Below are 115,343 nucleotides of genomic sequence, written 5' to 3'. Positions count from 1 at the left end.
TATACAGTTCCTTAAAATAGCGAATGGAAAGGCTAGTTACATTTTAACAACAGCTTATTCTCAGTATGCGCTTGAAAGTTACGACCTTAATGTGTCTGACTATTTGTTAAAACCGATTGCATTTGATCGTTTTTATAAAGCTGTGGAAAAGGTGCATAATCAAATGAAGATTGCAGAGCCAGCTCCTGTACCTCAACCCTTTGTTGCGGCTGCTCCTTCACCAGTGGCGTCGAATCCAATACAGGATTTTATTTTTGTTAAAACAGAGCATAAAATCCAGAAGATTCAACTTGACGATATCCTTTATATTGAAGGTTTAAAGGATTACATATCTATTTATACAAGGGCAGAGCGTATTATTACCCTGCAGAATATGAAGAAGATGGATGAGACCTTACCAAAGGGCCAGTTCGTAAGGGTCCATAAATCTTATATCATTTCGCTCGATAAAATAGAGAGTATAGAACGAAGTCGCATTTCTATTTTCGGAAAGATTATTCCAATTGGAGATACCTATCGTGATGAGTTTTTTAAACACATAGATAACAAGAATATATAAATAGAAAGGCTGCTTATGATGCAGCTATTTGATTTAGTTTGGTTCTTATTGCATTCTCAGCTTCCAGAGTAACTACTTCAGGATTTCTTCCTTCAGGTTCTATTGGATTTAAAACTGTCCATCGTAAGCGTTCTCCGAAGCTTAAAGGAAAACTGCCGTATCGAACGAGCTTCCATGAGTTTTCTATTGCCACAGGAACTATCAATGCGTTTGGTACCACTTTTAACAGGGTTGCAATACCACCTACCTGAAAACTTTTTAGCTTACCGTCTTTTGCGCGCGTACCTTCGGGGAAGATCATAGTAGACCATGTGTTTTCCTTCATCCTTCTACCCAGTTTTATTATTTCAGAAATAGCTTGCTTACTGTCTTTGCGATCTATGTTTGCACCGCCTCCATATTTCAGATTAAAGGAAATCGAAGGAATGCCTTTTGTTAACTCAATTTTAGAAATGAATTTAACATGATACTTTCTGAGGAACCATATTAAACCTGGAATATCATACATACTTTGATGGTTGGCAACAAAGATGATAGGCCTGTTGAGCGGTAAATTCTGGTCGTTTTTAAATGTTATTGAAGCGCCTAAGAAAATGTCACAATAGGTGAGAAAGAAATTAAGTGCATCTACCGAAGTTTTATGGGCTTTATATCCAAACAAACGATAAGATACCCATTGAATAGGTTGGAATATAACCAGCGTTAAAAAGAAAAACAGATAAAAGATGGGGCTAAAAATATAGCCAAAAAACTTATTCATAGTTTATACGGTAAAGCTGAACAAAATTACTGTATTTTGGTTATAAATGACCTTCCTGTAATAGAATTTTAGTTTTCAAGATAGCAGCTACGCTCATGCTATCGGTAATTTCGCCATTTATAACCATTTGGTAGGCTTCATTAAATGGTAGCTTTTTAACTACAAGCTGCTCTGTCTCCTCAGGTGAGGAAACTCCAGGACTTAGACCTTTGGCAACATAAATAATTGCGAGCTCATCGCTTACCGAGTTTGACAAGTGCATTCGCTGAATTTCAATCCATTCTGTAGCCATCAGACCTGTTTCTTCAATAAGTTCACGTTTGGCGCCATCCAGAGGATTTGCCAAAAGGGCACCACCACCCTCAGGTATCTCCCAGCTGTAGGCTTTTATAGGGTATCTGTACTGTCCAACAAGCCATGTGTTTAAATCTTCATCAAGTGGCAAAATTCCTATGGCGATATTTTTGAAATGGACTTCGCCATAAATACCTTTGCCACCTGATGGATTGATAACCTGATGCTCTGTTAAACCGATCCAGTTATTCTCATATATTTTATTGCTCTCGAGGGTCTTCCATGGGTTTGTATTTTCCATGCCCGCAATATACAAATTAACTAAAATGATTCTTCATCAGGTCTGGAGTCCTGTTGATCTTGTTTCTTAGTTTTTTTGAATTTAAAATCGTTGTTGCCAAAGCGATAAGAGTAAGTTAAATTGGCCATGGTTCCTTGCATAAATCTCCTAAAATCGATTGTTGAGGTGACCCCATTGGTGGTCATACTCCATCTCCGTGTACTAAATACATCCCTTATATTTAAGCTTAGTGATGATTTTTTGTCTTTGAAATCATATTTAGCACCTGCATCTACACCGTACATTGCATTTCTCTTACCTTGAGCCATTACTTCAGGTGCACGGTAATCTCCCCTAATCTGAAGAGATACATTGTAAGGTAAAATGAAGTTACTGGTTAGGTTGGCGTTCCAGCTGAAACCAGAGTTTTCTACAATTCCGAAAGCAGGAACTCCATTAATTTTGCTTTGATACAAGTTTACGTTAGTTGTAAAGTTCCAGGCTTTAGCAACATCAACCCGTCCGATTAGTTCAAGTCCGCTCGATAGTTGTTTTGTTAAGTTTTGCGGAGTTACAATTGTGATTCCGTTTTCGTCAGGCTCTGTTCTTACTCTTTGTATCACATCATTGGTTTGACGTATATATGCGCTGGAAGTGAATGTTACTTTAGGCCAGAACTTACTATAGCTTAGCTCAAAAGCATGTACATCCTCTGGTTTCAGATTCGGGTTACCCTGACGATAGTTAAGTGGATCAGACACGTCTAGAAATGGGTTGGTGTCCCATCCTCTTGGCCTGTTAACTCTTCTGCTATAGCTAAGCTGCACTTGTTGTTCACCTTTAAATTTCTGAGTTAAGTATACACTCGGATATAACCTTGTATAGGCTACTTTTCCAGGAATGTATTCTAACTGATTTAATTTATACATCCCTAAACGAGTATCTAACGTTGCATCTTCTGCTCTTACACCCACCTGATACCCAAAGCTCTTAACCTGATTTTGGTAATTAAAGTAAAGGGCATGAACCTGATCCTTGCTGTTAAACTCATTGGTTAGAGCGAAATTTACTTCGTATTCTCCTGTTAGGTTGTTTAACTGATCAGAAAATGCTGTATTTTCAGCCAAACGAATTTGACTTCTGTAGCCTGTTTCAATTTTCCCTGCTTTACCTATTGGCAAGGTATAGTCAGTCTGAACATTGTAACTTCTGTTAAAACCGGTTCCATCATTTCGCTGAATGCTTGGCAGTGAGCTGGCAGCATCTCCATCAATATTATAGATGTTTGTGCTATAGATCTGATCATTATCGTTTGTGCCTTCAGAAAAACTTAGATTAAAAGTTAGTTCTTCTCTTGGTTTTTTAAATTTCTGACTAAAGTCCAAATTAAGATCATAACTGCTCCCAAAGCCTTTGTTTGTATTGTTTCTATTGCTTAATTCCAGGGGGTTTTTAACACCATCAAGCTTATCTATATTCAGGAATTCGTTTCTATCGTTATCTCTTGAATTGAAGCCTCCCGAAAAACTGATAACACTCTTGTCTGTAATACTATAGTCGATACCGGCTTTTATGTTATGGCCTTTATCCAGTGATTTTGAATCGGTGTTTTGATTGGCAAAAATTGTAGGGAAAGGACTGTCCAGATAGGTGATATTGCTATATCCACCACCAATGCGATTGCCATAGCGATAACCGTAATTTCCGTAAAGGTTTATTTTTTTGTTTTGAAAACTCAGGTTTGTGCTTGCATTATAATTATCTCGGTTACCTGCACTGAATGCTGCAGAACCATTGAACCCTAATTTCTTATTCTTCTTTAATACGATATTGATAATTCCTGATTGTCCTTCTGCGTCATATTTTGCAGATGGATTGGTAATCAACTCAACGCTTTCGATGGAGCTGGCCGGTATAGACTGCAATATTTGAGCAACGTTTCCGCCGGCTATTAGTGATGGCTTACCATCTATAAGAACCTTTACTCCGGTTGAACCCCTGAGGCTTACATTACCATCAATATCGCTTTGAACAGAGGGTACGTTTTGAAGTAAATCTGAAGCAGATCCGCCTTCACTAACCAAACTTTGATCAACCGAGAAAACTTTTTTATCTATTCCAAGTTGAATGGCACTTTTTTGAGCAGTGATAGCCACCTCATTTAGCACAGTCCCTTTGGCTGGCTTCATCTTGATTGTTCCGAGATTAATGACTTTCTGAGCATCGGAAATAGAAATTGAATCTCTAACCATTGTTTGGTAACCAACATAACTTATTTTGAATGTAAATACTCCTTTTGGTAGACCATTGATAAGTAAATTACCATTTACATCAGTTTGTGCGCCTTTAATAATTGCTTTCGTTTTTCTGTTAAGGATAGTGGCTGTGGCAAACGGCACAGTTTCATTACTTTGAGCATCTACAACTTTGGCCGTAATTTGGCCCTCTCCATTGGTTTGGGCATTAAGTTTTACAGTTGTAATACAAAAGGCAATAGCTAAAAACAGTACTTTGCACGTAGAATTCTTCATTCGGATCTTTCTTTTTTATTAGGTTTCTTTAAGGAGGGACAAAGAAACGGAGGGAAAGTTTAATAATACAGGAGTAACTATTTTATTACATCAAATATGATAAACTACGCAAATGTTTTTTCTAACGACGGGATGACCTATCTGCAGTATAGAAGTCTGATCGATGAGCTTTTATTACAACATAAAACCACAGGCCCTGATGATTCTGATGCCATGTTGCATTACACTAAAATGAATGTGCAACGAATGAGCAGGGTTGATAAAACGGTGAAATTAAATGAGGATTTCCTGAATGTGCTTAACACCGTAAAAAATAAATATCGGTTTCTGGTAATTTCCGAAGGATGGTGTGGGGATGCGGCGCAGATTGTCCCTGTTTTTGACAAAATATCAACCAGTTTTACTGATAAATTTGAGCTCAGGTTTGTTTTGCGAGATAAAAATTTGCCATTGATTGATGCACATCTAACCAAGGGCGGCAGAGCCATTCCAGTATTATTAATTCTAAATCTAAAAGGAGATGTCGTTAAGAAATGGGGCCCAAGGCCTGATGTTCTGCAGGAGTTGTTGGCTGGTTGGAAAAGAGACAGCAGTGATATGATGGAAATCGCGGAAAAACTTCACGGTTGGTATGCAAAGGATAAAACCCAAACTACACAACAAGAATTAACGGAAATATTTAAGGATTTAACCTAATCTACAGATACTGTTAACCCTTCTTGCTGAAGAATTTTACGGTAAACCTCCATTTCAGTAAAAGAACCTTCCAAAACAGCACATTTACCTTTGTTATGGACTTCCCATGCAATTTTTTCTGCCTGGGTTTCAGAATAGTCCAGATATTTCATCATGCAATGAATTACATGATCAAAAGTATTTACATCATCGTTCCATAATATTAAGCGGTGAACTGTTTTTAATGAGGTAAGGATCTCTTCTAATGTAAATGTTTCCTCTTTGGTTTCTGTTGACATATTACAAAAATAAGCTTATTTCAAAATAATGTTGCAGTTAAAGTTATTTTTGCTTAAAATTTGTACTAAACTCAAATATAATGCAGCGTTCAAAGATTGCCGGTATTGGTTATTATGTGCCCAAAAATGTTTATTCTAATGACGATTTATCTCGTTTTATGGATACAAACGATGAATGGATACAGGAGCGTACCGGAATAAAAGAACGTCGTTTTGCGGATAGGCTTGAAGAAACAACTACAACGATGGGGGTTGAGGCCGCTAAAATTGCTATCGAACGTGCTGGCATTACTGCACAAGATGTTGACTTCATCATTTTTGCGACACTTAGTCCTGATTATTATTTTCCGGGTTGCGGGGTTCTGTTGCAGCGTGAAATGAAAATGAAAGAAATAGGTGCACTTGATATCCGAAATCAATGTTCAGGATTTGTTTATGCACTCTCTGTAGCAGACCAGTTTATAAAAACAGGCATGTATAAGAACATACTTGTTGTGGGTAGCGAGAAACATTCATTTGCGATGGATTTTGAAACAAGGAGCAGAAATGTTTCTGTTATATTTGGCGACGGGGCAGGGGCAGTGGTTTTACAACCTACCCAGAAAGAGAACCAAGGTATATTAAGCACACATTTGCATAGCGATGGTGCTGATGCAGAAATTTTAGCAATGTATTATCCCGGTGCTTCGGCAAATAAATGGCTCAAAGATAAGCCCGGATATCCTGATCAGGAACTTGGGGGGTTATTTATGACCACAGAACAGTTGGAAAGCGGTGCCGCATTGCCTTATATGGATGGGCCTGCTGTATTTAAAAAAGCAGTGGTAAAATTCCCGGAAGTAATAAAAGAAGCGTTAAATGCCAACAATCTTACAGAGAAAGATATTGATATGCTGGTTCCTCATCAGGCCAACCTAAGAATAAGCCAATATGTCCAGCAATTACTGGGATTAAGTGATGACAAGGTATTTAATAATATTCAGAAATACGGAAATACTACAGCAGCCTCAGTTCCCATTGCACTTTGTGAGGCATGGGAAGAGGGTAAGATTAAAGATGGAGATCTTGTTTGTCTTGCAGCTTTTGGCTCTGGTTTTACCTGGGCAAGTGCTTTAATCAGGTGGTAAGCTTAATAAGCGCTAGCTTCCCTTTGCTGATCTTGTCATTTGCTCAAAGGCATCCCACATCTCATTCGGAATGGCTTCAAGACCATTAAACTGACCAGCCCCTTGTAACCACTCGCCGCCATCAATGGTAATTACTTCTCCGTTAATGTAACCTGCGAAGTCACTGATTAGAAATGCCGCTAAATTAGCGAGCTCCTGATGTTCACCTACGCGTTTCAAAGGAACCCTATTCTTGAAATCGAACTTCTCTGCCAGATCTCCAGGCAATAACCGTTCCCATGCACCTTTAGTAGGAAAGGGACCAGGGGCAATAGCATTTGTTCGGATACCATACTTACCCCATTCAACCGCTAAAGAGCGTGTCATGGCCAACACACCGCCTTTAGCGCATGCAGAAGGTACTACGTATGCAGAGCCTGTAAAAGCATAGGTGGTAACAATATTTAAAACACTTGCTGTTTGTTTTTCTTTTATCCAATGTTTGCCAAAAGCAAGGGTACAGTTTACAGAACCCTTTAAAACAATATCTATTATCGAAGAAAACGCATTAGCTGACAAGCGTTCAGTTGGTGAAATGAAATTACCGGCGGCGTTGTTAAGCAGTGCATCAACTTTTCCAAAGGTTTTTAATGTCTCGGCCAACACATGCTCAACCTGTTCATATTCCCTGACATCGCAAGCTAGCGCGAGGACTTTTCCGCCAGTTTCTTTCTCCATTTCTAGAGCTGTTTGCTGAAGCACATCAAGCTTACGACTTGTGATAACCAGGTTCGCACCTAATTTCAGAAAATAGGATCCCATGGCTTTCCCTAACCCGGTACCACCACCGGTAACTACAATTGTTTTTCCTTTTAAGGCATCGTCTCTTAACATTGGCTGGTTGAACATGGCTTATTTCTTTTGCAGGTTATCTATAATTGTTTTTAAAATGCTACGGGTTGCAGGGGCCCACCATTGTTTTAACATTAGTTGCAATGCTTCACTTTGATCGGCACTGGTTGCTGTAATTAAATCTTTTCTAATGTTGAGCTTACTCTGTTCCCAGGTATTACGTTCCATAGCCATGTATTTTCTGATCTTTCTCTCGGCAGCTGTGAGGATACTGGCTGGATTTACAATCTCGTCGACCAGACCAACCTGCAATGCCTCTTCAGGGGTAAATAGTTTCCCTTCTAAAAGGCTTCTGGTGGCATTAGCCTGTCCAATCCAGAATGAGTACAGCTTAAAAATGCTGTTAGGTACAATTATGCCTACCGGAACTTCATTTAATCCGATAATGTATTTGCCTTCAGCCATTATTCTATAATCGCAAGCCAGGGCTATAACGCATCCGCCGGCAGGGCTATGTCCATTTATGGCAGCGATTAATGGTTTTTTAAATGAAGTTATTGTTGCTGTAAAATTCAAAAACAGGTGCCAGAATGATTCGGCTTGTTGTTCTGAATAATTGTATAATTCTATAAGGTCTAACCCGGCAGAGAAAAAATGCTCTTTACCGGTAATAATTACCCCTGCAATATTGGGATCCCCCGCTATGTTTATAAGTATATCATTTAACTCCGTGATCATTTCGCGGTTAAGTGCGTTAGATTTACCTCTATCAAGAGTGATAATGCTTAAGTGATCTTTTATGGTGACTCTAATTGTATTCATTTATATTTATTTTACTTCATAGGTGTAAACTGTACGCGCTAAATTCCCAAGCATATCCATGCCTTCTATAACGATTCTGTAGGTTCCGGGTTCATCTGAGTTGAAAAAGTTGAATGCTGCTTTTCCACTTTCATTTGTTACAATATTAGGATTCCAGTAAATAGTAGTCCTGTAGTCGGGTCTGTTATCAGGAGCATCATATTTTGGTGAATAGAATTCTCTTGGTGTATAATATCCTTTTGGAGAGAACGGAATGATGCCTGGTGTGAATGTAGATGCGCTGGAATAGCCACCTCCACGTTTAGTGGTAATAACTAATACACCGCCACCTCCACGACTACCATAAATTGCAGTATTGCCTACTGATTTTAATACTTCAATCGWSNTCRRMAKMSMTTGGGTTWATATTATCCAGAAAATCGCCTTCCATTTGCATGCCATCCAAAACTATTGACATCGGAGTACCATTATTTCTCATTAAATATGGAGTACCATTTCTAATAATCAAGCCGGCAACACGACCCTGTAAACATTGCGACAATACTTGGCAGGTTTGAAGCTGATCAGCTGTTATAATAGCATCGGCGTTACCGGCACCGTTTAAATTTGATGAATTCTTGGCCGGATTCTTTTTCTCTACAATATTCACCTCTTTTAATAAAATTGTACGTTCCAGTATTCCGCGTTTAGTTAAGTCGTCAAAATAGTTTTCACTTTGTTTCAGATATCCTGATAAGGCCTCATTTACATTCACCTCTATGTCGCCTGTATTTTTGTTTTTAGTAACCACCTGCCCTGATACAACATCGAGGACGATATCTACACTCTTTTTGTTTTTTGAGGTTCTGGCTTGCACAATGAATTTAGTACTGTCATTAAAGATCAGGTTGTCGAAATTGAAACGTCCTTGCGCATCAGATAATGTATCAATGGCGAACAATCCTCCGGAGGAAGAGAAAAGTGATACCTTGGAGTTTGGTAAAGGTTTGCCACCATAGCTTGTAACTACTCCACTAATTTTTAATGACTTTTCTGGTTCATAACGGATATTAGGGCCTGCATTATTAATTATATTTTTCCATAATATTCTTCTCCATCCCTGGGTTATCATTAGGTTATCTAAATCCTGCTGCGTTTTTTGATCATCGTGTAAAAAGTAGTAGTTAGGTTTTTCTATGTAACCAATAAGATCTGAGGTAAGCAGCAGGGTCGTAAAAATATTGCTTTCATTTTCTTCATCAGGCATTACCGATGTAGTATTCGTTACAGCTATAGAAAAACTTGCCTGTGCAGGCTTTTCTGCAAAATCGGCCTGAAGGTTTACGTTAACTTTTTCCTTTCTTGCATAGGTCTCTTTAGCGCTGGAAACCTTTGCTGTTATCCTGTCCTTAACATTATTTACAAAAACAAGGCGCTCTGCAACAGGAGTGTTCTGAGCAGAGAACAAGGTGAGTTGAATTATGCCTGAAGGCAAATCCTTTTTAGGAATTGAGGTGGTTATAATTTGTTTTTGAGAAGCCGCTTTGGATATGAAATAAACATTTCCATTGTTTTGTGCAACCAGTTTTAGCTCACCATTTCCTATTAGGTCCGGACTCAATAAAACTTTAGCAACAACATTTTCCGTATTGCTGTTTACCGTAATGACATAACCACTTGGTAATACTCTGGGTAGATTTATAGTGCTTTCGGATCCGTCTTTATATTTTATTTTAGCAGCATAAGTTTTCCCAGGCTGTGGATTGAGTATAAAACTGCCAATTCCTAAGTGTTGTGTGCTAAATTGAGTAACTTCCTGACCATCGTTGTCTATGATTGATCCTGTTACATCTTCGCCCAATCCAGAAGCATTTACAGCTTTGATTCCAATTTTATTAGGTAGGCTTTCCACCAAGTTTCCGCTTTCCGGGAAGAACTGAACATCTATTGCATTTGATGTTGCCTTAACCGGAATTTCTTTGATTATCTTTTTCTTATCTGGAAGAGTTAACGTAGCTATAATTTTCCCGGATTTGTATAAAGAGGGTTGAGTATTTAGGAAACTGATGTTTACCTCCCCCTGGTCATTGGTTACTGCTTTTCCTTTTGCCAGCGTTCTGAAGTTTAACTGAACCTCATATGAGACATCACTTTGCGCATATGGAACGCCTTTTTTATCTGTAAACTTAATACCTGCCTCTACTTTTTCCGCAGCATTTTGCTTGCTAAAAGCATAGCTGGTATTTGTAAAAACATTATTAGCCCATGAATTGCCAATTTTTATGGTTTTATCGAAAAAGAATTCTGTTCCCGCATTTTTCATCCATTGGGTATATGCCCTTATGCGATAGTTACCCTCGGTAAATGAGTCTGGAAGTTTAAAGTCGCCCCAGGTAAATCCCGAAATTACGGGTAGCTTAATCTGCTTTTTAACTGAATCTTTTTCGCTGATCAATTCAACATATAATGCATTGCTGATTGTCGACGGTTTTCCTGTTTGAGCATTTATAACATAAGCTTTAAACCAAATGTCATCACCTATGGCATAATAAGGCTTGTCAAGATGCAGGTGCACTTTTTCCTGCGGATATTTTTCAATATATGCTTCAAGTTTCTTTATCAATGCACTAAAGGGATCATCGTCTGCTTTGTAAGCAAAAATTATAAGTATCCCAAAGCATAGTAACAAAGGCAGAATTAGCTTACGTTTCATAAATAAGAACCTTAACAAATAAAGCCTCAATATACGAAATATTAACTTTAGAACTTATTCTTCCACATCATGCTTTCGACAGGTTTTGTGGTTTTGTTGTTGTATTTAGCATTGGTTTTAGTGTTATACATCGTTTGTATATCACCTTGAACCATAAAGTAAATTAATTGACCAATTGGCATTCCGGCATATATTCTTACCGGTTGTGCACATGAAATTTCTAATGTCCATGTATTGCAAAAACCAACATCACCTTTACCCGCGGTTGCGTGTATGTCTATTCCTAATCTGCCAGTACTGGATTTTCCTTCAAGAAAAGGAATATGAGCATGGGTTTCTGTATATTCTAAAGTAACACCTAGATATAGTGTGCCTGGATGTAGCACATATCCTTCTTTTGGAATTTCGAAATGATCTATTTTATTGTGCGCTTTGGCATCAAGAACTCGGTCTTTATAAGTAGCCAGATACTTGCCCAAATGAACGTCATATGAGTTTGTGCCAAGGCATTCAGGGTTAAAAGGCTCTATTATAATGGTTCCCTTATCTATTTCTTCCAGTATTCGTTTGTCGGACAGTATCATTTTATCTAGTATTTGGACGAAATTATGATTAATTTAAGATACTTTTGCATAGTTTTTCTAAAATAGAGATGCCTGTAGTTTTTAATAAAAATATTGACGAGGACACCATACTTGCTGTATGGAAAATCGAAGAAACTGAAGAGCAGCTGCTTTCGGGCTTACAACTGAAGCAGCATGAGCTAGATGTGATTTCATCGTTAAATAATGGAAAGCGGTTGATTCACTGGTTAAGCACAAGAGTGCTATTAAGGACAATGCTTAATACTTCTGAGTATATCGACTGTCGCATGGATGAGCACGGCAAGCCATATCTTCCTAATCTTGGATACCATATTTCTTTAAGTCATTCTTACGATTATGCGTCGGTGATTGTTGGCAAGACAAACAAGGTGGGGGTTGATATTGAACTTATTAAACACAAAATAAAGAGCATAAGAAATAAGTTCCTGTCTGACTCGGAACTTGCCCAAAAACAGATTGGCGATAACACTAATGGATTATATGTGTGCTGGTGTGCAAAGGAAGCCATCTATAAATGGAATGGGAGAAAGGGGTTAGAGTTTAAACGCGACATTCATATCAAACCTTTCAAGCTTAAAGATGAAGGCAGCCTTAATGCCATTGTAGATCTCCCTGAAGGAACTTTAGAGCTTACTGTACACTACTTTAAAACTAACGATGGCTATATGTTAGGCTATGTGGTAGCTTAACTCTTCATAAAATGAATAAGAAAGTTGAATTTATAGACTGGGGTCTTGTTGATTATCAGGATGCCTGGGATAAACAGGAAGTTTTGTTCAATCAAAGCGTGGCTTTAAAAATACAAAACCGAACAAATAATACCAATTTGGAAACCCCTAATTTTCTGGTCTTTTGCGAGCATCCTCATGTATATACGTTAGGGAAAAGCGGTCATCCTGAAAACTTATTGCTTAATGAACAGGGTTTATTAGAAAAAGAGGCTACCTATTATAAAATTAATCGTGGTGGTGATATAACATACCATGGACCAGGGCAAATAGTGGGTTATCCAATTCTTGATCTGGATAATTTTTTTACCGATATCCATCTTTATTTAAGAACGCTTGAAGAAGCGGTTATTTTAACCTTGAATGATTATGGGATTATATCGGGCCGGTATCCAGGTTATACAGGCGTATGGTTGGATGCTGATAAGGAGAAAGCACGCAAAATATGTGCATTGGGTGTAAGGTGCAGCAGGTGGGTAACCATGCACGGCTTTGCGTTTAATGTAAATACGGATCTTGATTACTTTAAAAATATTGTTCCTTGTGGTATAGACGACAAGGATGTAACGTCTATACAACGTGAGTTAGGCCGTCCGGTAGATATAGAAGAGGTTAAAGGCAGGCTGAAAAATCATATCGCCAGCCTGTTTGATATGAAGCTCATCTGATTCTTTTTTAGAAAAAAAGGATTGAAATTTTGATTTTTTGACATAAAGATTATCTTTATATAAATTAAAACTCAAAACCCTATGGACTACAATTCAGAATACTCTTCAGCCGCGGCTGCCGGATTAGGCGCCGGAACGGTCTTCTTCTGTTTAATCGTGCTAGTTATTGTCTATGCAGGATTATGGAAAACATTCGTTAAAGCCGGAAAACCGGGATGGGCGGCTATAATACCAATTTACAATTTAATTGTCCTTATCGAGATTGTTGGTAAACCTACGATATGGATACTTTGGTTATTGATACCATGTGTAAACATTGTATTTAGTGTTTGGCTAATGAACCTGTTAAGTAAAAGCTTCGGAAAAACAGAAGGTTTTACAGTTGGACTTATTATTTTGCCAATTGTATTCTATCCAATATTAGGCTTTGGTGATGCTAAATATTTAGGCCCATCTGCTGCGGAAGCACAAAATGGCTTTAATAATCCTAACAATCCTTTTGGTAACAACAATCCATTCAATGATCCATTTAACAAACCTCCAACCACACCTGGAATTTAATTGTTAGTGTTTAAAATATATATCTTATCCGCCTGGTCTTCTTTTTTAGACAAGGCGGATATTTTTTTGCTCCCATGTCCATTTAAGTATCTCTTTAAAATAGACTGTCCGGGGTGTGGATTTCAGCGTTCACTAATATTTCTCCTGAAAGGGGATTGGAAAAGGAGTTTTGATATGTATCCACCAGCGATTCCTCTTCTCATTACTTTTATTGTGGGATTATCGGCTAATTACTGGTTTGGTAAAAGGAGCGATAAGTTAATAAAGACACTATATCTAATTACAGGGTCAATTGTGTTAATCAATTACGTTTATAAAATGTGGATACCTCATCCACACTGATAAAATTTCTCAAAACCGTTTCTGTTGTTATTGCGTAAATGTCGAATATGAAATATTCGATGTTAATTCTATCATTATTATTGATATTAGCCTGTAAAAAAGGAGAGGTAAAGTCAATGGATAATAATGGCATAACGGATACGCTTGTCAAGCCAGTCGACACAGTTATTAAACCTGCAGATACAATACCTGTTGATACTGTAATTGTTAAACCAACAGATCCAAATATGGGTAAACAGTTAAACTATCTTGCTCTTGGCGATTCCTATACCATAGGAGAATCGGTAGAACGGTATGAGAATTTCCCAAATCAACTGGCAAATGAACTCACAAAAAAGGGCCTTATCATAACCCCCCCGATCATAGTTGCCAGAACAGGTTGGACAACTAGTGAATTGCAGTCTGGAATTAAAGATTCTGGGGCGCCCGGGCATAAATTTGATATTGTTACTTTACTAATTGGTGTAAATAATCAATATAGAGGCGAATCAAAAGATGTTTACCGTAAGGAGTTTAAAGAGCTCCTTCAAATTGCCATAAATTTCACAAAAGACAAAAAATCGCATGTTTTTGTGGTATCAATTCCCGATTGGGGGGTTACTCCTTATGGCCTAAACAGTGGTCGCGATCCGGAAATCATCGCTAAGGAGATAGATGCCTTTAATGCCATAAACAAGGAAGAAACACTAGCTGCTGGGTTGAACTATACTGACATTACGCCGGCATCCCGATTAGCACTATCCGACAAAACATTGGTTGCTAAGGATGGTCTCCATCCTTCTGGTAAGATGTATGCCGGATGGGCAACAAGCATGGCTCCTGCAGTATGGGAGAATTTAAAATAATTATCTACTCAGCTCTGGAAGTAATATACCTGTAGTCTTTAATTACCGTTTTTAAGAATTCTAATTCGTTCATTCCTACCGGTACCTTAATGGCAAGATGCGTTGCAATTCTTTCAGACATTGTGTAAATTAAATCGGCATTATTTGTTCTGTAAAAAGTACTTATAACCTCGTGGATTAGCTCTGCATCTCTATCTGTAAGTTGATCAGCATAGGTAAAAACGGGGGTGTATTCTTCTTCTACCGGATGAAAAGCAATGTGATTAAATCCCGTACGTGCAACTGTTTTTATGAGTGTAGTGCCGGCAACTATATCACCAATTCTTTGTTTATTTTCCGTTACGGCCACACAGATTAATCCACCTACCTGAGCGGTTAAAGCGAAATCTACCAGCCTAAACAACCAGCGAATGAAATATTGGCCTAAACTTGCCTGGCCACCGTTTAGACTAATTACTTTTATCTTTAGTAACTTCTTTCCTATACTTTGCCCGTTCATAAAAATCTCAGAAATGAGGTCATAAAAAACAAAACAAGCACCATAAATTGACCATATGGAAATGATAAGGATGTTTGATTGTGTGGTTCCGGTAAGTGCAGTTAATACCATAAGCAGAATTCCTACTATTATAAAAGCTCCCAGATCAATTAATCTTGCAGCCACCCGTTCTCCTAATCCTGCGACCGGATAATCAATAGCTATATGCTGACTTGTGTTTACCTGTATTGTTTCCATATAAACTCAAACTTAGATAAAATTTAAAACAAAGAAATGTTCAGGAGAATTAAAATAATGATAATGAATTTTTCTTGTAAAAATCTTTTTTATGCTATTTTACATGAAAATTAAAGCCCTCGCAAAAACCTATGAGAGAATCATTGTTCGTTAAACAGAATTCCGGTAAATGGAAATCCTATGAGCAAATGAGTGCAGCCACGCCAGATGAGCTGGCTGATAGGTTTGTTGACATTACTAATGACCTCGCTTACGCCAAAACATTTTATCCGAAATCAAAAACAACAGAATATTTAAACGGGATTGCGGCTTTGTTGCACCAGTCTATTTATAAAAATAAAAAAGAAAATAGTAATACCTTTATTGAATTCTGGAGGTTTGAGTTGCCTGTCCTTTTTTATACTTATCGCAGGCAGTTGCTATATGCACTGATATTTTTTGTAATCTCCAGCTTAATAGGAATACTATCTGCAAAATATGATGACTCTTTCTTAAGGTTAATACTTGGTGATGGATATGTAAATATGACTAATGAGAATATTGCTAAAGGAGATCCATTCGGGGTTTATAAAAGGCAAGGTGAGTTCAGCATGTTTTTTATGATTGCTGCCAACAATATCTATGTTTCCTTATTGATGTTCGTAAGCGGAATATTCTTCTCCATTGGGCCCGTATTCTTTATTTTAAGGAATGGAATAATGCTTGGCTCATTCGAATATTATTTCTTTAGTAAAGGATTGGGAATGGAATCCATACTGGTTATATGGATTCATGGAACTTTAGAAATATCAGCGATTATAATAGCCGGTGGCGCAGGTTTGGTTTTGGGACATGGTTTATTGTTTCCTAAAACCTATACACGTCTTCAGGCATTTATAAAGAGCGCAAAAGACGGAACCAAGATAGCTTTGGGAATATTACCTATTATTGTAGTGGCTGCAATATTTGAAAGTTTTGTTACCAGGCATACCAATATGCCTGTTTGGTTAAGTGTCTTCATTCTTGGGGCATCATTTTTATTTATGGTTTGGTATGTAGTATTGTATCCTGCCCAACTTATTAAACGCACTCAAAATATAAACAATGTCTGATAAATTAGAATTTAGAAAGCTCAGAGAGTTTGGAGAGATCATTAATGATATGTTCCAGTTCATAAAACAGAACTTTAAGCCATTAATGAAAACGTATATTTATTTATGCGGGTTCTTTGTACTTGCAGGGATGTTGGCTGCAATAATGTATCAGGTTGGATTACAAAAGATCGGTTTCGGCTATGGTGGCAATCAGGCGAACGCCAACCCTTTTAACAGATTTGGCCAGCTGTTCACATTCAATTATTTCGTTGTGATTATCTTTTCTGTACTAAATTATACTGCCATAGTTGTTTCAACCTTAAGTTTTATTGCGTTGTATGTTCAAAAAGGAAACCAGGCACCATCGGTGGAAGAAGTTTGGGCATATTTCAAATATTATTTTCTTCGCGTATTTGGAAGTAGCATTGCAATAAGCATATTTCTGATTGTTTGCCTTTTGTTTTGTGGTCTGCCATTTTTCTATGTATTTCCGGCAATGTCTCTTTTCTATTCTATAATGGTGCTTGAGAACGGGAGTTTTGAATATTCATTTAGCCGATCTTTCAAGCTGTTAAAAGATCAATGGTGGGTAACTGCGGGAGTGATATTAGTAATATGGATAATTACCTATGCATGCATGTCTATGGCTTCTATGCCAGCTATAATACTTACCATGGTTTCTGCATTTACAAAAGCATCCGGTGGTATGAGCACTTTGATCATTGTTGTATCTACAGTTATTCAATATGTATGTCAGGTGTTTATGGTCTTGCCTGTTATAGGTGTTACACTTTGTTATTTTAACCTGGTAGAACGTTTGGATAATACCGGATTATTGGAAAGGATAAGTCAACTTGGAAAGTCCGAAACGGATTTGAATTCTACCCCTGAGGATTATTAGTATGCGTTTACTACTCTTCATTTTTCTTTTTTTTGGAATGCTAAAGGTTCAGGCTGATATGGGGAAGCTGGATTCTGTTGCAGGAAAGGCAGCCATTAGGTTAGATACCACTAAGGTTGATCTGCGTAAGTTCGATAAAAGTAAACTGGAAGCACATAGTAAAGGAACGGATTTTATTTATGATGACGTACCTGCGCCAAATCTTAGCTTATGGGATAGGTTTTGGCGATGGGTTTGGCACCTGATAGGCCAGGTTTTAAGCAATAAGGTGTCTGGTGGTTTAATAAAGTATTTAATAATTATTGCACTGGTTGGATTGGTGGTTTTCATTGTCCTAAAAATTATCGGAGCTGATCTTAAGATATTTTCCCGGAAGTCTCAAATAGTAGAGGTGCCTTATAATGAGTCTGATGATAACATCCATGAAATTAATTTTAGTGAGGAAATAGAAAAGGCAATAGCGAATACTAATTACAGATTAGCTGTCAGGCTTTTGTATTTGCGGACACTTAAGAAACTGAGCGATAAAAACCTGATTCATTGGCTCCCTGAAAAAACAAATCAAACGTATATCAACGAGATTAATGATTCGGATAAGAAGAAAGAATTCAGCAAGCTTACTCATCAATTTGAATATGTTTGGTACGGTGAGTTTTTTATTGACAAAGAGAATTTTAATGCCATTAAAGATACTTTTGAACGGTTTAATCTGCATAGCTCATGAAGGGATTAAGAAGATATCTTATTGTGAGTGCCGTACTGTTGGTTGGTTATCTGCTTGCCCAGTATTATAAACCCAAACCAACAAACTGGACTCCCAGCTACTTAAAAGAAGATAAGATCCCGTATGGCACGTACATTCTGTTTCACGAAATACATGATTTGTTTCCTAAAAGAGATGTACAAATAGTCAGAGACCCTATATATAATACTTTAAAGGATAAGAAGTTTAGTAATGCCAGCTATCTTTTTATTGCTCATTCGATGGAGCTTGATAAGCTGGATTTTAAAGAACTTATCAACTTTGTAAAAGACGGGAATAATGCATTTTTTGCCGCCTTTGATTTTGGTAAAACTTTAAATGATACGCTTAAGTTTGATATAGAGTCTTCGTATAACTATTCAATAGAAAAATCTACCGGAATTAATTTCACCAATCCGAAGTTAAAAACGAAATACGATTATGTGTTCGGAAAGCAAATCGCTGAACAGTATTTTACTAAAATCGATACTTCCAGGGTAACGGTATTGGGTAAAAATGCGAACGGGAAGCCAAACTTTATTAGATACAGTTTTGGTAAAGGGCATATATACATTTTACCAAACCCTCAACTATTTACCAATTACAGCTTGATAAATCCTTTAGGAGCAGATTATTCAGCAAAGGCCTTATCTTACCTTCCCAGCTCGGCAAGTTTAATATGGGATGAACACAATACCCGAGGTAACATCGATGACTCAGCCGTTTTGAGGGTAATTTTTAGGAATGAGTCACTGCGATGGGCATACTATATTGCATTGGTTGGTTTGATCATCTTTGTTTTATTTGAAATGAAGCGTAGGCAGAGAATAATTCCTATAATAGAACCCTTAAAAAACTCATCCTTAGATTTTGTTAAGGTTGTTGGAAAAGTATACTATCAGCAACGAGACAATGGAGATATCGCAAGAAAGAAGATTAGCTACTTTCTTGAGCATATTCGAAGTACCTATAACCTGAAAACAACGGCACTGGATAAAAAATTGGAAGAAGCTTTAAATATCAGATCAGGAGTGCCCGAAGAAACAATTGACCAACTGTTCAGTGTTGTAAATGTGATAAATAACAATCGGTATGTTGATGATAACTCACTGATCAACCTTAATAAACTAATTGAAAGATTTTATAAACAAGCTCAATAAACTATGGAACCGGAAATTTTTAATGAAAGAACCGACTTAACTGAACTTAATCAGGCTGTTGATCAGATAAGACAAACGCTGAGCAGTATTATCATTGGGCAGAAGGAAACAATAGATTTTCTCATTGCGGCCCTACTTGCCGATGGCCATATATTGCTCGAAGGGGTTCCTGGTGTGGCTAAAACATTAAGTGCTAAACTTGTTGCCAAAAGCATTGATGCTTCATTTTCACGAATTCAGTTCACTCCTGATTTAATGCCTTCTGATGTATTGGGAACATCTGTATTTGATCCCAGATCTTCGTCGTTTGAATATAGAAAAGGGCCGATATTTGGACATATCGTATTGGTTGATGAGATTAACCGTGCTCCCGCAAAAACTCAGTCAGCTTTGTTTGAAGTGATGGAAGAAAGACAAATAACTGTAGATGGACATAGCTATCAAATGGATGAGCCTTTTATGGTATTGGCAACTCAAAATCCAATAGAACAGGAAGGGACTTATAGATTGCCCGAAGCTCAACTAGATAGATTTTTATTTAAGATCGAGGTAAAATACCCTACTCTGGAAGAAGAAATAGTTATCCTTCAAAATCAACATCAGCAAAAGCTTGAGGTGGAAATAAATGCAGTTAAAGCGGTTCTAAGTATTGATAAGATCAAGAAATGCAGGGCAATAATTAAGGCCTTGCATGTTGAGCCTAAGCTAATAGAATATGCGGCAAGGATAACCCATGAAACAAGGAATAATAAATCACTTTACCTGGGCGCTTCACCTCGCGCATCCTTAGCAATGATCAATAGCGCTAAGGCCATTGCAGCAATGCAGGGGCGTGATTTTGTTACACCAGAGGATATCATAAAAGTGGCGGTGCCTGTTCTTGCGCACAGAATTATGCTAACACCAGATAAGGAAATGGAAGGACTTACCCCTGCAGATGTAGTTGGTCAAATTATTCAAAAATTAGAGATCCCAAGGTAACACCTAAGCTGTTGAAGAACTTTTTTAAGACATATTATAAAGACCTGTTTTTAGGTAAAAGGCTGTTTGCAGGGATCGGGCTTTGTGCTACTTTGTTCCTGCTCTCTTTCTTTTTATCGTGGCTTGGTGATATCCCATTTATTGCTTTTTGGACGCTGATCGTATTGGTTATTATAGATATGCTTATGCTTTATCGACAAGCCAGGGGATTCTTTTTAAGACGGGATCTTCCAGAAAGATTAAGTAATGGCGATGAAAATGAAATCAATATTTATATCGAGAGCTTTTATCCCTTTGCAACCAAAGTTGGTATTATTGATGAAATTCCTTTACAATTTCAAAAAAGAGACATCTGGTTTACAAGTAATTTAAAACCCCGTGAACATAAAACAATCAGTTATACTTTAAGGCCAACCAAAAGGGGTGAGTATGTATTCGGATTGATTCGTTTGTATGTTAGTTCGCCGTTAGGCTTAGTTGTAAGGAGGTTTAACTTTGGAGAAGAAACAACAGTGCCTGTTTATCCTTCCTTTCTGCAATTAAGAAGATATGAATTGATGGCCATATCAAACAGACTGAATGAAATTGGGATTAAAAAAATAAGAAGGATAGGTCATAGCCTGGAGTTTGATCAGGTAAAGAGTTATGTGCAGGGCGATGACTATAGAACTGTTAACTGGAAAGCAACAGCCCGAAAAGGAGAGTTGATGGTGAATTCCTTTACTGACGAAAAAGCCCAGCATGTTTATTGTGTAATTGACAAATCAAGGGTCATGAAAATGCCTTTTGAGGGCTTGAGCCTATTGGACTATGCCATTAATGCAAGCCTGGTTCTTTCTAATGTGGCTTTGTTAAAGGAAGATAAAGCGGGCTTAATAACAATAGCCGAAAAGACAGGAACTATCGTGCCAGCTGATAGAAAACCTGCTCAGCTTGGTAAGATTATGAGTGTTTTGTATAAAGAAAAAACAAGATATCTTGAAACCAACATGGAAGCCCTGTATACAAGCATCCGAAGTGTTTTAAAGCAGCGTAGTTTGGTAGTTTTCTTTACAAACTTTGAAAGTATGTCTGCATTAAACCGACAGCTGCCATTTTTAAAGCGTATTGCTAAATTCCATTTGCTGCTTATTGTGTTTTTTGAAAACACCGAACTGAAATCTCTTACCGAAGAGGAAGCAAAAGACGTGGAAGGGATTTACATTAAAACCATTGCCAGCAAATTTGCTTATGAGAAAAAGTTGATCGTAAAGGAGCTTGCCAAACATGGAATCTTAAGCATTCTTACCCCACCAGAGAAACTAACCATAAATGTAATCAACAGATACCTTTCAATTAAAGCACAACAGAAAATCTAATAATAGTTTAGCATTCAGGCAAACTTATTGGGATATTGGTAGCTAAACCGCCATCAGATGTTTCTTTGTATTTCGAATTCATATCTAAGGCAGTCTCCCACATCGTATTAACAACGGCGTCTAAACTTACCTTGGCTTTGTCCGGATTACTTTGCAATGCAAGCTGGCTTGCCGTAATTGCTTTAATAGCGCCCATAGTGTTCCTTTCTATACAAGGTATTTGCACTAAACCACCAATAGGGTCACAGGTAAGCCCTAAGTGATGCTCCATGGCTATTTCAGCAGCCATTAAAACCTGTCTCTGAGAGCCTCCTAAGCACTCAGTAAGCGCAGCGGCTGCCATTGCAGAAGATACTCCGATTTCAGCCTGACATCCACCCATGGCAGCAGATATAGTCGCACCCTTTTTGAAGATACTGCCTACTTCGGAAGCGCAGGCAATAAACTGTGTGATTTTTTCTTCATCAAATCCATCACAAAATGTTATAAAGTATTGTAATACGGCCGGTATAACTCCAGCAGCGCCATTGGTTGGGGCCGTTACCACCCTACCAAATGAAGCATTTTCTTCATTAACAGCCAGGGCAAAACAGCTCACCCAGTCAAGCGTGTAATTGAATCCATTTCCACCTGCTCTAATAGCCATCACCCAACTTTCATAGTTAGTGTAAACACTATTACACATCAGCTTTTTATTAAGCGCTGCGGCCCTTCTGGCTACGTTTAATCCTCCCGGTAAAAATCCAGAGGTATGAGACCCTCTGTAAATGCAATCTTTCATTACATTGAAGTGCTGCAAAATTCCTGTTCTTGTTGCAGCTTCTGTACGCCAGGCCAGTTCATTTTCCATTACTACCTCAGAAACTTTAAGTCCGGTAGTAAGGCACCAGTGTAACAGATCTCCGGCTTTTTCAATAGGGAATGGTAAATCTACCTGCTCTCTTTCTTTACCATCCTCTCCTTCCTTAACCACAAAGCCACCGCCAATAGAGTAATAGGTTTCAGATATGGCTTTGCCAGTTTTTAAAAATGCTTGAAAAGTAACTGCATTTGGATGAAAGGGTAGGCTTTCAAAAAAAAGGAATATCAGATCATCATCATAATTGAAAACAGTTGGTTTTTCTCCTGCCAGAATTAGTGACTGCTCTTTTTTGATTGATTCAATAGTACACTCAATCGAGTTTACATCAAATGTTACCGGATCTGCACCTGCCAGCCCAAGTAATATGGCAACATCAGTTCCGTGTCCTTTACCTGTTTTTGCTAAGGATCCGTAAAGCAAAATTTTTATTTGCTCAACTTCATCCAATAGATTCTGTTGTTTTAGCGAAGCGGTGAATTGCTGTGCTGCCCGCCACGGACCAAGTGTGTGTGAACTTGACGGTCCAATTCCTATCTTAAAAATATCAAATACTGAGATCTGTTCCCTTTGCATTGTGCAAAGCTAAAACTTAAAAATCAAATGCTATGATATTTCTATCCTGAAGCATACGGTCTACAAATCTTTTGTGGTTTTTAGGGCTCCCTACAGCTACCCATGTTCCGCTAATGATACCATTTGCAAGTTCTTGCTTGCCTCGGGTAAGCTTTAATTTAGAGGTCTTGATGTCTTCTTCATATTTCTCCAGACTTTCATTTTCAAATCTTTTTACGATTCTGTAGACCCTTTTGGTAAAGCGGCGTTCTACCATATCTTCCAAAAAGGGAAACGTAAATAAGGCAAGTAGAACAACCAATGTTACACCAATTGCCTGTTCATAGTATCCAGAGCCAATGGCCATTCCAATTGCGGCTACAATCCATATTACACAGGCTGTAGTTAAGCCTTTAACCTGATTGTCTTCTTTGAAAATTACACCCGCTCCCAGGAAGCCTATTCCGGTAACAATATTGGAGGCAATACGATCATGACTACTTAAACCAATTTTTATAGATAGAATCGTAAATAGAGTAGAACCAAGACCAATCATGATCATTGTTTTTAACCCAGCCTGTTTGCTTCTGAACTCTCGCTCTGCACCAATTAAACCACATAGTAGTGTTGCCAGTAAAAATTTGTTCACTTCACTGAGTGTAAGGAAATGACCGTTCTCTAAAAAATTCTCCATCATGTTTTAACTACCTAAATATAATAAAGATTTAAAACAAAAAGACCCGCTGTTATCAGCGGGTCTTTTTTATATGTGTAAGGAAAATGATTATTACATCATTCCACCCATACCACCACCACCCATAGGAGGCATAGCACCACCTGCAGGAGCTTCTTCCGGATCATCAGCTAAAACAACCTCAGTTGTTAATAACATAGCCGCAATAGAAGCTGCATTCTCTAATGCTACACGACCAACTTTAGTCGGATCGATTACACCAGCTGCAATTAGGTTCTCATATACATCAGTACGGGCATTGTAACCGAAGTCAGCTTTACCTTCTTTAACTTTTTGTACAACGATAGAACCTTCGATACCTGCATTCTGGCAAATCTGGCGTAAAGGCTCTTCAATAGCACGACGAATGATCTGGATACCAGTAGTTTCGTCATCATTTGAACCTTTCATGCCTTCTAATGCCTCGATAGCACGGATGAAAGCAACACCACCACCAGCTACGATACCTTCTTCAACCGCTGCGCGGGTTGCATGTAAAGCATCATCAACACGGTCTTTTTTCTCTTTCATTTCAACTTCAGAAGCTGCACCTACATAAAGAACTGCAACACCGCCAGCTAATTTAGCCAAACGCTCTTGTAATTTCTCTTTGTCATAATCAGATGTAGTCGTCTCAATTTGAGCTTTGATCTGGTTAACACGAGCTTTGATGTCTTCAGACTGACCAGCACCATTGATGATTGTAGTATTGTCTTTGTCAACAACAACTTTCTCAGCAGTACCTAAATAAGTAAGGTCAGCATTCTCTAATTTATAACCTCTTTCTTCAGAGATAACAGTACCGCCAGTTAAAATAGCGATGTCTTCTAACATTGCTTTTCTTCTGTCGCCAAAACCTGGAGCTTTAACGGCAACAACTTTCAGAGATCCACGGATTTTGTTAACTACTAAAGTAGCTAATGCTTCACCGTCTAAATCTTCAGCGATGATCAATAGCGGTTTACCAGTTTGAACTTGTTTTTCTAATACAGGCAACAATTCTTTCATGTTGCTGATTTTTTTGTCGTAGATCAAAATGTAAGGGTTTTCTAATTCCGCTTCCATTTTGTCAGCATTAGTTACAAAATATGGAGATAAGTAACCACGGTCAAATTGCATACCTTCAACTGTTTTTACTTCAGTTTCAGTACCTTTTGCTTCTTCAACAGTAATAACGCCATCTTTACCAACTTTGCCCATAGCCTCAGCGATCAATGCACCAATTACTTCGTCATTGTTGGCAGAGATAGACGCAACTTGTTTGATTTTGTTGTTGTCTTCACCTACCGTTTGCGATTGAGCTTTTAAGTTCTCAACAATTGCAGTAACTGCTTTATCGATACCACGTTTTAAGTCCATTGGATTTGCACCAGCAGCTACGTTTTTAATACCTGCAGTTACAATTGCCTGAGCTAATACAGTTGCGGTTGTAGTTCCGTCACCTGCAATATCAGCAGTTTTAGAAGCTACTTCTTTAACCATTTGAGCACCCATATTTTCAATTGGGTCCTTCAATTCAATTTCTTTAGCTACTGTAACACCATCCTTAGTGATAGCAGGTGAGCCAAATTTTTTGTCGATGATTACATTACGGCCTTTTGGACCTAAAGTTACTTTTACAGCATTAGCCAAAATGTCAACACCTCTTTTCAGCGAGTCACGGGCTTCTACGTTATATTTTACTTGTTTTGCCATTTTATTTTTTTTGATTCTTGTTTAAGCTGAAATGAATTAAGCATTAACCAATTTCATTTCAATAATTATACTTGGATTAAAGAGTTCCTAAGATATCAGAATCTCTCATAATTAAATACTCAGTACCTTCAATAGTAACTTCAGTGCCACCATATTTACTGTATAAAACCTGATCACCAACCTTAACACTTAATGGGATTAGATTTCCAGTTTGATCAGCATATTTACCAGGTCCTACAGCTACTACTATTCCTTGTTGAGGTTTTTCTTTAGCGGTATCAGGGATATAAATACCAGAAGCTGTTTTTTCTTCTGCAGCAGCAGCTTCAACAACTACTCTATCTGCATTAGGTTTAAAGTTTAAAGCCATAACTTATTATTGTTTTGTTTTTAGATTTATAAATGTAAAAGTAATTTAATTACGCAGGAAAGAACATATCAGTTTTTGTGCCAAGGGGGCTAAGCTTGACAAATTTACACAGCCTTGTCAGCTAATGGATTAAGGCAAACTATTTTTGTGTCAGAGTGGCAGGGGTAAAAAAAAGCCCGGAGGTATTAACCTTCCGGGCTTTTGCATTCTTATTGAATATAAGAACTTATTTTTTTGTAGTGTCAGTTGCTGCTGGTGGCGTATTTGCCGGTGCAGGAGCAGTATTACCGCCGCCAATTGGAGATGGAGTAGGAGTTTTGTCAAGTTGCTCCTGAATTTTAGAACCAGCTCCAGTTGCTGATGAGCCACCTGATTTACCAATAGTTGTAATTGATAAAGTAAGCACTACCACAAGCGCTAATAAAACCCAGGTTCCTTTTTCTAAAACATCACCTGTACGTTGAACGCCAAACATATTACTGCCAGATCCGCCTGTTGCCAGACCACCACCTTTAGGATTTTGTATCAAAACAAATAGCGCTAAGGCAATACAAACGATGATTAATAAAATAATTAAGAAAAGCATATTATGTTAGGTTGTTAAATTTTTTTTTCTATCGATTGAATAAGGTCGGCAAAGTAACGGCTTTTTTCTGGAAACATCAAACTTAATTTTTCATAAGTCTCTATGGCCTTGTCRYWAWKYRTYNTGWTMMATATAGATGTTTGCCAGCGTTTCAGATACCAGGTCATTATGGTCCTCCGCACTTTTTTTGGCTTTATTCTCGTTATTTATTTGCTCCGGCTTAGGTGGACTTATCTGAGGCTCATTCTTGATAAAGCTTTCAATAATTTCAGCTCCCTTTGAGCGCTGTTTAAATTCATTTGGCGAATATTCACTTTCTTCTTCATCAAATGGGCTCTGCATGTGAAATATATTCTCTACATATTGCTGCTGAAGCTCATTTGCCTTTTTGCTTCTATCCGGTTTTTGCTCCTGATCGTGCTTAACATGCTTGGGCGAAGCGTAAGGTTGAAATATTTGCTGATGCTCTTTTCTTGTTTTGGCAAGCCACCATAAAAATGTGTAGGGAAGCTGATCATCATCGTATTTACTGAKWRCWAYCGNATNATCTTCTTCAACAGGCTCATCTTCTTTATATTCCTCAATTTGATTCTCAGTAACTTCCGAAGTTTCTGTTACTGGTTCAACTTTAAAGTTTTCCTGAAAGGCGAAGAAATCGGTAGCTACAATGTTTTCTAAAACAAGATCATCCTCTGGATTCTCTCTGTTGTCTTCAAGCGTAATCGGAGGTGTATCAGCGTAATGATAATCATGTATGTTTACTTCGCCAATTTCATCAAATATTTCCTGATCATCGCTTACCTTTTGTTCTTCCATTTCAGAAGGAACTTCATCAATTACAAATTCGTCTAAGGTTTCAGGATTATTGCTGAAAGTATCCGAGGGCGAATAACTAATGATGTTGAAGTCAATAGGTTCTGCACGTTCTGTTTCATGAATAAAATTATGGAGTAACTGCCCATTCGTGTACAGAGCCGCGGTAGCAAGATTGGTGTTGCCCTCATCTGTATTCAAAGTGGCTTTTGCCAGCAGCAGATGGACGGGCTGAAAATAAGGATACTGCTTAACGAGATCTTGAAGCATAACTGTGTCATCCTGAGATGTTTTCTCAGGCACAGCAATTAATCTTGTTAGCTGTTCTTTAATATTCATATCCTGCTCCACGATGCTAAGTTAATAATTGATCTCTATTTTAACCTACCATTGTGCAAAAGCCCTGTTAAAAATATCTTCAAGAAGCTGAGCAGTAACGTCTTTAATTAACGCAGGTTCTTGTGCTTGCAGGTTTCCGGCCAGTTTAAAATCTTTATAACGCTCAAATGATTGCTCAAAGCTTTGTTTGGGATCAAGATTGTTTACGTATTTTACATTGACCGTTATCGATAACCTGTTTGCACCTGCCGTAGGTTGCTTGTTGTCTGTTATGGCTACGGGGGTGATGCTATATCCGGTAATATTTCCAGAAAAAACGGCATGGGCATCATTCTGTGTAATGCTTAAACTGGTCTGATTTCTGATACGAGTTTTCAATTCTTCTGTAAACTGCGAGCTTAAAGATGCAACCACTAAAGGCGCATTGTTCTCAAAAACCTTAACGCTAATTGTTTTCATCCCGTCAGGAATAGAAATTCCTTTTAGCCCTACTGTACAGCTACTAAAAAAGAATAGTAATATGATTATAGATAAATTTTTCATCCTTAGTTTAAATTCAATTCTTTAATTTTTCTATATAATGTACGTTCAGAGATGCCTAATTCCTGAGCAGCAAATTTGCGCTTTCCTTTGTGTTTTTTCAATGCTTTTTTGATCAGATCAGACTCCTTGTCTATTAAAGATAAAGATTCCTCAACTTCTTCTGCTTCATGGGTATAGTTGTAATCTACAGGAGCATTTTGAACAGGCTTTTTAATGGTAAGGGTGGGTTGCTCATTGCCATAAGTCTGATCCACCTCCTGATAAAGCTGATTGATATAATGAGGGTTGTCTGCCATGATGTGCGAAGTATTTCCTCCACTCTGAATGATTTCGGCTACCAGCTTTTTCAATTCCATCATATCTTTTTTCATATCAAAAAGAACCTTATAAAGGATATCTCTTTCTGTATAATCTTCTTTCGTATTCCCGTTAATTGCTACAGGTAAATTTGTTGCGCTTTCATTAGGTATGTAGTTCAGCAAAGCTGCAGCTGTTACATTTCGGTCTTTCTCCAGAACACAGATCTGTTCAGCAATGTTTTTTAACTGGCGTACATTTCCCGGCCAGCTGTAATTGCTCAAAATCTGTATTGCTTCAGGCTCCAGCTGTATACCTGGACTGCGGTATTTATCACTAAAGTCAGCAGAGAATTTTCTGAATAATAAATAAATGTCTTCTTTACGTTCGTGCAAGGCAGGAATGCGCAACGGAACAGTATTTAATCTATAATATAAATCTTCACGGAATTTACCAGATTTTACACGGTTATAAACATCAACATTGGTTGCTGCAATAATTCGTACATCTGTTTTTTGCACTTTGGATGAGCCGACTCTAAGGTACTCACCGCTTTCAAGGATACGTAACAAACGCGCCTGAGTACCTAATGGCAATTCTGCAACCTCATCAAGAAAAATCGTGCCTCCGTTTGCGACCTCAAAATAACCTTTACGGGCTTCATGGGCCCCGGTAAAAGATCCTTTTTCGTGGCCAAATAATTCAGAGTCAATAGTGCCTTCCGGAATGGCGCCGCAGTTTACCGCAATAAAAGCTCCGTGTTTGCGGGTGCTCATCTGGTGGATGATATGAGAGAAAACCTCTTTACCACTACCACTTTCGCCCGTAATTAAAACAGACATGTCGGTTGGTGCAACCTGCCTGGCAATATCTATAGCCCGGTTTAATAGTGGAGAACCACCAATTATCCCAAAACGATTTTTTATGTCTTGTACGTCCAATGTAATCTGTGTTTAATTAAACAATTTCAGGTTCTTCAACTACAACAGTTCCTAATAAGGTTGCCGAGGTACAACGGTCTATATGCACATATACATATTGCCCTGCGGTAACACCTTCTGTTGCCGGGAAAACCACCATTGCATTCTGATCATTTCTGCCACAGAAATCTTTATCTGATTTTTTTGAAGTCCCCTCCACTAAAATCCTAACAGTTTTTCCAACAAATTGTTGTAAACGATATAAAGAAGTTTCCTGTTGTTTAATCAGGATTTCACTTAGCCTGCGTTTCTTAATATCTTCTGGAATATCATCTTCAAACTTACGTGCAGCAAGGGTTCCTGGTCGCTCAGAATAACTAAATGTAAATGCGAAATCATATTTCACATAGTCCATAATGCTAAGCGTTTCCTGATGTTCTTCTTCCGTTTCTGTACAAAAACCGGCAATAATATCAGATGAAATTGCGCAGTCAGGAATGATATTCCTAATCGCATCAATTCTGTTAATGTACCATTCTCTGGTGTAAGTACGGTTCATTAATTCTAATACCCTGCTACTTCCTGATTGAACAGGTAAGTGTATGTAGTTGCAGATATTATCGTATTTAGCGATGGTGTATAAAACTTCGTCGGTAATGTCTTTAGGGTGAGAAGTAGAGAAACGAATTCTTAATTCAGGACTAATCAAAGCTACTTTTTCAAGCAATTGAGCAAAGTTAACCTCAATTTCAGTACTGTCATCGGCATCGTTACCCTTCCACTTGTATGAATCTACATTCTGACCAAGTAAAGTAACTTCTTTATAGCCCCGGTCAAATAAGTCCTGAGCTTCCGCCATAATCGAATGCGGGTCTCTGCTGCGCTCGCGACCTCTTGTAAAAGGAACTACGCAAAAAGAACACATGTTATCACAACCGCGCATAATAGAGATAAATGCGGTAATGCCATTTCCGTTTAACCTAACAGGACTAATGTCTGCATAAGTTTCCTCACGCGATAAGAGAACATTTATAGCTTTATGGCCACTTTCTACTTCACTTAACAACTGGGGTAATTCACGGTATGCATCCGGTCCAACAACTACATCAACCAATTTCTCTTCTTCCAGAAATTTTGATTTCAAACGTTCAGCCATACAGCCCAGAACACCTACAATAAGTTTAGGGTTTCTGCGCTTTTCGGCACCAAATTGCGATAGGCGGTTACGTACTCTTTGTTCTGCGTTTTCACGGATAGAGCAAGTATTTATAAATACTACATCAGCCTCCTTGTAATCACCAGTAGTTTCAAATCCCTGATCTAATAATATAGATGCAACAATTTCGCTATCCGCAAAATTCATCTGGCAACCATAACTCTCGATATACAGTTTGCGGCCATTGCGCACCAAAGGTGCATCAACAATTAAAGCCTCGCCCTGGCGCTCTTCATCATGTGTCTTATCTGTAAGCTGTAAATCAATCATAAATGGTCAATTGTTTTATGGGCTTCAAAAATACGTAATTTAATTTACAAATGACAAATTGGCAGAATGCTAAATGAATATTTTGTGACAATAGCCAGCCTTATTTCTTATTATGGCCTTGATATTGCATGCTATTCAAATATGACGTCAAATAAACCAGGAAAATACAAAGTAATCAAGTGGCTTGCGGGTATTCTTACAGCCTTGATCCTCTTAGTAGGGGGTGCTGCTCTATATTTTAGTGCAAAATGGAAACCACTACTTACCGAAAAAATAAAAGATGGGGTTTACAACGGTTCTCAGAAACTTTATAGGATTAATTTTAAAGACATTCGCCTTAATCTGATCACTGGAAGTGCGGTACTCGATAGCGTTACTTTAACGCCTGATACTACAGTTTTTAATCAGCTAAAAGAACTTCAGCTTGCCCCTGCTAACTTGTTCCAAGTAAAACTGGCGCGTCTACAGTTAAGCAGAATTGGTATACTTACTGCCTACTTTAAGAAACGGATAAGCTTGAATTCCATCATCATGGATCAACCCTCCATTAATATGATTCATTATAAAGTTGTCAAAAAAACAGATACCGCTGCAGATAAGCGCAGTTTGTATGATCAGATATCTAAAACACTAAAATCCATCCATGTAAAGGCCATTAAAATAATAGATGCCGACTTTGATTATATTAACGGGGCTACTTCTAAACCCTTAAATTCAATAAAACATCTAAATATCACTCTTAAAGATCTACTTATCGACTCTCTTTCTAAGTCTGATACCACACGGTTTTATTATACAAAAGACATCAACTTTGAATTAACAGGATATAGAGCTACAGGTAAAGATGGGATGTATACTACAAAGATAGATACAGTTGCTGGTTCGGTTAGTGATAAAAATATTCGCATAAAAGGTCTGCAAATGATTCCACTTCATCCAGACTTAGCATTTACCAGAAAATATAAATATGGTAAAGATCGGTACGATTTAAAATTTAATGAAATAACCTTTACAGGAGTGGATTTTAATAAACTAAGTGCTGAAGGCAGTTTATATGCAAGAGCCCTAAAGGTAGGGCCTGCATACGCGGGCATTTTTGTGAATAGGGAATTGCCTCCCCCCCCTAATTTTGATAAGGCTCATAACTTCCCTCATATTGCACTTAAAAGATTACCTATTGAAACAATTATCGATACCGTTAAGCTATCCAATATCGATGTTGCCTATACAGAGTACAATCCGATCACTCAAAAAAGAGGAACGGTGTATTTCCAGAACCTGACGGGGAATATTCTCAATTTAACTAATGACTCAGTTAGACTTGCAAAGAATCACCATGCTATTGCAAATTTAACAGCACTGGTAATGAAAACCAGCCGGATTAAGGTTACTATAAACTTTAACTTAACAGATAGAAATGCTTCTTTTACGTATAAAGGGAATGTAGGGGCAATGAACATGCTTGTTTTAAATCCAATGGCAAAGAACATGGGCTTAGTTGAAATAGAAAGCGGACAGATGCAGGGAACTGATTTCGATATTCAAGCCAATGTGAAAGGTGCTTCGGGCATTGTTCATTTTTATTATAAAGACCTTAAAATAAAATTGCTTAAAGAAGGTGAAAATGGGGGAATAGGTAAGAAGAAAGGATTTTTATCTTTTCTTGCAAATAGTCTTTTAATTGAAGATGCAAATCCGGGCAAAGGAGCGGAACCAAGAACAGCCAGGGTTACTTTTGAAAGAACACCTGCTGCCTCGTTTTTTAATTTGCTTTGGAAAGGTGTTTTTATAGGTATGAGGGAGACCGTTGGATTAGGCATTGTTCCCGTGAAAACACCCGAACAGGCAATGGAAAAAGTAAAGGATAAAAAGCAGGAACGGCGCGAAAAAAGAGAAGAAAGAAAGAACAAACGCGCCGAAAGAAAGGCCGAGAAAAAAAAGACTGATACCTAACGCCTGATGAATAAATTCGTATATTAGGTTAAACCACTAAGGCCTATGATCAAAAAAGACCGAAAGAGTTATAGTACGCTTAAATGGGTTTCCGGGATCATGCTTTTCTTTATTTTACTGTTGGTTGCGGCATCCAGACACCTAAGCGTCAGGTTTCAACCAATAATTAAGGCACAAGTCAGAGACCTCGTTTTAAATGCCACGGACAGCTTGTATAGCATCGAATTTTCTGACGTCGGTACAAATTTTATTACGGGGAGAGCATCATTGTCAGACGTTAAAATTACCCCAGATACTAACATTCTGAAAAAGATGGTTCGTCTAAAACACGCACCAAATAACATCTATTACATACAGCTAAAAGAGCTGGTTATAAAAAACTTTCATCCTATTGATCTGCTGCGAGATAAAAAGGTAAAAATTGACCTTCTATTGTTTGATAATCCGGAAATTATAATGGTAAATAAGCAGTTGGAGTTTAATGAACTCAAAAAGCCATTTCCTGATAAATCACCCTACGACTACATTTCCAAATTTGTAAAGGAGCTTAAAGTAAAAACCATCGATCTTAAAAACATTAGCTTTAAATACGTTAATAAAAACGTTGCCAAACCAGAGGTTGATTCCATTAAGAATCTAAATGTCACGCTAAAAAACTGGTTGATCGATAAAAACTCAGTAAGGGATACGAGCAGGTTTTATTTGCTTAAAGACGTGGTTATAAATTTAAATAATTACACCTTCGCCACGCCGGATAGCTTGTATCATATCAATCTTAACCAGTTAGATTTTAGGGCATCATCAGGTAAACTCAATATAAAGAGTTTTAGTGTTGTTCCTCGGTACGATGAAATGAAGTTTGGAAAGACTGTAGGCTTTTCAAAAGACAGGTTTGATATTCAGATGAGTGATATTAGTTTAGAAGGCATTAACCTGCCTTTGTATGTTCGTAAACAGGAGCTTTATGCTACCGAGATGAATGTAAACAACGGCTCTGTATCCGTTTTTAATAATAATGAACTACCTAAAAGAACCGAGATTAAAATAGGAAAATACCCTCATCAACTATTGCAAAAGGTTAAGGGATTGCTCACGGTTAAACAGCTTAATTTGAGTAATATAGATCTGACCTATGCGGAGTTCGACAAAGATAGTAAGCAAAAGGGGAGAATCACCTTTGAAAAAACCTCAGGAAGTATAACGAACATAACCAACTCCGAAAAAATTAAAAATAAAAACCCCTTTATGTTTGCTAAATTAACGAGCTACATGATGGGGCATGGCAAATTGGACGTGAATTTTAAATTTAATCTTGCCGCAAATGATGGCGCTTTTTCTTACTCAGGAACCTTAGGCCCGATGGATGGGCGAGTACTTAACAGAATTACAAAGCCTCTAGGAATGGTTGAAGTGAAAAGCGGGCACGTTAAAAAACTTGAGTTTAATATCGATGCAAATGAAACCCTTGCAACAGGTAAAGTCAAATTTGCTTTTAATGACCTTTCTGTAGCACTGCTTAAAAAAGAAGAAGGGCGTGATCATTTGGTTAAACAGGGATTAATGTCATTTTTGGCAAATGCAATGATCATTAATTCGGATAACCCTAAAACAGACGGTGTACTTATAGCGGCATCAATAAAATTTGAACGGGAAAAAACAGCGTCCTTTTTTAGTTTTATCTGGAAAACACTTTTTCAGGGGATAAAGTATAGTGTTGGTGTAACTCCTCAAAAGGAAAAAAAGATAAAGGAACAAATAGCAAAATTCGAAAAAATAAAAGCCGACAGAGAAAAACGCAGGCTTATCAGACTAAAAAGAAAAGCTACTCGAGAAAAGAGTAGCTTTTAATCGGTCAGTTTTAGTTTACTTTTAATAATTTACCTGCCAGGTCTTCCCATCTGTAATATTGAAATGTTTTGTTATCGCTCATCGCAACAAAAATTCCGTGCTTAAAATCGCCATTAAGCGGTTTCGAGTAAATGTCTGAGCCATCACTCTGGTTGGTTGAAACCTTAATGCTTGTAATAAGTTGGTGGTCGTTCTTATTTTTAACGCCTTCCCTGCTATAGACTTTAAACTGGTTGGCACTTTGATCTGATACCAGGATGTAACCTGTTGTGTCCGTAGTTTTATAGATACTAATGCCCTCATTATCCTCCGTAAAACCCTCTTTGGCAAATAAGGCCAGCTCTTTATTGCCTTTAGCCGGATCAGCATAATATTTGCGTACGCCAAACTGCTCATCTGAATAATAGATGTATCCCATCTCATTGTCTACTGCAATAGACTCTATTTCTTTTTTACCGCTGTAGTTTCCAAATTTGCGCTTCAAGGTTGCCCTGATGTGTCCTGTACCATCGTCTTCAAGCAGATATTGCCATAAATAAGAACCGTCTTTAGGTCCTGTTTTTCTACCTGCAATGGCATAGATTTCACCCTTGGGACTGGTGTACATTGCAATTCCCATCAGGTCTCTATACATTTCACCTTTCTCACCTTCATAAACGGGAACACCACCATTATCGAGGGGCTTCATATCAGGTAGAGAGTAGATACGGAGTTTGTGTGTCATTCTCTCGGTTGTAACTGCGATATCTGTCTTTTTACTGGCAAGTACCAGGCCGTAGGCGATATCGACGTTATTGGGCCGTTTTAATCCTTTTATAGTTTTGTTCTTGATGATCTTTCCTTTCAAGTCAAAAACATATAACCCGCCATTTTCATCCTTGTCAGTTCCAATAATCAATGATTTTGAAGAATCTATCGGATTAATCCATATTGCCGGATCATCAGAGTCAAATTGCACTGGTTCTGTAGTGTATAAAGGCTTTACCGCGTCAGTGGTATCTGCTTTTTGTGGAGTGCAGGCCATGTTCATCGATATAAGCATCGCCGAGAATATAATTATCTGGGTGTATTTATTCATTAGGTATTAATTTAATATTTCTTATTCTTTAAAGCGGTACCTTCTTAATTAAACTAGTTTGTGCCATATGCACCAATGTAGCCAGATGGGTCTGGTGATTTATAGGTCACCCCATTCAAAACCAGTCCCGAAGCATAATGTCTGGTAAAGTTTGTTGTACCTTTTCCAAGCGCCGGAGAGCCTGGTTTTAAATGGAAATCCCATGTGTTATTAAAAGCTGCATTATCAACCGGAGTGTTCAATGGGTAATTTAGGAACATAGGATCATTATCACCGGCTGTTTTGCCGATGATGTCATTTGTCCCTGCAATGATCTCTTTTGTTGGTTGGAACTGATCTACAGTAACCTGGTTAAATCCATAATAGTAATTATTCCCGAATACAGACCTATCGTCCTCTGGCTTTTTGGTATCTCTTTTAATTCCAAAACGAGTATTTGCAAACATATTGTTATAGACACTTACGCGTACCGTTGCCTCTACCCAGATAGATCCTCCCTTTGCTGTAGGACGTCGCCATCCTGTGTTTACCATCGTATTGTTATAAACAACAATGTAAGCCTGCGGTGTGCGGTCGCCACTGTTTGATAACTTTAACGCATTGGTGTTTGTACTGTAAACTAAATTGTAAGCAACATCAGCCAGACAGCCAGATTTCAAATTGATGGCCTCACCACCAGTAACTCCAGTAGTGTAAAAGGAATTCTTTGCAAAAATGACTTTACCACCATCTATATAAGTACAGTCTTCCTGCAGGTTCCTAAAAATACTGTTGGTTACTACCAGTTTGCCATTTACATTCGAAAACCAAAGTGCCGGCAAGTTTTCACCTGCTACTGCCTTGTACAAATGTTGTTTCACAGAAGTTGAGGCATCAGAAGTTGTTGCACCCGCATATTCTATTATCGTATGATCAAGCAATAACTCTTCGCAGCTTGGTGCAGCAAGAATTCCTCCCCAAAGTCTGCCAAATTTTTTTGCTTCAGTTCTAAATTCCTCTGCAACTGTAAATTTTATTGGGAAATCTGCAGTGCCCTGCGCATATAAATTTCCTTTTACAATAATCTCCGGCTTTGCAACAGTATCCATTACAATTGTAACACCCTCTTCAATGGTTAAGGATTTGCCCTCTGGAATAATAATGTCGCCTTTAATGAATTGTGTACTTCCTTTTAGCCAGATTCCCGAAACCTCACCGGTAACAGTGCCATTTCCCGTATCAGGATCCACATCAATATTGGCCTTCTTGCATCCTGCAATACCTGATGTTATAATGACCAGATAGATAAACAAATGTTTTGCTTTCATTTTTTCTCTTTTATAATAAATAAGATTGATTTATAATTTATAGCGCAAGCCTAACAAATATGTTTGCTCGTAATAATCGTTTCGGATCAATGTTTTACCATCAAACTGATTCCCTGTATCTGCATTTTCCGGATTAATACCTTTAATAAATAGCTTCGAAGGTGTGTTTAACAGGTTTCCTGCTTTTATAAATATGCTCAGGTTTTTCTTGAATTTTTTCTCAGCCGATACATCCATCTGGATAAAGCCCTTTTGCCAAAGGTCATTATCAAGGAACTGTGATACGGTATTAATGCGCGGACCTGTATATGAGCCGGCAACCTGGGCATCCCATCCACTTTTGGTGTTTTTATAGATAAGGGATAGGTTGGCGATATGTTCCGACTGTCCGTAAAGTGGACGCGATTGCAGCACAGTGATTTTTTTGGAATCATTGGTTTCAGGGTCTATGGTTAACAAATCCTTTGGCGTTGTAATTCTGGAATGGGTATAGGTATAGTTCGCCTTTATACCAAACTGATTAATAAATTTGATGTAGTCAATTTCCAAACCATAGTTCCTTGCAGTTCCGAAATTACCCGGTAGGTAATAGGTATCTTGAGGGCGGATAGGGTCTGCCTGAAAGCTATATTCAATCGGGTTTTTAATGGCTTTATAAAATGTTCCAACCAATAGTTGATCATTACTATTTGGAAATAGTTCGTAGCGCAAATCAAAGTTATCAGCAATAGCGCGCTTAAGATCTGGATCTCCTTTTTCCTTGTAGTCATCCTGAACCACACCTCCCGGAATAAGTTCATAAAACCCGGGACGGTTTAAAGAGCGGAAGTAGGATGCCCTTAACTGTTGCTTTCCACTCAGTTTATACTTCACATTTACAGATGGAAGAAAGTCAGTATAAACCTGATTCCCCTTCGGGCGAAGTTCTCCGGCAGGGAACAGCATTGTGTAACCCTGATTTGTATGTTCAACGCGTAAACCTCCAATTACCTCAACTGCATCTTTACTGATGTTAAACATCCCATAACCAGCAGCAAGTTTTTCCGAGGCATCATAAGTAAGGGGATTGTTTACCGCTCCACCAGGTGTTTGAACTGTCCAGTCTATCTCAGTATAATTATTAAAATCAACCCCATATTTAGCTCCGGTATTTACCGGAGTTAAAGTGTAGTTATTAAAAAAACTGCTGCGCTGCTTGTCGCGGTATAATCCTCCTGCAGAAAATTCTACTTTCAGTTCACCAACAGGAACTTTATAGCTAATATCTAGATATCCAGCTTTGTCTTCATCTGTGTTGCGCTCCCAGCGATGCGTTGTGCCGTTTGTTTTTGCAACAGTGCGAATGTCAGTAAAGTTTTCGCGTTTTCCACTTAAGGTAATGGTGGTGTTATCTGGCACTTCATTTTTGGCAGACGAATAGACGGCCGACCAGGAGATCTTTAATTTATCTGGAATGATCTGGTGATCTCCATGAAGTGTACTGTTGTAGATCTGTTGCTCTGTTACTCTCGATCGTGTAGCATATTCCAGCTGTGCTTTTCCAGTTGCGGGTTCATATCCAGTAGAGAAATCTGTAGATTTTTCATCTCTAACCTGGATGTTATTCAGATCCACATAGGCATTATAAAGGCTTAGCTTATTGTTTCCGTTGAACGCGTAATCCAGTTTGCCATGAAAACCATAGCGTTTCTGTTGTTCCGAATACTGGCGCTCATTCATGCTTGTGATTGTTGCAAACTTATTTGATGCATTGGCTGCCGACGAGCGATAAAAAGTGCCGTTGCTACCACGATAGGTGTTCTGATAGCTTCCTGCAATAATTAACCCAAGCTTGTTGTCAAGAAAACGTTGCCCTATAGATAAACCACCTATTAGGTTAGGAGTTGGGTGGCTCGATTTGTAATCTGCAGTAGCTCTTGGGAAGTCTGCCTGTGTAGCTTTGTAATCCTTCCCGTTAAGCTCATATGGTGATTTACTATGAACTGATGAGGCATCAAATGAGCTAAAGCCCCGATCTATAAATAGCTGACTATAACCGCCTGCAAGGTTTGCATTGATCTGTAGCTTTTGCGGCGCATCTTTCATTACCATATTTACCACTCCACCTATGGCGTCGCTTTCAAGGTTTGGAGTCAAAGTTTTATATACTTCAAGCCTGTCCAAAAGTTCTGAAGGGAAAATGTCCAAAGGCACGTAACGGTATTTATTATCCGGACTCGGTATTTTGATTCCATTAACCAGCGTGTAGTTGTATCTTTTGTCCATTCCCCTAAGAATAGCATACTGCCCGTCGCCACTGTTGCTCCTTTCTACTGATACCCCTGATACACGTTGAATAACATTTGCGACAGTCAAGTCCGGAGAAATCTCCATCGCCTTGCCCGATACGACATTAATTAACTGCGCAGACTTTTGCTCGATGCGTCTTGCAGTTTTTTCTGCCGAGCCATCATTTTTTGCCGAAATAACTACCTCACTTAGTTCTTTCTCTTTCGTTTCAGACAGATAAATCCTGATGGTTGGATTATCCTCTTTAAGTATTGTAATCTGTTTAGATAAAACCTTATACATCACATAAGATACCTTTAATGTGAAGTTTCCTGCTGGTGGATGTTTGATCTCAAACGAGCCATCTAATCCCGTTAATACAGCCTTGTCAGTATTTTCCAGATATACTGATGCGCCTACTAAAGCTTCACCTGTTTTCTGATCAAAAACGTAACCTTTTAAACTGGTTGCACTGGCCGTGGCAACACCAATTAATAAGCAAAAAAGAACTTGTAAAATTGACTTCATTTTCCTGAAAATTTGTTTGTGGTGGTTGTGTTTTTTAAACCGTGAGACAAATGTGCAAACCAGGTAATGGAGTTTAATGATTGAGGCGTGTACAAAATGTATACAGCGTTACAAATGATGTATACAGAACGGATACAGCGTGAACAGTATTTAGTTAAATTACTGATTGTCAACTTTTTGCTTGTAACCGAAATCGCCATTATCATTTAGTTAGCGTTATGTTAACAGTTTGTTAAGTCTTCGGAAAGCATGGTTTTTGTTATAGTGTCTGTATAAAAGAACTCAGGTTTTCTCCTTGTGGAATATTCAGTTTTTTACGTAAACGGTAACGTGCAACACGCAAACTATCCTGGGAAATACCAAAAATAACAGCCATATCTTTTGAGCTTAAATTCATCTTTATAAGGGCTACTAAACGGATGTCATTTGCTGTTAAATCATCGCTATGTTTTTTCAGATTGTCAAAAAAGGCCTGGTGAATTTGTTCAAATAAAGTAGAGAATTCTTTCCAATGCCTGTCATGATTAATGTTTTGATTTATCTTCTGCATCACTTGCTGTAATTGTCTCTTCTGATCTCTTTTTTCATCCTTTATCATATCAGAGATTTCTTCCTTTAGTTCTTCCAGAAACTGATTGCTTTGAATTACATGGAGCGTATTGCTGGTCAGTTCCTTGCTTTTAAGTTCCAGCTCGGCTTTAATGGCATTCTTCTGGATTTCATAAAGCATATTGTTCTGCTCGTTAAGCTTCTGTTCGTTTCGAAGTTTCAGACGTTGGCGGCTAATAGTACTTATACCCAGTAAAATCAGTAAGAGGATGATCAGGATCACTGCAGCAATGATATATTGATTTGCCTTCCTCTCAGTTTCAAACCTTACAATTGCATCATCCTTTTGTTGTATTTCAAATAAGGTTTGTAATAAGGCCAGCTGTTTGGTATTATCAGCCGTATAGATCTTCAGGAAGATATTGCGGCTTAGTTCACTGTAGTGATAGGCGCTATCGTACTTTTTAATAAGATCAAATGTTTTCGATAGGTCCCTGTAGGCACTGCTAAGCTGATATTGATCATTCATGGTTAAGGCCATACGTTCCGCTTTGCGCGTATAACCCATTGCTTCAGGGTACCTGCCTGTTTTCCTGTAAACGTCACCGATGTTGTTTACAATTTCTATCTTGGCAAGATCATTTGCCGCTGCTTCGTTTAGTTTTAGAGACAATGAATAGTACTTGAGGGCAGAATCAAGATGTAGTTTGTCTTCATAAATACTACCAAGGTTTTCATAGATCTTTGCAATGCCGGTTTGATTCTTTTCCTTTTTATAGGCAGTAAGTGCCAGCTGCTGATATTTCATTGCACTTTCGTACTTACTGCTTTTCTCATAGGTCTGACCAATAAGTCCATAACATTCTGCCATACCTGCCCGGTTGCCTATCTTTATATAGATATTTAAAGCCTCCTGAAATTTAGTCAGCGCTGTTCTATATTGCCTGCTGTAGTAATAAGCATCCCCTATTTTATTCAGGTTTTCGGCCAGATTAGCCTGATCATTATGGTTTCTGAATATGCGGTCTGCCTTGTAAAAATAATTTACTGCCTGCGAATAGGCTGCCTGATGATAAAAGATCTCTCCAAAATATTGATAATATTTTGCAGCAGAGATCAGGTCATTCTGTTTTAATACTGTATTTAATAACCCCTTTATTTTTATAAACGCAGAGTTGGGGTCCTTCTTAATCAGTGTGTCTATATCATTTTTTCCCTGATTATAAACCGCAAAAGCAGGTATTGAAAAACAAAACAGAATTAAACCTATTGTTATACTATTTAAGGTAAGTTTCTTCACCCTTTAAAAGTAAAACATACAGTATTAAGCTAATGTTAAATTAAAGAGGCGCCATCTTAAGGCATAATCTTAATCTAATTTGTAAACGCGCACATAATCCACATAGAACTTTTGAGCGAATATAGAATCATCAATATCTCCGCCCCATTCGCCACCAATGGCGGTGTTCATCAAAAGATATAGTGGAGAGGTAAACGAATCTTTGTACGCTGTTACCGGGGCCGACATACTAAAATAATAGTTGTCGTCTATAAAAACCTTTACACTATCACCCTTGCGCTCCAAACCATAAACATGGTATTTTTTATGAACATCATCCATCTTTACATTGGCGCCGCCGCTTTTATGGCCATTAAGATCTTTCAATCCGCTGTCTGCCCAATGGAGGGTTCCGTGAATAGTTGAAGGCGTATGACCTACAAACTCCATAATATCAAACTCTACACATTTAGGCCAGCCCACCTGCTTTATATTTGATCCCATCATCCAAAGGGCAGGCCATATGCCCTTTCCTGATGGGATCTTTGCCCTTATTTCAACACGAATGTTTCCATCGAAATGCTGTTTTCCAAGTGTGTTAATACTCGCCGAAGTATAATCGGCATCCTTATATTTTTCCTTTAATGATTTAATCACAAGCTTGCCACGTTTAACATAGCAATTTTTTAATCTGGCACGTGTATAGAACTGTTTCTCCCGGTTTCTTACAAAGCCTTCCTCATAGTCCCATTTTGTAGAATCGGGCAGACCTTTATAGTTGAATTCATCACTCCATATTAAGGTCCTGCCTTTTTCCATAGGCATAGATTTAGTTTGAGCCATACCAGAAAAGGCAGACATTAGCAATGCTCCAATTAAACAGTTAAACGTTTTCATAACTAAAGGTGATAAATATTTAGCGCTATTTAAGTAACTCTTCTGGTACAGGCTTGTTCAATAGGTTTTGATAGTAAAAGCGGAAACGCTCAGCTTTATCATGAGCAGATTTTACACCTCCCCATCCATGTCTTCCACCCGGATAGATCATCAACTCAAAATGTTTATTCGCATTTTGAAGCTTATCTATAAGTTGTATCGTATTCTGCATGTGAACATTGTCATCCATATCGCCATGCATAATCCTCAATAATCCTTTATAGTTGTTTACATAGGTTAAAACAGAACCATTTTTGTAACCCTCAGGGTTTTCTTTAGGCGTATCCATAAAACGCTCCGTATAATGAGAATCGTAAAGCTCCCAGCTGGTAACGGGCGCTCCCGCGTATCCGAAATCAAAATCGTCAGCTCCCTTAGTCAGGGCAAGGCAAGTCATGTAACCACCATAGCTATGACCTGTAATCAGTAGTTTCTTATTATCAACCCAAGATTTGGCTTTTAACCATCTTGCAGCAGTTGTATAATCCTGCATTTCCCATTTACCCAGGTTGCGGTGCATTAGGGCAACACCCTCTTTACCAAATTGTCCTGATGCGCGGTGATCTACAGAAATCTGTATAATCCCTTCATTTGCCCACCATTGTCCGCCAATTCCTTTCCAGGTATTGGTTACATTACCTGCATTTGGCCCGCCATATATACTCATCACTACCGGATACTTTTTATTCTGATCAAAATCAGTAGGGTAGGTTATTACAGCTGGTAAATTATAGCCATCGTCAGTAGGGATGGTAATCATCTCTGTTTTACCATAGTTGAACTGGGCAAAATCATCAGATTTAGTATCGCCAAGTTCTTTAATGATCTTCCCTTTATTGTTTAATAATGTTCTTTTAGTAGGGGTAGAAACATTGGAATAAGAGGTAATGAAATAAGAACCATTGGGCGACATCATTACCTGATGAGAATAATCCCCAAATGACAATCGTTTTAAGTTCTTGCCATTATAGCTTACACTATAAAAATCTGTTCTTGTAGACGCTTCTTTACGAGCCATAAAGTAAACAACCTTATTTTTCTCATCCACATGAACAAGATTAGTAACCTGCCATTTGCCGCTGGTTAGTGGATTTACCAGTTTGCCATCTAACGTGTACAAATAAAAATGTGCCCATCCTGTTTTATCACTTTTAAGGATATAGTGTTTTTTATCTTCAAGATATTCTATACGCCCATCGTAATCTAAATCTACCCAAGAAGACTGTTTCTCGTCGTAGATTTCTTTTTTAGAACCATTGGTAGGGTTTACTGAATAAAATTTTAAGTTATCCTGTCCACGGTTCATCCATTGTACCATTAAATTCCTGCCATCAAAACTCCAGTAAGGCGTGCCAAAGTACTGATCATCTTTTTCGTTAAAGTCGGCCCATACAATAGAACCTCCGATTACTGGGACAAATCCTACTTTTACTTCCGGATTAGGGTCACCAGCCTTTGGATAACGTGTTTTTTCGGTATATCCATGTTGACCGGTTGATCCATTAATTGGAAACATAGGGACCTTAGTATCGTCAAAACGCATAAATGCAATATTCTTACTATCAGGCGACCACCAGAAAGCTTTGTAGTTGGTAAATCTGCCAAGAATTTCCTCGTAATACACCCATGACGACCAACCATTATAAATTACGTCAGTTCCGTCATTTGTATATCTGATCTCTTTCCCTGTTTCAACATCAACTGAATACAGATCATTATTTCGGGTAAATGCTACATGCTTCCCATCAGGTGATAGTGTAGGATTCTTCTCCTCGTCTTTATCATTGGTTAAGCGTTTTGCTTCATCCTGACCGTATTGTATGTAAACATCATTGTTTTTAACAGATAGATTTACGTTACTTTTTGGCGGTGGAGTATAGGGCGTTCTTTGGCCCGATTTAACATCTACTGCATATAAGTTATGATCCTTGGTGTCCATCTCAATGTAATGGTTATCATCACTCCATCCGTTTACTATGTTAATAGATTTAGTAAGCGAGGGCTGGCCACCAAAGATTTGCTGTTGTGAAAGTTTTTTGAGCTGAGCCTCTGATTTGATAATAAATAATGACATCGCTAAACAAGTAAGTAGTATTTTTTTCATGCTGGAGATACTGTGATTTCTATAACGCGCCTTAGCGCCGCGGAAATTACTAAAGTATAAGTACTTTACGAAAAATCTTCTATTTAAAGTTGTATCCTATCCCAATTTGGAATGTTCTAAACTCTTTTTTGTAAGAACCTAAATCACTACTCACTTTATAAGGCTTTAGGTTTTGTCTATAGCCCGCTTCAATGTTGAATTGTTTCAAACGAATGTTTAATCCACCCGAGAAACCGATGTTAAGCTTGTTTATAGTAGAACGGCTAAGTGCATCGTTAATTTTTTTGCTGTTGAAAATTGTATCCAATGGATTTTTAACCGTACTTAATTTGCTGCCTTCTATTCCCTTACTTAATAGTAAGCTAATAACAGGACCAGCCTTTATGCTAATTCTATTTGATATTTTATATTCTAATCCCAAAGGGATGTCTGCCGTTGTTAATTTCCTTTGGTCTAGTATTATTAAATTCTCTTTTGAAGCCGAGTCCTTTAGATTGTAATTTGGGTGTGTATAGCTCCCCTCCAATGCATTAGCGAAACTGAGTCTAAGCCCTGTATTGAGTAATAAGCGTTTATTTATTGCATAAGTAGCATTTGCACCAAGGAAAATATTCTGGTTCGACTTATAAACGTTAAGTCCCGCTTCAACGCTATAATTGTATTTAGGGGTATAAATTTCCCGTCGCTGTTTAATCTTTACGCTTTTCCTGCTGCCGGTCTTTTTATATGGGGTCTCTTCTTTTTCATTCCATTTTTTGTAAGCGCTCAAACTGGCCATCCGAGTATTCAGAGTAAAAAATCCTGTATTTTGAATAGTAGATCCTGGAGCATTGGAATAAATTTCTCCACGATCAGTTGAGCGGGAAAGTTGCTGATTTGAAAGATCAGGTAATGTTTTGATAATTTCAGTGTTATCGGGGTTGTTGGAACTGATCTGGGATGATATCGGATCTTCATCAGTATCTATTCCATTGGAAGTAGTATATGCAATGGCTTGATTAGTGTTGGCACTATTCGTCACATTAGACGATAGAATATCTTTTACACTGTCAGAATCCATTAATGTATCTGGCACTTTTAATAATGAATTCTTATTAATGTGCTTTGTAATTGATGGTTTCTCCTTTTTCGAAGACTTTATTGTAAAATAAGTTATTCCAACGATCATCGCAGCCACAGGTAGTATATAGCCCAACATAGAAACTATTTTACCGGTAAATGTTTTTACCGGAGTCCTGCCTTTAGGAAAGTCAGCCAGAGGCAGGTCTTTATCTAATATAGATTGCATTTCAGACCATGCCGTGTTCAGATCTACATCTACAGGAAGCTCATTGAGCTTTTTCTTCCAAAATTTATAGTGCCATACTGAATTTTTCATCTTATTCCGTTATTAGATTCAGTTGGATAGTCATTACCTGTTCCCTTGGGCGCAAGTAAACCTCTTAATTGTTTTTTTCCTTCAGATAAATGCCACCTGGAGGTGCTTTCTGAAATATTTAATTGTTCGCTAATCTCTTTGTGGGTATAGCCGTCTATTACTGATAAATTGAAAACCAACTGAGTAGCATCGGGAAGTAGCCTAATCATAGAAATTAAGTCTTCTGCATATAATTTATCTAATACTGCAGGTGAAACAAATATATTTTCAGCAATCGCAGCTTCATCTATGTCTGTTATAAACTTGAGTTCCTTTCTACTTAGGTCTATACATGTTCTGATCATGATTGTCCCTATCCATGCACCTAATTCTCCTTTCTCATCACTAAATGAGTTAATGTTCTGAAATACTTTTAAGAATCCCTGGTTTAGTGCCTCTTTTGCAAGATCATTTGTTTTTAGATACCTGATGCACAGCCGCAACATATCCGCATAAAATTGCTTATACAAGCCTTCCTGCGCTGAGCGTTCATTGGCCACACAACCTTTTACGAGCTTTATGGTTTTTTTAGCGGAAGAGCTCATTTAAATGGTTAAGAGGTCGAATATACATAAGTTTCTTATAGGTATAACGTGTCTCAAGAGCCAAACGTTGGGTAAATAATAAATAAATTTTTCTCCCAGCGTTTTATCTTCTAAAGGCGTAATCTTTCTATGGAGGTACAGCAAATGTTTAATAAAGAAAGTTACGAAAGACACCAGGGATGGTATAATCTGCAATTCCCCACAGAACAATCCAAACTTGATTATCTAAAAAAGAATACTGATGCGCTGCAGAAAAATAATCTAAGTCTATGGCTCCAGAATATATTTTTTATATGCTTAAATCCATTGCTGAAAAATATAGATCAAACATGGCTTACCATAGGAGATGCATACGGCTTTGATGCGCAATATATACTTGAAAAAAATAACCATGCCACCGCCTCTGATCTGAATACCGATTTTCTGAAGATCGCTCAAAAGGAAGGTGTAATTGATAGCTTCAGTTCGCAAAATGCAGAGCAATTGTCTTATGATGATGATCAGTTTGATTACTTACTTTGTAAAGAAGCATATCACCATTTCCCACGACCATATGCGGCCGTATATGAAATGATCAGGGTCGCAAAAAAGGGCATTGTAGTGATGGAGCCACAAGATCCTGTTTCTAAAATGGCAGGACTGCTTTTCTTTTTGAATATATTATCTGCGGTTAAAAATAATTTTACAAATCTCCTTTGGAAAAATAGATTTTCTTACGAACCCGTAGGGAATTTTGTATATAAAATATCAGAACGTGAAATTGAGAAATTTGCCGCGGGACTTAACTTGCCACTGGTAGCGTTTAAGAAGATCAATCCCAATTTTTACTTTAAGGGTGCAGATGAGGTAGAATGTACGTTACGTAACCCTAAGTTCCTGAAGGTGTATTTAAAGAAGAAGCTGCTCGATGTACTTGTTAAAGTTAGGCTTATTCCAAGCCAGGTCTTATCTGCTATTGTTTTTAAAGAAACTCCTGATGAAATGCTTTTGGTGGAGCTAGAGAATAGTGACTATCAATTGGTTTATATTCCAAAAAACCCATACTTGACCTGACAGATTGTATAAAAGACCATTGCAAAAAAAGCGCCCTTAAAAAGGGCGCTATATAATTTTAAAAAAGTAATAACCTTCAATTACACAATCCAGTTCCAACCGAATTCATCAGGAGCTAATCCGTAACGGATATCATTCAATGTTTTAGCAATGCCTGCAGAAACTGTACGTGTTGAAGGATCGGTTAACTTATAAACCTGGCCTTGGTATCCGATTTCTCCAATTGGAGTTACCGTTGCTGCAGTTCCTGCTGCAAAAGCATCAGTTAATCTGCCGTTTTCAATTCCTTCTATTACTTCTTTTACACTAACGCGTCTTTCTTCAACTTCAATGCCTGCTTTTTTTGCAAGTTTGATAATTGTATCACGAGTCACACCATCTAAAACAKTGMWTSWTANCMGNNAMGGMNTTASCWMYNTGNNATYAATTACGAAGATCAAATTAGCTGTCCCTGCTTCTTCAATAAACTCATGAGAAACAGCATCTGTCCAGATTAACTGATCAAAGCCTTCTTTTTGAGCTTCTGCAAATGGATATAAAGAACGAGCATAATTGCCAGCGGTTTTGGCATAACCAACACCACCTTCATCTGCACGCGTATATTCAGTTTCAATTTTAACTTTTAAAGCTTTGCTGTAATACGGACCTGTTGGTGTAGTTAATAAAGCAAAAGTATACTTGTCAGATGCTTTAACACCTAAATAAGGATCTGTAGCAAACATCACCGGACGAATGTATAAAGAATAACCATCCTGATTAGGGACCCATTTGTTATCAATCTCAATCAGCGCTGCAATTCCCTGCATAAAGATATCCTCAGGAATGCTTGGCATAGCCATACGTGTTGCTGATTTGTTGAAACGCTCAAAGTTTTTTTCTGCTCTGAAAACACTGACTTTCCCATCAGCTAAACGATAAGCTTTCATACCTTCAAAAATTGCCTGTCCGTAGTGAAGGGCAGAAATTGCAGGGCTCATAAGAATCGGACCGTAAGGTAATWYCWSYAKKTTCGTNNAYTCWSCAWTWWMSNATTSTNCAANAAWCNANWRTRATMRNGAAWANAMCWWKSCKWWWKNTWATTRARWWWNNARTMWKWWAMTRYWARTCWRRWNTGMWCNAGNTCTTGGTTACTGTTATATCCAATGTCTCGTTCATTTTGACTTGTATTTTATTACTGCAAATTTAATAAAAAAAGCCTTGTTTATTCTTTATTATTTTGGATTTTGACAATGTTTATGCCTCATTTCTAAGTGTTTTCAGTACACTAAGCACCCAGCCCTTGCCCCATTCCTCCATTTGCTCTTCTGTCCAAAGGAAAGGATAGAAAATTCTTTTCTGAAAACGCGGGGGTAAATACTTCTGCCAGTTGGTTCCGCCAGTAGCAGCAATATCTACAGGATCTCTCTCCAAATACCTGACCGCAGATTTATAATGAGACAACGGCCACTCTACATTAACATATAAATCAAGCTTTCTAAGCTCATCTGCTAAAGCAGAAACATCATGCCCTTCTTTTAACAGTTTATGGTATAAGGCCGAAAAATTAGTCTCTTTCCTGTCCTTTACCAATTGCAAGAACTGCGCAGCATACTTGTTTATAAATTGCTTTAATGTAAGGGTCTGTTTACCGCTTGAAAGTTCCGTCGCTCCAAACTTCCAGTAAATGAATTCAAATTGCTCTTCAATACTTTTATCTGCAAGCTCTTCTCTTTTGCTTTTATCAACCAGCCTGATAAAATCTGTTGCACAAATCTCTATCATTCGGTATTGACCTGATTGAAAACCACTGGCGGGTAACAGCGACATTCTGAACTTCAGGAACTGATCTTTATCCATCCCGTTCACCATCACCTCGAACGAAGTAACCAATGCATTAAAATAAGCATTAATGCGTTTTACACGATCGGTAAAAAACTGTACCATTAATTCCTGATTATCCGCTATCTGCTTACATTCATGAAGTGCAAGTTTAAAATATAACTCAGTAATCTGATGGTACATAATAAAAATCTCTTCATCCGGAAAAGACGTTTTCGGGTTTTGCAGGCTTAGTAAAGTATCCAGATGGATATAATCCCAATAAGTTAAGAAATCAGCATACAACAAGCCGTCCAAATAGGCAGACATATCCTGACCCATTGCCGCATACTTTTCCTGCAGTTTATCCAGTTTTTCCTTTATCTGAGGGGTAAGTTCCATTCTAATATAAAACTCTGAATTTTATGGTGTGCTCAATCTTTTTTAACGATTTAAACAACTGCTTGTCGTACTGTGCATTTATATCTGTAATCACGTAACCAATTTCAGGATTAGTCATCAAAAACTGACCCACAATATTGATGTCGTGCTTGGCAAAAACAGTATTTATTTTAGCCATAATACCCGGTACGTTTTTATGAATGTGTATTAACCTGTGCGATTTCTCGATTCTTGGCAATTGCAGGTTCGGGAAATTACTGCTAAGGTAGCTGGTACCAGTATTCATAAAATCAATCATCCTTTTCGGAATGAAATCGATATTACGTGGGTTGTGCTTTGGGTCTTCAAAAACGACAACACCTTGTTCAGTACAGGTAGCAATATCAATCTTGTTTTTTGTGCTGCCAAGGCAGCCAATGGTTTTAAGTTTAACTGCTCTTTTTAATTTCTCAAGCTCAATCTTTTCGCCATCTGCCAACAACATCATGTGTACATCAGCTACATATTTCTCTTCGAAAGTAGTTTTATGGCGAACAGAAAAACCATCTTTTTTCAGTAATTCGATGCTCATGGGGTCTGCATCACCAATAATCAGACACAAAATTCTGTTTTTAGGATATGATATAGCTCTTGGTAAATTGTTTACATACAAGAACTCATCAAAGCTTGGCGTAATGTGATCTGCCTTTTTAACAATGCTTTCTCTGGAAATATTCTCAGTAAAGGCATAGAATTTTTTGATCAGGCCACTTTCGCGAAGCTGAAAATCAGAATAACCATCGCCAATACCGTAAAGATCACCTTCAAGGTTTAGTTGTTGCATCAATTTAACCTTGCCACCTTCTTCGCTTAAAGGGTTAGAGTGGTCGTAATCAATTATCTTTCCATCGCCGGTAGTTACAAATGTATTGGCGTAGATGTTTTCTTTTTTAATGTGGAACTTGCTTACTACCGGAGTAATAAATTCTTTAAAACCGCCAGAAACAATCAAAACTTCATCTGCATGTTTTTTAAAGAATTCGGCATTACGCGAAAAAGAGGCAGAAACTTTTTTCTTTAAATGCGTAATCAGTTGTTTCAAATGATCTTCATTAGCCTCAAGAAGCTTTACCCTTTGAGCCAAACTTTCACCAAAGGAAAGTTTTCCTTCCATCGCAAGGTTGGTGTAATCTTCAATCTTCTGAAAGATGGCGTCTTTCTCAGGATGCTTTTTAAGAGAGATACGGGCCAGCTCATCTAAAGCCTCTACCTGAGTAAAGGTGCTGTCAAAATCAATAATGTAAATATTTTTTTGCTTCATTTTAGTTATTCTTTAACCCTTCGCAAACTTCTTCAATGCTTTGCCTAAGTGGTTTAAATTGTATTCCGATTGTATGCTTTATTTTTTCGTTACTATATAAGCTTTCATTTAAGCTGCTTCTTGCTGCGTCGCTTGTTAATGCCGCGGGTTTTCCTGTAAACAGAGATGCCAGTTTTGCTGCTCTCCATGCAACGCCCAGCATCCATGGTTTTGCTTCTTTGGCGGGTGCTTTTACTTTAAAACCCTGTGCAATTTCTCCAAAAAACTGCTGGTAATGATAGTTTTCTGAGGATATGGTGTAACGCTCGCCGCTTTCTTTGCTGTTCATTAAAGCAATCATGCTTTTTGCCACATCATAAACATCCACAATTCCTGTTGCACCTCTGGTATAATAAGAAAGGCCATCTTTTACCAGCTTAAATATTGCCCCACTACCTTCAAAACCTGCTCGGGCACCAATAATTACTGATGGATTTACAATTACCGCATCTAATCCCTCCGCTATTCCACGCCAAACTTCCATTTCACCTTCGTATTTAGAAATGGCGTATGAATGTGCTTTTGAATCATATTCCCAAAAATCTTTTTCGGTAATCAGTTCGCCTTTTTTTGCATTTCCTAAGGCGGCAACAGAACTCACATGAACTAATCTTACGCTATTTTCTGCACAAAGGTTAACAATGTTGCTGGTGCCTTCTATATTAACCCTTAGCAATTGGGCTTTATCTTTGGGATTAAAAGATACCAAAGCTGCGCAGTGGTAGACCTGATCAACACCTTCAAAGGCATCCTCAAGTGAAGAAATGTCATTTATGTCCGCGACAAACCACTCAATATCAGCGTTGTTGCTTATTGATTGGGGTATAACAGAGTGCCCGCGTTTTAATGCTTTTACCTTTACACCCGACTCAGTTAATTGATTTATTAATTCTGCTCCTAAAAATCCAGTGGCGCCGGTAACTAATATCATTTCATTTTTTTTAGGATGTTCATTAAAATATGCTCTCAAAAATAGATATTTGATGGCATACATTTATAGTACTATATGTCTTTATCCGATTTTTTTTCACCTTTAAGCCCAGACAAATTCTCACCAAAAGCGGGATTTTACACCAGCCAGCTAGGTTTGAAGGCTACTTTTTACACAGATAAATTTCCTGACCTTGAAGAAAATGAATACGATATTGCCATTTTTGGAGTACAAGATGACCGCGCTTCTGTAAATAATGAAGGCTGCGGCCTTGCTCCCGACTATTTTCGTGCCCAGTTTTACGGTCTAAATGAAGGCGCCTATACCAGTAAAATTATAGATCTGGGAAATATAAAGGCCGGCGCTTCAATTTCTGATACCTACGTAGCATTAAAAATGGTAGTGTCTGAATTGATTAAGCTAAACATTGTACCTATTATTATTGGAGGCGGGCAAGACCTTACTTATGCGCAATACCTGGCTTACGAAAGCCTGGAGCAAAAGGTAGATCTGGTGGTTGTAGATAGTAAATTTGACCTTGATGAAGAAGATCAGGAAGGACTTGCTGCCAAATCAGATACCTATTTAAATAAAATACTACTTCACCAGCCAAACTACCTTTTTAACTTTAGTAATATTGGTTATCAAACCTATTATGTGAATCAGGAAAGCTTAAAGGTAATGAGCAAGCTTTATTTTGATGTACACCGGTTAGGTGAATTTGCAGATGATATCAGTTTAACCGAACCGATTGTTCGCAACGCGAATATGCTCAGTTTCGATATTGGCGCAATTCGCTCATCTGATGCTGCGGCAAATGCAAATGCAGGGCCAAATGGCTTTTATGGCGAGCAGGCTTGCCGTATTGCCAGATACGCAGGGATGAGTGATAAGCTTACCTCTATCGGTTTCTATGAATTTAATCCTGCCTTTGATACCAACGGGCAAACAGCCATGCTGCTTGCTCAAATGGTTTGGTATTTTGTTGATGGCTATTACAATCGTAAAAAGGATTTTCCGCTTACACCAAAATCTCAATACCTGATTTACAGGGCCAGTTTAAATGATGGAACGGGAGAGATGTTGTTTGTTAAAAGTAAAAAATCAGATAGGTGGTGGATGCAGGTCCCTTATCCTACAGGAATTTCAAAAAATGAGCGATTTCACTTAGTACCATGTCGTTACGATGATTATACGACTGCTGTAAATGGCGAAATGCCTGATCTTTGGTGGCGCACATTCCAGAAACTATTATAATTTTACATTTTTTATTGCGTTATGTAGGAGCTTGAATTTATATTTGAGTGCAGGCATACTATTATATAAGAAATTGTACCAGTGCTTGTTAAAATTAAAGAACACAATATGAGGAAATTATTAATTACTGCAGTTTGTTTATTGCCTGTTGCAGCTATGGCACAAGGAAAATTCACATTGCAGGCCAAAGTTGGGAACTTAAACGCCCCGGCCAAAGCATTTTTATATTATAAAACAGGAAGTACCCAGGTTGTGGATTCAGCCGTTATTGCGGGAGGTAAGTTTTCGTTTACCGGCCCCTTAACCGGAATATCACAGGCAGCAATTAGAGTTGTTCATGATGATAAAGCTCCTGCCCCAACAGATCCGGCAGCTGTTGATTTATTTAGATTTTACCTGGAGCCAAAAACGGTTGTAGTTAATTCGGCTACCGATTCTGTTAAACATGCAATAGTAAAAGGTTCTGCCGTGAATGATGATGATRYYNNAAGWRYRWMGSYATAACAAAATCTGTTATGGATAAAAACGCTGCATTAGAAGCGGAGTATAAGCGCAAAACCGATGAAGAGCGTAAGGATGAAAACTATATAAAAACTGTCCAGGCACGTAGCGAAGCACTTCAAAAAGAGTTTATAGATATTAATAAACAGTTTTATTTAGCTAATCGTGATTCTTATGTTGCTCTGGTAGCATTTGCAGGAACAATAGGGGCCGATGCTAACCCAACCGTTGTGGAGCCTGATTTTAACAAATTCTCTGCTGAGGTTAAAGCTACTGATCTTGGTAAAAGCATAGCCGAGATGCTATTATCATTAAAGAAAAATAATGTTGGTTCGTTGGCAATGGATTTTACTCAAAATGATGTAAACGATAAGCCTGTTAAATTATCTGATTTTAAAGGGAAGTATGTGTTGCTTGATTTTTGGGCTTCATGGTGTGGACCTTGTAGGGGCGAAAATCCGAATGTAGTTAAGGCATATAATACTTATAAAGACAAAAACTTTACGGTTCTTGGTGTTTCTTTAGATAAACCTGGCCAGAAAGAAGCTTGGTTGCAAGCCATTAAAGATGATGGCTTAACATGGACTCACGTATCAGACTTGAAGTTTTGGGATAAYGCWSTTNCCRAWATGTATGGTATTCGTGGTATTCCTGCAAATTATCTGATTGACCCAACCGGAAAAATCATTGCAAAAAATGTAAGAGGAGAAGAATTACAAAGCAAACTTGCGGAAGTAATAGGCGCTCCAAAAAGTAAATAAAACCCGCTTAATTGGTTGTCAATTTCGGGGGGAATTTCCTGTGAAAATTGGGGGTTTATACAATGTTTATACAATCATAACACATTGCACAGTCAATTGTATATTGTTTAAAGAATGTGTAATGATTGATTAACGAAAGCATGTTCGTCATTACTCCCCGTCATCTCGATAGGACAAAAAATGGGTGTATCAGATTTATGATACACCCATTTTTTGTCCTGTAAAGGTAGGTTAGTGCTTGCTACACTAAGTCAAAACCAATATCTTCTCTAAAGTATTTGCCGTCAAAATAGATACGGGCAGCATCAGCTGTTGCTGATTGTAATGCATCAAACTGGCTATCTTGTAAACTGCTAACTGCAATAACACGACCACCGTTTGTTTTTACAACACCACCTTCAAGCGCTGTTCCGGCATGAAACACCAAAGATTGGCGTACATTGTCAATACCGGTAATGGCTTTGCCCTTTTCATATTCGCCAGGGTATCCTCCTGCAACAATCATTACAGTTGCGGCATTTTTAGGGCTGATATTTAATTTATATCCTTTTAATTTCTGTTTGGCCGTTGCAATGAAAAGCTCTACCAGATCATTCTCGATCCTTGGAACTACGCTTTCCGTTTCCGGATCGCCCATGCGGCAGTTGTATTCTATTACAAAAGGTTTTTCGTTTACTTTAATTAAGCCAAAAAAGATGAAGCCTGTATAATTGATTTTATCTTTCTTTAAGCCGTTAATGGTTGGAATTATAATATCACGCTCCACCTCGTCTAAAAACGCGTCGCTGGCAAAAGGAACCGGAGATACGGAACCCATACCACCAGTGTTTAGGCCCGTGTCTGCTTGTCCGATACGTTTGTAATCTTTTGCTTCAGGGAGTATCACATAGTTTTCGCCATCTGTAAGCACAAATACCGAAAGCTCGATACCACTTAAAAACTCTTCGATTACTACCGTAGTTCCGGCATCACCAAACTTACCGCTAAGCATTAGTTTTAATTCTTCCTGAGCTTCTGCAGTATTATCTATAATTAAAACACCCTTTCCGGCGGCCAATCCATCCGCTTTTAATACAACTGGAAGTGCATGAGATTGCAGGTAAGTTAAACCTTCTTCTAAAGTTTTGCTGGTAAAAGAGCGCGAGCTTGCCGTAGGAATGCCATGGCGTGCCATAAATTGTTTAGAGAAATCTTTACTGCCTTCTAAAATTGCGCCTTCTTTTTTTGGTCCGATAACCGGGATTTTCGATAAACTTTCATCCTCAGCAAAAAAATCATGAATACCATTTACAAGAGGTTCTTCGGGGCCAACTACTACAAGCTCTATGTTTTCTTTAAGAACTAATGCTTTTACGGCTTCAAAATTATTGATGTTAAGGTTTATGTTTTTTCCATAAGCTCCTGTACCACCATTACCAGGTGCAATAAATAATTGAGAGCAAAGAGGAGACTGGCTCATTTTCCAGGCAAAGGCGCTTTCTCTTCCTCCTGATCCTAATAGTAAGATATTCATCTATATATGATTTAATTGTTGGGTCTGTGTGGGCAAATATACCGCTTTAGCTAAATTATCACAGGCTAAGTTTAAATTAGGCATAAAATATGCTTAGAAAAGGTTGTTTGTCAATAGATTTCGATTTGTAAAAGATTAAAATTAGATTTGCCGCCAACATGAGACACATTGTTACTTTATCACTTGTATTTTTTAGTCTTACCCATTTGGCCAAAGCCGAGCGGGTTGAGGGGCTAAGACTTATAACCGAAAAGTACTGCAATAAGCAGCAGGTGAACACAGAACAGGCAACTGTTCGCTCAAGTCAGCCTGACGATTCGAGGTATCCTTTTTTCTTATCTTATAGTGCTTTAACTACAATTGGAGTACTTCCTGAAGCACATATCATTAAATATAGGGCTCACAATCAAAACATCTCAAACCTTACCATAAGGGAACAGCCCAAGAATAACAGTCCCTAATCTTAGCATTCATCGTCATCCTGACCTCAAAGAAGCTGCGAAGCAAATTTATTTCAGGATCTCGCACATGCCTCAATTCCTGCTAAACCGGAATTCTGAAAATAAACTTAGGATGACGTAAAGCGAAAACATTGAGCGGACCGACAACTGACATTCTGGCTTACAGCCTGGTAATGGCTTGGTTGTTGTAATTTTATCAGTTTTAATAATAGTAATAAACAAACACAAGTATACATGTTAGGATTTTTAGCCAAGGTTTTTGGAAGCAAATCAGAAAGAGATATTAAGGCATTACAGCCTATAGTAGTCAAAATAAACGAAGAGTACGCAAAATTATCTGCACTAAGCAATGATGAACTGCGTAATAAAACAGTTTATTTTAAAGATGTTATCGCTAAAGCGTTAGCAGAAATAGATGGAAAAATAAGCGGTTTAAAAACCGACGCTGAAAGCCAGGAATTGTCATTGCCTGAAAAAACAGCCATATACGATCAGATTGATGCTTTAATCAAAGATCGTGATAAGGAATTAGAAGTAGTATTGTCTGAGATTCTGCCTGCTGCATTTGCAGTAGTAAAAGAAACTTCGAGACGTTTCTCTGAAAATGAGCAACTGGAAGTTACGGCTACTCAGTTTGACCGCGACTATGCTGCCCGCAAAAAGAATGTAACCATACAAGGTGATAAAGCACTTTGGGCCAATAAATGGGATGCTGCGGGTACCGAGGTAGTTTGGAACATGGTACATTACGATGTTCAGCTGATTGGTGGTATGGTATTGCATAATGGTAAAATTGCAGAGATGGCCACTGGTGAGGGTAAAACCTTAGTAAGTACGCTGCCTGCTTACCTGAACGCACTTGCCGGACAAGGTGTACACATCGTAACGGTGAATGATTACCTTGCACGACGTGACTCGGAGTGGAATGGTCCTTTATTTGAGTTCCATGGTTTAAAGGTTGATTGTATCGATAAACATGAACCAAATTCTCAGGAACGCAGAGACGCATATCTTGCTGATATCACTTATGGTACCAACAATGAATTTGGTTTCGATTATTTGCGTGACAATATGTCGCAAACTCCTGATCAGCTGGTACAACGCAAGCTACATTTTGCAATGGTGGATGAGGTCGATTCAGTTTTAATTGATGATGCCCGTACCCCATTAATTATATCAGGACCTGTTCCTTTTGGTGATCAGCATGAATTTCATGAGTTAAAACCACGTATTGAGCGTTTGGTTACTGCTCAGAAAGAATATGTTACCAAAGCTTTAAACGAAGCAAAAAAATTAATTAATGATGGTAAAACCGGTACAGAAGAGGGCGAAGGTGGTTTAGCACTTTTACGCGCACACCGTGGTTTGCCTAAAAATAAAGCATTGATCAAGTTCTTAAGTGAGGGTAGTGTAAAACAAACCTTATTGAAAACTGAAAACCATTATATGGCAGATCAGTCTAAGAATATGCCTAAGGTAGATTCGGAATTGTTCTTCTATATTGATGAGAAAAACAATCAGGTTGAACTAACTGAGAAAGGTATTGAGTTGATCACGAAATCTGGTGAAGACCACAATTTCTTTGTGTTACCTGATGTAGGTACCGAGATTGCTGATATCGAAAAATCATCATTGACCAGTGAAGAAAAAATAGCCCAGAAAGATGCTTTAATGCGCGATTACTCTATTAAGGCTGAGCGTATCCACTCTGTAAACCAGTTGTTGAAAGCATATACTTTATTTGAGATCGATGTTGAGTACATCATTGATGAAGGTAAAATTAAAATTGTAGATGAGCAGACTGGTCGTATTATGGATGGCCGTCGTTATTCAGATGGTTTACACCAGGCAATCGAAGCAAAGGAAAATGTAAAAGTTGAAGATGCTTCGCAGACCTATGCTACCGTTACCTTGCAAAACTTTTTCCGTATGTACCACAAGCTTTGCGGTATGACAGGTACAGCTACTACAGAGGCTGGCGAGTTTTGGTCTATCTATAAACTGGATGTGGTAGAAATACCTACAAACAGAGTTATTTCAAGAAAAGATCATCAGGATTATGTTTACCGTACTGTTCGTGAAAAATATAATGCAGTAGCAGAAGAGATCGTAAAATTAACTGAAGCAGGCCGCCCGGTATTGGTAGGTACAACTTCGGTTGAGATTTCGGAATTGCTAAGCCGTATGTTGAAACTGAGAGGTATTAAACATAATGTACTGAATGCGAAGATGCACCAGCGAGAGGCTGATATTGTTGCTGAAGCAGGACAACCTGGTCAGGTGACAATAGCAACCAACATGGCTGGTCGTGGTACGGATATTAAATTAGGCCCAGGCGTTAAGGATGCTGGTGGTTTGGCAATTGTTGGTACAGAGCGTCATGAGTCTCGTCGTGTAGACAGACAGTTACGTGGTCGTGCAGGCCGTCAGGGAGATCCGGGTTCATCTCAGTTCTTCGTGTCATTAGAGGATAACTTAATGAGGTTATTTGGTTCTGAAAGAATCTCTAACATCATGGTAAGAATGGGTATTGAGGATGGTGAGGTAATTCAGCATTCAATGATCACCAAATCTATTGAGCGTGCACAGAAAAAAGTAGAAGAAAATAACTTCGGTATTCGTAAGCGTTTGCTTGAATATGATGATGTTATGAACTCTCAGCGTTCTGTTATTTATGCTAAACGTAAAAATGCTTTGTTTGGCGAGCGTTTAGATGTTGACATGAGCAATATGGTATTTGATGTTGCGGAAGATATTGTAACTGAATACAAAGAAGAAGGAAATTATGAAGGCTTTAAGCTTGAGGTAATTAAAAACTTCTCTGCAGATACAGCTATTGATGAAGCTGAGTTCAGCTCAAAAGGCGTTCATCACTTAACAGATAAATTATTTGAGGAAGTAACTACTTTCTATGCAAGAAAATCCGATGCAATTATTGCTCAGGCTATGCCGGTATTAACTCAGGTATATCAGGAGCGTGGTGAGCAGATAGAGCAAATCGTTGTTCCTTTTACTGATGGTGTACGTAGTGTACAGGTTCCTGTAGGTTTGAAAAAGGCAATTGATAATGGTGGTCGTGAAGTTACCAGATCTTTTGAGAAAACAATTGTACTTGCGCTTATTGATGAGTCATGGAAAGAGCACTTACGTGAAATGGACGAGTTAAAGCAATCTGTACAGAATGCGGTATACGAACAAAAAGATCCATTGATCATCTATAAAATGGAAGCATTTAACTTATTTAAAAACATGTTAAATGCGGTAAATAAAGAGGTGGTTAGTTTCTTGTATAAAGGTGGAATTCCGGTACAGACAGATCCTAATGATGTAAGGGAAGCGCAGGCTCCAAGACCAGCACCAAGCAGATTGAAAATGTCTAAACCTGAATTTAATCAGGCTACAAGTTCAGCTGATGTTGCTCAGATGGAGGATACACGTGAACATGTGCCTCAGCAGCCTATCCGTAAGGATACGGTAATAGGAAGAAACGAACCATGCCCTTGTGGAAGTGGTAAGAAATACAAAAACTGTCACGGTGCAGGATTGTAATTTGTAATAAAGATAAAGAATGCCGATTTTTGTAAAAAAATCGGCATTCTTTTTTTAAAGCCTTGTTCATGAAACTACTATTTGCTGCGTTATTCTGTTGTTCCTCTTTTGGTCTGTTTGCTCAAACCAGGGGTCAGGTAACTATAATTAAGGACCCAATGATAGATAGCTTAATAGCAAAACGCATTGCGTTAAATACAAAGCAGCAGGGCACGGGGACTATACCCTATAAGCCTGGGCCAGTGGTGTCTCAGATGGGATATAGGGTTCAGGCATTTTATGGATCAGACAGAAGACAGGTTTTTAATGAGCAATCAAGGTTTAATTCACTTTATCCAGCAGTCAATACTTATATCACTTATAAAGAGCCTAACTACTATTTAAGGGTAGGAGATTTCCGGACACGCCTGGAAGCTCAGCGATTTATGAACGAACTAAGAAGTAATTTTCCTACGCTATTTATATTCAGGGAAAAGATTAATGCACCTAATTTAGAATACAACGATGATCCAGAAAGATAAAATACAGGCACTTTCAAATGATATTTTTGAACAGGTTGTTGGCTACCGTCAGCACCTTCATTCCAACCCAGAGCTTTCCTTTAAGGAATTTGAAACTTCAGCATATATTAAAAAGCATTTAACAGATTGGGGTATTCCTTTTTCTGATATGGCCAATACAGGAGTTGTAGGAATTATTAAGGGAGATCTTCCATCTGATAACATCATTGCATTGCGTGCAGATATGGACGCTTTGCCTATATTGGAAGCTAATGAGAAACCTTATGCTTCTAAAAATCCCGGGGTAATGCATGCCTGCGGACACGATGTGCATAGTTCTTCTTTATTAGGCAGTGCTTATATTCTGAATAGCTTAAAGGCTGAATTTGGAGGTACTATTAAGTTGATATTTCAACCTGCCGAGGAGGTTTTGCCTGGTGGTGCAAGTATTATGATTAAGGAGGGTGTGCTTGAAAACCCTAAGCCGCAATCAATAGTTGGGCAGCATGTAATGCCTCTAATTGATACCGGTAAAGTAGGCTTCCGTTCAGGTATTTATATGGCATCTACCGATGAATTGTATGTAACGGTTCATGGAAAGGGCGGGCATGGTGCACAACCACATCAAAATATAGATCCAGTATTGATCACTTCTCATATTATTATTGCATTGCAGCAGATTGTGAGCAGAAATGCGGATCCGAGATTACCTTCTGTACTTTCTTTTGGAAAAGTACAAGCTAATGGGGCAACGAATATTATCCCTAATGAGGTGAAAATTGAAGGTACCTTTAGAACATTAAACGAAGAATGGCGCAAAGAAGCAAAACGCTTAATGAAAAAAATGGCTGAAGGAATGGCGGAAAGTATGGGTGGAAGCTGTGATTTTAGAATTATGGACGGCTATCCCTATTTGATAAATGAAGAGAAGTTAACCGCTAATGCGCGTGCTTTTGCTGAAGATTATTTAGGTAAAGAGAATGTGGTTGATCTGGATATATGGATGGCTGCAGAGGATTTTGCGTATTACTCGCAAGTTACAGACGCTTGCTTCTATAGATTAGGAACAGGAAATAAAGAAAAAGGAACCACCTATTCTGTTCATACGCCTAACTTTGATATTGATGAAGATGCTCTAAAGACATCTACAGGATTAATGGCTTATGTTGCGCTTAAGCAGCTGGGTAATTAATAGGATCATGTTATATGCGTTATCCTAGTACATTCGTTATCCTGAATTTATTTCAGGATAACGAACATACTACTCAAAACCTGCTCAAACGGGATTCTGAAATAAATTCAGGATGACGAGTGCTTACCAAACCAGGATTACGAACGCTTGACGACCGACTACATAATTAGAATAGATGAAGAAAATACTTTTGTTAGCTGTACTAGTTGGAATTACTTTGAAAGGATCTGCTCAGGGAATTGATCGTTTTAATCCAGATACTATTAAAACAATACAGCTTGATTCGGCCGTAAATATCTCTGCTCAAAAATTTGGTGTAGAGACTTTTATCAACGCCATTATTACCGATGAAAGCTTTTATAAGGCTTTCAGAAATATGAAGAAGTATAATTTCATTGCAGAGAACAACATCTATACTTATAATAAGAAAAATAAGGTAGACGGGCGGATCTATCGCAAGATCAAACATACTAATGAAGGTCCCGAAAAGATGGTATACCTTGCAAAACAGGATACCGGAAAGGTATACAGAAAGAATGGCAAATACCAATTGTATACGATTGAAATGTTTGACTATATCTTTATGAATGCTTACAAAACTGAATTTTCGGAAGAAGATTCAAAGGGAGGTAAGGCGGATGGTGCAAATGCGGGGTATAAGGATAAATTAAAGACATTGATATTTGCTCCGGGAAAACCAATTAAAGGGTTACCTTTTATTGGCAGTAAAACAGAAATTTTTACTGCTAATATGCGGCAATATTACGATTATAGCTATTATAGCGGAACATATCTGGATTCAATACCGGTATATCGTTTTAAGGTTACAGTGAAGAAGGATTTGAGTAATGGAACCAAAGAAGGATTGATGATAAAGGAGCTTACTACCATATTTGACAAGCGTACTTTTGAAATTCTGGGCCGTTATGTAGATATGAAATACAGTAATATGCTGTTTGATTTTAATGTTCAGATGAATATTGAAACCAGTTATTTCGGCGACGAAAAACTGCCCACCAAAATCTCTTATCAGGGGAATTGGGACTATCCTTTAAAAAAAGAAGAACGTGCCAGCTTTTTAATTGTACATAAGGATTATCACCTTGGAAAAGGAAAGTAATTTTTTAACTTCGTAATAACCTCTTTAAGCTTTTATTTTTAAAAGATTATAACAATGAAAACTCACTTCAAATCACTGCCGTTACTGTCTGCATTTCTTATGGTATTACTTTTCTCTGCTATGAATAATAAACCCAAAAAGATCATCTTCTTTGGAGATTCTATTACTCAGGCCGGCGTTGAGCCGGGTGGGTACGTTGACCTGATAAAAAAGGCGCTTGACCCCACAAAATATGAGGTTATAGGTGCAGGTATTGGTGGTAATAAGGTATATGACCTTTATCTTCGAATGGAAGAAGACGTACTGAACAAAAAACCAAATCTGGTAGTAATTTACATAGGGGTTAATGATGTATGGCACAAGCAGTCGAGCAGAACAGGAACAGATTACGATAAGTTCATTAAGTTCTATCAGGCATTGATAAATAAGATTCAGGCAAATGGCGCCAAGGTTGTTCTTTGTACTCCAGCAGTAATTGGTGAGAAAAAGAATGGCATAAATGAGATGGATGGGGATTTGGATAAGTATTCTGGTGCTATAAGAGAACTGGCTGTTAAGAATAACCTTCCCCTTTGTGATTTGAGGGCAATATTTAAGACTTATAACGCTGACCATAATACCGAAGATAAAGACAAAGGAATTTTAACTTCTGATGGTGTGCACTTGAATGAAAAGGGCAATCAGACTTTAGCAGAAAAGTTATTGCCATTGGTAAAATAGATTTCAGCATTTTGCTGCATTTGGAAGAGAGGATAAATAATAGGGAATGATTGATCAGGATACCATAAACAAAATCACGGAAACCGCTCGTATTGAGGAGGTGGTTGGTGATTTTGTAACTCTAAAAAAGCGTGGCTCAAGTTTAATTGGAAATTGTCCATTTCATAATGAGAAAACCCCTTCGTTTCACGTATCGGTGGCCAAGGGGATTTATAAGTGTTTTGGGTGTGGTAAAGGGGGCGATTCTGTTCACTTTATTATGGACCATGAAAAGTACTCCTACCCGGAGGCACTTAAATTTCTGGCCAATAAATATAATATAGAAGTAGAGGAGACTGTTCAGTCGCCTCAAAATATAGAAGCACAGAATGCCCGCGAGAGCCTGTACATCGTTTCTGAGTACGCTGCAAATTACTTTGCCAATGAGCTGTGGACAGGTGAGGATGGCCGAGCAATTGGCTTAAGTTATTTTAAGGAGCGTGGTTTTAGAGAGGATATTTTAAAGAAATTCCAATTGGGTTATTCGCCCGATACTTGGGATGCTTTGATCCAGAGCGCTGTTGGAGCAGGACATAAAGAAGAATATCTCGAGAAAACTGGCCTTGCAATCAGGAATGATAAAGGCAGGCTGTATGACCGTTTCAGAGGCCGGGTGCTGTTCCCAATTCATAATTTTACCGGAAGGATAATTGGTTTTGGAGGCAGGACATTAAAAACAGATAAAAATGTTCCTAAGTATGTAAACTCACCGGAAAGCGATATTTACCATAAATCTAATGTGCTTTATGGTTTGTTCCATGCTAAGAAGGCAATTAGAGATGCAGATAACTGTTATCTGGTTGAAGGTTATGCAGATGTTTTAGCTGTTCACCAAGCTGGTATAGAAAACGTGGTGGCCTCGTCGGGAACATCATTAACTACCGAACAAATAAGGCTGATTGGTAGGTTCTCGGAAAATGTTACCATTCTTTATGATGGTGATGCTGCGGGTATTAAAGCCTCTCTGCGTGGTTTAGACATGATCCTTGAAGAAGGATTGAACGTTAAGGTTGTTCTTTTTCCGGATGGTCATGATCCTGACTCTTACATGCATCATGTTGGTTCGGGAGAGTTTAAAAAGTACATAGAAAATAACCGTAAGGATTTTATTCTATATAAAGCCAGCATCCTGTTAAAAGAGGCTGGGACTGATCCTATAAAAAGGGCAGGTATTATTAGAGATATTGTAGAAAGTATCGCTAAAATACCTGACGATATTAAAGCTTCTGTTTTTATAAGAGAATGCAGTGGTTTGTTGCAGGTTGAAGAAAGGATATTGCTTTCTGAACTGAATAAAATCAGGGCCGCCAAATTTAAAAAAACAAGTGGGGGCAACCAACCTCAGCAGTCGCAATACCAACAAAGCCCATATCAGCAAGATGGGCCACCTGATAATCTGTTTGAGAACCCGGGAGAGTCGGCCGGACCTGCAGAGCAGGTAGAAACTGCAGATACCAATCTAATTCAGGAACGCGAGATCATTCGGCTACTACTGGCATTTGGTCATGAGCTGGTTACCTGGGATAAGATAGACAATATGTATATCGGTTCTTTTATTATACAGAACTTAGCTGATGTTACCTTTGAAGATGAGATATGTAAACTCATTATTGATACGTACAGAGAAGAAATAGAAAACGGTCATTTGCCTGTTGCCAGTCAGTTTATTAAAAGTGGAGACAGGCGGATTGTTGATCTTGCTATCACGCTATCAACCTCGCCCTACTCACTAAGCGAGAATTGGGAAAACAGACATAATATTTATGTTAGAGATGAGAGCATAAACTTGAAAGCAACAGTTTTTGGTGGGCTCTATCATCTTAAAAAGAACAAAATTGGCAAGATGCTTACCGATATTACAAAAGAACTTGCAGGCGAAACCGACCCGGTAAACCAGGAGATTTTGATGCAACGCCACATGATGATAAAGGGTGTTGAGCGGGATATTTCTAAATACCTTGGAACTGTTATATTAAAGTAATGGCCAGTCACAACGATTAGGTGAACGAGGAGAAGATATGCTAAAGAGTATTTAGAAAATCTGGGTTATCGGATACTAAAAAAGGAACTGGAGGTACGGAAGAGCGGACGTTGACGTTATAGCTAATCAGGAAGAGGCAATAATTTTTGTTGAAGTAAAAACAAGAAGTTCGACAGATTATGGTAAGCCTGAAGATTTTGTAAGCATTAAGAAGAAAAGACAACTTGAGTATGCTTCATCTGCCTACATTGAAATGAATAACCACGAAGGTGAAATTCGTTTCGATATTATTGCAATTGTTTTTGAAAATAAACACCTTTATAAAATTAATCATATTGAAGATGCATTCTGGCCAAGTTAAAAATAACACCAATTTCTTTAAGGTAATACCAATCCTTTCTCTACTATTTAGCGTTTCATTTATCTTTTCTTGTAAGAATGAACCTTCTGTTTCCGTAGTTGGATTTAAAGCACCCGAACAAGGGCAAATGTTTGGTTTGGGTGATGAGGTAAAAGTGGAACTCGATGTTCCAAAAGACAACCAGATTAAATCTGTCACTTACCAGGTAGACGGTAAAACCGTTGAAACAAAGAACGGCGCAGAGGCCATAAGTATAAAAACAAAAGGACTGGCCGTAGGATATAAGATAATTACCGCAATAACTGACGACGGGAGTAAAAAAGATACTTCGACAATTAATATTGTGTTAAGATCGGGATTAAACCCTGAGCTGCTAACTTATAAAATTGTTAAAACTTATCCTCACGATACCTCATCATATACTCAGGGACTGGAATACCATAATGGAAGATTATTGGAAAGCACTGGTGAGAACGGTTTCTCGACATTAAGATGGGTAGATTTAGCAACTGGCAAGGCTTTGCAAAAGGTGGATCTTGACAAGCAATATTTTGGAGAAGGATCTACACTTGTAGACGATAAGATTGTAATGTTAACCTATAAAGCGAATTCAGGTTTTGTATATGATGCCAAAACCTTTAAACAGCTTGGAACATTTCCTTATCAAACCAGCAGAGAGGGTTGGGGCTTATGTTATGATGGTAAACAGATGATCATGTCTGACGGTACAAATCGACTTTATTTTATGAATAAGGATACCTACAAAGATGAACGTGTGATTGATGTTTATGATAACCTTGGGGCAGTTGATTCTATCAATGAGCTTGAATATATAGACGGAAAGATCTACGCAAATATTTATCAATACAATTACTTAGTGGTAATAGATCCTAATACAGGGATTGTTGAGAAGAAAATAGACTTGAGCGGATTATTGCCAAAGGGATACTTTAAAACAGAAGACAGTATCTTAAATGACGTTTTAAATGGTATAGCCTGGGATAAACAAGGTAAACGCCTGTTTGTTACCGGAAAGAAGTGGCCTAAGTTGTTTGAAATAGCGTTAGTTCCTGTAAAGAAGAACTAACGCCATTCTTTGATTATTTTGCAGGTGCATTATTAGACTTTACAACAGGCTCGCTAATGAAGCCGTTGAATGCAATGGCTTGTCTGTAGTTACTGGTTACGTTAAGCACTGCGTATCCTTTTTCTCCAACACTAAGCGTAAGTGACTGCGCGTCTTTAGTGTCTTTTGGTCTAATGGTTATTAACCAGCCACCTTTTTTCCTTTTCTCGGTTTTGTAGGTGAAATCTTTAGATTTAAATTYRNAWGNNAGMGTCRTTAGGATTTAAATTTGCACTGTATGCCCTGCCGTAGTAAGGTAGATATGCTTCGACACTATCTTTAGCTATTGTTAGCGTGTATTGGGATCCACTAAGTTGGATTGCCCCGCTTCCCTGCCCCCCAGGGAATCTCTGCAGAACTTTATTAAGGTCCATATTTGCCATTGGTAATGCTGTTGTAGCATTAAATACCATAGTCTTGGCTTCTACCAGTCTTGCGGTGGTTTCTTTATCCGTTTGGGCGGAAACCTGTATCGCGATGAACATGATAACCAACAGTAATGTGTTTTTAAGCGTTTTCATGATGATTTACTTTAAATTGTTTATATCTCAATTTACAAATAAAATAGCATTAAACCTTTTTAATCATAAAATAGGATCATGCTACTCTGTTGGGTTAGAACAAATTAACACTAAAAGGTTTAATGTGATTGTGAAAACGATCGTCATCCTGAATTTATTTCAGGGTCCCGGAAGAGAAAAATGGCTTTGCAAGTCTGGGGCCCTGAAATAAATTCAGGATGACGAGGTGGCTAGAAATGAGCCAACTAATATGCGAACTACAATATTTTGTTAACTAACTTCTCCAGACTTTGTATTGATTGATCAATCCGTTTGTAGATCCATCATGAGAAGAAACATCATTATTGTCTTGCAGTTCAGGTAAAATACTTTTTGCTAATTGTTTACCAAGTTCAACACCCCACTGATCAAAACTAAAGATGTTCCATATAATGCCTTGTACAAATATTTTATGCTCATAGATAGCTATCAGGCTTCCTAAGCTAAATGGTGTAACTTTCTTCAATAGGATAGAATTGGTTGGTCTGTTTCCTTCGAAAACCTTAAATGGAGCCAGCTTTTTAATCTCTTCGTCTGACTTACCTTCTTTTTTAAGTTCTCCAACTACCTGGTCTTTGGTTTTTCCATTCATCAGGGCTTCTGTTTGAGCAAAAAAGTTTGATAAAAGAATTGGATGATGATCGCCAATAGGATTTAAACTTTGTGCAGGGGCAATAAAATCGCAAGGGATTAAGCGCGTTCCCTGGTGAATTAATTGATAAAAGGCATGCTGACCGTTTGTGCCAGGCTCACCCCAGATGATGGGGCCGGTTTCGTAGTTTACATCGTTTCCATTACGATCTACATGTTTACCGTTGCTTTCCATATCGCCTTGTTGGAAATAAGCTGCAAAACGATGCATGTATTGATCATAAGGTAAAATAGCCTGAGTTTCGGCATCAAAGAAATTGATATACCAAACACCTATAAGGCCCAATAATACGGGGATATTGATTTCAAATTCTGCAGTTTCAAAGTGTTGATCTGCCGAATGTGCTCCTGCAAGAAGTTGTTTGAAGTTATCGAAACCTATACTCAATGAAATTGGTAGTCCGATGGCACTCCAAAGGGAATATCTTCCACCAACCCAATCCCAGAATTCGAACATGTTTTCAGTATCAATTCCAAAAGCAGAAACGTCTTTTGCGTTGGTTGATAAGGCTGCAAAATGTTTTGCAATATCATCGGCTTTTGCCCCTTTTTCCAGAAACCAGCTTCTTGCAGTATTTGCATTGGTCATGGTTTCTTGAGTAGTAAATGTTTTTGAGGCAATCAGGAACAGTGTAGTTTCCGGATCAACTTGTTTTAAGGTCTCTGCAATGTGGGTGCCATCTATATTTGATACAAAATGCATATTTAAATGATTTTTGTATGCTTTTAAAGCTTCAGTAACCATTACAGGGCCTAAATCAGAACCTCCAATACCAATGTTAACAACATCAGTTATCGCTTTGCCGGTGTAGCCTTTCCAACTTCCTGAAATGATTGCGTTACTGAATTTTTCCATTTTTGAAAGTACGTGATGGACGTCTTTAACAACGTTTTTGCCCTCTACAAAAATTTCGCCATCGGCAGGCTCGCGTAATGCAACGTGCAATACTTGTCTGCCTTCTGTCTGGTTAATTTTATCTCCACTAAACATTGCCTTTATTGCTTCATCTAATTTGCATTCTCTGGCTAATTGAATGAGTAGAGCTATAGTGGTATCGTCAATTCGGTTTTTCGAATAATCTACCAGGATATCTTCAAATATTAATGAGAATTTCTCAAAGCGGCCTTCATCTTCTGCAAATAGCTGTTTTAAGCTTTTTTCATTAATGTTGATGAAGTGATCGGCCAGGTATTTGTAAGCGGCGGTTTCTGTAAAGTTTACTGTTGGAAGCATAATAATTAGTGTTTTTGTAAATGTAGCGGTTTATTTTATTTCACAAAATTTGATTGCAGAGATTTAATATTTTAATGATAAACATAGTTTCATCAGAAGTTCATACAAGAGAATTATTTTAGCTATATTTAAATATGATAGGCAATGCATTGCCATAAAAAAACTAGCTATGATTGAGAATTTAAAACAATTGGTAACGGAAAATGTTCAGGACGCTATTGTGAATAATAGTGCAGTTCCAAATGAGCAAAATGACGCAGCTATTGAAGCTGCATCAGGTTCTATTATTGATGCGCTAAAAGAAAAGCTGTCATCAGGAGATATTGGTGGTTTAGTAGATACATTTAAAAATGGAGGTACAGGTTCAGTTGTTGMTCWKSCRTNATCCGGTTTTACCGAGAAACTGGCAGGTTTAGGTATAAATCTGGATTCTGCAAAAAGTATTGCTGCTTCTATTATTCCTACAATAATGGAAAAGTTTGTAAATAAGACTAACGATCCAAACGATAGTTCATTTAATATTAAAGACGTATTGGGTAACCTTGCAGGGCCCGATGGTAAATTTGATCTGTCGGACATTACAGGAATGTTTACAGGAAATAATGATGGTGCGCCTGGAACAGAGGGTAAAGGAGATGGAGTTATAGATAAGCTTAAGGGACTTTTTAATTAATTCTCCCAATTTCGCAAATGGCTATTTAAACATTGTTTAAGTAGCCATTTGTGTTTTATATTATATATTTGTGATTATGACTAAAGAACAAATTCAGGATTTAAGGGACAGAGTAGCGTCGCTGAGGAGGTACCTTTGACGTTGAAAACCGATTAGAAGATATCCGTATTGAGCAGGAACTTACCCTGCAACCAAATTTTTGGGACGACCCCAAGAAAGCCGAAAAACATATTGCTGAAATAAACTCTAAAAAGGTGTGGACTGATGGCTGGCAGCACGCTAACAGCCTGATGGAAGACACTCAGGTTCTTTTCGACTTCTGGCAGAGCGGAGACGCTACTGAAGCAGAAATGCAGGAACAATTTGACCTCTGCGTAAATGCCATAGAAGATCTGGAGCTGAAAAATATGCTCAAAACCAAAGAAGACCAGCTGAATGCCGTAATGCAGATCACCGCGGGTGCCGGAGGTACAGAAAGTTGCGACTGGGCTTATATGCTAATGCGTATGTACTTAATGTGGGCGGAGAAAAATGGATACAAAGTAAGCGAACAGGATTACCAGGAAGGTGAGGTTGCGGGTGTTAAAACAGTTACAATTGAAATATCAGGTGAATTCGCATACGGGTATTTAAAGGGGGAAAATGGGGTACATCGCCTTGTGAGAATCTCTCCATTTGATTCCAATGCAAGAAGACATACTTCTTTTGCGTCAGTTTATGTATATCCATTGGTGGATGACACCATAGAAATTGAAGTGAAGGATTCAGAGATAGAGTTTGAAACGTTTCGGTCGGGTGGTGCCGGTGGACAGAATGTAAACAAGGTAGAAACTGCAGTTCGTTTATATCATAAACCTTCCGGAATCATCATTAAGAATCAGGAGTCGCGTTCACAGCTTCAGAATAAAGAAAATGCTATTCGCTTATTGAAATCGCAGCTTTACGAGATCGAGATGCGCAAGCGTATGGAAGCTACAGCCTTGGTAGAAGGAAGTAAGAAAAAGATAGAGTGGGGCTCGCAGATCAGGAGCTATGTGCTGGATGACAGGAGGGTGAAGGATCATCGGACGAATTACCAAACCTCAAACCCGCAGGCCGTGCTGGATGGAGATATAAACAACTTTTTAAAAGCATACTTAATGGAATTTTAAAGATGAAATATTTTACCTCGTTATTAATGATACTGATGTGTACAGCTAATTTGAATGCTCAGGAAATAGTTAAATTATATCCCGGTGTAATACCGGGATCAAAACCAGCACCTGCAGATTTTATGGAGACCGCTCCTGTTGGAGATGACGGAATTATACGGATCAGTAAAGTATCTGAACCAACGCTTACTGTATTTTTACCTTCAAAGGAAAAGGCTACGGGAGCAGCCGTTATCATTTGCCCGGGTGGTGGTTATGGTATTTTGGCTATTAATCATGAGGGGTATAATGTTGCAAAGCGATTTAATGATATAGGTGTAGCTGCATTTGTGCTGAAGTATCGCTTACCTAATGATGCAATAATGGTTGATAAATCATTTGGTCCATTGATGGATGCAGAACAAGCTATCTATCTGGTACGGGGGCAAGCTAAGAAATGGAAAGTTGACCCGGAAAAAATTGGTGTTATGGGCTTTTCTGCAGGTGGACACCTTGCTTCGACATTAACGGTTCACTACAATGATGTGAAAATTGAGAATAAAGAGAAGCTTAGTCTGAGACCAGATTTTTCTATCTTAATTTATCCGGTTATTTCATTTATTGAATCACCACATACAGGTTCTGCAAATAATCTGGCAGGTGCCCATGCAACGCAGACACAAAAAGAATATTTTTCAAATGAGAAACATGTAACGCCACAGACACCACCAACATTTTTAGTTCACGCTAATGATGACAATGGGGTGCCGGTACAAAATAGTATTATTTTTAATCAGGCATTGGTGGCTAACAAGGTTAAGGCGGAGATGCATTTATATCAAGGCGGCGGACATGGTTTTGGTTTGAACAACAAAACCACATCAGACGACTGGTTTGAAAGGCTGACGAATTGGATGAAAAGTAATAAGTTTCTATAACTTAAAGCTCAGTATTTGCCAGGATATCCTGTAATTCCTTAAGCTCTTCAACCTTTTCTTTTGAACCCAGGTTCTCATAAGCAGATATCAGGTTGCGGATAACGCGCCTGATGATCTCTACGTTGCTGCAGGGTGCATAAAATCCTGGAAGAGGGTCGAGGTTTAGCTGGCGGAGAAACTGATCAACGTCGTGTTTACCAAATATGGCACCCTTGTTAAATGCGTTAATGTAAAAAAGAACTCCAAATTCCTGTTCTTCTCGCTTGCTCTCGTCTATATATCCTAAAATAAAATGCTGAGGCAGGTTTACACCATATACAGGGATATCCAGTTTTTGCGCAAGTGTCGAATAGATGATGGCAAGCGAGATCTGATTGCCTTTTTTACTTTCCAGTACTTGGTTTATATATGAATTCTGTGGGTCGTGATGGTTTTTTGTATTTCCACTGAAACCGTAAATGTTATAAAAGATATGGTTGATGAGTTTTATCTTTTCAATAGAACTCATTTCGTATTGCAATCCTAACCAGATTTCTCTTTTGATTTCTTCAATCTGAAGGATCACCTTATCTTCATCAAGATCAGGATATTGATAGCGGTTAATGACTAAGGCCCCTTGTAACAGATCAAATGCCCCGCTTTGATACCATAAATTAAGATCTTCCTTGACATTTGAAAACTGTATCTTATGTACAATATTTTCTATTCTTTGTTGAAGCAAAGAATCTAATGAATGTTCCCAAGCATTTTCAAGGTAGTCAATGACTTCGTTGCCATATTCAAGCAGCCGTCCCTCAACGTGTTGATAGATTTCCTGATCGGGATCATCAAGAAGTTTTACTAAAGCAGTTATTTCTTTAATGTTTTCCATTAAACATACAAATTTGAATGCCTATTTTTGCGGCTATGGTTTTTAACTTTATCAGTGATTATCTGAAGCATCGCTTTACCTCAAAAAGCAGGCATGGTACCCATTCCCCATTTGTTTATAAACTTACGGATGAGGTAATTTACGATTTTAAGTCTAAAATTGAATATAAAAGCATTGAAGCGCAGAGAAAAAAACTTTTCAATGACGATTCATTAGTAACTGTGACCGATCTGGGTGCAGGTTCTCATTTAAATAAGAACCGCACAAAGAAGGTAAGTCAGATTGCAAAGAACGCATTGAAGAATCCTGCTTTGGCTCAATTGATTTATCGTTTAGCAAAAGACAATAATCCTAAAACTATTATTGAATTAGGTACTTGTTTAGGTGTAACTACAGCTTATTTATCGAAGGCATGTCCTGAAGCAGATGTTATTACAATTGAGGGGTGTCCGGAAACTGCAAAAGTTGCGCATAATAATTTTAAAGAACTGGATCTTGAAAATGTTGAATTGCAGGTTGGAAATTTTGATGTGTTACTTCCTGACGTTATAGCTCAAGCAGAAAAGCTTGATTTTGTTTACATTGATGGTAATCATAGAAAAGAGGCTACATTAAATTATTTCAATTGGTGCTTACCTAAGATTCATGAAAACTCACTGCTCATATTTGATGATATATATTGGAGTAAGGGAATGAAAGAGGCCTGGCAAGAAATTAAGAACCATCCGGAGGTGGTTGTTACAATTGATTTGTTCTGGATAGGGTTGGTTTATTTTAGAAAAGGACAGGCTAAAGAGCATTTTAAAATAAAGTTTTAGAATGCTTCGGCCAAACTGATATAGAAACCGGTTTGACGTTTTTCATTAGCTCGTTTTTCACCAATGCCATAATCGACACGAACACTTAGTCCTTTTTCAGGGTCGAAGAAATATCGACCACCAGCGCCATAAGAAGGTTTAAAACTTTTGATTGAAAGGTCACCATTATCGAATACTTGTCCAGCACCCCCAAATACGACAGCTCCAAATCTGTTGTTGTAGCGATAGCGTAATTCTGCTTGTCCGGCAAGTAAGTTTCTTTCCCTGTATCGTCCGGTATAGTAGCCCCTCATCATTTCGTCGTTACCCATTTGCTGTAATAAGTAGAAAGGGGTGTTTTTTCCTTGAACAGAATGGAATAAACCATTTACTCCGATGACAAACTTGGGCGATAAAGACCAAAAATTGCGCACATTAGCCTTGATTAAGCTTCCTGTGAAATTCTCTCCTCCCCAGAAGTCTGGGGCATATTGATAGGTTACTTTTCCGTAAAAGCCCTTGGTGGTATAATTGTTAGAGTTTCTGGTATCATATGTTTGAGAAATTCCAGCGTAGAATACAGAACCTCCTATTTTGTGAATTAGTGTTTGGTCGGTAGTGAAAATGCCCCCCACTTCTTTATCTGTAAAATGATAATTCTCAAAACCCAGAGAAAGGCCTGTATACATATGGGGTAGGAGTAGTTTCTCGGCCTCGAGGCCAACTTTCGCATAACCTTGAATAAGTCTGTCTTCATTGGCTGCAAGTGTTTCATTACCTACACCATAAAAATTGAAGGGCATTCTTTTAAAACGCACTTCGGCAATGTAGTGGTGTGTATTTTGTTTAGTCCAAACATCTCCTTTTAGAGAGATATTATATTGACCCTTGGTAGATGCAGAAAGTACAGTTGAGAAATTTGAACTGCGATTTGTAAGGTCTTTCCTATCTAGATAAGTCGAATAGAGCGCCCCGATGCCAAATTCAAGACCTATTTCTTGTGTATATCTAAAAACTGGAACGGGCATAAAACTCGGCCTGCGTGAGGAATCTGTTTTATTAGATAGATAGCGCTCTATTAGTTTCTTTTGCGCCATTGAATTTAGGGCTATTAAAACAAATACGGTGCACAGGGAAATTCTCTTCATTGGCCTAAAATAGTAGAAAAATTTAATTATCAGTTCTGCCTAGCAACTTTAAGGCCAGTGTTTGAATTTGAAACCCAAAGTTTGGAACTTATCCTAACTAGATTTTTACAAGACGAGAAAAGGGCGTTATTTGAAGAAAAACAGTGTTGTTTGCATCGTTACGCTATAATCTTACTTTAGATAAAGCAGGTGGTTATGCCGGTTTTTAAGTAGAGGTGAAGTACAATTAGGGCATTAAGATTATTTGCCTATTTTTGCGGCAACAAAATTTAGATCAAAATGAGTACAACAAGAGGACCTATATCTCAATTCATGGAGCGTAATTATCTCCATTTTAATGCAGCCGCAATGATGGATGCTGCTAAGGGATATGAAACGCACTTAGATGAAGGTGGTAAAATGATGATCACGCTTGCTGGCGCGATGAGTACCGCTGAATTGGGAATTTCACTGGCTGAGATGATTCGTCAGGACAAAGTATCAATTATTTCATGTACAGGTGCGAATCTGGAAGAAGATATTATGAACCTTGTTGCGCACTCACATTATAAACGAGTACCTAACTACCGCGATTTAAGCCCTCAGGATGAATGGGATTTATTAGAGAACCATTATAATCGTGTTACCGACACTTGCATTCCTGAAGAAGAAGCATTTCGCAGATTGCAAAAACATATTTATAAAATCTGGAAAGATGCAGACAGTGCAGGAGAACGTTATTTTCCGCATGAGTTTATGTATAAAATGTTGTTAAGCGGAGATTTGGAACAATACTATGAAATTGATCCTAAGAATTCATGGATGCTGGCAGCGGCAGAAAAAAATTTGCCAATTGTTGTTCCGGGATGGGAAGATTCTACAATGGGTAACATCTTTGCGTCTTATGTGATGAAATCAGAAGTTAAAGCAACTACCATGAAKWSTKNGKATWGAGTACATGGGTTGGTTAGCAGATTGGTATATCAAAAACAGCGATGGCAAAGGAATTGGATTCTTTCAGATAGGTGGTGGCATAGCTGGAGATTTTCCTATATGTGTGGTCCCAATGTTGTATCAGGACATGGAAATGGAGAACATTCCATTCTGGAGCTACTTCTGTCAGATCTCTGATTCGACAACTTCATACGGCTCATATTCAGGGGCAGTTCCTAATGAAAAAATTACCTGGGGTAAGTTAGATATAAATACACCGAAATTCATTGTAGAATCTGATGCGACTATAGTGGCGCCACTGATCTTTGCATGGATATTAAAAATGTAATTTAAATTAACAAGTCCTGCTTTGAAAGTAGGACTTAAAATGGAATCAGTGATTTTTAAAAAGTTGCTGATTTTCGTCGTTTAAAGCATAAAAAACGAACTATTTAGATTGATTATAAATTGTATTTACTGTCATTTATTTGTCATTGGTAAGTTAATAAATTTTACTTTTGTGGACGTTTTGGTGAAGGACCTAAGTTTAAAAGCCAATTACGTTTATAAAGTTTTTTAAAAAATAGCATAAAATACTCATTATGAGGGATATCTCATTGATCGTTAGAAGAGTTTGGAAGTCGGCATTCATGTTTACGGCTCTATCTGTTTTAATCGTTTCTGCAACACAGGCACAAGATGTAGTAGAGGGCCGCAAACTATTTAAGGATAATTGTAATTCTTGTCACCAGTTAGATCGTAACAGTACTGGTCCGGCATTAACAGCAAAACTTAATGAGCTTGATGAAGCTTTTGCAATCAAGTGGATCAGAAACTGGAAAGCGTTAGTTGATGCAGGAGACAAACAAGCTATCGAGGCTTCTAAGTTCTCAGCTGCGGAGATGACAACATTTCCACGTTTGACTGATGATCAAATTAAAAACATTATAGCTTACGCTAAAGCAGGTGAGCCTAAGAAAGAAGGAGATAAAGCAGCAACAGAAAGTGCTTCTGAAGGTGTTTCCAGTTTTTCAATCGCAGGGGTTGCCGCAATTATCCTGATATCTATTATTGTATTGATCGTTTTAGGTCGTGCGATAAAAATGTTAGAGCGTTTGATACTTCAAAAACAAGGAGTTGTTCTTGCAGAWSMMKAYANGMSTYTCTTYMGRTNWYAGSTNGNTTAWNANATTNANYYYARGAWSAAGNAAAWTNNTMTTNKYTCTTCATCCTGGGCTTAATTATAACCTTAGGTTCATTTGGCTGGATGGGTATGTGGGATACAGGTGTTCATACTGGTTACCAACCGGTACAACCGATCAAGTTCTCGCATGAGTTGCACGCTGGTACCAATCAAATTGATTGTCAGTATTGCCATGCTGGTGCATTTAAATCGAAAAATTCAACCATTCCATCTTTGAATGTTTGTATGAACTGTCACAAATCAGTACAGGCAACAGAGAAGTATGATGGCGAGATTTCACCAGAGATTCAAAAGATCTATACTGCCCTTGGATATGATCCGGCAACGATGACTTATGATCACTCAAAAGAGAAACCAGTTGAATGGGTTCGTGTTCACAACCTTCCTGACTTCGCTTACTTTAATCACTCTCAACACGTAGTTGTAGGTGAAGAAGCTATCAGAAAAGAGAAAGGTTTGAAACCTAATGAGCCTGTTTGCTTTGCATGTCATGGTCCGGTTGATACAATGGAAGAGATATATCAATACTCTCCACTTACCATGAAATGGTGTGTTAACTGTCATAAAGACACCAAGCTTGAAGTTAAAGGAAATGCATTCTATGATAAGATCATTGAAGCGCATGAGAAAATCAAGAAAGGTGAGAAAATCACTCCAGCAGCTTTGGGTGGTTTAGAATGTGGTAAGTGCCACTATTAATTAGAGTTTAATAAAAAGAACGTTCGATAAACAGTAATATAGCTTAAATGGAAAGCAATAAAAAATACTGGAAAGGCTTAGAAGAGTATAAAAACACTCCGGATTTTGTTGAAAATAACAAAAACGAATTTGCTGAGCCACTTCCAATAGAAGATGTTTTAAATGAAGCAGGGTTAAGTACAGTAACTCCACGCCGTGACTTTTTAAAAGCTTTAGGCTTTGGGTTAGGGGCGGTAACACTGGCAGCTTGTCAAACTGCTCCTGTTCACAAATCAATTCCTTACTTGGTTAAACCTGAAGAGGTAGTTCCGGGTATACCGAACTACTATGTTTCAAGTTTTAACGGACAAAGTGTTTTAGTTAAAACAAGAGAGGGAAGACCAATTAAAATTGAACCAAATCCTAATGCAGGAACGTTTAATTGTGGTACCGATGCTCAGGCGCAGGCTTCTGTATTGGATCTTTATGATGTTTCAAAACTTAAAGCTCCTGTATTAAAAGATGCAGAGAGTAACTGGGCTGAGATTGATAAGTTTGTACAGGCAGAGTTAAATAAGGCTCAGGCTTCAGGAAAGAAAATTCGTATTGTTTCATCTTCAGTAAGCAGCCCTTCTACTAAAGCGGTTGTCGCTGATTTTACAACTGCTTATCCTACTACTAAGCATGTTCAGTATGATGCTGTTTCTTATACAGGTATTATTAAAGCAAATGAAAATAGCTTTGGTAAAGCTGTTATTCCTAAATATAACTTTGACAAGGCTGATCTGATTGTAAGTTTCGGAGCAGACTTTTTAGGTACCTGGATTAGCGGAGAAGAATTTACTTCACAGTACGTTTCGAATAGAGATCACAAATCTTTGAAAGCTGGTAAGATGTCTCGCCACTTCCAATTCGAAGCCGGAATGAGCTTAACAGGAACAAACGCAGATACCCGTGTTCCGGTTAAATTATCAGAAGAAGGACCTGCTTTAATTGCTTTATATAACGCAATTACAGGAAACGCTTTATCGGGTGCTGCTTTACCTAATAATGTTACTGCTGATAAAGCACTTAAATTAATAGCTAAAGAATTATTACAAAATAAAGGAAAGTCACTTGTAGTTTCAGGTTCGAATGATGTATCTACCCAAATATTGGTAAATGCAATTAACTCGGCAATTGGTAGCTACGGTACTACTATAGATCTTGATAACCCTTGTAAACGTTACGCTGGTAATGACGCAGAATTTGCTGAGTTTATCAACGAGATGAACAGAGGCGAGGTTGCTGCAGTATTTTTCTTAGATAGCAACCCTGCTTATGACGTTGCAAATGCTAAAGGATTTACTGATGGATTAGCTAAAGTTGGTTTAAAAGTTTCTTTCTCTGACAGAAAAGATGAGACTTCAACATTATGTAATGTAATTGCCATTAACCATAACTATTTAGAGTCGTGGGGTGATGCTAACGCATATGAAGGATATTATTCAATTGTACAGCCAACCATCAACCCTGTGTTTAACTCACGTCAGGCTGAGGAAAGTCTTTTAATCTGGTCTAACGGTCCGGTTAAAGAATATTATCAGTATGTACGTAATAACTGGGAAAAAAGTATTTTACCTGCTTTAGGTAAAACATGGCAAGATGTATTGCAAACAGGTGTTTTTGCTTCGGCATTAAAACCTGCCGGCACATATACATTTAGCTTATCGCTTGCAGCTGTAATACCTTCGATTGTAAATAACAGCAAGGCTTTGGCGAAAGATATCGAATTACAGGTTTACGAAAGTATTCCGATGAGAGACGGTAAACATGCAAACAATGCATTCTTACAAGAACTACCTGATCCTGTTTCTAAAGTAACCTGGGATAATTACATTGCCTTAGCACCTAAATTTGCTAAAGAATTAGGCTTTAAAGAGTTTGATATTGTTTCGATAAAAGACGATAAAGGTTATGAAATTGAGTTACCTGTGCTTATTCAGCCAGGACAAGCTCAGGGAACAGCTTCTGTTGCTTTAGGTTACGGACGTACAAAGGTTGGTAAAGCTGGAGATAACGTTGGTAAAAATGCTTATCCATTTGTCAGCTTTACTAATGGTACTTCTAAGTATGCAACTACCGTTAAGCTTTCTGGAACAGGAAAAACTGAAGAGCTGGCTCAAACGCAAACTCACCACTCTTTTGAGGGTAGAAATATTATTCGCGAAGCTACTTTTACAGAATACAAAAAGAATCCGGCTGCTGGTTCAGGTAATGACCACGCAAAACATAAAACTTACGATCTGTGGGATAAATATGAGAAGCCAGGTAACAACTGGGTTATGGCAATCGATTTGAATGCTTGTACTGGTTGTGGTTCTTGTATTGTTGCTTGTAACGTGGAAAATAACATTCCGGTTGTAGGTAAAACAGAAGTGCGCAGACGTAGAGAGATGCACTGGATTCGTATTGACCGTTATTACAGCTTCAATGTTGAAGGTGAAGGTCATGCAGAAGAGGCACATGCTCATGGCGAACATGGAAATGGTATCAATTCAGTAACTAAAGAGAAAGAAATTGCTCATTTAGATAACCTTGATAACGTTTCTGTAGTACATCAGCCAATGCTTTGTCAGCATTGTGATCATGCTCCTTGTGAGACTGTTTGTCCGGTATTGGCAACAGTACACTCATCAGATGGCTTGAACCACATGGCTTATAACCGTTGTGTAGGTACACGTTACTGTGCAAACAACTGTCCATATAAAGTACGTCGTTTCAACTGGTTTAACTACTGGAATGATTCACGCTTCGATAACTACTTGAATAATGAATTTACTCAGTTGGTTCTTAACCCTGATGTAACTACACGTTCAAGAGGTGTTATGGAGAAATGCTCTATGTGTATTCAGCGTATTCAAGCAGGTAAATTACAAGCTAAAATTGAAAAACGCCCGTTGAAAGATGGGGATATCAAAATGGCTTGTCAGCAAGCTTGTTCTGCCAATGCAATCATCTTTGGAGATGGCAACGATCCTAACTCGGAAGTATCTAAAGCATTACGTAGTGAACGTATTTACTATGTTTTAGAAGAGATAAACGTACAACCGGGTATAGGTTATATGACAAAAATTAGAAATACAGATACAACAGTACAAGCGTAAGCTGATATTAAAGAAAATAAATTATGTCAGGACATAACGAATCAATATTAAGAGAACCATTAATCACCGGCAAGAATATCACGTATGCAAAAATTACGGACGATATTTTAATGCCAGTTGAGAATAAGCCTAACAGGGCATGGTGGATTGGATTTATAATTGCACTTTGCGGTGCTACCCTTTGGGTAGTAGCTGTGGGGTATACCTTTTGGTTCGGTATCGGAGCATGGGGTTTAAATAAAACAGTAGGATGGGCTTGGGATATCACCGGTTTCGTATGGTGGGTAGGTATTGGTCACGCAGGAACGTTGATTTCGGCGGTATTATTACTCTTCCGTCAGAACTGGCGCAACTCTATTAACCGCTCTGCTGAGGCGATGACTATATTTGCCGTTATTTGCGCGGCTACATATGTTGTATCTCACATGGGTAGACCATGGTTAGCATATTGGGTACTTCCTTTACCAAATCAGTTCGGATCACTTTGGGTTAACTTTAACTCTCCGCTAGTTTGGGATATGTTTGCGATCTCTACTTATTTCTCGGTATCACTTTTATTCTGGTATACAGGTCTTTTACCTGATATCGCGACTATTCGTGACCGTGCAACCGGATTAAGACGTAAAGTTTATTCAATCATGTCATTCGGATGGGCTGGAAATGTTAAGACATGGCAACGATTTGAGGCTGTATCTATCATCTTAGCAGGTATTTCTACACCTCTGGTACTTTCTGTACACACGATTGTATCTATGGACTTTGCAACTTCAGTAATTCCAGGATGGCACACTACAATCTTCCCTCCTTATTTCGTGGCAGGGGCGATCTTCTCAGGATTTGCGATGGTGTTAACCTTATTATTGGTTGCACGTAAAGTATTAGGCCTTGAGAACTATATCACCATGTTCCACATTGAGTCGATGAATAAAATCATCATCTTAACTGGATCTATCGTAGGTGTTGCTTACTTAACAGAGTTCTTCATTGCCTGGTATTCAGGTTCTGAATATGAACAATATGCTTTCATCAACCGTTCAACAGGACCTTACTGGTGGGCATACTGGATGATGATGACATGTAACGTGATTTCTCCACAGTTGTTATGGTTCAAAAAGATCCGTACCAGTATTGCAGCAACCTGGATCTTATCTATTGTAGTAAATATAGGTATGTGGTTTGAGCGTTTCGTAATCATTGTAACTTCATTACACCGTGATTACCTACCATCGAGCTGGGCTATGTTCTATCCATCTTGGGTTGACGTAAGTGTGTTCGTAGGATCAATAGGTGTGTTCTTTACGTTGTTCTTATTGTTCTTAAGAGTATTACCTTCTATTGCGATAGCAGAGGTTAAACTCTTACTTAAGAGTGCTAGTGAGCAAGCTAAACTGGAGCAGATTAAAGAAGGACATCTTGAAAAAGAACATGTAGCAGAATACATTGAGTCTTTAGAGAAATTTGATAGTGTTAAACAAGAAGATTACGCAAAAATATAACAATGAATAATATCAAATATATTTTAGGCAGTTTTGGTGATCCTGATGAAATGATGCATGGAATTCAAAAATTGCAGGATAATAACATTAAGATACATGATGTTTATACACCTATGCCAATCCACGGTATTGAGGCAAAGCTTGGTGTTAAACGCTCAAGGTTGGATATAGCAGCTTTCTTTTTTGGAATTACTGGTACAATGACCATGTTGTCATTTGTGTACTTTGCTGCAGCGTATGATTGGCCAATTAACATTGGTGGTAAACCGCATTTCGCCTTACCGGATTTTATTCCAATTACGTTTGAGCTTACCATCTTATTTTGTGCTTTTGGTTTGGTTGGTTCTTACTATGCTTCAACCCATCTGTTTCCGGGAAGAGCTCCAAGAGTAATGGATTTAAGAGCAACAAATGACAGGTTTATTATTGCTATTGATGCAAAAGAAAATGCAGAGCACAGTAAGATAGATGATTTATTAAAAGAAGCTGGTGCTTTAGAAGTAAAGTATAATGAAAGGAAGTATGTTAGCTATGAATAGGAATAAAGTAGTTTTAACCTCGTTTTGTATTCTTGCCACCGCTGTTATTTTTTCAGCATGCAGAGATAAACGTAGTACGGGTTTAGAATACGCAAGGAATATGTATGATCCGATTGCTTATAACCCGGATCAGGCAAATAAGAACTTTGCAAATGGACAAACCGCGCAAACTCCACCGAAACATACCGCTCCGGTTGGATTTGTTGAGGAAGATGTTTATCCAAATACAAAAGAAGGTTATGAAGAAGCTGGTGTTAAATTGATAAACAGTTTACCATTAACTGAACAGAATCTTTTACAAGGTCAGCATTTATTTAATGCATTTTGCTCACCTTGCCATGGTAAAGAAGGTGATGGACAAGGTCACCTTGTTAAATTGGAAAAAATTAATGGTGTTCCATCATTTCATGATCCTGAGAAAACCTCTTCAAGAGGCGGTTTAATGAAAGATCTATCCGCAGGTAAGATTTATCATACAATTAAATATGGTGTTAACATGATGGGTTCATACGCATCTCAATTATCACCTGAAGAGAGATGGAAAGTAGTACTTTATGTACAACAATTACAAAAAGCAAAATAGAAAAGAAGAAATAAATGGGAACTCATAATTATAATTTAACTGAGCAGTTTGAGTTTACAGGTAAAGCAAAAAACCTAAGCATAATCGCTATAGTAATAGGATTATTGGCTATAGGCTATGGCTTTTCAGCTGAGGCGCTTCACGAGCGTACTTTTGCTAACCTGTTATTAATGGCTTATTACTTCGCTTGTGTCTGCATGTCGGGCGCATTCTTTTTAGCTGTTCAATTTGTAGCACAAGCAGGTTGGTCTGCTTCAATACTACGTGTACCTGAGGCAATGGCTAAAGCACTACCAATTGCGGTAGTTATTTTAATTGCTGTTATGGCTGCAGGTTTATATACGCATAATTTATATCATCACTGGAACGCTCCGGGCTTAACAGATCCTAACAGCGAAAACTTTGATAAATTAATAAAAGGTAAATCAGCATTTTTAAATGTGCCTTTCTTTATGGCTCGTCAGGTAATCTTCCTGGGTGTATATAGTTTTTTTGCATTATTACTTGCCAGATTATCTAATAATGAAGATTTAGAAGGGGGCTTGAATTCTTACAGAAAGAGCTTTAAATATTCTTGTGTATTTCTTGTAATCTACGGATTTACTACTCCAATATTTGCTTTTGATACTGTAATGTCACTTGAAGCACACTGGTTCTCTACTATGTTCGGCTGGTATAACTTCGCAGCAATGTGGGTTAGCAGTTTAGCTACTATCGCTATTATCCTTATCTTGTTAAGGAAATCAGGTTATATGGCTTGGGTAAACAATAGTCACTTACACAACTTAGGTCAGTTTATCTTTGGTTTCTCTATCTTCTGGACTTATGTCTGGTTCGCTCAGTTCTTGCTTATCTACTATGCAAATATGCCTGAGGAGACTGTATATTTTTACAAAAGGTTTGATAACTATGAATTTTGGTTCTACCTGAATTTAATCTTAAACTTCCTTGCGCCATTATTGCTGTTAATGGACAGAGATAATAAAAGACAAGAAAATATTTTACTTACAGTGTCGATCATTGTATTGTGTGGTCACTGGGTTGATTATTACCAAATGATCATGCCTGGAACTGTAGAAGAGCACCATGGTTTTGGTATCATTGAAATCGGTACAGCGATAGGTTTTGTAGGTTTGTTTACCTTTACCGTTTTAAATGGGTTAAGTAAAAAGCCTTTGATCGCAAAGAACCATCCATTTTTACAAGAAAGTTTAAATCACCATTTGTAATAGGTGATCTGGATAGGATATAATAAATAATAGTATAATAGAAGTACAGTGTTACTACTTTTAAGAAAATGAGTCTAAGAAAATTAATAAGTAATAAAACAATAGCGGCACTAGCAGTGATTGTAACTGCATTTGCGAATACAAGCGCGTTTGCGCAGGCTGCCGCTGCAACAGCAGAGAAACCTGTTGATATGGGGCCGGTTTATAAAACCGCGACGTTCTATGTTCTTGCATTTTTACTGGTTTGCTTATTTGTAGCAATAGTTGGTAAGGCATTAAAGGTTTATGAATTGACCCGTGAGGCACAGGATAAACCAAAAGGAATTAACTGGGATGCAATAAACGGAGGTTTATTCGCCTTATTCCTTATTGTAGGTTTATATGGCGTGTATTGGGAATATACAGTTCATGGGAACATGATCTTACCTGAAGCTGCTTCTGAGCATGGTAAAAAGATAGATCAGATGTTTAATATTACATTGATTCTTACAACCATTGTTTTCATTGTTACACACATACTTTTATTTGCTTTTGCTTATTTCTACAAACACAGCGGAAAAAGAAAAGCTTATTACTATCCTCACAACAATACTATTGAGCGTATCTGGACAATCATTCCGGCGTTAGTTCTAACAGTTCTTGTACTTATGGGATTCCTTACGTGGAGATCTATATTCTATAAAGTTGAAGATCCTAACAACAAGCCTATCAGTATTGAGATTACTTCATCTCAGTTTGCCTGGGCGATTCGTTACGCAGGTGCTGATGGTGTGGTAGGACTTAAAAATTATAAATTAATTACTTCAGACAATGCTCTGGGTATTGATTTTAAAGATAAAAAGACATTGGATGATCAACTTGCAGAAGTAATGGTTATTCCAGTTAATAAGCCGGTTCGTTTGATTCTTACCAGTAAAGATGTGATCCACAGTTTTTATATGCCACATTTTAGAGTTCAGTTGAATACTGTGCCAGGTATGACGTCATATTTTGAATTCACTCCTACAATTACTACGGAGGAGATGAAAGCTAAAACAAATGATCCTAAGTTTAAATATTTGTTCTTATGTAATAAGATTTGTGGTGATGGTCACTACAAAATGCAAAGAGAGGTTAAAGTCGTTTCACAAGCCGAGTATGACGCATGGGTTGCTGAATTGCCAACATACCTAACTGATGATTTAAGGAAGCAATTTAATTTGCCTGTAGCTTCGGCTCCTGCAAGTGAACCAGCTGCTACAGCTCCTGCTGATACAGCTGCAAAAGATACTTCTGCAGTTAAAACGAATCAAATAGCTTTAAAAAAATAACAATACTGGAATAGCACATTATGTCAACTATATCATTACACGATACACATAACCACGATAGCCATGATGATCATGGTCATCACAAAGAGACTTTTTTAACGAAGTACGTCTTTAGTCAGGATCACAAGATGATCGCTAAGCAGTTTTTGATAACTGGTATTATCATGGCTGTTATAGCAATGGGCTTATCTATATTGTTCCGTATACAATTAGCATGGCCAGATAAAAGTTTCCCTCTTTTAGAAACATTTCTAGGTAAATGGGCTGAAGGTGGTAGGATAAAACCCGACTTTTACCTAGCATTAGTAACCATACATGGTACCATCATGGTATTCTTTGTATTAACAGCTGGTTTGAGCGGTACTTTTAGTAACTTATTGATCCCCCTACAAATTGGAGCAAGGGATATGGCGTCGCCATTCCTTAACATGCTTTCATACTGGTTCTTCTTTACTGCATGTGTGATCATGATGAGTTCATTCTTTATACAAACAGGACCGGCAAGTGCGGGATGGACGGTTTATCCGCCATTATCTGCATTGCCAACTGCCATTAGTGGTTCAGGTTTAGGTATGACCTTATGGTTAATCAGTATGGTACTTTTCGTTGCATCATCTTTAATGGGTGGTATCAACTATGTGAGTACTATCTTAAATATGCGTACTAAGGGAATGGATCTGTGGAAAATGCCACTAACAATCTGGGCATTTTTCTTAACAGCTGTTTTAGGTATCTTATCTTTCCCTGTATTAGTTGCAGGTGTTGTATTGTTAGTATTTGACCGTAGCTTTGGAACAAGTTTCTATCTTTCTGATATTGTTATGGGGACTCAGGTATTGCCAAACGAAGGTGGATCACCAATCTTATGGCAACACTTATTCTGGTTCCTGGGCCACCCTGAGGTATATATTGTAATTATGCCTGCAATGGGATTGTCTTCAGAGATTATGTCAGTGAATTCAAGAAAGCCAATCTTTGGTTACCATGCCATGATTTATTCACTAATCGGTATTACTATATTATCATTCATCGTTTGGGGTCACCACATGTTTGTAACGGGTATGAACCCATTATTAGGCGGTGTGTTTATGATCACTACTTTGATTATTGCAGTTCCTTCGGCAGTTAAAACATTCAACTGGTTAGCTACGCTATGGAGAGGTAATATCAGATTTACCCCAGCTATGTTGTTTGCTATTGGTATGGTATCATTCTTTATCTCAGGTGGTTTAACTGGTATATTCCTGGGTAACGCATCTTTAGATATTAACTTGCATGATACTTACTTCGTTATTGCTCACTTCCACCTTGTAATGGGATCTGCTGCAATATTTGGTATGCTTGCAGGCGTTTATCATTACTTCCCTAAAATGTTTGGAAGATTAATGAATAGTAAACTTGGTTATTTACACTTCTGGATCACATTTATTTGTGCTTATTTGGTGTTCTTCCCACTACACTTCTTAGGTCTTGACGGGGTTCCACGTCGTTACTATGCATTTACTGAGTTTGAGTTTATGCAGAAATGGGTTACGGTAAATATTTTAGTTACATGGTCTGCAATTATTGCTGCATTAGCTCAGGTTGCGTTCTTATTTAACTTCTTCTATTCTATTTTCAAGGGCAAAGTATCGTCTCAAAACCCTTGGGGTGCGAATACATTAGAGTGGACAACTCCTGTAGAGCGGTTACACGGTAACTGGCCAGGTGAGATTCCAACTGTTTATCGTTGGCCATATGACTATAGTAAGCCAGGGGCTGAAGAAGATTTTATTCCTCAAACTGTGCCTTTCTCTCAAACTATGAGCTCTAATATGCCACATGATTTTGAAGGAAACGCTGAAGCTGAGCGTATACAGAGAGAATGGGAAGAGAAAGAAGAAGCTGCAGGCAGAACAAAATTAGACTAGCATATAGTTTATAATATGATGGGGTATCTGCAGTAGGTAAATACTTACAACAGATACCTCATTTTTTTTAAATCTAATACACACCATGGTTCCTAAATCTGAGAAGAGATTTATCAGGCTAAACCTTATAACGATAGTTGTAACCTTATTGCTAATTTTGGCGGGGGGGATAGTACGTAGTACAGGGTCTGGTATGGGATGTCCGGATTGGCCAAAGTGCTTTGATCAATATGTACCTCCAACCTCAGCTTCACAGTTACCTGCTGATTACAAAGAAAAGTATGTAGCTGAACGTGTTGTAAAGAACGAACGTTTTGCTAAAACACTTGATAAGTTAGGTAAAGGGCACCTGGCAGATAGCATAAGACATGATGAATCTATCTTACAGCCAGAGACCTTTAATGTAGCAAAAACCTGGACCGAATATTTAAATCGTTTGATGGGTGCTGCAACCGGGTTTTTATTGGTTGGATTAGTTATCTATTCTTTTGCCTATCGTAAAACAGCTAAACGTATAGTAGTTTTAAGCTGGTTGAATCTGGTAGTGGTTGCCTTTCAGGCATGGTTAGGTTCAATAGTTGTGTCTACCAATCTGGTTCCCTGGATTGTTACGGTACATATGTTATTGGCTTTAGTAATTCTGGCCATCTTGGTTTATACTTATAATTATGCACAACAGATGCATAAGGCAGTAACCATAGTTATGGCTAAGGTTGTCTGGTTAAAGGTTTTAATCTTTTTAGCCATAGTGGTAAGTGTACTGCAAATTGTTTTAGGAACGGAAGTAAGGGAGGCTGTTGATGCAGTTTCAAAAGCTCTGATGTATAATGATCGCGAAAGCTGGTTAACCAGGGTAGGCAAGATCTTTTCTTATCATAGAGATTCGGCTATGGTTGTGCTTATATTGAACATCATTATATACAAGCTTGTTAAAGATAGATTTAATGGTAAAGCTACTGCTTTGATGGTAGCCAATTCTATAGCAGTTGTTTTGATTATTCAGATACTAACTGGATTAATATTATCGAACTTTGCATTGCCACCTTACGCTCAGGCATTACACATTTTATTTTCAACCCTACTATTTAGTCTGCAATACTATCTGTATTTGTTAGTTTACAAAACGGATACTTACAACCAAGAGCATTAATAATATATAATTTGAAACAGTTTCTAACAGATTTTTCTAAGCTCATTAAATTCAGACTCACCTTTCTGGTTGTGTTTTCTGCATCAGTTACCTTTTTAATTGGGTCGCAGGTTGAAATCGCCGGAGTTGTTCCTGGAATAGACTGGACGAAATGGCTTATTTTAATAGCTGGAGGGTTCCTGGTTACATCTGCAGCTAATTGCTTTAATGAAGTAATAGAGGTTGATCTGGATAAGTTAATGACGAGAACCAAGGATCGTCCAATGCCTGCCGGACATATGACCACAGGTCAGGGCTTGGTCTCGGGCTTGGTAATGGGAATGCTGGGAACATGGTTACTAGGTAAATTAAATATCGAAACGGGATTACTATCCGTGTTTTCAATATTTTTATATGCCTTTGCCTACACTCCTTTAAAGCGTAAATCGCCTATCGCTGTATTTGTTGGTGCCATTCCGGGAGCTTTGCCTCCACTAATTGGTTACGTGGCTGCTCATGGAAAGATTGATGAAATTGCAGTGATACTTTTCCTTGTACAGTTTGTATGGCAGTTTCCTCATTTCTGGTCTATCGCCTGGGTACTTGATGATGATTACAAAAAAGCTGGATTTAGATTGTTGCCTACTACTAAAAGAGATAAGGCAAGCGCATTTATAACATTTATCAGCACGTTAATATTAATTCCGGTTAGTTTGTTGCCAACATTCTATGGATTTGGTGGCTATTATATAGCTGGGGTATCATTAATTGCGGGATTAGTATTTGCATGGTTGGCATTTAAAATGTGGGTTAATATGGATTTGGCAAGTGCAAGGAAGGTAATGTTTTGTTCCTTCTTCTATCTTCCGTTAGTGCAGGTGATTTTATTTTTTGATTTTATAGCTAAATAATTTAAGATGGTACACACATTAAATAAAGAGGATATGAAGTCTGCAGCACCTATAGATACCAAACCTAAGAAGTTTGTGATCTGGTTGTTTGTGGTTTCCTCGACTATTATGTTTGGGGGTTGGACAAGTTATTACATTGTTTTTGCAGCCTCAAAAGGTAAAGGCCATGGTTTGGTACTGCCTGATGTTTTCATGTATAGTACAGCTGCATTAATAGGCAGCAGTATCTGTTTATTCCTGGCATCAAGAGCGCTAAGGAATGGGCAAATTCAAAAGCAAAGATTGTTCTTGTGGTGTACTATTGCCCTTGGATTAGTATTTGGTTACCTGCAGGTAGAAGCATGGTCGAGCTTATACCACAGCGGAGCAGCAATGGTAAATAATAATGCTGCTATTTCTGTTATTTATGTGGTTTCTGGTTTCCACTTACTGCACATTTTTGCAGGTTTATGTATTGTATTGAATGCCCTAATTGGGGCTTATAAAGAAATGCCGATAGAAACACGCAAGTACCGGATGGAAATTGCTTCTATATTTTGGCATTTTATAGATATATTATGGATATATCTGTATGTTTTTTTACTTTTGAACAGTTAGATTTTTTAACAAACTATTACTATTTACAAAATGAGTTCATTATCAMAATWARMNTCANNTAAWAMCYACWMNATRGAGTGGGGGCCGCTCGCCGTGGTCAGTAGAGTATGGCAAAATAATGATGTGGTTTTTTCTGGTTTCTGATGCATTCACATTTTCGTCATTATTGATCTATTATGGAGCGCAGCGCTTCAGTAAATTTACGTGGCCAGATCCGGATTTGGTTTTCCAATCTATTCCAGGCATAACCGATAGTGGTGCTCCACTTGTATTTGTGGGTATTATGACGTTTATTTTGATCATGAGCTCGGTAACTATGGTACTTGCAGTAGAGGCTGGTCACAGACGCTCTAAAAAGGAAGTAGTGTGGTGGATGATTGCTACTATTATAGGTGGTTTAATGTTCCTGGGTTGTCAGGCTGCAGAATGGACGCATTTGTTCCATGAGGGGTTTGGCTGGGGAAAGATTCCAACCATGGAAACGCTACATCATTTGTTTACCGGTGAGGTATCTACAGTATCTGCACTTCAGTTCTCAAATCTATTCTTTACAATAACAGGATTCCACGGATTCCACGTATTTAGCGGAGTGATAATTAATATCATCATCTTATGCATGACTATTAATGGCACTTTTGAAAAACGCGGACATTACTTAATGGTTGAAAAAGTTGGTTTATACTGGCACTTTGTAGACCTTGTTTGGGTATTCGTGTTTACATTCTTCTATTTAGTTTAATCTTACTCAATTAAAATATTATGTCAGAAATACATACAGATCACTCTCACGACGAGCATGCACATGGTGAGCATGCGGGGTTAGATAAAAAGAAAATTTGGCAGGTATTTGGTATCCTGCTTGCCATCACAGTAATTGAGTTTATTATTGCTTTGGTTCTTATACCAGGTGGCCATATGCCTCAGCATATAGGTAACTTTGTTTACATTGCCTTAACTTTATTAAAWGCATTTTATATCGTTGCATACTTTATGCACCTTAAATACGAGAAGGTAGGACTTCAGGTTTCTTTAACTGTCGTTTTTATTTTTATCTTTTACTTTATTGTTTTGATGTTAATTGAAGGCGGCTACTTACACCTACATATGCCTTTAGTTTAATGAAGGGTACTCCAATAAAAAAAATATTAATCCTGGTCACCATATTAGCGGTACCAGGATTTTTGTATTATTTACTCCAGGAGAAAGGGAAAAACAGATACAGACCGCTTCCTATTTTTGGACATAAAGAAGTTGCTGCTACATTTCACTCGGTTAGAGGGACGCAGATTCCCGATACGATTTACCATGTAGTAGATGATTTTAAGTTGATTAATCAGAATGGAGATTCTGTTAGTTTGAGTAAATATGGAAGCAACATTTTAATACTAAGTCTGTTTTATACCAAAGGCGATGCGAATGGTGTTGGAGCTACAACCAGGGCTATGAAAGGTTTTGATGAAACCTATCAGCATAATAAAGCAGTTAATTTTGTAGGAATCAGTATTGATCCTGAAACTGATAAACCGGATGTACTTGCAGGTTATGCGAAGACACTTTCTGCAAAGGCAGGGAAATGGGATTTACTAACGGGAGATAGCACGCAGTTATCTACATTGATAAAAAAAGGATTGTCCTTGGACGCTCACCAAGAAAAGATTGGCGCTGAGAAGAAATTTATTCATAGCAATATGCTAGTATTGCTTGATAGCCATCGTCGTATCAGAGGCTATTATGAGGCCACAAGTCAGGAGGCCTTAACAAAGCTAGATGATGAAATTAAAGTGTTGCTGGCAGAGGAGTTGAGAAACTCCAGAGACGGAAGATAAGAAGTTCTAAATAGATAGAATATGAATTTTAATGATAAGTTTTTTTTAAGATTAATATGGATTGTAACAGCGGTTGTGTTACTTGTGGTTATAGCGTTAAAATTAGTCCCACCTCCAGAGCCTACACCATCTTTCATCTATCTATTTCCACATATAATAGGAGGCATTAATGCAACTTGTGCAGTACTCCTTATTGTGTCTTTAATTTTCATAAAAAGGAAAAACATACAGGCTCATAAAGTAACGAATGTGATCACATTCATCCTTTCGGCAATCTTCCTTCTTTTTTATATCGTTTTTCACCTTTATGAAAAAGATACTAAGTATGGAGATGTTGATCATAACGGGGTATTATCGGCAATTGAATTGGCCGCAGTTGGATCAACCCGTTATATCTATTTCTTTATATTGGCTACACACATTATTCTTGCTATTGTTGTTTTACCCTTAATCCTTGTGAGCTTTTTAAGAGGGTTTAATATGCAGGTAGAGCGTCACAAAAAAATTGTTAGGTGGGCTTATCCAGTATGGTTGTATGTTGCTGTAACTGGGGTAATAGTATACCTGATGATATCACCTTATTACAATTTTTAGACTGGTTTCTGACTATTCTTAAAATGTGTTACAGTTTCTTTGCTTATATTTGCAACATGAAAAAGGTAGCGGTTATCTTCCTCTTTATGATCCTGTTGACAGTATCATCGTCAAATAATGTGAATGCACAATGTGCCATGTGTACTGTAAGTGCAGAACAAAGTGTAAAGAACGGTAATACTCAGGGAAAAGGTTTAAACTCAGGTATTTTATATCTTTTGGCTATTCCTTATCTTCTAATCTCAGGAATGGGCGTGTTGTGGTATGTAAAATATCGCAAAAGAACTGTTAGATATGCAGAAAACGTCTAAGTTATACGCACTCGTACACGGTAAATGCCCTCAATGCAGGAGGGGCGATATCTTTACGGGAAGTCTTTATGGCTTTAATGTACAACACACCAATACAATTTGTGCCCATTGCGGTCAACGTTTTGAAATTGAGCCGGGCTATTTTTACGCGGCCATGTATGTGAGCTATGCTATGAATTGTGCAGAAATGATTGCATTAGGTATAGCTACATATGTATTTTCAGGAGGTAATCTCGAGTTTGAATCTTTATGGCTTTATCTTACTGTAATCTTTACAGGTTGTTTAATTTTGGCACCGTTCAATTATCGTTATTCCCGGGTGATTTTATTACATTGGCTTTCTCCAAAAATAAAGTATAACGCCTATTACGACAAGCCATGATTAAGCCAGAAACACTCGCTTTTATTAAAGATGTAGCTCAAAACAACAACCGGGAATGGTTCGCAGAAAACAAGGGCAGATATGAAATTGCGAAAGCAGATGTATTGGCTTTTATTGATCAGCTAATACCCAAATTAGCAGCTATAGATCCTGAATTTCCAATTGATACACCAGCAAAAAAATGCCTGCTACGTATTTATAGGGATGTTCGTTTTAGTAAAAATAAAGATCCATATAAGAATAACTTTGGGATTTCTTTTAGTATAAAAGGTAGCAACATACATGGCCCTGGATATTATCTTCATATACAGCCAGGAGAATGTTTCCTTGGCGCTGGATTTTGGATGCCTGATGCTCCCGTTTTAAAAAGTATAAGAGAAGAGATAGACTACAATACCTCAGAATTTCTGAGCATAATTGATGAGGAAAGGTTTAAAAATACTTTTACGCTAAGTCAGGAAGATACGTTAAAAAATGCCCCTAAAGGCTACGATATAGATCATCCCCAAATAGAATTTCTAAAACTTAAGAGCTTTATTGCCGTGTGTCCCTTAAGGGATGATGAATTCCTAAAATCAGGAATCGTTGATAAGTTGAAAACTGCTTTTGAAAGTGTTTATCCTTTTATTCTATTTTTGAGAAACGCAGTAGCGCAATAAACTTATTGAAAAACGCGTATACGGTTAGAGCTCAATTGATGGGCTTGCGCGAACTTTCTTGATCACTAAATTAATAACACATTAATGAAAAAAATTAGCTTATTCTTATTCGTTGGGCTGCTTGCCAGTGCATTCACTTCCTGCGTAGTTCTATCTCCTAAAAAGTATAAATCATTATTAGCAACACAGGATTCATTAAAAACAGGATGGGGAGAGTCGCAATTAAAAAATGAAAATCTGGAAGGTCTGATTGCAAGGTTAAAAAAGGATACTACCGGATTAAGCAGTGCATTAAATGATCTGAAGAACAAGTATTCTGAAATGGACAGCAACTATGCTAAATTAAAGAACAAGAGTTCTACGGAAATCAGCAAGCTTTCTAATGATTTAAAAACACGCGAGCAACGGTTAAAAGAAGTGGAAGAGATATTACGTAAACGTGATGAGGCTACCAATCAATTAAAAGAAAAACTGCAACAGGCTCTTTTAGGATTTACTAAAAATGGTTTGACTGTGGAAATTAGAAACGGTAAAGTATATGTTTCTCTTACTGATAAATTGCTATTCCCTTCTGGAAGTATTATTATTGACGAGAAAGGAAAACAAGCACTAAGTCAATTGGCAGATGTATTAAAACAACAACCTGAAATTAACATCGCTGTTGAAGGCCATACAGACTCTCAAAAAATCACTAACCTCGGACAAATTAAAGACAATTGGGATTTAAGTGTTTTGCGATCAACATCGGTGGTGCGTTACCTGACAGAAGTTAGTAAGGTTGAGAGTGTGCGTATGACAGCAACTGGGAAAGGCGAATTTCAGCCGTTGGATGCCAATACAACAGCAGAGGGTAGAAGCAAGAATCGTAGAATTGAGATTGTCCTTTCGCCTAAATTGGATGAGTTGTATGATTTGATCAAACAATAATGTCAATTATTCTGAAAACGCACAGAACGTCTAGAACGCATAAAATGTATTATTGCGCATAAAACGCACAGAGCGCATATTACGAAGCACATTTTTTAACTCGGGTAATTTTAGCCACTCCTTGCACCTGGCTGTATAGCCATTTTAAGATAAGACATGGTTCAGGTTAAGTAATAACAGGCGTTACATACGGGTTACATAGCTGTATTATAGGTATACCGGAGGTCCGTGCCCTTGTGAAAGGTGTATTGTGGACCTCCGCCACCCAGATGTCAAAGAAAAGACTAAGCACGTTGAACAGAACAATTACAGGACTAGTAGTAAGTATAATCTTTAAAAAGGGCTATCAAAATCTTTAAAAGCGGGCAATACAAGGTCTTTGTCAGAGAGGATCAGATCTTCTTTTCCAATACTGCTATTCCAATCGATATTGATATCGACATCATTCCAGATCACACCAATTTCGGAGGCCTTATCATAGTAATTAGTTACTTTATAGGTGAAAATAGTATCATCTTCAAGCGTTAAAAAACCATGCAAAAATCCTGGTGGAACCCATAATTGTTTATGGTTATCACCACTAAGTTCTATGCTGAAATATTGGCCAAAAGTTTCAGATTCTTTTCTGATATCTACTGCTATATCTAAAACTTTCCCTTGTAAAACTCTTACTAACTTGCCTTGCTCAAATGGAGTTTTTTGAGCATGAAGTCCTCGTAAAGCCCCCTTCTGAGAAAAAGATTGATTGTCTTGTACAAAGGTAGCATCAATACCAGCGTCTGAAAACAACTTTGAATTGTAGCTTTCGTAAAAATATCCTCGGTTGTCTTTCCAAACCTTGGGCTCAATAACCAGAAGGTTAGCAATGGGAGTCTCTATAATATTCATAAATGGGATTAAGCGATATATTCCATCAGAGAGGTAAAGGACACCTGCTGATTTTTAAAATTTTCATTCACCTCGGCTAGTAAAGCAGGTGCAAATTTATCCTGGTAGGCTAAATAATTATCCATGTTTTCGGCTATATACTGTGCGCAGTATGTTACACCTTCATTTGGAGAGTCAACTACTTTAAGAAGCCTGTTGGATACAAATAATCCTGTTTGCATTACTTGTGGAATGTGGATCTCCTGCATCCATTGAAGCCAGCGATCTGCTGAGTTATCTTCGATAATTGTGGTTACATTGTATAATAACATGGTGCAAAGATAGAACTATGTACCAATATTATCCCCACGAAGTTTCCTAAAACGCTTACGGGCCTCTGTGGTAAACATACTACCCGGATAATCACTAATCAGTTTCTGATATAAGGCCTTAGCTTCTTCATTATTCTTCAGGTTTTTCTCATATAAGTCTGCTAATGTAAATAGCGCATCGTCGGCCCACAGACTGGTTCCTTGTTGGTCTATCAGTTCTTTAAGGACCTTTACAGCATTATTTATTTCATTTGTTTTGATATATATTCTGGATTTTGCCATTAATATATCATCAGTTAAGCTATTGTTTGGAAAGGCAATTGCAATGCTGTCCAGTTTTATCAGAGCCTTTGCCGGAAGATTTCGAAACTGAAGCATCTCCGCATCAGCATACATTTTAAGTGCATTACTGTCTACCTTAGATTGCAGATTATCTGAAATCATTAAACTCAAATTTAATGCATCATTAGCAATTAATTGGGAAGTTGATGCCTTTAAAACATCTGCCTGGGATTTTGCATAGGAGAAATTGCCTTGATAAAAGGAAAGTTTGGCCGACCGGAAATGAGCTTCGTTTCCTACAGCTTGGTTTTCAAACTGCTTAGCTACCTGTTCGTAAATTAAAAAAGCCTCCCAAGGTTGTTGTGTTAGTATATAGATATCGCCAAGATCGAGTTTCATTTGTCCTGTTTCGGCAGCAGACAGGCCCGTGATAGTTAATGCGTCTTCTAACGTTTTTTCAGCCGTGGGTAAGTCGTTAAGATAATATGCTTTTAAGTTAGCCAGTTTCTTCATCGCAAAAACCGTTTGGGCAGTTTTCCCATACTCTTCAATTATAGAAGAGTATTCGGCTACAAGATCTGTAATTGCTTTCCTATCGAACTGTCCGGTAATTACCAGCTGATATTTTGCATCTATCATTTCGACCTTTGCAGGTAAAAAATAAGGATTCTCCTTGCCCTTACTTACGATGTATTCAAACGCCTTTATAGCGGTAGTATAAGCTTGATTGGCAATAAAAGTATTGGCGGTATTGAATAATATAGCGCCATCATCCTTAACCCGCCTATCTTGCGCTATTAGCTGCCTTAATGCCATTTCATATTCTTGTTGTTGAAGGTATTGCCATATTAAAAGTTTGGTATAAATCTCTGTTTGTGGTTCCTTCTGTATTTTTTTTAACAAGGCAGCTTGTAAAATGAGGTAATCAGCGTTGTCTTCTAAAATAGAAGAAAGTACACTTTCCGCCTGGGGTAATAATTCAGGCATTTGAGCAAGCGCATTAATGTATTCTTGCACAAGCATGTTCTTATCCTTTTTAAAACGATATATACTTAAAAGTTCGTAAGTGAAAATCTTTTCATTGTTAAGGATCTTTCTTCCTTGTAAGAAGGTTGATATTGCGAGATCATATGCCTGAAAGCCATAAAATATATTAGCAACCTCTCTTATCCTAAACTCATCTGCCGGTAAATTGTTTAGCGTTTCCGAGTATGCTTTATTTGCAGCATCTATTTGTCCCTTTTCCTGGTAAACCCGGGCAAGAGCCATTGTATAATGTAAGTTTTTTGGATTTTGTTTAATAAGTTTCTTGGCAATCTTTTCGGCATCATCTAGTTTTTTGAGCTTAATAAGAGAGGTATACCAGAGGTCAAAATAAGTATCATTCTTAGTCGTGTTGAATAATTTCTCTAGTAAAACAGAGGCTTCCTGATACTGACCTTGCTGGTAATATTGAAAAGCCAATCCCTCATCTGCATTGCTTTGAGCTGCGCAAAGAAAGCTTGTATAAGAGAATAATAAGATTAAAATTAACTTTTTCATTGGGGATGGGCTATCAATAGAGTCCCTAAAATAATGATTTGAATTCTAATTTCCTTTCTATTGGTAAAAACATAAGAGCGTATTTTAAATGTTACTCAAAGAATGTTTTCTATTATTTAATATTTATTTTCTTTGGTTATGAGGCAATTATTGATTTCAAGGGTTTTAAAGATTGTTTCTAAGTAATTGATAATTCATATTAGTTAAATATTTAATTTATTTTGAGCATATTAAAATGGGGGTTTAAGGTAACAATATTGGTGTAAACTGATTTACACTGGCAGGGTTCCGTAGCTTTGTAAGCAGAAAAATGATATGGTTATATTTAAAAAGTATTTTTTTCTTTTGTTATCACTTTTTGCTTTAGCCTGCACACAAAAGGAGGGAGTAAGAATAATGCCTATCGACGATTTTTTTAAATCGCAAAACAGAATAGGGTACAGGGTTTCACCAGATGCCAGGAACTTGTCGTATCTGAAATTAGAGGGCAAGAATCAAAACTTATATGTTGAGGATATTGAGACGGGGAAAGGAAAAAAGATAACGCAATTGAAGGAAAAGAGCATTATCTTCTATTTTTGGGTAAGTAAGGATGAGCTCATTTATTATAAAGAAACGGATCCTGCACTGCGGCTCTCTGACATATTTATCATTAATAAAGATGGTAATAATGAGCGGCAGTTAACGAATAACGAAAAGAGTAGAATAAAGGTTCTTGATGATCAATTGATGGACGACAAATACCTACTGGTGTCGTCTAACAAAAGAGATTCAACGGTTTTTGATGTTTATCGTTTAAATGTCCGCAACGGGGAAATGCAAATGGCCGCAAAAAACCCAGGAAATATTACAGACTGGACAACAGATTCTGAAGGTAAACTCCGATTGGCAACAAGCAGTGATGGTGTAAATGAAACATTGTTATACAGGGAAAGTGAAAACGATGTATTTAAGCCAATAGTGACCAATAACTTTAAAAACACCTTAAGACCGATAGCTTTTGCTAAAAACAAACTAAACGTTATTTATGCTATTTCTAATGTAAATCGTGATAAGGGGGCACTTGTTGAGCTTGATTGTAAAACAGGGAAAGAGATTAAGGTTTTGTTTGGTGATGAGACGATAAATATAACTGATGCCCAATACTCGCGAAAAAAGCAGAAAATGTCTTTCGTTGTTTATGAAACCTGGAAAAAGGAGAAACATTATCTGGATGATTCTGTAAAATTAATTTATACTAACCTGGATAAATTACTCCCTAAAACAGAAACGAGGATAATAGATAGGGATAAAGCAGAGACCGTTTTTATAGTAAGAACATTTACCGATCGCAATCCGGGTTCCTACTATCTTTATTTTTCTGAAACGGGAAAAATACGAAAATTGAGCGATTTCAATTCAGCCATTAATGAAGAAGAAATGTGTGAGATGAGGCCTATCAGCTATGTATCAAGAGATGGAATGAAAATAGAGGGATATCTAACATTACCTTTAAAAGTGAAAGCTGAGAATTTGCCTGTGGTGGTACTGCCTCACGATGGGCCTGTGGCAAGAGATATATGGGGCTATAATCCAGAAGTACAGTTTCTTGCAAACAGAGGGTATGCTGTTTTTCAGGTAAATTACAGAGGGTCTACAGGTTATGGTAAAGCTTTTATGGCTGCTGGTTTTAAAGAGTGGGGATGTAAAATACAACATGATATTAATGATGGTGTTAAGTGGCTGATCAGTAAAAAAATTGCCGATCCTAAAAGGATTGGAATATATGGAACCGGGTTTGGCGGATACATTGCACTTAATGGTTTATACTCCGAGAACAAGACCTATGCATGTGGTGCTTCAAATTCTGCGGTGATTAATTTATTCACTTATTTGAAATCAATACCACCATTTTTAAAGCCAAAATTACAAATGTACTACGAGGTTATAGGAAATCCACTGACTGATGTAGATAGAATGCGCCAGTCTTCTCCCTTGTTTCAGGTAGATAGGATAGAGAAACCTTTGTTTATTGCTCAAAACACTAAGGATCCGAATATAAATGCTGGTGAAACCATACAGTTCGTTAAAAATCTCCAAAAGAGAAATATAAGCGTAACTTATTTGGAAAATGATGGTGATCCATTCTATAGTAAAAATGATGAGGGGCGACAAAAACTATATACTGCTCTTGAATCGTTTTTAGAAGTTAACCTAAAAAAGAAGTAAATTCAACCTCATGTCTTCAGAGAAGAAAAGCGGTTATCGTAAGAATTTTCCATTAATACTCACTTTCATCATTTTGATGTTGGTGCTGTTTATGTTATCTCTTTTACTAGCTTACAGGTTTAGTACAAAGTATATCGAGAACCAATTTGTTTCTGAAAAAGTAAATGTACTTGAACAAAGTATTAGGCCGTACAATGATTTCTTTCAGAAAAAGCTACCTGAGGTTTCTTATTATAATGGTTATCTGGACTCGGCCACCGCATCTAACTTTGTTGACACTGTACTGCTGGAGTACCCATTTGTATCGAAGGTAATATTTTATGATTCTGAAGTTAAAAACACCCCGGTAACGGATGGTTTAAATATCGGAAAGTTCTCTTTTGGCCCTAAAAGTATTTATCAGTTTGGAAGTTTGGTTCCAATGGATTCGGTTAAGCTTTTCTCGAGTGATAATACCCGTAATTTCATTGCAGGAGACGATTTTAATGCTTTGGCATTAAAGTTGGTCTCTTATATCGAGAGTTTGGATACAACACGTGTACCCAGCCAGGATGAGCTGTTTAGTAACTTCAGTAATGTACGGTCTAATAAGATTACCTATTTGAATATCCCAAGGATAGAGGATCTTAAAATGTACAAAACAATGATGAGAAAGTCTTTAAATCCACAGCCGATTTATCAGCAGGATATGCTTTCTTTTCAATTGGATCCATATAAAATCAAGATCATTAACTCAAGGCCTCTGTTATATCAATACATCAAAATTGAACCATTAACATATGATCCCCTTGAAACCTCTTCATTATATGTTACTACTGAGATAACCTTGCCAGGGCCATTTTCAGATTTTAAGCTTTATTTTATATCCTCTAAATCATTTATTGATAAGGAAATTCTCAGTTATTTCCTTCCCATTGCTTTGGCTGTATTGTTGTTTTATAGCATTTTGGTATTGGTGGCGTTTCTGATCTATAGAAACCTAAATATTAATCAGAAGATGTTTAAACTGCAGTACGATTTTATGAATAACCTTACCCATGAATTTAAAACTCCGGTAAGTGTAATTAAGATTGCAGGAAACAATATTAAAAGTGCTTCAAGTTTAACCGAAAGAGAATTAAAACTTTATGGAAAAATTCTTGATGAAGAGGCCGATAAGCTCAATGGTTTAATGAATAAGTTACTTGCTTTTACCCAAATTGAAAATAAGGCGATACAGCTAAACTCCGAGAAAATTAATATTAATGATTTTATTGAAAGTACTGTTGAATCACATCGACTTAAGCATCCGGATTTTGACTTTACCTTTGATATAAGCGGATTCAAAACGTTCGTTACAGATCCAGTATTACTGGGAAGCCTTTTTGATAACTTGGCAGAAAACGCTTATAAGTATTCGCCATTAGAGCGGAAACGGCTTCATATTTCTGCTAGACTTATTAAGGGAAGAGTAGTATTCCGATTTGCGGATCAGGGAATAGGAATTCCTTCATCAGAAATTAATAATATATTTAAGAAGTTTTTCCGCATACAAAACCAGTACAACCAGAACGGGAGCGTTGGTCTGGGTTTGGCTTTCTGTAAGGAACTCGTTAACTTTATGAGTGGCGAGATTACAGTAAAAAGTAAAGTTGATAAAGGAACGGAGTTTAAAATTGTATTGCCATATAATGACTAGTGTCATTATACATTTGCATTTATATTGAAATAAATAAAAAAATATGTCTAAGGGAATTAAAATACTGATAGTTGAAGATGACGAGAATTTACGCTTTCTTGTTGTACATCGTTTAAAAGCTGAAGGATATGAAGTTTTGGAGGTTGGTGATGGTTTGACTGCCGAGAAAATGATAATGGATGAGCAGCCGGATATTGTTCTTTTAGATTGGATGTTACCTGGTAAACAGGGAGCCGACGTCTGTGAAGAAGTACGAAAACAGGGATTCGAGAATTTGATCATCATGATGACGGCTAAGGCTCAGGATGTTGATAAGATAGATGCTTATAATTTTGGAGTTTCAGATTATGTAACTAAACCATTTAATATGGATGTTCTGGTTGCAATGCTAGATAGTAAGGTTAAATATCTGCTTAATAATGATCGTTCAGAGATCCATCGTTTCGGAAATATGGAACATCATCCTAATATACATACATTATTCAGAAACGGGAAAAAGATAGAACTTACAATTCTTGAAAACAGAATTTTACTTTACTTTTTAAGAAATCCGAATAAGGTAATTAACCGAGATGAGCTTATGCTAGTGGTTTGGGGATATAATTCTGATGTGAATACCAGAACGCTTGATATGCATATTGTGCGCTTACGCAAAAAAATAGAGCTTAATCCTGATAATCCGCAGTTACTTCAAACGGTAAGAGGTGTTGGGTATCGCTTTAACCCAGCCTAACTTATTTTTATAACTGTGTAAACCAAGTAACCATTAGTAATGCAAGGTATTGCAGAAGCATGGTTCCATCAAGATAGAAGAAATAGTAGTATTCATTCTTTTTGATATTGGATTTAAAGATCAGCCAACCCGTTAAGATAATTGTTAAGGTAAGGGCAAGGATGTCTCCAATTGTTGCCTGCCTGAATAGAATTAACAGCAAGACATAGAGGCTGAGTAAAAATTGGCAGAAGATATACGCTTTTTTTTCTCCAAGCATTACAGGAATTGTTTTAAGGGCATACAGTTTATCTTGAAACAAATCTCGGATGTCAAATGGAACAGTAATGGCCGCAATAAATAAGAAGCGTTTGGCTACAAGTAAAAGGGTTTCGGCCGAGGAGATATTGATCTGATAGCTGCGTTCGAGTTCAACTATTGGTAGTAATACACTGCTTATAGACCAAACAAGAGCGATCAGAAATAGCTTAATTCCGGGGATATTTCTTAAACCGATTTGCTGCTTATTTAAGGTTAGGAAAGGAACATTGTAGCCAACAGCCATTAATCCGGTGAAAACCATCAGTAGCTTGGATTCGAGGCTTAAATACCATAAGCCGAGCGGAATTAAACACAAAATACAAATCAGTGTAATTGAAATGATTAGGCGATGGTGTGAAAATATCCATCTAACTCTAATGTATGGTGAATTTCCCGGGTCTTTAGGCTTGGCTAATAGCATGCTAAAGTTGTAAAGACCTACAGTAGCAAAGAATAAGAATGCTAGTATATACTTATCTGCAGGGACATGTAAAAGGTGATAGGTTACCAAACCCTGGGCAACGGCACAAATACCTATAAACAGGTTGCTAAATAGCAGGAAATCAAGAATAGAAAGTAGTATTCTTTTAATCATTTGCAGAGAAGCAGTTTAATTTAATTAGGCCCGCTTCAATTCAAATATCGTTATTTCCGGTAAAATTCCAACCCTTCCCGGGTAACCTAGAAAACCATAACCAACATTTACATAAAGCTGTTGATTTTGTTCCTTGTAAAGACCGGCCCATTCTTTGTATATGTATTGAATAGGGCTCCATTGATAATGTTCAGTTCTTACGCCAAACTGCATGCCATGAGTATGGCCACTAAACATGGCATCTATTTGTGGATACTTTTTCAAAACCTCCTGCCTCCAATGCGATGGATCGTGGGATAGTAATAGCTTTACAGGCAGATCATCTGTGTCTTTAGTTGCCAGGTCCATCCGTCCATACTTTGGAAAACGGCCCATTCCCCAATTCTCAATCCCTAATATCCCAATCTCCTCGCCGTCTATCTTTAAGCGTCGGTGCTCATTCATCAGTAAATCCCAACCCATTACTTTATGGGTTTTAATTACGTCCTGCAGATTCCTAGCTTTAGCAGCTGATGGTGCGCCACCAAAATGATAATCGCCATAGTCATGATTTCCGAGGACGGAATACACTCCGAGAGGTGCTTTGACTTTACTGAACAGATCCTGATAGTCGCGCATCTCAGTGGCCATATCGTTAACAAGATCTCCTGTGAAAAAGATAAAGTCAGGTTTTTCTGCCAGGAGCATGTCTACACCACCCTGTACCGCCTTCTTATTATAAAAACTTCCAGAGTGGATATCCGAGATCTGACCAAATCTGATTCCTTCAAAAGCCTTTGGGAGGTTCGGGAGTACTAAAGTCCTCCTTTTTATTTTATAATCATAGGCGCCAGAAGAAATGCCCCAGGTAAGAGAAGTCAAGGGAATAGCAGCTGTGATTAACCCAGCTTTTATAATAAACGACGACCTACTTATAGGTTCTCCAACCATAGTTTGGGGCTCTCTTTCAGTTAAAACAGCTGTGCTTTTACTTTTGAAGGACCTGTTTATTTTAACAAATAATCTCCTTATGTCATCAATTAATAAAAATGGCAGCATTACTATTTTACAGACCAAGGTTAAAAAGAATGCAACAAGAATAACAGACCGCAGGCTTAAATATAAAGGTAAGTAAGAAGGGACATAAATTGCTGCAAACACACCTATTACAAGAATACCGGTGTATGTCCACCAAATTATTGAGAACAGTTTTTTTGTAGTTGGCTTCCATTTTTTAAATACGGATAGTATTGCCCGATAACAGTAGTAATCGAAAGCCAGAAGTAAAACAGATAAAATTATAAGTGCGGGTAGTCGTCCCATTTAAGTGTTTTATTAATAAAATTACCTGAAATTAATATCATCCTCGTCATCATCATCACCAAGTTCGGTGTTAAATAAGCTTTCAAACATATCTGAGAATCCGAATCCCCCTTCAAGATATTTTTTGTTTAATTGTGAATATTCCGCTAAACCATGCAGTACAAATTCCATTAGCAATAAGGTTTGGTTTTCGCTTAGTTTAGGATGAAATTTCTTAACCAGATCGTATAGACCGTTAACCTCCCTAAGCTGCTTTTCGTACTTTTCCTGTGTAAGGGAGTCGGCTATATCTAGTGTGTTTCCATCTGTGAACCATTCGGTTATGTTAGTGTATGGGTTAGCGGTTTTACTTTTTTTGGCTCTTTCCGGATCAGGAAAATAGCGAGCAAATAAACTTTTAATTGCTTTGCCGATGAGTGTATTCGCAACCTTTGCAGGTCCTTCCAACTCACCTTCGTAAACCAGTTCAATTTTTCCGGTTACTGCTGGAATAATGCCTACCAGGTCAGAAAGTCTTATGGATGTACTTTTCTCTCCATTAATCAACATTCTTCGTTCTGCCGTACTAATGAGATTCTCATAAGCGGTTATGGTTAACCTTGCTGAAACCCCTGATTTTTGATCAATAAACTCACTTTTTCTGGCCTCAAATGCAACTTGTTCTATAAGATCTTTCACCAGGCCATCTACCTCAATATTCGCTTTTTGCTCTTCTGTTATTTTTGCTTCCTGGAAGGTTATCTTTCTGGAAATGTCAATGGTTTTAGGATAGTGGGTTAGGATTTGACTTTCTATGCGGTCTTTCAGCGGCGTCACAATAGAGCCTCTATTGGTATAATCTTCCGGGTTTGCAGTAAAAACAAATTGTACATCTAGTGGCAAGCGTAACTTGAAACCTCTTATCTGAATGTCTTTTTCCTGTAGCATATTAAATAATGCCACCTGTATGCGCGCTTGCAAATCGGGCAGCTCATTAATTACAAAGATGCTTCTATGAGCTCTGGGTATTAAACCAAAATGAATTACCCGTTCGTCGTTGTACGTTAATTTTAAGGTAGCAGCTTTAATTGGATCAACATCTCCAATCAAATCGGCTACAGTTACATCGGGAGTAGCCAGTTTTTCAGTATATCTTTCGCTACGGTGTTGCCAGCTAACCGGGGTATTGTCGCCATGAATTAATATTTCATGTTTTGCGTACCATGAAATAGGATTCAATGGATCATCAAAAATTTCACTTCCGCTTACGTATGGAATATACTCGTCTAAAAGATTTACCATTAGCCTGGCGATACGTGTTTTTGCCTGACCACGTAAACCCAACAATAAAATATTGTGGCGCGACAGAATAGCCGTTTGCAATTCCGGAATCACGGTTTCATCATACCCTAAAATGCCTTCAAATCCAGCGTCCTTATTTTTAAGCTGAACGATCAGATTCTTACGAAGCTCGTCTTTTACCGATAATGATTTATAGCTTGAGGCCTTTAGTTGGCCAAGGGTTTTTATGTTGTTGTAATCCATGTCTTATCTTTTCGAATTGAGCGCTTAGAACTTATCTGACTGTTTTCCGTCTGTTCTTTATATAATCTTCAAATATGTATTCTCCAAGGCCGGTTAAGGAACTATAGAATGCCCTTCCTCCGTTGATCTGTGTAAATTCCCGTACAAATTGTTGCAGGTAAGGATCCTGGGCTATCATAAACGTAGTAATTGGGATATTGAGTCGTTTGCATTGAGCCGCCATATTTAAGGTTTTATTAACTACCTTTCTGTCAAGCCCCATACTGTTCTTATAATACCTGCCATTTTCCTTTAAACAAGTCGGTTTACCATCAGTAATCATGAAAATCTGTTTGTTATGGGTTTTACGACGACGTAGTAAATCGGCTGCCAATTCCAATCCGGCAAAAGTATTTGTATGGTAAGGACCTACTTGTAAATATGGCAAATCCTTAATTGATATAGGCCATGCATCATTGCCAAACACAACGATATCGAGGGTGTCTTTAGGGTATCTGGTTTTGATGAGCTCTGCAAGCGCCATGGCTACTTTTTTGGCAGGTGTTATCCTGTCTTCGCCATATAGAATCATAGAATGTGATATGTCTATCATCAGTACGGTCGATGTAAGGGTCTTATAGTCTTTTTCCTCTACTTCCAGATCTCGCTCTGTTAACGTAAAGTTAGCAATGCCGTGGTTTATTTGGGCATTCTGAATTGACGCAGTAATGTCTATCTGATCTAAACTGTCACCAAAAGTAAATTCTCTTCTGTCTGCATTTTTCTCTTCGCCAATGCCTGATATATTGGTGTTGTGGTTACCTTTCCCAGCTTTTTTTAGTTGGCCGAATATCTCTTCAAGGGCAGATTTACGTATGGTTTGCTCTGTTTTGGCAGTTATACTCAAGTCGCCATTTGCCGGGTTCTCTTTCAAATAACCTTTTTCCTTAAGGTCATCAATAAAATCACCCATCCCATATTCGTTATTTGTGAACTTGTATTTCTTGTCCAGCTCGTTCATCCAGGCCAATGCCTCCCCGGCATCGCCTGCAGTATAATTCAATAGCTGGGTGAAAAGCTTAAGCAATTCATCAAAGCCACCTTTCGGTAAATCATCGGGCTGGAAATTGGAAAAATGGAAACCTCTCATATATTCATTATAAACGAATTATCGAAGGTAAAAGTTTGAGGTGTTAATAATGTTATCCAGTTGTAAAAATACCTCAGGCAGAGAAGTTTCGGCAGCCTATTTAGGGCTGCCGTTTGCCAATGCTCTCTCAGCTCTTTTTATTGCCAGGCGTTCTCTCCACTTAGCGTAAGGAGCTTTAAATGCCATTTTCAAAATGCTGTCAACACCTCCTTTAATAGCAAGGTTAAATACACTCTGAGCCTTTCTTGTAATTGACGCATCCCACGCTCTTAGGCTTAACGAAAAAGAGCCGTCAAGATATTTCATCCAATGCCACATACCGGTAGGCATAAACAGGGTATCACCGTGTTCAAGAAAAACTTCATAACCTTCAACTCCCTTAAGTGCAGGGAATTTCTCAAAATCAGGGTTGGCTACGTCATAATCTTCTAATGCATAGGTTGCATTAGGGATGCAATACAAGCGCTTCTTCCATTTGTTATCAAAAAGGATAATGTGCTTTCTTCCGCCAAAGTGGGTATGGAAAAGGTGAGGCAAATCTATATCGTAATGTAAAAAGGTAACCGAGTTAGATCCTCCAAAAAACATAGCAGGCATGCTTTCAATAAAGCCTCCCATTAGATCTTTAGGAATAACAATATCATTTACCAGGTTAGGAATATGTTTAAACAGGTTAAAGAAAAAGATTCTCAGTTCTGTTGGTTTAGATTTAATAAGATCAAGATAATCCCCAAATCTCATCTCTGCTACAGATGCATTAATCGGTTTTGACGGATCAGCTTTAGAATTGTCCATCAAACTAACCTTCAGATCTCCTCCTATTTCTTTTAAATAGTCGGTTGTCCATTTTTCTCTTGCCGGCCATGTTTTAGTCAGTCCTTTAATGATCAAAGGGCGTCTGGCATCTAAATAATTTTTTTTAAAATCAGCGGGGCTGATGCTCTCAACGGTATCTACCGGCTTTAAAATAAAACTCATAAGTTTTAATGATAAGATACGTGTTAACGGCGAAATGCCTGTTTACCGACCTTATTTAGAACAAACTTAGATAAAAAAATCCTTCTCTTCATAACGTCATTCTTAATTTATTTCATAGCTGCTCTTTCAAATAAATTAAGATAAGATCATTGTTAATAGGGCAGTTGACTGGCGAGCGCTCTGTTTGCTCGTTTGATAGCCAGATTCTCTTTCCAGGTCATATACTTTTCTCTGAAATTAGCTTTCATAAAATCATCAAACTTACGCTGAAGAGTAAGATTATATAAACTTTTTACTTTTACCGCTAATGATTTGTCCCAGGCCCTTAAGCTAATAGAAAAAGACCCATCAAGATATTTCATCCAATGCCAGTAACCAGTAGGCATAAATAAAGTGTCGCCATGCTCCAGAAATGCTTCAACTCCTTTAACACCTTGCAGTGCCGGAAATTTATCGAAGTCTGGCTTTTCAACATCGTAATCCTCTAATGCATAAGTAGCATATGGAATTTGATAAAGGCGCTCTTTCCATTTGTTTTCAAAAAGGATCACATATTTGCGGCCGTTAAAATGGGTATGAAAAATATGAGCAAGATCTATATCATAGTGCAAAAAAGTAACGGAACCTTTTCCACCAAAAAACATGTTTGGATAGCTGTCCAGGAAACCGCCCATCAATTCTTTCGGTGCACGATAGTCATCCAGTAATTTAGGAGCTTGTTTAATGGGGTCAAACAAAAAAATGCGAAGGTCGGTAGGTGTGTTTCTAATTAATTCTACATAATCTGCGAACTTCATTTTAGCCGCTGAAGCATTAATCGGTTTTGAAGGATCAGCTTTAGAGCTGTCATATAAGGGAACGGTCCTATCGCCGACAACAGATTTCATGTAGTCTAAATTCCACTTATCATATGCAGGCCATGTCTTCGACATGTTTTTTATAATCAGTGGTTTGCGGGCGTTTAAGTAGTTCTTTTCGAATTCCTCTTTGGAAATATCATTAACGATATGGATTGGTGATAAGTCAAACTTCATGTTAATTCAATATTAAGACAAAGCAAAATTATTGAAAAACGATAGTGAAGGGAATTGCAGAATTCAAAAATTAAAAATCCCTGACAAAACAAAAAAGCCGATGCTTTTTAATTACACCGGCCATATTGATCACCACCCTAAAGTCTTACTCCAATGAAATTTTCAACGCTTATAAATATATATACGATCAAATTTTAATGACGGATTTCTCTATTTCATAATAAGTTATATGCTGATTAATCTTTTTGACGTTTTAATTGTCATATCAACATGATCCAACAAGACAGTTATGAAAACATCCATTAAGATCCTCTTCTCTTTTGTATTTGTTTTGTTCTTTATCACCCTATGCTCTTCTTTTCAAAAGGAACCAGGTACTGTAAAATTGAAATTCCCTTACAAGCAAGCAGGACTAAGTGAGCGACAGGCCGCGGAACACCTGTTAAGCAGATTTACTTACGGCCCTAAGGCCGGAGATGTAGATCGTGTTCTGAAAATAGGTTTAGAGAAATGGTTTATGCAGCAGCTGGAAGGCAGCTTACAAGATGAAGAGCTGGATAAAATGTTAGCCCAATTTGACGATATCAATTTAAGTAATACTGATGTAGAAAATAAATATCCCAGATCAGCAAGAGTATTGCGTATGGCCATTAAAGATGGAGCTATAGATAAAGACTCGGTAAATAAAGGAAATCAGGCGACGTATAAAAAACAGATTAAAGATTATATGGAAATGAACGGACTAAAGCCCCAACAAGAGCTATATCGTCAGTTTATTAATCAGAAAATTTTAAGAGCGGCTTATACGAATAATCAATTAAGGGAGTTACTTGCCGATTTTTGGTTCAATCACTTTAATGTTTCTTTAACGAAAAACCAATGCGCTTCATTTGTTCCTGCTTTTGAACGGGATGTGATCAGACCCAATGTAACGGGTAAGTTCAACGACTTGCTGCTGGCCACGGCTAAGTCTCCTGCAATGCTTATCTATCTGGACAATTTTAGTAGCAGCGGGCAGCCTATTACAACAAGCAGAAGGGATTCCGTTCAAATAAAAGGCGGCAATAAGATTAGGAAAGCACAGGCTAAAAAGAAACAGGGAGGCCTGAATGAAAATTATGCCCGTGAAGTAATGGAATTGCATACAATTGGAGTGGATGGTGGGTATACTCAGGCTGACGTAACGCAGGCAGCAAGGGTATTAACCGGCTGGACTATTGCTCCAATGGGTGAAGATGGATACGGTGCAGGAATGAAGAAATTGATAGATAATATAGGAGAGGCGAATCTGGAGAAACGGGGTTTTGTGCATCAGGGAGATTTTTTATTTGTGCCTACCCGACATGATAATGGAGAGAAAACAGTGCTTGGTAAGCGATTCCCGGGGAATGGTGGATATGAGGAAGGCGTAGCTTTATTAACCATGCTTGCTCATCATCCTTCTACGGCAAAGTTCATCTCAAAAAAGATTGCAACAAGATTTGTGAGTGATCAGCCATCTCCACGGCTTGTAGATAGAATGGCAAAAACATTTAGTAAAACAGACGGAGATATAAAACAGGTAATAATCACTATGGTTTCTTCTCCAGAGTTCTGGAAGGTTGATGCTTTAAGGGAAAAAACAAAGTCTCCTTTTGAACTTGCCATTAGCGCAGTACGAAGTTTGGATGCTCAAATTACACAGCCATATCAGTTGTTTAGCTGGATCAATAAAATGGGACAAAAGATGTATTATTATCAGGCGCCGACAGGATTTCCCGATAGGGGCCAATATTGGATTAACACCGGAGCATTATTAAATCGAATGAATTTTGGTTTAGCCCTTGCTTCACAGCGCATTCCAGGAATAAAGGTTGATTTGGCCGCTCTAAATAACAATCATGAACCCGAAAGTGCTGAGGCAGCTTTAGCAACATACAGCAAGATCATTATGCCCGAACGGAATCTTGATGCTACCATAAAACGATTGAAGCCCATGCTTAAGGATCCTGATCTAAATAAAAAGGTAGAAATAGCAGCTGAGAAAACCACTCCTCTAGCATCGAATGTTGACAACACTGAAGCTATGGGAGGCATTAAAAAGAGTAGAACAATTAAAAAAGAAGATATGAAGAATTCAGAATTGGCGCAGGTAGTAGGCGTAATTCTTGGCTCTCCTGAATTCCAGCGTAAATAGACTTAACATAACTATCATGACATCAAGAAGGGGATTTTTAAAAGCGGGAGGCCTTGCTTTATTTGGAATAGGGATGGGTGGAGTACCAGGTTTTCTGGCCGATGCTGTTGCTGGAATAAAGCAACCCGGCCTTTTTGAAAGAAGGAAAACACTTGTTTGCATTTTTCAGCGGGGAGCCATGGATGGGTTAATGGCAGTAACCCCTTTTACAGATGAATATTTAAAAACGGCAAGACCCTCTCTGTTTATGTCTGCTGCTAAAACTTCTGCAAATAAACCGTTAATAGATTTGGATGGCCGTTTTGGATTACACCCTTCAATGAGTGCTTTTGAACAGGTATTCAGAGAAAAAAGAATGGGAATAGTACATGGTATTGGCTCGCCAAATAATACACGGTCTCATTTCGATGCACAGGATTACATGGAATCAGGCACGCCTTTTAAAAAGAGCACAGAAAGTGGGTGGCTAAACAGAGCGGTTGGTTTGCTTGGACATGATGGAGGAACACCCCTTAGAGGAGTTAGCTTAACTTCATCCTTGCCAAGATCTTTTTATGGAGATAATCCGGCAGTAGCCATTAGCAGTCTGCGAGATTTTAACATTCAAATGAGAGGAAATGTTAACGGCGCCAACATGGCTGCAAAAAGCTTTGAAGATCTTTACGATCAAACCTCCTCTGGTCTATTAAAAGAAACAGGGAAAGAGAGCTTTGAAGCTATAAAAATGCTTCAAAAAACAGATGTAAAAAATTATAAACCTACTAACGGAGCTGAATATCCCAACTCGGCTTTAGGAAATTCTTTAAAGCAGATTGCGCAGCTAATAAAAATGAATATAGGAATGGAGGTGGCATTTGCTGAATCAGGAGGGTGGGATACTCACTTTAACCAAGGAAGAGAAACCGGAATCTTTGCAAGAAATGTAAATGACCTTAGTGAAAGTATCATGGCTTTTTGGACAGACATAGATACACTACAAGATGACGTAACGGTTATGACCATGACTGAGTTTGGCCGAACAGTAAAGCAAAACGGAACCGGAGGGACAGATCACGGTAGGGCTTCCTGCAACTTTATTCTTGGAAATGGAGTAAAAGGAGGGTTAGTACATGGTATTGTGAATCCCCTTGCAATTGAAAACCTCGAGGATGGAAGAGACCTTGCAGTTACTACAGATTTTAGGGCTGTGTTTAGCGAGGTCGCCGACAAGCATTTAAGAATTAATAATGATAAAGTGCTGTTCCCAGACTGGACTGGTTCAAAAATAGGAATGATGAGCTGATAAGGGTGTTCAAACTTACTTTAAACACCCTCAGAAATTTCTTTATGGCAGTTTTTTAAAATCAATTTCAGGATGCTCTTTTCCAGATGGTTTTCTTTGTAAAGGAGTTTTTATTGGAGTGAAATCATTAAAAAAACCACAATTCTTTAAAAAGAACGACGAACCTTCTGTTCCTCCTGCATAATCTTTCCTATAATTCTCTCTTGCTGTAGCATCAGCCGTAAACGTTGCTGAGGTAACTTCATGCCAGTTACCTTGAGCATCAATAGCCCATTGATTTTTATAATTTGCTTTGCGCGATTGATCGCCTGTTGATGGGGAGAAGTTTTCCAAGAAAGAGTGGAGCCCTTTTAAATACTCTCCAGATTTTGGACGTTCAAAGCTGGCTACAAGCTGCCAGTTTCCTTTTTCCAAATCCTTAAAATAGGCAGTATATATCGTCGTTTTTTTGTCTTTATCGGGTTGTGCCCTTATTAAAAAAGCATAATTTTTTCCGGCCTTCCATGGATAAAACATATAGCTCTGGCCACCAGAACCTTCATTGCCAAACTCACCTGTTTTTGTTGCGCTTCCTTTTTTAAGCAATACAACCTTCATGCTGTCGGGAATAGATTTAGGGTCGTCAGTAGAGAATGGGCTCCAGATAGAAAATAATACTCTGCGCTCTGTAGGTGAATTTACCTGCATCCCGAAATATCCGCCACTAAAGCCATTCGACATAAAGTATGTGCCCAATTTATCTTCACCTACCGGAACCTGAATTTCATTGTAAAACCATTCCGTATTGTTTTCTGCTTCAACAGGTATTTTGTAACCCAAATGTACAGAGGGGCCTCTGTGACCCCAGTAAAAGTAATTGCCTTCATCGTTTTTAACATAGGCTGCACCTTTTAGCAGTTCTTCGCTGCCGCTTACGATTAAATCAGATACCTCTGCAAAAAAGCTTCCTGTTTTGGAGAGCCCTTTTAGTTCTATCTTTACGTATCCAGGACGTTTAATCGTAATAGTTCCTATTTTAACAACAGCAGAGCCAAGATTACCTACTTCTTTCATAAGAGTAGTGCCCTCTGCAGTGAGACTTATTTTACTTTTCCCTTCTGGGACGCTCAATTTTAGAGAAATTTCTGCCTCTCCTGCAGATTCTGTTCTAAAGTAGACGGTAATTACATCGCTAGCAGCAGACCAATTGGTAATACCTTCCTTTTTAATACTGGCAGTTGAGTTTTCGTTTACCCAACCATTCCCGCCAAGCGGTATGGTAATGGTTTCAGGTTCTGTGCTATTCTGGGTCTTTGCCTGGCAAACCGTGCCAAGTAAAAACTGGAATGCAAGCAGAAACAGGGTGGTTCTTTTCATGTTCATTTATGTGCGGTTTGTGTTATGAATTAAATGTATGAAAACCAAAATTAAAATGTTAAACTAAATTTAAGTCAAACGTTTGCGCTAATGTTTTAGGCAAAATATAATTAGGTTCGAGGGTGGATAATACAATCTAAGAACACAAATGAGAACTTTTTTAACAACCCTATCTCTACTATTGGCTACCTCGGCCGTATTTGGGCAGCAATTGCCGTCTGAACTGCAAACCCCTGAAGTAGTTTCTGTTAATAGAATGCCAATGCGAGCATCAGCTTTTGCTTTTGAAAACAAAAGCCTGGCATCTAAAAGAGAGAAAGAAAAATCCGACTACTTTTTAACCTTAAATGGGCAGTGGAAATTTAATTGGGTACAGGATCCGCGCAAGCGTCCGAATGATTTTTTTAAAACGGATTTTGACGATAGCAAATGGGATAATTTTAAAGTACCTGCCAAKYKRNAGACCAATGGATATGGCTTGCCTATTTATGTAAACCAG

96 protein-coding genes and 6 pseudogenes (1 of these 102 running past the window's edge) are annotated in these 115,343 nt (G+C 37.9%); 58 read left to right on the top strand and 44 right to left on the bottom strand.

Annotation, left to right across the window (positions count from 1 at the left end):
- Positions 1–559: the 3' portion of a LytTR family DNA-binding domain-containing protein gene (locus tag N824_RS24860; RefSeq protein WP_048907816.1), read on the top strand. 191 nt of this gene lie to the left of the window's left edge; the window shows 559 of its 750 coding nt (coding positions 192–750); its start codon lies off the left edge, out of view; its stop codon occupies positions 557–559.
- A gap of 13 nt (positions 560–572) precedes the next feature.
- On the opposite strand, the gene N824_RS24855 is transcribed toward N824_RS24860, so the two are convergent.
- From N824_RS24855 to N824_RS24845, 3 genes are read right to left on the bottom strand one after another with little or no spacing between them, the layout of a single operon-like run.
- Positions 573–1,319 carry a 1-acyl-sn-glycerol-3-phosphate acyltransferase gene (locus tag N824_RS24855; RefSeq protein ID WP_048907815.1) on the bottom strand — a complete coding sequence of 249 codons (747 nt, stop codon included), beginning with the start codon at positions 1,317–1,319 and terminating at the stop codon, positions 573–575.
- Between the two features lie 40 nt (positions 1,320–1,359).
- Positions 1,360–1,914 carry an NUDIX hydrolase gene (locus tag N824_RS24850; RefSeq protein WP_048907814.1) on the bottom strand — a complete coding sequence of 185 codons (555 nt, stop codon included), beginning with the start codon at positions 1,912–1,914 and terminating at the stop codon, positions 1,360–1,362.
- A gap of 20 nt (positions 1,915–1,934) precedes the next feature.
- Entirely contained in the window at positions 1,935–4,424 is a 2,490-nt protein-coding gene (locus N824_RS24845) for a TonB-dependent receptor domain-containing protein (RefSeq protein ID WP_048907813.1), read from the bottom strand.
- Positions 4,425–4,520: 96 nt separating this feature from the next.
- On the opposite strand from N824_RS24845, the gene N824_RS24840 reads away from it, so the two are divergent.
- Positions 4,521–5,120 carry a thioredoxin family protein gene (locus tag N824_RS24840; protein ID WP_048907812.1) on the top strand — a complete coding sequence of 200 codons (600 nt, stop codon included), beginning with the start codon at positions 4,521–4,523 and terminating at the stop codon, positions 5,118–5,120.
- Here N824_RS24840 and N824_RS24835 read toward each other — a convergent pair.
- Positions 5,117–5,398 (bottom strand): ATP-dependent Clp protease adaptor ClpS, encoded by a 282-nt coding sequence (locus tag N824_RS24835; protein ID WP_048907811.1) that lies wholly within the window; start codon positions 5,396–5,398, stop codon positions 5,117–5,119. The two genes, N824_RS24840 and N824_RS24835, sit on opposite strands and share 4 nt — an antisense overlap.
- Before the next feature lie 80 nt (positions 5,399–5,478).
- On the opposite strand from N824_RS24835, the gene N824_RS24830 reads away from it, so the two are divergent.
- Positions 5,479–6,525 (top strand): 3-oxoacyl-ACP synthase III family protein, encoded by a 1,047-nt coding sequence (locus N824_RS24830; protein WP_048907810.1) that lies wholly within the window; start codon positions 5,479–5,481, stop codon positions 6,523–6,525.
- A 12-nt stretch (positions 6,526–6,537) separates the two neighbouring features.
- Here N824_RS24830 and N824_RS24825 read toward each other — a convergent pair whose 3' ends face one another.
- The 3 genes from N824_RS24825 to dcd form a co-directional block, all read right to left on the bottom strand.
- Positions 6,538–7,413 (bottom strand): SDR family oxidoreductase, encoded by an 876-nt coding sequence (locus tag N824_RS24825; protein WP_048907809.1) that lies wholly within the window; start codon positions 7,411–7,413, stop codon positions 6,538–6,540.
- 3 nt (positions 7,414–7,416) lie between these two features.
- Positions 7,417–8,178: an enoyl-CoA hydratase/isomerase family protein gene (locus N824_RS24820; protein WP_048907808.1), complete on the bottom strand. Its 762-nt coding sequence runs from the start codon at positions 8,176–8,178 to the stop codon at positions 7,417–7,419.
- A 2,739-nt stretch (positions 8,179–10,917) separates the two neighbouring features.
- Entirely contained in the window at positions 10,918–11,454 is a 537-nt protein-coding gene (gene dcd / locus N824_RS24810) for a dCTP deaminase (protein ID WP_048907807.1), read from the bottom strand.
- A 68-nt stretch (positions 11,455–11,522) separates the two neighbouring features.
- Here dcd and N824_RS24805 point away from each other — a divergent pair, with 68 nt between their 5' ends.
- The 5 genes from N824_RS24805 (at position 11,523) to N824_RS24785 (ending at position 14,619) form a co-directional block, all read left to right on the top strand.
- The gene (locus tag N824_RS24805) at positions 11,523–12,164 is read left to right on the top strand and encodes a 4'-phosphopantetheinyl transferase superfamily protein (protein ID WP_048907806.1); all 642 of its coding nucleotides are present in this window, start codon (positions 11,523–11,525) and stop codon (positions 12,162–12,164) included.
- A gap of 11 nt (positions 12,165–12,175) precedes the next feature.
- The gene (lipB, locus tag N824_RS24800) at positions 12,176–12,871 is read left to right on the top strand and encodes a lipoyl(octanoyl) transferase LipB (protein WP_048907805.1); all 696 of its coding nucleotides are present in this window, start codon (positions 12,176–12,178) and stop codon (positions 12,869–12,871) included.
- 81 nt (positions 12,872–12,952) lie between these two features.
- Positions 12,953–13,432 carry a DUF5684 domain-containing protein gene (locus N824_RS24795; RefSeq protein WP_048907804.1) on the top strand — a complete coding sequence of 160 codons (480 nt, stop codon included), beginning with the start codon at positions 12,953–12,955 and terminating at the stop codon, positions 13,430–13,432.
- A gap of 6 nt (positions 13,433–13,438) precedes the next feature.
- On the top strand, positions 13,439–13,774 hold the full coding sequence (locus N824_RS24790; RefSeq protein ID WP_048907919.1) for a DUF2752 domain-containing protein: 336 nt from the start codon (positions 13,439–13,441) through the stop codon (positions 13,772–13,774).
- A gap of 47 nt (positions 13,775–13,821) precedes the next feature.
- A complete protein-coding gene (locus N824_RS24785; protein WP_200869936.1) occupies positions 13,822–14,619 on the top strand; it encodes an SGNH/GDSL hydrolase family protein in 798 nt (265 codons plus the stop codon).
- 4 nt (positions 14,620–14,623) lie between these two features.
- Here N824_RS24785 and N824_RS24780 read toward each other — a convergent pair whose 3' ends face one another.
- Complete coding sequence (locus tag N824_RS24780; protein WP_048907803.1) at positions 14,624–15,355, bottom strand: RDD family protein; 732 nt, start codon at positions 15,353–15,355, stop codon at positions 14,624–14,626.
- A gap of 131 nt (positions 15,356–15,486) precedes the next feature.
- Here N824_RS24780 and N824_RS24775 point away from each other — a divergent pair, with 131 nt between their 5' ends.
- From N824_RS24775 to N824_RS24750, 6 genes are read left to right on the top strand one after another with little or no spacing between them, the layout of a single operon-like run.
- Positions 15,487–16,446, top strand: coding sequence for a stage II sporulation protein M (locus tag N824_RS24775; RefSeq protein ID WP_048907802.1), 960 nt, complete (start codon positions 15,487–15,489; stop codon positions 16,444–16,446).
- Complete coding sequence (locus N824_RS24770; protein WP_048907801.1) at positions 16,439–17,329, top strand: hypothetical protein; 891 nt, start codon at positions 16,439–16,441, stop codon at positions 17,327–17,329. Before N824_RS24775 ends, N824_RS24770 begins: the two co-directional genes overlap by 8 nt.
- A 1-nt stretch (position 17,330) precedes the next feature.
- Positions 17,331–18,053 (top strand): DUF4129 domain-containing protein, encoded by a 723-nt coding sequence (locus N824_RS24765; RefSeq protein ID WP_048907800.1) that lies wholly within the window; start codon positions 17,331–17,333, stop codon positions 18,051–18,053.
- The gene (locus tag N824_RS24760; protein WP_048907799.1) at positions 18,050–19,231 is read left to right on the top strand and encodes a DUF4350 domain-containing protein; all 1,182 of its coding nucleotides are present in this window, start codon (positions 18,050–18,052) and stop codon (positions 19,229–19,231) included. Before N824_RS24765 ends, N824_RS24760 begins: the two co-directional genes overlap by 4 nt.
- 3 nt (positions 19,232–19,234) lie before the next feature.
- Positions 19,235–20,212, top strand: a complete 978-nt coding sequence (locus tag N824_RS24755) for a MoxR family ATPase (RefSeq protein WP_048907798.1) — start codon at positions 19,235–19,237, stop codon at positions 20,210–20,212.
- A gap of 11 nt (positions 20,213–20,223) precedes the next feature.
- Complete coding sequence (locus N824_RS24750) at positions 20,224–21,570, top strand: DUF58 domain-containing protein (RefSeq protein WP_048907797.1); 1,347 nt, start codon at positions 20,224–20,226, stop codon at positions 21,568–21,570.
- Between the two features lie 7 nt (positions 21,571–21,577).
- On the opposite strand, the gene N824_RS24745 is transcribed toward N824_RS24750, so the two are convergent.
- The 8 genes from N824_RS24745 to miaB all read right to left on the bottom strand — a co-directional run bounded on the left by N824_RS24745 (position 21,578) and on the right by miaB (position 30,766).
- A complete protein-coding gene (locus N824_RS24745) occupies positions 21,578–23,005 on the bottom strand; it encodes an L-serine ammonia-lyase (protein ID WP_048907796.1) in 1,428 nt (475 codons plus the stop codon).
- Positions 23,006–23,021: 16 nt separating this feature from the next.
- Positions 23,022–23,681: an MgtC/SapB family protein gene (locus N824_RS24740; protein WP_235207287.1), complete on the bottom strand. Its 660-nt coding sequence runs from the start codon at positions 23,679–23,681 to the stop codon at positions 23,022–23,024.
- Between the two features lie 90 nt (positions 23,682–23,771).
- Complete coding sequence (groL, locus tag N824_RS24735) at positions 23,772–25,412, bottom strand: chaperonin GroEL (RefSeq protein ID WP_048907795.1); 1,641 nt, start codon at positions 25,410–25,412, stop codon at positions 23,772–23,774.
- Positions 25,413–25,488: 76 nt separating this feature from the next.
- Positions 25,489–25,782 (bottom strand): co-chaperone GroES, encoded by a 294-nt coding sequence (groES, locus tag N824_RS24730; protein ID WP_048907794.1) that lies wholly within the window; start codon positions 25,780–25,782, stop codon positions 25,489–25,491.
- A 226-nt stretch (positions 25,783–26,008) separates the two neighbouring features.
- A complete protein-coding gene (gene secG / locus N824_RS24725) occupies positions 26,009–26,368 on the bottom strand; it encodes a preprotein translocase subunit SecG (protein ID WP_048907793.1) in 360 nt (119 codons plus the stop codon).
- Between the two features lie 1,197 nt (positions 26,369–27,565).
- Entirely contained in the window at positions 27,566–28,063 is a 498-nt protein-coding gene (locus tag N824_RS24715; protein ID WP_048907792.1) for an LptE family protein, read from the bottom strand.
- 2 nt (positions 28,064–28,065) lie between these two features.
- On the bottom strand, positions 28,066–29,301 hold the full coding sequence (locus N824_RS24710; protein WP_048907791.1) for a sigma-54-dependent Fis family transcriptional regulator: 1,236 nt from the start codon (positions 29,299–29,301) through the stop codon (positions 28,066–28,068).
- 16 nt (positions 29,302–29,317) lie between these two features.
- A complete protein-coding gene (miaB, locus tag N824_RS24705; protein ID WP_048907790.1) occupies positions 29,318–30,766 on the bottom strand; it encodes a tRNA (N6-isopentenyl adenosine(37)-C2)-methylthiotransferase MiaB in 1,449 nt (482 codons plus the stop codon).
- A 141-nt stretch (positions 30,767–30,907) separates the two neighbouring features.
- Between miaB and N824_RS24700 the strand changes: the two genes are divergently transcribed.
- Positions 30,908–32,719 carry a hypothetical protein gene (locus N824_RS24700; protein WP_048907916.1) on the top strand — a complete coding sequence of 604 codons (1,812 nt, stop codon included), beginning with the start codon at positions 30,908–30,910 and terminating at the stop codon, positions 32,717–32,719.
- Positions 32,720–32,764: 45 nt separating this feature from the next.
- Positions 32,765–34,567: a hypothetical protein gene (locus N824_RS24695; protein ID WP_048907789.1), complete on the top strand. Its 1,803-nt coding sequence runs from the start codon at positions 32,765–32,767 to the stop codon at positions 34,565–34,567.
- 10 nt (positions 34,568–34,577) lie between these two features.
- Here the strand turns inward: N824_RS24695 and N824_RS24690 are convergent, their stop codons facing one another.
- From N824_RS24690 to N824_RS24655, 8 genes are all read right to left on the bottom strand, one after another.
- Entirely contained in the window at positions 34,578–35,645 is a 1,068-nt protein-coding gene (locus tag N824_RS24690; protein ID WP_052334266.1) for a phytase, read from the bottom strand.
- Positions 35,646–35,698: 53 nt separating this feature from the next.
- A complete protein-coding gene (locus tag N824_RS24685; RefSeq protein ID WP_048907788.1) occupies positions 35,699–36,952 on the bottom strand; it encodes a hypothetical protein in 1,254 nt (417 codons plus the stop codon).
- Positions 36,953–36,982: 30 nt separating this feature from the next.
- Positions 36,983–39,748, bottom strand: coding sequence for a TonB-dependent receptor (locus tag N824_RS24680; protein WP_048907787.1), 2,766 nt, complete (start codon positions 39,746–39,748; stop codon positions 36,983–36,985).
- A gap of 259 nt (positions 39,749–40,007) precedes the next feature.
- The gene (locus N824_RS24675) at positions 40,008–41,597 is read right to left on the bottom strand and encodes a tetratricopeptide repeat protein (protein ID WP_048907786.1); all 1,590 of its coding nucleotides are present in this window, start codon (positions 41,595–41,597) and stop codon (positions 40,008–40,010) included.
- Between the two features lie 69 nt (positions 41,598–41,666).
- A complete protein-coding gene (locus tag N824_RS24670; RefSeq protein WP_048907785.1) occupies positions 41,667–42,473 on the bottom strand; it encodes a family 16 glycosylhydrolase in 807 nt (268 codons plus the stop codon).
- 25 nt (positions 42,474–42,498) lie between these two features.
- The gene (locus N824_RS24665; protein ID WP_048907784.1) at positions 42,499–44,616 is read right to left on the bottom strand and encodes a DPP IV N-terminal domain-containing protein; all 2,118 of its coding nucleotides are present in this window, start codon (positions 44,614–44,616) and stop codon (positions 42,499–42,501) included.
- Between the two features lie 79 nt (positions 44,617–44,695).
- Positions 44,696–45,994 carry a hypothetical protein gene (locus N824_RS24660; protein ID WP_048907783.1) on the bottom strand — a complete coding sequence of 433 codons (1,299 nt, stop codon included), beginning with the start codon at positions 45,992–45,994 and terminating at the stop codon, positions 44,696–44,698.
- The gene (locus tag N824_RS24655) at positions 45,991–46,578 is read right to left on the bottom strand and encodes an RNA polymerase sigma factor (RefSeq protein WP_048907782.1); all 588 of its coding nucleotides are present in this window, start codon (positions 46,576–46,578) and stop codon (positions 45,991–45,993) included. Before N824_RS24655 ends, N824_RS24660 begins: the two co-directional genes overlap by 4 nt.
- Before the next feature lie 129 nt (positions 46,579–46,707).
- Between N824_RS24655 and N824_RS24650 the strand changes: the two genes are divergently transcribed.
- Positions 46,708–47,631, top strand: coding sequence for a class I SAM-dependent methyltransferase (locus tag N824_RS24650; RefSeq protein ID WP_235207285.1), 924 nt, complete (start codon positions 46,708–46,710; stop codon positions 47,629–47,631).
- An 80-nt stretch (positions 47,632–47,711) separates the two neighbouring features.
- Here N824_RS24650 and N824_RS24645 read toward each other — a convergent pair.
- The 4 genes and pseudogenes from N824_RS24645 to N824_RS24630 all read right to left on the bottom strand — a co-directional run bounded on the left by N824_RS24645 (position 47,712) and on the right by N824_RS24630 (position 52,100).
- Positions 47,712–48,608, bottom strand: a pseudogene (locus N824_RS24645) (branched-chain amino acid aminotransferase).
- A gap of 256 nt (positions 48,609–48,864) precedes the next feature.
- Positions 48,865–49,830: a tryptophan 2,3-dioxygenase family protein gene (locus N824_RS24640; protein WP_048907781.1), complete on the bottom strand. Its 966-nt coding sequence runs from the start codon at positions 49,828–49,830 to the stop codon at positions 48,865–48,867.
- A 1-nt stretch (position 49,831) separates the two neighbouring features.
- Entirely contained in the window at positions 49,832–51,130 is a 1,299-nt protein-coding gene (locus N824_RS24635) for an HAD-IB family phosphatase (RefSeq protein ID WP_048907780.1), read from the bottom strand.
- A gap of 1 nt (position 51,131) precedes the next feature.
- Complete coding sequence (locus tag N824_RS24630) at positions 51,132–52,100, bottom strand: NAD-dependent epimerase/dehydratase family protein (RefSeq protein WP_048907912.1); 969 nt, start codon at positions 52,098–52,100, stop codon at positions 51,132–51,134.
- 75 nt (positions 52,101–52,175) lie between these two features.
- On the opposite strand from N824_RS24630, the gene N824_RS24625 reads away from it, so the two are divergent.
- From N824_RS24625 to N824_RS35265, 3 genes and pseudogenes are all read left to right on the top strand, one after another.
- Positions 52,176–53,357: a formimidoylglutamase gene (locus N824_RS24625; protein WP_048907779.1), complete on the top strand. Its 1,182-nt coding sequence runs from the start codon at positions 52,176–52,178 to the stop codon at positions 53,355–53,357.
- Between the two features lie 108 nt (positions 53,358–53,465).
- A pseudogene (locus N824_RS35270) lies at positions 53,466–53,861 on the top strand (DUF4369 domain-containing protein).
- A gap of 11 nt (positions 53,862–53,872) precedes the next feature.
- On the top strand, positions 53,873–54,619 hold the full coding sequence (locus N824_RS35265) for a peroxiredoxin (RefSeq protein ID WP_235207283.1): 747 nt from the start codon (positions 53,873–53,875) through the stop codon (positions 54,617–54,619).
- 241 nt (positions 54,620–54,860) lie between these two features.
- Here N824_RS35265 and purD read toward each other — a convergent pair whose 3' ends face one another.
- Positions 54,861–56,132, bottom strand: a complete 1,272-nt coding sequence (purD, locus tag N824_RS24615) for a phosphoribosylamine--glycine ligase (protein WP_048907778.1) — start codon at positions 56,130–56,132, stop codon at positions 54,861–54,863.
- 158 nt (positions 56,133–56,290) lie between these two features.
- On the opposite strand from purD, the gene N824_RS24610 reads away from it, so the two are divergent.
- From N824_RS24610 to N824_RS24570, 9 genes are all read left to right on the top strand, one after another.
- Complete coding sequence (locus N824_RS24610; protein WP_048907777.1) at positions 56,291–56,593, top strand: hypothetical protein; 303 nt, start codon at positions 56,291–56,293, stop codon at positions 56,591–56,593.
- A 234-nt stretch (positions 56,594–56,827) separates the two neighbouring features.
- Entirely contained in the window at positions 56,828–60,142 is a 3,315-nt protein-coding gene (gene secA, locus N824_RS24605) for a preprotein translocase subunit SecA (protein ID WP_048907776.1), read from the top strand.
- A 68-nt stretch (positions 60,143–60,210) separates the two neighbouring features.
- Positions 60,211–60,663 (top strand): SPOR domain-containing protein, encoded by a 453-nt coding sequence (locus N824_RS24600; RefSeq protein ID WP_048907775.1) that lies wholly within the window; start codon positions 60,211–60,213, stop codon positions 60,661–60,663.
- A complete protein-coding gene (locus tag N824_RS24595; protein WP_048907774.1) occupies positions 60,647–61,834 on the top strand; it encodes a M20 family metallopeptidase in 1,188 nt (395 codons plus the stop codon). The genes N824_RS24600 and N824_RS24595 overlap by 17 nt, the downstream gene beginning before the upstream one ends.
- Positions 61,835–62,009: 175 nt before the next feature.
- Complete coding sequence (locus N824_RS24590; RefSeq protein WP_048907773.1) at positions 62,010–62,954, top strand: hypothetical protein; 945 nt, start codon at positions 62,010–62,012, stop codon at positions 62,952–62,954.
- 54 nt (positions 62,955–63,008) lie between these two features.
- Positions 63,009–63,674, top strand: a complete 666-nt coding sequence (locus tag N824_RS24585) for an SGNH/GDSL hydrolase family protein (RefSeq protein ID WP_048907772.1) — start codon at positions 63,009–63,011, stop codon at positions 63,672–63,674.
- A 46-nt stretch (positions 63,675–63,720) separates the two neighbouring features.
- Positions 63,721–65,694, top strand: a complete 1,974-nt coding sequence (dnaG, locus tag N824_RS24580; protein WP_048907771.1) for a DNA primase — start codon at positions 63,721–63,723, stop codon at positions 65,692–65,694.
- Between the two features lie 118 nt (positions 65,695–65,812).
- Positions 65,813–66,055 carry a YraN family protein gene (locus N824_RS35260; RefSeq protein ID WP_306413934.1) on the top strand — a complete coding sequence of 81 codons (243 nt, stop codon included), beginning with the start codon at positions 65,813–65,815 and terminating at the stop codon, positions 66,053–66,055.
- Positions 66,036–67,142, top strand: a complete 1,107-nt coding sequence (locus tag N824_RS24570; protein ID WP_048907770.1) for a glutaminyl-peptide cyclotransferase — start codon at positions 66,036–66,038, stop codon at positions 67,140–67,142. Before N824_RS35260 ends, N824_RS24570 begins: the two co-directional genes overlap by 20 nt.
- A 13-nt stretch (positions 67,143–67,155) precedes the next feature.
- On the opposite strand, the gene N824_RS36360 is transcribed toward N824_RS24570, so the two are convergent.
- The 3 genes and pseudogenes from N824_RS36360 to pgi form a co-directional block, all read right to left on the bottom strand.
- The gene (locus N824_RS36360) at positions 67,156–67,323 is read right to left on the bottom strand and encodes a DUF4251 domain-containing protein (RefSeq protein WP_255327483.1); all 168 of its coding nucleotides are present in this window, start codon (positions 67,321–67,323) and stop codon (positions 67,156–67,158) included.
- A 52-nt stretch (positions 67,324–67,375) separates the two neighbouring features.
- A pseudogene (locus N824_RS36355) lies at positions 67,376–67,702 on the bottom strand (DUF4251 domain-containing protein).
- Between the two features lie 274 nt (positions 67,703–67,976).
- Complete coding sequence (gene pgi, locus N824_RS24555) at positions 67,977–69,626, bottom strand: glucose-6-phosphate isomerase (protein ID WP_048907768.1); 1,650 nt, start codon at positions 69,624–69,626, stop codon at positions 67,977–67,979.
- Positions 69,627–69,795: 169 nt separating this feature from the next.
- Between pgi and N824_RS24550 the strand changes: the two are divergent.
- From N824_RS24550 to N824_RS24540, 3 genes and pseudogenes are all read left to right on the top strand, one after another.
- Positions 69,796–70,299 (top strand): annotated as a pseudogene (locus N824_RS24550) (hypothetical protein).
- Positions 70,300–70,375: 76 nt separating this feature from the next.
- Positions 70,376–71,450, top strand: a protein-coding gene (gene prfB, locus N824_RS24545) for a peptide chain release factor 2 (protein ID WP_152542455.1) whose coding sequence is annotated in 2 segments (ribosomal slippage) — positions 70,376–70,435 and positions 70,437–71,450 — 1,074 coding nt in all. Because the reading frame shifts where the segments join, the coding sequence is not laid out codon by codon here.
- 2 nt (positions 71,451–71,452) lie between these two features.
- Complete coding sequence (locus tag N824_RS24540; RefSeq protein WP_048907766.1) at positions 71,453–72,367, top strand: alpha/beta hydrolase; 915 nt, start codon at positions 71,453–71,455, stop codon at positions 72,365–72,367.
- 1 nt (position 72,368) lies between these two features.
- Here the strand turns inward: N824_RS24540 and N824_RS24535 are convergent, their stop codons facing one another.
- On the bottom strand, positions 72,369–73,238 hold the full coding sequence (locus N824_RS24535; protein WP_048907765.1) for a transglutaminase-like domain-containing protein: 870 nt from the start codon (positions 73,236–73,238) through the stop codon (positions 72,369–72,371).
- A gap of 17 nt (positions 73,239–73,255) precedes the next feature.
- Between N824_RS24535 and N824_RS24530 the strand changes: the two genes are divergently transcribed.
- Positions 73,256–74,056 (top strand): O-methyltransferase, encoded by an 801-nt coding sequence (locus N824_RS24530; RefSeq protein WP_235207281.1) that lies wholly within the window; start codon positions 73,256–73,258, stop codon positions 74,054–74,056.
- On the opposite strand, the gene N824_RS24525 is transcribed toward N824_RS24530, so the two are convergent.
- Entirely contained in the window at positions 74,053–75,183 is a 1,131-nt protein-coding gene (locus tag N824_RS24525; protein ID WP_048907764.1) for a BamA/TamA family outer membrane protein, read from the bottom strand. The genes N824_RS24530 and N824_RS24525 overlap by 4 nt on opposite strands.
- A gap of 279 nt (positions 75,184–75,462) precedes the next feature.
- Between N824_RS24525 and N824_RS24520 the strand changes: the two are divergent.
- From N824_RS24520 to N824_RS24425, 20 genes and pseudogenes are all read left to right on the top strand, one after another.
- Positions 75,463–76,444: pseudogene (locus N824_RS24520) on the top strand (deoxyhypusine synthase family protein).
- A 301-nt stretch (positions 76,445–76,745) separates the two neighbouring features.
- Positions 76,746–77,998: pseudogene (locus N824_RS39335) on the top strand (c-type cytochrome).
- 47 nt (positions 77,999–78,045) lie between these two features.
- On the top strand, positions 78,046–81,123 hold the full coding sequence (locus N824_RS24510) for a TAT-variant-translocated molybdopterin oxidoreductase (protein WP_048907763.1): 3,078 nt from the start codon (positions 78,046–78,048) through the stop codon (positions 81,121–81,123).
- Between the two features lie 23 nt (positions 81,124–81,146).
- Positions 81,147–82,619 carry an NrfD/PsrC family molybdoenzyme membrane anchor subunit gene (gene nrfD / locus N824_RS24505; protein ID WP_048907762.1) on the top strand — a complete coding sequence of 491 codons (1,473 nt, stop codon included), beginning with the start codon at positions 81,147–81,149 and terminating at the stop codon, positions 82,617–82,619.
- A gap of 2 nt (positions 82,620–82,621) precedes the next feature.
- Positions 82,622–83,158 (top strand): DUF3341 domain-containing protein, encoded by a 537-nt coding sequence (locus tag N824_RS24500; RefSeq protein ID WP_048907761.1) that lies wholly within the window; start codon positions 82,622–82,624, stop codon positions 83,156–83,158.
- On the top strand, positions 83,151–83,741 hold the full coding sequence (locus N824_RS24495; RefSeq protein ID WP_306413930.1) for a cytochrome c: 591 nt from the start codon (positions 83,151–83,153) through the stop codon (positions 83,739–83,741). Before N824_RS24500 ends, N824_RS24495 begins: the two co-directional genes overlap by 8 nt.
- A 14-nt stretch (positions 83,742–83,755) precedes the next feature.
- Complete coding sequence (locus N824_RS24490) at positions 83,756–84,970, top strand: hypothetical protein (protein ID WP_048907759.1); 1,215 nt, start codon at positions 83,756–83,758, stop codon at positions 84,968–84,970.
- A gap of 68 nt (positions 84,971–85,038) precedes the next feature.
- A complete protein-coding gene (locus tag N824_RS24485; protein WP_048907758.1) occupies positions 85,039–86,280 on the top strand; it encodes a cytochrome c oxidase subunit II in 1,242 nt (413 codons plus the stop codon).
- 20 nt (positions 86,281–86,300) lie between these two features.
- Positions 86,301–88,190 (top strand): cbb3-type cytochrome c oxidase subunit I, encoded by a 1,890-nt coding sequence (locus N824_RS24480; protein ID WP_200869935.1) that lies wholly within the window; start codon positions 86,301–86,303, stop codon positions 88,188–88,190.
- Between the two features lie 85 nt (positions 88,191–88,275).
- Entirely contained in the window at positions 88,276–89,340 is a 1,065-nt protein-coding gene (locus N824_RS24475) for a heme A synthase (RefSeq protein WP_048907756.1), read from the top strand.
- Positions 89,341–89,351: 11 nt separating this feature from the next.
- Entirely contained in the window at positions 89,352–90,230 is an 879-nt protein-coding gene (gene cyoE, locus N824_RS24470; protein ID WP_048907755.1) for a heme o synthase, read from the top strand.
- A 6-nt stretch (positions 90,231–90,236) separates the two neighbouring features.
- The gene (locus tag N824_RS24465) at positions 90,237–90,827 is read left to right on the top strand and encodes a cytochrome c oxidase subunit 3 (RefSeq protein ID WP_048907754.1); all 591 of its coding nucleotides are present in this window, start codon (positions 90,237–90,239) and stop codon (positions 90,825–90,827) included.
- A gap of 121 nt (positions 90,828–90,948) precedes the next feature.
- Positions 90,949–91,566 (top strand): cytochrome c oxidase subunit 3, encoded by a 618-nt coding sequence (locus N824_RS24460; protein ID WP_084498445.1) that lies wholly within the window; start codon positions 90,949–90,951, stop codon positions 91,564–91,566.
- Between the two features lie 20 nt (positions 91,567–91,586).
- Complete coding sequence (locus N824_RS24455; protein WP_048907753.1) at positions 91,587–91,946, top strand: cytochrome C oxidase subunit IV family protein; 360 nt, start codon at positions 91,587–91,589, stop codon at positions 91,944–91,946.
- Positions 91,946–92,653, top strand: a complete 708-nt coding sequence (locus N824_RS24450) for an SCO family protein (protein ID WP_048907752.1) — start codon at positions 91,946–91,948, stop codon at positions 92,651–92,653. Before N824_RS24455 ends, N824_RS24450 begins: the two co-directional genes overlap by 1 nt.
- 21 nt (positions 92,654–92,674) lie before the next feature.
- On the top strand, positions 92,675–93,247 hold the full coding sequence (locus tag N824_RS24445) for a DUF420 domain-containing protein (protein WP_048907751.1): 573 nt from the start codon (positions 92,675–92,677) through the stop codon (positions 93,245–93,247).
- A 56-nt stretch (positions 93,248–93,303) separates the two neighbouring features.
- A complete protein-coding gene (locus N824_RS24440; RefSeq protein ID WP_048907750.1) occupies positions 93,304–93,558 on the top strand; it encodes a hypothetical protein in 255 nt (84 codons plus the stop codon).
- Positions 93,542–93,940, top strand: a complete 399-nt coding sequence (locus tag N824_RS24435; RefSeq protein ID WP_048907749.1) for a DUF983 domain-containing protein — start codon at positions 93,542–93,544, stop codon at positions 93,938–93,940. The genes N824_RS24440 and N824_RS24435 overlap by 17 nt, the downstream gene beginning before the upstream one ends.
- Complete coding sequence (locus tag N824_RS24430) at positions 93,937–94,599, top strand: DUF2461 domain-containing protein (protein WP_048907748.1); 663 nt, start codon at positions 93,937–93,939, stop codon at positions 94,597–94,599. The genes N824_RS24435 and N824_RS24430 overlap by 4 nt, the downstream gene beginning before the upstream one ends.
- Positions 94,600–94,683: 84 nt before the next feature.
- Positions 94,684–95,526, top strand: coding sequence for a flagellar motor protein MotB (locus tag N824_RS24425; protein ID WP_048907747.1), 843 nt, complete (start codon positions 94,684–94,686; stop codon positions 95,524–95,526).
- A gap of 333 nt (positions 95,527–95,859) precedes the next feature.
- On the opposite strand, the gene rfbC is transcribed toward N824_RS24425, so the two are convergent.
- The 3 genes from rfbC to N824_RS24410 are packed head-to-tail and all read right to left on the bottom strand — an operon-like array spanning position 95,860 to position 98,549.
- A complete protein-coding gene (rfbC, locus tag N824_RS24420; protein WP_048907746.1) occupies positions 95,860–96,414 on the bottom strand; it encodes a dTDP-4-dehydrorhamnose 3,5-epimerase in 555 nt (184 codons plus the stop codon).
- Between the two features lie 8 nt (positions 96,415–96,422).
- A complete protein-coding gene (locus N824_RS24415; RefSeq protein ID WP_048907745.1) occupies positions 96,423–96,725 on the bottom strand; it encodes a DUF4286 family protein in 303 nt (100 codons plus the stop codon).
- A 15-nt stretch (positions 96,726–96,740) separates the two neighbouring features.
- Positions 96,741–98,549: a tetratricopeptide repeat protein gene (locus tag N824_RS24410; RefSeq protein ID WP_048907744.1), complete on the bottom strand. Its 1,809-nt coding sequence runs from the start codon at positions 98,547–98,549 to the stop codon at positions 96,741–96,743.
- Between the two features lie 345 nt (positions 98,550–98,894).
- Here N824_RS24410 and N824_RS24405 point away from each other — a divergent pair, with 345 nt between their 5' ends.
- Genes N824_RS24405 through N824_RS24395 form a run of 3 tightly spaced genes read left to right on the top strand, consistent with a single transcriptional unit; the run spans position 98,895 to position 103,168 of the window.
- Positions 98,895–100,757 (top strand): prolyl oligopeptidase family serine peptidase, encoded by a 1,863-nt coding sequence (locus N824_RS24405; RefSeq protein ID WP_235207277.1) that lies wholly within the window; start codon positions 98,895–98,897, stop codon positions 100,755–100,757.
- Between the two features lie 10 nt (positions 100,758–100,767).
- Positions 100,768–102,435: a sensor histidine kinase KdpD gene (locus N824_RS24400; protein WP_048907742.1), complete on the top strand. Its 1,668-nt coding sequence runs from the start codon at positions 100,768–100,770 to the stop codon at positions 102,433–102,435.
- A 43-nt stretch (positions 102,436–102,478) separates the two neighbouring features.
- The gene (locus tag N824_RS24395) at positions 102,479–103,168 is read left to right on the top strand and encodes a response regulator transcription factor (protein WP_048907741.1); all 690 of its coding nucleotides are present in this window, start codon (positions 102,479–102,481) and stop codon (positions 103,166–103,168) included.
- A 7-nt stretch (positions 103,169–103,175) separates the two neighbouring features.
- On the opposite strand, the gene N824_RS24390 is transcribed toward N824_RS24395, so the two are convergent.
- From N824_RS24390 to N824_RS24365, 6 genes are all read right to left on the bottom strand, one after another.
- Positions 103,176–104,063, bottom strand: coding sequence for a hypothetical protein (locus N824_RS24390; protein ID WP_048907740.1), 888 nt, complete (start codon positions 104,061–104,063; stop codon positions 103,176–103,178).
- Positions 104,064–104,087: 24 nt separating this feature from the next.
- Positions 104,088–105,365: a metallophosphoesterase gene (locus tag N824_RS24385; RefSeq protein ID WP_048907739.1), complete on the bottom strand. Its 1,278-nt coding sequence runs from the start codon at positions 105,363–105,365 to the stop codon at positions 104,088–104,090.
- A 21-nt stretch (positions 105,366–105,386) separates the two neighbouring features.
- A complete protein-coding gene (locus N824_RS24380; RefSeq protein ID WP_048907738.1) occupies positions 105,387–106,889 on the bottom strand; it encodes a sigma 54-interacting transcriptional regulator in 1,503 nt (500 codons plus the stop codon).
- 31 nt (positions 106,890–106,920) lie between these two features.
- Complete coding sequence (locus tag N824_RS24375) at positions 106,921–108,018, bottom strand: VWA domain-containing protein (protein ID WP_048907737.1); 1,098 nt, start codon at positions 108,016–108,018, stop codon at positions 106,921–106,923.
- 96 nt (positions 108,019–108,114) lie between these two features.
- Positions 108,115–108,996, bottom strand: coding sequence for a cupin-like domain-containing protein (locus N824_RS24370; RefSeq protein ID WP_048907736.1), 882 nt, complete (start codon positions 108,994–108,996; stop codon positions 108,115–108,117).
- A 152-nt stretch (positions 108,997–109,148) separates the two neighbouring features.
- Positions 109,149–110,030 carry a cupin-like domain-containing protein gene (locus N824_RS24365; protein ID WP_048907735.1) on the bottom strand — a complete coding sequence of 294 codons (882 nt, stop codon included), beginning with the start codon at positions 110,028–110,030 and terminating at the stop codon, positions 109,149–109,151.
- Positions 110,031–110,319: 289 nt separating this feature from the next.
- Here N824_RS24365 and N824_RS24360 point away from each other — a divergent pair, with 289 nt between their 5' ends.
- A complete protein-coding gene (locus N824_RS24360) occupies positions 110,320–112,206 on the top strand; it encodes a DUF1800 domain-containing protein (RefSeq protein ID WP_048907734.1) in 1,887 nt (628 codons plus the stop codon).
- A gap of 16 nt (positions 112,207–112,222) precedes the next feature.
- Positions 112,223–113,488: a DUF1501 domain-containing protein gene (locus N824_RS24355; RefSeq protein WP_048907733.1), complete on the top strand. Its 1,266-nt coding sequence runs from the start codon at positions 112,223–112,225 to the stop codon at positions 113,486–113,488.
- 42 nt (positions 113,489–113,530) lie between these two features.
- Here N824_RS24355 and N824_RS24350 read toward each other — a convergent pair whose 3' ends face one another.
- Positions 113,531–114,844 (bottom strand): DUF3472 domain-containing protein, encoded by a 1,314-nt coding sequence (locus tag N824_RS24350; RefSeq protein WP_152542454.1) that lies wholly within the window; start codon positions 114,842–114,844, stop codon positions 113,531–113,533.
- Positions 114,845–115,343 lie beyond the last annotated feature (499 nt).

The sequence above is a fragment of the Pedobacter sp. V48 genome (genome assembly GCF_000523515.1).
Lineage (GTDB): Bacteria > Bacteroidota > Bacteroidia > Sphingobacteriales > Sphingobacteriaceae > Pedobacter.
This window is presented reverse-complemented; position numbering and strand designations above follow the sequence as displayed.

Excerpts from the sequence above, each read along its gene's own strand:
- N824_RS24855 (WP_048907815.1), bottom strand. The coding sequence starts at position 1,319 with ATGAATAAGTTTTTTGGCTATATTTTTAGCCCCATCTTTTATCTGTTT.
- N824_RS24850 (WP_048907814.1), bottom strand. The coding sequence starts at position 1,914 with ATGGAAAATACAAACCCATGGAAGACCCTCGAGAGCAATAAAATATAT.
- N824_RS24845 (WP_048907813.1), bottom strand. The coding sequence starts at position 4,424 with ATGAAGAATTCTACGTGCAAAGTACTGTTTTTAGCTATTGCCTTTTGT.
- N824_RS24840 (WP_048907812.1), top strand. The coding sequence starts at position 4,521 with ATGATAAACTACGCAAATGTTTTTTCTAACGACGGGATGACCTATCTG.
- N824_RS24835 (WP_048907811.1), bottom strand. The coding sequence starts at position 5,398 with ATGTCAACAGAAACCAAAGAGGAAACATTTACATTAGAAGAGATCCTT.
- N824_RS24830 (WP_048907810.1), top strand. The coding sequence starts at position 5,479 with ATGCAGCGTTCAAAGATTGCCGGTATTGGTTATTATGTGCCCAAAAAT.
- N824_RS24825 (WP_048907809.1), bottom strand. The coding sequence starts at position 7,413 with ATGTTCAACCAGCCAATGTTAAGAGACGATGCCTTAAAAGGAAAAACA.
- N824_RS24820 (WP_048907808.1), bottom strand. The coding sequence starts at position 8,178 with ATGAATACAATTAGAGTCACCATAAAAGATCACTTAAGCATTATCACT.
- dcd (WP_048907807.1), bottom strand. The coding sequence starts at position 11,454 with ATGATACTGTCCGACAAACGAATACTGGAAGAAATAGATAAGGGAACC.
- N824_RS24805 (WP_048907806.1), top strand. The coding sequence starts at position 11,523 with ATGCCTGTAGTTTTTAATAAAAATATTGACGAGGACACCATACTTGCT.
- lipB (WP_048907805.1), top strand. The coding sequence starts at position 12,176 with ATGAATAAGAAAGTTGAATTTATAGACTGGGGTCTTGTTGATTATCAG.
- N824_RS24795 (WP_048907804.1), top strand. The coding sequence starts at position 12,953 with ATGGACTACAATTCAGAATACTCTTCAGCCGCGGCTGCCGGATTAGGC.
- N824_RS24785 (WP_200869936.1), top strand. The coding sequence starts at position 13,822 with ATGAAATATTCGATGTTAATTCTATCATTATTATTGATATTAGCCTGT.
- N824_RS24780 (WP_048907803.1), bottom strand. The coding sequence starts at position 15,355 with ATGGAAACAATACAGGTAAACACAAGTCAGCATATAGCTATTGATTAT.
- N824_RS24775 (WP_048907802.1), top strand. The coding sequence starts at position 15,487 with ATGAGAGAATCATTGTTCGTTAAACAGAATTCCGGTAAATGGAAATCC.
- N824_RS24770 (WP_048907801.1), top strand. The coding sequence starts at position 16,439 with ATGTCTGATAAATTAGAATTTAGAAAGCTCAGAGAGTTTGGAGAGATC.
- N824_RS24765 (WP_048907800.1), top strand. The coding sequence starts at position 17,331 with ATGCGTTTACTACTCTTCATTTTTCTTTTTTTTGGAATGCTAAAGGTT.
- N824_RS24760 (WP_048907799.1), top strand. The coding sequence starts at position 18,050 with ATGAAGGGATTAAGAAGATATCTTATTGTGAGTGCCGTACTGTTGGTT.
- N824_RS24755 (WP_048907798.1), top strand. The coding sequence starts at position 19,235 with ATGGAACCGGAAATTTTTAATGAAAGAACCGACTTAACTGAACTTAAT.
- N824_RS24745 (WP_048907796.1), bottom strand. The coding sequence starts at position 23,005 with ATGCAAAGGGAACAGATCTCAGTATTTGATATTTTTAAGATAGGAATT.
- N824_RS24740 (WP_235207287.1), bottom strand. The coding sequence starts at position 23,681 with ATGATGGAGAATTTTTTAGAGAACGGTCATTTCCTTACACTCAGTGAA.
- groL (WP_048907795.1), bottom strand. The coding sequence starts at position 25,412 with ATGGCAAAACAAGTAAAATATAACGTAGAAGCCCGTGACTCGCTGAAA.
- groES (WP_048907794.1), bottom strand. The coding sequence starts at position 25,782 with ATGGCTTTAAACTTTAAACCTAATGCAGATAGAGTAGTTGTTGAAGCT.
- secG (WP_048907793.1), bottom strand. The coding sequence starts at position 26,368 with ATGCTTTTCTTAATTATTTTATTAATCATCGTTTGTATTGCCTTAGCG.
- N824_RS24715 (WP_048907792.1), bottom strand. The coding sequence starts at position 28,063 with ATGAAAAATTTATCTATAATCATATTACTATTCTTTTTTAGTAGCTGT.
- miaB (WP_048907790.1), bottom strand. The coding sequence starts at position 30,766 with ATGATTGATTTACAGCTTACAGATAAGACACATGATGAAGAGCGCCAG.
- N824_RS24700 (WP_048907916.1), top strand. The coding sequence starts at position 30,908 with ATGACGTCAAATAAACCAGGAAAATACAAAGTAATCAAGTGGCTTGCG.
- N824_RS24695 (WP_048907789.1), top strand. The coding sequence starts at position 32,765 with ATGATCAAAAAAGACCGAAAGAGTTATAGTACGCTTAAATGGGTTTCC.
- N824_RS24690 (WP_052334266.1), bottom strand. The coding sequence starts at position 35,645 with ATGAATAAATACACCCAGATAATTATATTCTCGGCGATGCTTATATCG.
- N824_RS24685 (WP_048907788.1), bottom strand. The coding sequence starts at position 36,952 with ATGAAAGCAAAACATTTGTTTATCTATCTGGTCATTATAACATCAGGT.
- N824_RS24680 (WP_048907787.1), bottom strand. The coding sequence starts at position 39,748 with ATGAAGTCAATTTTACAAGTTCTTTTTTGCTTATTAATTGGTGTTGCC.
- N824_RS24670 (WP_048907785.1), bottom strand. The coding sequence starts at position 42,473 with ATGAAAACGTTTAACTGTTTAATTGGAGCATTGCTAATGTCTGCCTTT.
- N824_RS24665 (WP_048907784.1), bottom strand. The coding sequence starts at position 44,616 with ATGAAAAAAATACTACTTACTTGTTTAGCGATGTCATTATTTATTATC.
- N824_RS24660 (WP_048907783.1), bottom strand. The coding sequence starts at position 45,994 with ATGAAAAATTCAGTATGGCACTATAAATTTTGGAAGAAAAAGCTCAAT.
- N824_RS24655 (WP_048907782.1), bottom strand. The coding sequence starts at position 46,578 with ATGAGCTCTTCCGCTAAAAAAACCATAAAGCTCGTAAAAGGTTGTGTG.
- N824_RS24650 (WP_235207285.1), top strand. The coding sequence starts at position 46,708 with ATGGAGGTACAGCAAATGTTTAATAAAGAAAGTTACGAAAGACACCAG.
- N824_RS24640 (WP_048907781.1), bottom strand. The coding sequence starts at position 49,830 with ATGGAACTTACCCCTCAGATAAAGGAAAAACTGGATAAACTGCAGGAA.
- N824_RS24635 (WP_048907780.1), bottom strand. The coding sequence starts at position 51,130 with ATGAAGCAAAAAAATATTTACATTATTGATTTTGACAGCACCTTTACT.
- N824_RS24630 (WP_048907912.1), bottom strand. The coding sequence starts at position 52,100 with ATGATATTAGTTACCGGCGCCACTGGATTTTTAGGAGCAGAATTAATA.
- N824_RS24625 (WP_048907779.1), top strand. The coding sequence starts at position 52,176 with ATGTCTTTATCCGATTTTTTTTCACCTTTAAGCCCAGACAAATTCTCA.
- purD (WP_048907778.1), bottom strand. The coding sequence starts at position 56,132 with ATGAATATCTTACTATTAGGATCAGGAGGAAGAGAAAGCGCCTTTGCC.
- N824_RS24610 (WP_048907777.1), top strand. The coding sequence starts at position 56,291 with ATGAGACACATTGTTACTTTATCACTTGTATTTTTTAGTCTTACCCAT.
- secA (WP_048907776.1), top strand. The coding sequence starts at position 56,828 with ATGTTAGGATTTTTAGCCAAGGTTTTTGGAAGCAAATCAGAAAGAGAT.
- N824_RS24600 (WP_048907775.1), top strand. The coding sequence starts at position 60,211 with ATGAAACTACTATTTGCTGCGTTATTCTGTTGTTCCTCTTTTGGTCTG.
- N824_RS24595 (WP_048907774.1), top strand. The coding sequence starts at position 60,647 with ATGATCCAGAAAGATAAAATACAGGCACTTTCAAATGATATTTTTGAA.
- N824_RS24590 (WP_048907773.1), top strand. The coding sequence starts at position 62,010 with ATGAAGAAAATACTTTTGTTAGCTGTACTAGTTGGAATTACTTTGAAA.
- N824_RS24585 (WP_048907772.1), top strand. The coding sequence starts at position 63,009 with ATGAAAACTCACTTCAAATCACTGCCGTTACTGTCTGCATTTCTTATG.
- dnaG (WP_048907771.1), top strand. The coding sequence starts at position 63,721 with ATGATTGATCAGGATACCATAAACAAAATCACGGAAACCGCTCGTATT.
- N824_RS24570 (WP_048907770.1), top strand. The coding sequence starts at position 66,036 with ATGCATTCTGGCCAAGTTAAAAATAACACCAATTTCTTTAAGGTAATA.
- pgi (WP_048907768.1), bottom strand. The coding sequence starts at position 69,626 with ATGCTTCCAACAGTAAACTTTACAGAAACCGCCGCTTACAAATACCTG.
- N824_RS24540 (WP_048907766.1), top strand. The coding sequence starts at position 71,453 with ATGAAATATTTTACCTCGTTATTAATGATACTGATGTGTACAGCTAAT.
- N824_RS24535 (WP_048907765.1), bottom strand. The coding sequence starts at position 73,238 with ATGGAAAACATTAAAGAAATAACTGCTTTAGTAAAACTTCTTGATGAT.
- N824_RS24530 (WP_235207281.1), top strand. The coding sequence starts at position 73,256 with ATGCCTATTTTTGCGGCTATGGTTTTTAACTTTATCAGTGATTATCTG.
- N824_RS24525 (WP_048907764.1), bottom strand. The coding sequence starts at position 75,183 with ATGAAGAGAATTTCCCTGTGCACCGTATTTGTTTTAATAGCCCTAAAT.
- N824_RS24510 (WP_048907763.1), top strand. The coding sequence starts at position 78,046 with ATGGAAAGCAATAAAAAATACTGGAAAGGCTTAGAAGAGTATAAAAAC.
- nrfD (WP_048907762.1), top strand. The coding sequence starts at position 81,147 with ATGTCAGGACATAACGAATCAATATTAAGAGAACCATTAATCACCGGC.
- N824_RS24500 (WP_048907761.1), top strand. The coding sequence starts at position 82,622 with ATGAATAATATCAAATATATTTTAGGCAGTTTTGGTGATCCTGATGAA.
- N824_RS24495 (WP_306413930.1), top strand. The coding sequence starts at position 83,151 with ATGAATAGGAATAAAGTAGTTTTAACCTCGTTTTGTATTCTTGCCACC.
- N824_RS24490 (WP_048907759.1), top strand. The coding sequence starts at position 83,756 with ATGGGAACTCATAATTATAATTTAACTGAGCAGTTTGAGTTTACAGGT.
- N824_RS24485 (WP_048907758.1), top strand. The coding sequence starts at position 85,039 with ATGAGTCTAAGAAAATTAATAAGTAATAAAACAATAGCGGCACTAGCA.
- N824_RS24480 (WP_200869935.1), top strand. The coding sequence starts at position 86,301 with ATGTCAACTATATCATTACACGATACACATAACCACGATAGCCATGAT.
- N824_RS24475 (WP_048907756.1), top strand. The coding sequence starts at position 88,276 with ATGGTTCCTAAATCTGAGAAGAGATTTATCAGGCTAAACCTTATAACG.
- N824_RS24465 (WP_048907754.1), top strand. The coding sequence starts at position 90,237 with ATGGTACACACATTAAATAAAGAGGATATGAAGTCTGCAGCACCTATA.
- N824_RS24460 (WP_084498445.1), top strand. The coding sequence starts at position 90,949 with ATGTGGTTTTTTCTGGTTTCTGATGCATTCACATTTTCGTCATTATTG.
- N824_RS24450 (WP_048907752.1), top strand. The coding sequence starts at position 91,946 with ATGAAGGGTACTCCAATAAAAAAAATATTAATCCTGGTCACCATATTA.
- N824_RS24445 (WP_048907751.1), top strand. The coding sequence starts at position 92,675 with ATGAATTTTAATGATAAGTTTTTTTTAAGATTAATATGGATTGTAACA.
- N824_RS24440 (WP_048907750.1), top strand. The coding sequence starts at position 93,304 with ATGAAAAAGGTAGCGGTTATCTTCCTCTTTATGATCCTGTTGACAGTA.
- N824_RS24435 (WP_048907749.1), top strand. The coding sequence starts at position 93,542 with ATGCAGAAAACGTCTAAGTTATACGCACTCGTACACGGTAAATGCCCT.
- N824_RS24430 (WP_048907748.1), top strand. The coding sequence starts at position 93,937 with ATGATTAAGCCAGAAACACTCGCTTTTATTAAAGATGTAGCTCAAAAC.
- N824_RS24425 (WP_048907747.1), top strand. The coding sequence starts at position 94,684 with ATGAAAAAAATTAGCTTATTCTTATTCGTTGGGCTGCTTGCCAGTGCA.
- rfbC (WP_048907746.1), bottom strand. The coding sequence starts at position 96,414 with ATGAATATTATAGAGACTCCCATTGCTAACCTTCTGGTTATTGAGCCC.
- N824_RS24415 (WP_048907745.1), bottom strand. The coding sequence starts at position 96,725 with ATGTTATTATACAATGTAACCACAATTATCGAAGATAACTCAGCAGAT.
- N824_RS24410 (WP_048907744.1), bottom strand. The coding sequence starts at position 98,549 with ATGAAAAAGTTAATTTTAATCTTATTATTCTCTTATACAAGCTTTCTT.
- N824_RS24400 (WP_048907742.1), top strand. The coding sequence starts at position 100,768 with ATGTCTTCAGAGAAGAAAAGCGGTTATCGTAAGAATTTTCCATTAATA.
- N824_RS24395 (WP_048907741.1), top strand. The coding sequence starts at position 102,479 with ATGTCTAAGGGAATTAAAATACTGATAGTTGAAGATGACGAGAATTTA.
- N824_RS24390 (WP_048907740.1), bottom strand. The coding sequence starts at position 104,063 with ATGATTAAAAGAATACTACTTTCTATTCTTGATTTCCTGCTATTTAGC.
- N824_RS24385 (WP_048907739.1), bottom strand. The coding sequence starts at position 105,365 with ATGGGACGACTACCCGCACTTATAATTTTATCTGTTTTACTTCTGGCT.
- N824_RS24380 (WP_048907738.1), bottom strand. The coding sequence starts at position 106,889 with ATGGATTACAACAACATAAAAACCCTTGGCCAACTAAAGGCCTCAAGC.
- N824_RS24375 (WP_048907737.1), bottom strand. The coding sequence starts at position 108,018 with ATGAGAGGTTTCCATTTTTCCAATTTCCAGCCCGATGATTTACCGAAA.
- N824_RS24370 (WP_048907736.1), bottom strand. The coding sequence starts at position 108,996 with ATGAGTTTTATTTTAAAGCCGGTAGATACCGTTGAGAGCATCAGCCCC.
- N824_RS24365 (WP_048907735.1), bottom strand. The coding sequence starts at position 110,030 with ATGAAGTTTGACTTATCACCAATCCATATCGTTAATGATATTTCCAAA.
- N824_RS24360 (WP_048907734.1), top strand. The coding sequence starts at position 110,320 with ATGAAAACATCCATTAAGATCCTCTTCTCTTTTGTATTTGTTTTGTTC.
- N824_RS24355 (WP_048907733.1), top strand. The coding sequence starts at position 112,223 with ATGACATCAAGAAGGGGATTTTTAAAAGCGGGAGGCCTTGCTTTATTT.
- N824_RS24350 (WP_152542454.1), bottom strand. The coding sequence starts at position 114,844 with ATGAAAAGAACCACCCTGTTTCTGCTTGCATTCCAGTTTTTACTTGGC.